Annotated in this window: 78 protein-coding genes; 31 read left to right on the forward strand and 47 right to left on the reverse strand. The window is 56.7% G+C overall.

Annotated elements, in window-relative coordinates:
- Positions 1-538: porin (locus BM029_RS15070; protein WP_139217259.1), on the reverse strand; the 538-nt coding region annotated here is incomplete at its 3' end.
- A 246-nt stretch (positions 539-784) separates the two neighbouring features.
- On the opposite strand from BM029_RS15070, the gene BM029_RS15075 reads away from it, so the two are divergent.
- Positions 785-1726, forward strand: coding sequence for a LysR family transcriptional regulator (locus BM029_RS15075; protein ID WP_092437358.1), 942 nt, complete (start codon positions 785-787; stop codon positions 1724-1726).
- Between the two features lie 81 nt (positions 1727-1807).
- On the forward strand, positions 1808-2635 hold the full coding sequence (locus BM029_RS15080) for a c-type cytochrome (protein WP_092437360.1): 828 nt from the start codon (positions 1808-1810) through the stop codon (positions 2633-2635).
- 4 nt (positions 2636-2639) lie between these two features.
- Here the strand turns inward: BM029_RS15080 and BM029_RS15085 are convergent, their stop codons facing one another.
- From BM029_RS15085 to BM029_RS15120, 8 genes are all read right to left on the reverse strand, one after another.
- Entirely contained in the window at positions 2640-3431 is a 792-nt protein-coding gene (locus tag BM029_RS15085) for an SDR family NAD(P)-dependent oxidoreductase (RefSeq protein ID WP_244545068.1), read from the reverse strand.
- Between the two features lie 54 nt (positions 3432-3485).
- Positions 3486-5066, reverse strand: coding sequence for an aldehyde dehydrogenase (NADP(+)) (locus tag BM029_RS15090; RefSeq protein ID WP_092437362.1), 1581 nt, complete (start codon positions 5064-5066; stop codon positions 3486-3488).
- A 42-nt stretch (positions 5067-5108) separates the two neighbouring features.
- The gene (gene araD1 / locus BM029_RS15095; RefSeq protein WP_092437364.1) at positions 5109-6104 is read right to left on the reverse strand and encodes an AraD1 family protein; all 996 of its coding nucleotides are present in this window, start codon (positions 6102-6104) and stop codon (positions 5109-5111) included.
- 95 nt (positions 6105-6199) lie between these two features.
- Entirely contained in the window at positions 6200-7945 is a 1746-nt protein-coding gene (locus tag BM029_RS15100) for an IlvD/Edd family dehydratase (RefSeq protein WP_092437365.1), read from the reverse strand.
- A 284-nt stretch (positions 7946-8229) separates the two neighbouring features.
- Positions 8230-9447 (reverse strand): multiple monosaccharide ABC transporter permease, encoded by a 1218-nt coding sequence (gene mmsB, locus BM029_RS15105; RefSeq protein WP_092437367.1) that lies wholly within the window; start codon positions 9445-9447, stop codon positions 8230-8232.
- A gap of 1 nt (position 9448) precedes the next feature.
- Entirely contained in the window at positions 9449-10987 is a 1539-nt protein-coding gene (gene mmsA, locus BM029_RS15110; RefSeq protein ID WP_092437369.1) for a multiple monosaccharide ABC transporter ATP-binding protein, read from the reverse strand.
- Between the two features lie 132 nt (positions 10988-11119).
- Positions 11120-12178, reverse strand: coding sequence for a multiple monosaccharide ABC transporter substrate-binding protein (chvE, locus tag BM029_RS15115; RefSeq protein ID WP_092437372.1), 1059 nt, complete (start codon positions 12176-12178; stop codon positions 11120-11122).
- A 452-nt stretch (positions 12179-12630) separates the two neighbouring features.
- A complete protein-coding gene (locus BM029_RS15120; protein WP_092437374.1) occupies positions 12631-13521 on the reverse strand; it encodes a LysR family transcriptional regulator in 891 nt (296 codons plus the stop codon).
- A gap of 182 nt (positions 13522-13703) precedes the next feature.
- Here BM029_RS15120 and BM029_RS15125 point away from each other — a divergent pair, with 182 nt between their 5' ends.
- The gene (locus tag BM029_RS15125; RefSeq protein ID WP_092437376.1) at positions 13704-14819 is read left to right on the forward strand and encodes a YeiH family protein; all 1116 of its coding nucleotides are present in this window, start codon (positions 13704-13706) and stop codon (positions 14817-14819) included.
- Positions 14820-14911: 92 nt separating this feature from the next.
- On the opposite strand, the gene BM029_RS15130 is transcribed toward BM029_RS15125, so the two are convergent.
- Positions 14912-16024 carry a porin gene (locus BM029_RS15130; protein WP_092437378.1) on the reverse strand — a complete coding sequence of 371 codons (1113 nt, stop codon included), beginning with the start codon at positions 16022-16024 and terminating at the stop codon, positions 14912-14914.
- Between the two features lie 403 nt (positions 16025-16427).
- Here BM029_RS15130 and BM029_RS15135 point away from each other — a divergent pair, with 403 nt between their 5' ends.
- The gene (locus tag BM029_RS15135; RefSeq protein ID WP_092437380.1) at positions 16428-17495 is read left to right on the forward strand and encodes an NAD(P)-dependent alcohol dehydrogenase; all 1068 of its coding nucleotides are present in this window, start codon (positions 16428-16430) and stop codon (positions 17493-17495) included.
- Positions 17496-17622: 127 nt separating this feature from the next.
- Here the strand turns inward: BM029_RS15135 and rpiA are convergent, their stop codons facing one another.
- The 7 genes from rpiA to smc form a co-directional block, all read right to left on the reverse strand.
- Positions 17623-18294, reverse strand: coding sequence for a ribose-5-phosphate isomerase RpiA (gene rpiA / locus BM029_RS15140; protein ID WP_092416774.1), 672 nt, complete (start codon positions 18292-18294; stop codon positions 17623-17625).
- 106 nt (positions 18295-18400) lie between these two features.
- Positions 18401-20167 (reverse strand): cation:proton antiporter, encoded by a 1767-nt coding sequence (locus BM029_RS15145; protein WP_092437382.1) that lies wholly within the window; start codon positions 20165-20167, stop codon positions 18401-18403.
- A 224-nt stretch (positions 20168-20391) separates the two neighbouring features.
- Positions 20392-20928, reverse strand: a complete 537-nt coding sequence (gene def, locus BM029_RS15150) for a peptide deformylase (protein ID WP_092437384.1) — start codon at positions 20926-20928, stop codon at positions 20392-20394.
- Positions 20929-20949: 21 nt separating this feature from the next.
- Positions 20950-21825 carry a UTP--glucose-1-phosphate uridylyltransferase GalU gene (gene galU / locus BM029_RS15155; RefSeq protein WP_092437386.1) on the reverse strand — a complete coding sequence of 292 codons (876 nt, stop codon included), beginning with the start codon at positions 21823-21825 and terminating at the stop codon, positions 20950-20952.
- Complete coding sequence (gene ligA / locus BM029_RS15160) at positions 21812-23893, reverse strand: NAD-dependent DNA ligase LigA (RefSeq protein ID WP_092437388.1); 2082 nt, start codon at positions 23891-23893, stop codon at positions 21812-21814. Before ligA ends, galU begins: the two co-directional genes overlap by 14 nt.
- 2 nt (positions 23894-23895) lie before the next feature.
- Entirely contained in the window at positions 23896-25029 is a 1134-nt protein-coding gene (locus tag BM029_RS15165; RefSeq protein WP_092437390.1) for a cell division protein ZipA C-terminal FtsZ-binding domain-containing protein, read from the reverse strand.
- A 301-nt stretch (positions 25030-25330) separates the two neighbouring features.
- On the reverse strand, positions 25331-28861 hold the full coding sequence (gene smc / locus BM029_RS15170) for a chromosome segregation protein SMC (RefSeq protein WP_092437476.1): 3531 nt from the start codon (positions 28859-28861) through the stop codon (positions 25331-25333).
- A 403-nt stretch (positions 28862-29264) separates the two neighbouring features.
- On the opposite strand from smc, the gene dapC reads away from it, so the two are divergent.
- The 10 genes from dapC (at position 29265) to BM029_RS15220 (ending at position 40172) form a co-directional block, all read left to right on the forward strand.
- On the forward strand, positions 29265-30467 hold the full coding sequence (gene dapC / locus BM029_RS15175) for a succinyldiaminopimelate transaminase (RefSeq protein ID WP_092437391.1): 1203 nt from the start codon (positions 29265-29267) through the stop codon (positions 30465-30467).
- Positions 30468-30573: 106 nt separating this feature from the next.
- On the forward strand, positions 30574-31401 hold the full coding sequence (gene dapD, locus BM029_RS15180) for a 2,3,4,5-tetrahydropyridine-2,6-dicarboxylate N-succinyltransferase (protein ID WP_092437393.1): 828 nt from the start codon (positions 30574-30576) through the stop codon (positions 31399-31401).
- Between the two features lie 167 nt (positions 31402-31568).
- Positions 31569-32714: a PilT/PilU family type 4a pilus ATPase gene (locus tag BM029_RS15185; RefSeq protein ID WP_092437395.1), complete on the forward strand. Its 1146-nt coding sequence runs from the start codon at positions 31569-31571 to the stop codon at positions 32712-32714.
- 30 nt (positions 32715-32744) lie between these two features.
- Complete coding sequence (locus tag BM029_RS15190; RefSeq protein WP_092416743.1) at positions 32745-33098, forward strand: ArsC family reductase; 354 nt, start codon at positions 32745-32747, stop codon at positions 33096-33098.
- A gap of 73 nt (positions 33099-33171) precedes the next feature.
- Complete coding sequence (dapE, locus tag BM029_RS15195; protein ID WP_092437397.1) at positions 33172-34326, forward strand: succinyl-diaminopimelate desuccinylase; 1155 nt, start codon at positions 33172-33174, stop codon at positions 34324-34326.
- A 215-nt stretch (positions 34327-34541) separates the two neighbouring features.
- Positions 34542-35426 carry a 50S ribosomal protein L3 N(5)-glutamine methyltransferase gene (prmB, locus tag BM029_RS15200; RefSeq protein WP_092437399.1) on the forward strand — a complete coding sequence of 295 codons (885 nt, stop codon included), beginning with the start codon at positions 34542-34544 and terminating at the stop codon, positions 35424-35426.
- A gap of 145 nt (positions 35427-35571) precedes the next feature.
- On the forward strand, positions 35572-37578 hold the full coding sequence (locus BM029_RS15205; protein ID WP_092437401.1) for an ATP-binding cassette domain-containing protein: 2007 nt from the start codon (positions 35572-35574) through the stop codon (positions 37576-37578).
- A complete protein-coding gene (locus BM029_RS15210) occupies positions 37536-38468 on the forward strand; it encodes a Rossmann-like and DUF2520 domain-containing protein (RefSeq protein ID WP_092437403.1) in 933 nt (310 codons plus the stop codon). Before BM029_RS15205 ends, BM029_RS15210 begins: the two co-directional genes overlap by 43 nt.
- 143 nt (positions 38469-38611) lie before the next feature.
- On the forward strand, positions 38612-39415 hold the full coding sequence (locus BM029_RS15215; protein ID WP_092437405.1) for a transporter substrate-binding domain-containing protein: 804 nt from the start codon (positions 38612-38614) through the stop codon (positions 39413-39415).
- A 94-nt stretch (positions 39416-39509) separates the two neighbouring features.
- Positions 39510-40172 (forward strand): amino acid ABC transporter permease, encoded by a 663-nt coding sequence (locus tag BM029_RS15220; protein ID WP_092416737.1) that lies wholly within the window; start codon positions 39510-39512, stop codon positions 40170-40172.
- Between the two features lie 9 nt (positions 40173-40181).
- Here BM029_RS15220 and ppk1 read toward each other — a convergent pair whose 3' ends face one another.
- The 3 genes from ppk1 to BM029_RS15235 all read right to left on the reverse strand — a co-directional run bounded on the left by ppk1 (position 40182) and on the right by BM029_RS15235 (position 44554).
- The gene (ppk1, locus tag BM029_RS15225) at positions 40182-42236 is read right to left on the reverse strand and encodes a polyphosphate kinase 1 (RefSeq protein ID WP_092437407.1); all 2055 of its coding nucleotides are present in this window, start codon (positions 42234-42236) and stop codon (positions 40182-40184) included.
- A gap of 189 nt (positions 42237-42425) precedes the next feature.
- Positions 42426-43112, reverse strand: a complete 687-nt coding sequence (locus BM029_RS15230) for a VIT1/CCC1 transporter family protein (RefSeq protein WP_092437409.1) — start codon at positions 43110-43112, stop codon at positions 42426-42428.
- A 125-nt stretch (positions 43113-43237) separates the two neighbouring features.
- Entirely contained in the window at positions 43238-44554 is a 1317-nt protein-coding gene (locus BM029_RS15235) for an NRAMP family divalent metal transporter (protein WP_092437411.1), read from the reverse strand.
- A 380-nt stretch (positions 44555-44934) separates the two neighbouring features.
- Between BM029_RS15235 and BM029_RS15240 the strand changes: the two genes are divergently transcribed.
- Both BM029_RS15240 and BM029_RS15245 read left to right on the forward strand, forming a co-directional pair.
- Positions 44935-45294, forward strand: a complete 360-nt coding sequence (locus BM029_RS15240; protein WP_092437413.1) for a phasin family protein — start codon at positions 44935-44937, stop codon at positions 45292-45294.
- A 53-nt stretch (positions 45295-45347) separates the two neighbouring features.
- Positions 45348-46385 (forward strand): zinc-dependent alcohol dehydrogenase family protein, encoded by a 1038-nt coding sequence (locus tag BM029_RS15245; protein WP_092437478.1) that lies wholly within the window; start codon positions 45348-45350, stop codon positions 46383-46385.
- Between the two features lie 104 nt (positions 46386-46489).
- Here the strand turns inward: BM029_RS15245 and BM029_RS15250 are convergent, their stop codons facing one another.
- From BM029_RS15250 to BM029_RS15260, 3 genes are all read right to left on the reverse strand, one after another.
- Positions 46490-46795, reverse strand: a complete 306-nt coding sequence (locus BM029_RS15250; RefSeq protein ID WP_092437415.1) for a high-potential iron-sulfur protein — start codon at positions 46793-46795, stop codon at positions 46490-46492.
- Positions 46796-46858: 63 nt separating this feature from the next.
- On the reverse strand, positions 46859-47587 hold the full coding sequence (locus BM029_RS15255; RefSeq protein ID WP_244545069.1) for a c-type cytochrome: 729 nt from the start codon (positions 47585-47587) through the stop codon (positions 46859-46861).
- Positions 47588-48874: a cytochrome c family protein gene (locus tag BM029_RS15260; RefSeq protein WP_244545070.1), complete on the reverse strand. Its 1287-nt coding sequence runs from the start codon at positions 48872-48874 to the stop codon at positions 47588-47590.
- A gap of 395 nt (positions 48875-49269) precedes the next feature.
- Here BM029_RS15260 and BM029_RS15265 point away from each other — a divergent pair, with 395 nt between their 5' ends.
- Positions 49270-50712 (forward strand): bifunctional enoyl-CoA hydratase/phosphate acetyltransferase, encoded by a 1443-nt coding sequence (locus tag BM029_RS15265; RefSeq protein WP_092437482.1) that lies wholly within the window; start codon positions 49270-49272, stop codon positions 50710-50712.
- Positions 50709-51950 (forward strand): acetate/propionate family kinase, encoded by a 1242-nt coding sequence (locus BM029_RS15270; protein ID WP_371329125.1) that lies wholly within the window; start codon positions 50709-50711, stop codon positions 51948-51950. Before BM029_RS15265 ends, BM029_RS15270 begins: the two co-directional genes overlap by 4 nt.
- Here BM029_RS15270 and BM029_RS15275 read toward each other — a convergent pair.
- Positions 51947-53830 (reverse strand): AMP-dependent synthetase/ligase, encoded by a 1884-nt coding sequence (locus BM029_RS15275; RefSeq protein ID WP_092437486.1) that lies wholly within the window; start codon positions 53828-53830, stop codon positions 51947-51949. The genes BM029_RS15270 and BM029_RS15275 overlap by 4 nt on opposite strands.
- Positions 53831-54441: 611 nt before the next feature.
- On the opposite strand from BM029_RS15275, the gene BM029_RS15285 reads away from it, so the two are divergent.
- Entirely contained in the window at positions 54442-55290 is an 849-nt protein-coding gene (locus BM029_RS15285; protein ID WP_092437421.1) for a universal stress protein, read from the forward strand.
- Positions 55291-55349: 59 nt separating this feature from the next.
- On the opposite strand, the gene BM029_RS15290 is transcribed toward BM029_RS15285, so the two are convergent.
- Positions 55350-56000 carry a BON domain-containing protein gene (locus tag BM029_RS15290; protein WP_092437423.1) on the reverse strand — a complete coding sequence of 217 codons (651 nt, stop codon included), beginning with the start codon at positions 55998-56000 and terminating at the stop codon, positions 55350-55352.
- 254 nt (positions 56001-56254) lie between these two features.
- On the opposite strand from BM029_RS15290, the gene fnr (BM029_RS15295) reads away from it, so the two are divergent.
- Positions 56255-57061, forward strand: a complete 807-nt coding sequence (gene fnr / locus BM029_RS15295; protein ID WP_092437425.1) for a fumarate/nitrate reduction transcriptional regulator Fnr — start codon at positions 56255-56257, stop codon at positions 57059-57061.
- 9 nt (positions 57062-57070) lie between these two features.
- Here the strand turns inward: fnr (BM029_RS15295) and BM029_RS15300 are convergent, their stop codons facing one another.
- The 5 genes from BM029_RS15300 to BM029_RS26305 all read right to left on the reverse strand — a co-directional run bounded on the left by BM029_RS15300 (position 57071) and on the right by BM029_RS26305 (position 64198).
- Positions 57071-59518 carry a bifunctional acetate--CoA ligase family protein/GNAT family N-acetyltransferase gene (locus tag BM029_RS15300; protein ID WP_092437427.1) on the reverse strand — a complete coding sequence of 816 codons (2448 nt, stop codon included), beginning with the start codon at positions 59516-59518 and terminating at the stop codon, positions 57071-57073.
- Between the two features lie 57 nt (positions 59519-59575).
- Positions 59576-60472 (reverse strand): ribose-phosphate pyrophosphokinase, encoded by an 897-nt coding sequence (locus BM029_RS15305; RefSeq protein ID WP_092437429.1) that lies wholly within the window; start codon positions 60470-60472, stop codon positions 59576-59578.
- Positions 60472-61953: a thymidine phosphorylase family protein gene (locus BM029_RS15310; protein WP_244545076.1), complete on the reverse strand. Its 1482-nt coding sequence runs from the start codon at positions 61951-61953 to the stop codon at positions 60472-60474. The genes BM029_RS15305 and BM029_RS15310 overlap by 1 nt, the downstream gene beginning before the upstream one ends.
- Before the next feature lie 98 nt (positions 61954-62051).
- The gene (locus BM029_RS15315; RefSeq protein WP_092437431.1) at positions 62052-63413 is read right to left on the reverse strand and encodes an MBL fold metallo-hydrolase RNA specificity domain-containing protein; all 1362 of its coding nucleotides are present in this window, start codon (positions 63411-63413) and stop codon (positions 62052-62054) included.
- A 20-nt stretch (positions 63414-63433) separates the two neighbouring features.
- Positions 63434-64198, reverse strand: a complete 765-nt coding sequence (locus tag BM029_RS26305) for a potassium channel family protein (protein ID WP_244545071.1) — start codon at positions 64196-64198, stop codon at positions 63434-63436.
- Positions 64199-64491: 293 nt separating this feature from the next.
- Between BM029_RS26305 and BM029_RS15325 the strand changes: the two genes are divergently transcribed.
- The 6 genes from BM029_RS15325 (at position 64492) to fnr (BM029_RS15350) (ending at position 70065) form a co-directional block, all read left to right on the forward strand.
- Positions 64492-64998 carry a universal stress protein gene (locus BM029_RS15325; RefSeq protein ID WP_092437433.1) on the forward strand — a complete coding sequence of 169 codons (507 nt, stop codon included), beginning with the start codon at positions 64492-64494 and terminating at the stop codon, positions 64996-64998.
- A 7-nt stretch (positions 64999-65005) separates the two neighbouring features.
- The gene (locus tag BM029_RS15330) at positions 65006-65458 is read left to right on the forward strand and encodes a universal stress protein (RefSeq protein WP_170851095.1); all 453 of its coding nucleotides are present in this window, start codon (positions 65006-65008) and stop codon (positions 65456-65458) included.
- Between the two features lie 28 nt (positions 65459-65486).
- A complete protein-coding gene (locus BM029_RS15335; RefSeq protein WP_092437437.1) occupies positions 65487-66728 on the forward strand; it encodes an MgtC/SapB family protein in 1242 nt (413 codons plus the stop codon).
- A 28-nt stretch (positions 66729-66756) separates the two neighbouring features.
- Positions 66757-68019 (forward strand): MFS transporter, encoded by a 1263-nt coding sequence (locus BM029_RS15340; protein ID WP_092437490.1) that lies wholly within the window; start codon positions 66757-66759, stop codon positions 68017-68019.
- A 112-nt stretch (positions 68020-68131) separates the two neighbouring features.
- Positions 68132-69220 carry a fatty acid desaturase gene (locus BM029_RS15345; RefSeq protein ID WP_244545072.1) on the forward strand — a complete coding sequence of 363 codons (1089 nt, stop codon included), beginning with the start codon at positions 68132-68134 and terminating at the stop codon, positions 69218-69220.
- A 92-nt stretch (positions 69221-69312) separates the two neighbouring features.
- On the forward strand, positions 69313-70065 hold the full coding sequence (gene fnr / locus BM029_RS15350; protein ID WP_092437494.1) for a fumarate/nitrate reduction transcriptional regulator Fnr: 753 nt from the start codon (positions 69313-69315) through the stop codon (positions 70063-70065).
- Between the two features lie 11 nt (positions 70066-70076).
- Here the strand turns inward: fnr (BM029_RS15350) and BM029_RS15355 are convergent, their stop codons facing one another.
- The 16 genes from BM029_RS15355 to BM029_RS15430 all read right to left on the reverse strand — a co-directional run bounded on the left by BM029_RS15355 (position 70077) and on the right by BM029_RS15430 (position 87084).
- Positions 70077-70649, reverse strand: coding sequence for a FixH family protein (locus BM029_RS15355; protein WP_092437439.1), 573 nt, complete (start codon positions 70647-70649; stop codon positions 70077-70079).
- Between the two features lie 46 nt (positions 70650-70695).
- Positions 70696-72096 carry a cytochrome c oxidase accessory protein CcoG gene (ccoG, locus tag BM029_RS15360; RefSeq protein WP_092437441.1) on the reverse strand — a complete coding sequence of 467 codons (1401 nt, stop codon included), beginning with the start codon at positions 72094-72096 and terminating at the stop codon, positions 70696-70698.
- A gap of 21 nt (positions 72097-72117) precedes the next feature.
- Complete coding sequence (gene ccoP / locus BM029_RS15365; protein WP_092437443.1) at positions 72118-73077, reverse strand: cytochrome-c oxidase, cbb3-type subunit III; 960 nt, start codon at positions 73075-73077, stop codon at positions 72118-72120.
- Positions 73070-73276, reverse strand: a complete 207-nt coding sequence (locus tag BM029_RS15370; protein WP_170851096.1) for a cbb3-type cytochrome oxidase subunit 3 — start codon at positions 73274-73276, stop codon at positions 73070-73072. The genes ccoP and BM029_RS15370 overlap by 8 nt, the downstream gene beginning before the upstream one ends.
- 2 nt (positions 73277-73278) lie before the next feature.
- On the reverse strand, positions 73279-73893 hold the full coding sequence (gene ccoO, locus BM029_RS15375) for a cytochrome-c oxidase, cbb3-type subunit II (protein WP_092416713.1): 615 nt from the start codon (positions 73891-73893) through the stop codon (positions 73279-73281).
- 34 nt (positions 73894-73927) lie between these two features.
- The gene (ccoN, locus tag BM029_RS15380) at positions 73928-75409 is read right to left on the reverse strand and encodes a cytochrome-c oxidase, cbb3-type subunit I (protein ID WP_092437445.1); all 1482 of its coding nucleotides are present in this window, start codon (positions 75407-75409) and stop codon (positions 73928-73930) included.
- Between the two features lie 99 nt (positions 75410-75508).
- Complete coding sequence (ccoS, locus tag BM029_RS15385; RefSeq protein ID WP_092437447.1) at positions 75509-75709, reverse strand: cbb3-type cytochrome oxidase assembly protein CcoS; 201 nt, start codon at positions 75707-75709, stop codon at positions 75509-75511.
- Positions 75710-75719: 10 nt separating this feature from the next.
- Positions 75720-78242, reverse strand: a complete 2523-nt coding sequence (locus tag BM029_RS15390) for a heavy metal translocating P-type ATPase (RefSeq protein ID WP_244545073.1) — start codon at positions 78240-78242, stop codon at positions 75720-75722.
- Entirely contained in the window at positions 78239-79030 is a 792-nt protein-coding gene (locus tag BM029_RS15395; protein WP_092437449.1) for a sulfite exporter TauE/SafE family protein, read from the reverse strand. The genes BM029_RS15390 and BM029_RS15395 overlap by 4 nt, the downstream gene beginning before the upstream one ends.
- 26 nt (positions 79031-79056) lie before the next feature.
- Positions 79057-80475: an oxygen-independent coproporphyrinogen III oxidase gene (hemN, locus tag BM029_RS15400; protein WP_092437451.1), complete on the reverse strand. Its 1419-nt coding sequence runs from the start codon at positions 80473-80475 to the stop codon at positions 79057-79059.
- A gap of 180 nt (positions 80476-80655) precedes the next feature.
- Positions 80656-81390, reverse strand: a complete 735-nt coding sequence (locus BM029_RS15405) for a site-2 protease family protein (RefSeq protein WP_092437453.1) — start codon at positions 81388-81390, stop codon at positions 80656-80658.
- Positions 81391-81401: 11 nt separating this feature from the next.
- Positions 81402-82430, reverse strand: a complete 1029-nt coding sequence (locus tag BM029_RS15410; protein WP_092437455.1) for a DUF2167 domain-containing protein — start codon at positions 82428-82430, stop codon at positions 81402-81404.
- Positions 82431-82736: 306 nt separating this feature from the next.
- Positions 82737-84089 (reverse strand): GntP family permease, encoded by a 1353-nt coding sequence (locus tag BM029_RS15415; RefSeq protein WP_092437457.1) that lies wholly within the window; start codon positions 84087-84089, stop codon positions 82737-82739.
- A gap of 124 nt (positions 84090-84213) precedes the next feature.
- Positions 84214-84597: a RidA family protein gene (locus tag BM029_RS15420; protein ID WP_092416705.1), complete on the reverse strand. Its 384-nt coding sequence runs from the start codon at positions 84595-84597 to the stop codon at positions 84214-84216.
- A gap of 65 nt (positions 84598-84662) precedes the next feature.
- Entirely contained in the window at positions 84663-86201 is a 1539-nt protein-coding gene (locus tag BM029_RS15425) for an N-acyl-D-amino-acid deacylase family protein (protein ID WP_092437459.1), read from the reverse strand.
- Position 86202: 1 nt separating this feature from the next.
- Complete coding sequence (locus BM029_RS15430) at positions 86203-87084, reverse strand: MurR/RpiR family transcriptional regulator (RefSeq protein WP_092437461.1); 882 nt, start codon at positions 87082-87084, stop codon at positions 86203-86205.
- Positions 87085-87271: 187 nt separating this feature from the next.
- On the opposite strand from BM029_RS15430, the gene BM029_RS15435 reads away from it, so the two are divergent.
- Together BM029_RS15435 and BM029_RS15440 are read left to right on the forward strand one after the other, a co-directional pair.
- Positions 87272-88576, forward strand: a complete 1305-nt coding sequence (locus tag BM029_RS15435; protein WP_092437464.1) for an amino acid deaminase — start codon at positions 87272-87274, stop codon at positions 88574-88576.
- A 20-nt stretch (positions 88577-88596) separates the two neighbouring features.
- A complete protein-coding gene (locus BM029_RS15440; protein ID WP_092437466.1) occupies positions 88597-89517 on the forward strand; it encodes a sugar kinase in 921 nt (306 codons plus the stop codon).
- Here BM029_RS15440 and BM029_RS15445 read toward each other — a convergent pair.
- Complete coding sequence (locus BM029_RS15445; protein WP_244545074.1) at positions 89509-91026, reverse strand: aminotransferase-like domain-containing protein; 1518 nt, start codon at positions 91024-91026, stop codon at positions 89509-89511. The genes BM029_RS15440 and BM029_RS15445 overlap by 9 nt on opposite strands.
- A gap of 188 nt (positions 91027-91214) precedes the next feature.
- On the opposite strand from BM029_RS15445, the gene BM029_RS15450 reads away from it, so the two are divergent.
- The 3 genes from BM029_RS15450 to BM029_RS15460 form a co-directional block, all read left to right on the forward strand.
- Entirely contained in the window at positions 91215-91529 is a 315-nt protein-coding gene (locus BM029_RS15450) for a hypothetical protein (protein WP_092437470.1), read from the forward strand.
- Between the two features lie 92 nt (positions 91530-91621).
- Entirely contained in the window at positions 91622-92311 is a 690-nt protein-coding gene (locus BM029_RS15455) for a gamma-glutamylcyclotransferase (RefSeq protein WP_092437500.1), read from the forward strand.
- 215 nt (positions 92312-92526) lie between these two features.
- A partial coding sequence (locus BM029_RS15460) for an IS110 family RNA-guided transposase (RefSeq protein WP_092437472.1) occupies positions 92527-93298 on the forward strand: 772 nt, incomplete at its 3' end.

Here is a 93298-nt window from a genome sequence, read left to right on the forward strand (position 1 = left end):
CCCAGGTAGGCGTCTGGTATTCGATGACGTTATTGGCGCCCGGCCAGTTGCGGCCCTTGACCAGATTCTGCGTACTCATGAATTGCTGACCGGTAGGATCGAGATTCCAGACGTCATTGACGATGAACAGGTTTTTACCGAATTTGATCGAGCCGGCGCTACCGTTCAGGCCGACATAAGAACGCCGATTGAACAAGGCGCTACCGTTGGTGCTGCCGTTGGTGGCGTCAAAACCGGATTCCAACAAGAAAAAGGCGCTCAATCCGCCACCCAGATCTTCGGTACCCTTGAAGCCGATCATGCTGGTGCCCCACTGATTGCCGGATGCCGCCAGCTTGCTGCCAGTCTGGCCGGTGGGATTGCCGTTGGCGTCTTTCAGCGCAACATTGGTTTGATAATCGACGCCAGCGTCAACGCGACCGTAAATTGTGACATTGGTCTGTGCTTGTGCAGCACCGGCGGCAAGGCCGAACAAGCCGGCTAACGCGATAGCTGCAAGCGACCGTGACGGCGCGCCGAGAGTTTTGGGAAAAATCATGTTTGCGTCTCCTTGAAATTATTATGAGTTCACCCACTGCAGGACTGTCTCCCTTAGATAAGCAAGCTTGACGGCGCCAGGCCAGCGTGAATGTGGCCTCATAGTAAGGATTGCAGTGATATCAATCCAATGAATTTTTGCGCCATATCAATACTGAATTTGGTATCATTTTGAGAGCTTCACCACGGTGACGAAATTAGTGGAGCTAGCAAGCTACGTATAAAAAAATTAACTTTCGAGACAACAATGCCTACCAACGACACCAACTGGTTTCTGCGCGCACGCCTGAAAACCCGTCAGCTGCTCTTGCTGATAGCACTGGATGAGGAGCGCAATATCCATCGTGCAGCGGAAGCGCTCAACATGACGCAGCCGGCCGCCTCCAAGCAACTCAAGGATCTGGAAGACATGCTGGATGTGCAGCTGTTCGAGCGTCTGCCGCGCGGCATGCGGCCGACCATCTATGGCGAAGCCATGATCCGCCATTCACGCATGGCGCTGACCAGTTTGTCGCATGCGCACGACGACATCACGGCGCTGAAATCCGGCCTGTCGGGACAAGTCAATGTCGGTGCGATCCTGTCGCCCGGCATGGTGCTGCTGCCGCCGGCGATCGCGCGGCTCAAGCAGCAGGCGCCGATGCTGCGGATCGGGGTCGAGGTCGAGAGCAGCAATATCTTGCTGGAACGGTTGCAGCGCGGCTCGCTGGATTTCCTGGTGGCGCGCATCATGGATCAGGACGATAACCGCAATCTCGAATATGAAGAGTTATCGGACGAACCGGTATGCGCGGTGGCGCGCGTCGATCACCCCTTGCGCCATGTCACGAACCTGCAACTGAAGGATATCGCCGACGCCGGCTGGATCCTGCCGCCCAAGGGCAGCATCTTGCGCCATCGGGTCGACATGATGTTTCACAAGGACGGCCTGGCGCCTCCCGCAAACGTGGTCGACACCACCGCGATCCTGGTCATCAGCAGCCTGCTGCAGCAGACCGATTTCCTGCACGTGATGCCGGCCGAAGTGGCGCGCTTTTATGTCCAGGTGAATGTGTTGGCGATATTGCCGATCGAGCTGCCGTGCAAGATGGATGGCTTCGGCATCATCACCCGGCGTTTGCAGATCCTTTCGCCGGGCGCGAAAATCCTGCAGCAAACGATTCGTGACGTGGCGGCGCAAATCTACTAAAGTACAGACGTTCGCCCTGATAGTGGCGATAAACATCGTGATTCGGTACAGTCGATAAAAATCAGAAAAAGGGGATGATCAATGTTAGCCAAATTAACCAAATACCGATTTTCGGCTTTTATCGCAGCCGCCTTCTTTGTATGTGATGCGGGCGCGCAGACAGCCGTGACCGAGGTCCAGGCGCCACCGGAATCAAGCATTCCGGCCGGCCCCAGGGGAGTCGCGATTCAGGAAGGCCGGAAACTGATGAACGAGACCCATCAGCGCTTGCCAAAAAATGTCGGGAACGGCCTCAATTGCACCAATTGTCATCTGGCTGGCGGCGCTACGGCGAACGCGTCACCATGGGTCGGCATCTGGGGAGTTTTCCCGGAATACCGTTCGCGCAGCGGCAAGCTGATCTCCTTGCAGGAACGGATCAACGATTGTTTTGAACGTTCGATGAATGGCAAGCCGCTGCCATATACATCGGCGGAAATGACGAATATCCTGGCATACATGCAGTGGTTGTCGAGCGGCGTGCCCACTGGCGTCAGCGTGAAGGGACGAGGTTTCGGACCGGTCGACCAGAAACTCAAGGCGGATCCAAACCATGGCAAGCAGGTGTATGCAGATAAATGCGCCAGCTGTCATGGTGCAGACGGATCCGGCATGAAAAACGGCGAACACGGCTACACCTTCCCGCCGCTATGGGGAGCGAACTCCTTCAACGACGGCGCCGGAATGGCCCGCACCTACACGGCAGCAGCGTTCGTCAAGCACAACATGCCGCTGGGTCAAGGCGGCACCCTGACGGACCAGGAGGCGGTCGATGTAGCGGGATTTTTCACCCACCAGCCGAGACCGGTCTATCCTGGAAAATCACATGACTGGCCGCTAGGTGACAAACCTAAGGATGCGCGTAGCTGAGCAATCAAGCCCAACCTGCATCGACGATGAATTCCTGGGCAGTGCACATCGCACTGTCATCCGCGGCCAGGAACAAGACCATGCGCGCCAGATGCCACGGTTGCAGTTTCCCGGGCAGGCACTGGTTGCGCTTGATGTCTTCCTCGCCTGCGGCATCCAGCCATAAGGCGACCTGCCTTTCGGTCATCACCCATCCCGGCGACACGGTATTGACGCGGATGTTGTGCGGCCCCAGGTCGCGCGCCAGGCCGCGTGTCAGGCCGACTACGGCAGCCTTGGCCGTGGTGTACACCGGATAACCGCCGTTCGACAGATGCCAGCTGATCGAGCTGAGATTGATGATCGATCCGCCGCCTTTTTTTTGCATGCCCGGTGCGACTGCCTGGCAGGTAAAGAACATCGGGCGCTGATTGATTGCAATCCGGTCGTCCCAATAATCGACGGTCACTTCTGCCAGCTGATGGCGCTGGTCGTTGGCGGCATTATTGACCAGCACATCGAATGCACCCAACTCTTGCGCCAATCCTTGTATGGTCGCCTGCAACGCTGCAATGTCACGGATATCGCAATGGCGAAATAGCGGCTTGACGAGACCAGTTGCGGCCAGGCTTTCACACAAAGCCTCGCTGGCTTCCTTTTCGATATCGACGAAAGCCACGCGCGCGCCTTGTTCCGCAAACGCGCTGACAATCGCCGCGCCGATACCGCTGCCGCCGCCGGTGATGAATACGTTCTTGTCTTTCAGGCTGGGGAAACGCGCCAGCTGCGCTTCTGCCATATCGTTTACTACCGGCATATCAACTCCTGTTCGATGTGATGCGTAGAAAATTCGCTTAGCTTGCTTGCTACTTTATTTGTTACTCAACTGGCCATTAATACGCTGCCTGATCGCCAGGGGATTACTGTCCTGAATCGCTGCGGGCAGCAAATCCTGCGGTATGTTTTGATACGAAACCGGCCGTAAAAAACGCTGGATCGCAGCCGTGCCCACAGACGTCGCGCGACTGTCCGATGTGGCCGGGAATGGTCCGCCGTGAACCATGGAATAGGACACCTCAACTCCAGTCGGAAAGCCATTCGCCAGAATCCGCCCCACCTTGCGTTCAAGGATCGGCAACAGTCCGCGCACGGCCTGGTGATCGCCGTCAGTCATCTGCAAAGTTGCGGTCAGCTGCCCTTCCAGATGTTCTGCGACAGCAAGCATTTCAGCCATATCGCGGCAAGCGATCAGCAATGAAGCCGGCCCGAATATTTCTTCCGACAATTGCGGATCGGCCAGGAAATCCTGGGCGCTGGTACTGAACAATGCCGGTACACCGCTACCCGCCGCGTCGCTGGCAACGCCCTGGCTGAGGTGGCGTACTCTGGAGTTGGCAGCAAGACGGCCGACACCTTTTTGATACGCATGATGAATGCCAGCCGTCAGCATGGTCGCCGCATTACGCTGCGCCAGTTGCGCAGCGGCAGCCGCACTGAAGCGTTCCAGATCGGGACCTTGCAATGCCAGCACCAGGCCGGGATTGGTGCAAAACTGGCCAACGCCCAGCACCAGCGAATCGACGAAAGCGGTGGCCAGCGGTTCAGCGTTGTCAGCCAGCGCCTGCGGCAACAGGAATACCGGATTGATGCTGCTCATTTCGGCATACACCGGGATCGGTTGTGGCCGTGCGGCAGCTGCCGCCATCAATGCCAGGCCACCCTGGCGCGAGCCGGTGAAACCGACCGCCTGTATCGCCGGATGCTGCACCAGTTCGATGCCAAGATCGTTGCCGATACCGGTCAGCAGCGAAAATACGCCTTCCGGAAAACCTGCTGCCGATACCGCTTTCTGGACCGCCCGCCCGACCAGCTCGGAGGTTCCGGGATGGGCTGGATGGGCTTTCACCACAACCGGGCAACCTGCCGCCAACGCCGCGGCGGTATCACCGCCGGCGACTGAAAACGCCAAGGGGAAATTACTGGCGCCGAACACCGCAACCGGTCCCAATGCAATCATGCGCAGACGTAAATCGACGCGTGGAAAAGGTTGGCGATCCGGAAGTGCGGGGTCGATCCGTGCGTCCTGCCATGATCCTTCGCGCAGCACCTCGGCAAATAACTTGAGCTGGCCCACGGTGCGGCCGCGTTCGCCTTCCAGCCTGGCGCGCGGCAAACCGCTTTCACTCATCGCACGCTCTATCAGCTGATCGCCAAGCGCCAGGATATTTTCAGCGATACTTTCCAGGAAGCGGGCGCGCGTCTCCGGGTCGGTATTCCGATAGGGATCCAAAGCGATCCGGGCCAACTCGCAAGCGCAGTCGACTTCGGCTTTGCCTGCAGTATGGAATGCTGGTTGTAGTTCGCTGGCTGTGGCGGGATTGAATGCAAAAAAGGCGGTTCCTCCGCCTTTGATATGAGAAGCGCCGATCAGCGATTCACCTGTGATGTCCATGCTTTTCCTAACAATAATATGGCGGCGGTCAGAAATTCCGAATCACAGCGGGCGAATCTGCGGTGTCGTCAAAGTCTCTACTGCGAGCCGGTTACGCAACGGCGGCCCGAACGCAGCCACGTCGATCTCGAAGGTTTCTCCGGGGGCTACCTGGATGCCGTCCGAGCAACTCAAGGTCGCAGTGCCGAAGAAATGGATATGCACATCGCCAGGGCGTCGGAACAGCGGGTATTTGAAGTGGTGGTACTCCAGGTTGGCAACCGTATGCGACATGTTATCTTCGCCGCTGACAAACGGCTTTTCCCAACGCACCTCGCCGTTGACGCCGCGAATACGCGACATGCCTTCCACATGCGGCGGCAAATCGCCTAGCAGCAAAGCTGGGCCGACAGCGCAAACCCGTAGTTTGGAGTGCGCCAGATACAGATAGTTCTGACGTTCGGTGACATGATCGGAAAACTCATTACCAATCGCGAAGCCGAGCCGGCATGGCGTGCCGTCTGCGGCAATCACATATAGCGCGGCAATCTCGGGCTCTTCACCGCCATCCAGCGCAAATTGCGGCATCGTCAACGGCTGCTCACCGGCGCAGACGATACTGCCGTCGCCCTTGTAAAACCATTCCGGCTGCACTCCGGTCTGGCCGGGCTGCGGCTTGCCGCCTTCCAGGCCCATGCGGAACATTTTCATGCTGTCGGTCAGGGTATCGACATCGCTGATTTTCTTATGCATGGCGTCGCGGCCGTCGGCACTGCCCAGATGGGTAAGGCCGGTGCCTGTGACGTAGCAATGGGCGCTGTCGCTGTGATCCAGCGGAGGCAGCAAACGGCCGGCTTTAGCAACTTCAGCATAATCCAGAACGACAGCTCCCAGTCCGGCACTAGCCAGGCTTTGCAACGAACTGCTGGCAGCAATCGCTGCTTGCGCCAGCTGATAGGTTGAGGCATAGCCTTCCACTACATGGATGTTACGGCCTTCATCTTCCAGTACCCCGATCCGACGCTGTCCGTCGGCTTGCTTGAATTGAACCAACAGCATGTGTTTCTCCGGTTTTGTAGGGTGGGCACGCTTTTGTGCCCACGCGGATATCAAAACAGCATGGGCACAAAAGCGTGCCCACCCTACGATTGCAATTAGTGAGAATGTTTTGGCACTGCCGAACCACGGCAACCGACCAGGAAATCGAAATCGCAGCCTTCGTCGGCTTGCAATACCCGATCGATATACAAGCGCTGGTACCCGCTGTGTGCGGTCACGGTTTCCGCGTTCACTATGGCTCTTGCTGTCTGGCGCTGTGCCATTTCGGCATCGCTGATATCCAGGTGCAAACGCCCTGCTTCGCAATCCAGTTCGATCCAGTCGCCGTCCTGCACAATTCCCAGCGGTCCGCCGGCAGCCGCTTCCGGCGCCACGTGCAGGACCACAGTACCGTAAGCTGTGCCGCTCATGCGGGCATCGGAAATCCGCACCATGTCTTTGATGCCCTGCGCCAGCAACTTCGGCGGCAAGCCCATGTTGCCGACTTCGGCCATGCCGGGATAACCTTTCGGTCCGCAATTTTTCATCACCAGCACTGAGCTGGCATCGACATCCAGTTCCGGATCGTTGATACGTTCCTTGTAATGCGCAAAATCTTCGAACACTACCGCCTTACCGCGATGCTTCATCAGTTCCGGCGAGGCGGCGGATGGTTTGAGTACCGCACCGCGCGGCGCCAGGTTGCCGCGCAAGATGCAGATGCCGCCATCAGCAATCAAAGGCTTGTCGATGACACGGATTACTTCGTCGTTGTAGATTGGCGCGTCCTGGTTATTCTCCCAGAGGGATTTACCGTTCACCGTCAAGGCATCCTTGTGCGGCAACAACCCGGCTTCGCCCAGGCGGCGCAGCACGCCTGGCAAACCACCTGCGTAATAGAACTCTTCCATCAGGAAGCGGCCGGACGGCTGCAAATCGACCAGTGTCGGCGTGCCACGACCAATTTTTGTCCAGTCTTCCAATTCGAGCGGGACGCCGATACGGGCGGCGATCGCCTTCAAATGAATTACCGCATTAGTCGAACCACCGATCGCGGCGTTGACACGGATGGCGTTTTCAAATGCGGCGCGCGTCAGTATTTTCGACAACCGCAAGTCTTCCCACACCATGTCGACAATCCGCATGCCCGACATGTGCGCCAACACATAACGGCGCGCATCCACTGCGGGAATCGCCGCATTGTGCGGCAAGGAAGTACCCAGCGCCTCGGCCATGCACGCCATGGTGGAAGCCGTGCCCATGGTGTTGCAGGTACCGGCCGAGCGCGACATGCCGGATTCGGCCGCCAGGAATTGATGCATGGTGATCTGGCCGCCTTTGACGGCCTCGCTCAGTTGCCAGACAGCGGTGCCGGAACCGAGATCCTTGCCTTCGTGCTTACCGTTCAGCATCGGGCCGCCGGTGACCACAATCGCCGGGATATCGCAGCTGGCCGCGCCCATCAGCAACGCCGGCGTGGTCTTATCGCAGCCGACCAACAGCACCACCGCGTCCATCGGATTGCCGCGTATCGATTCTTCCACATCCATGCTGGCGAGATTACGGGTCAGCATGGCGGTTGGCCGCAAATTCGATTCGCCGTTGGAAAACACTGGAAATTCCACCGGGAATCCGCCCGCTTCATAAATGCCACGTTTGACATGTTCGGCAATCTTGCGGAAGTGCGCGTTGCATGGTGTCAGCTCGGACCAGGTATTGCAGATGCCGATGATCGGCTTGCCCTGGAATTCATGATCGGGAATTCCCTGGTTCTTCATCCAGCTGCGGTACATCATGCCGTTCTTGTCGTTGCTGCCAAACCATTCGGCGGAACGGAGCGGGCGTTTTTTATCGACAGTCATCTTTGGCTTCCTTTTGAATTGTCTGGGCGGCATCCTTCCGCACCGGGGCAGATGCCAGTTGGTACAGTGCTTCGCAAATGATGAAGCCCCATAAGCGCTGCCTTTTTGCACCAGGCGTCGTTGCAAATCCTCGCGATAGTCCCGCTATCACTCCGGTTTGCGCCTAGCCTGGCACAAAAAATCAGCACTTCTGTGACTCCCCCATTCACGAAGTACTGTACAAAAATTAAATCTGGAAAATCGCCAGCTGCGGATCAGTCATCCGCAGCGGCATTGCAGTGGTTCTATTTGTTCTTGTTGTAGACGTCGACAAATACTGCGGCCAGCAACACCAGGCCCTTGATCACCTGTTGATAATCGATACCGATACCCATGATCGACATGCCGTTGTTCATCACACCCATCACGAACGCACCGATCACCGCTCCCATCACCTTGCCGACGCCGCCCGATGCCGAAGCGCCACCGATGAAGCAAGCTGCGATCACATCCAGTTCAAAGCCGGTACCGGCTTTAGGCGTGGCTGTATTGAGGCGCGCTGCAAAAATCAAACCCGCCAGCGCAGCCAGCATGCCCATATTGATGAAGGTGTAAAACGATACGCGCGATGTCTTGATACCGGACAGCTTGGCCGCCTTCTCGTTACCGCCGACTGCATAGATGCGGCGGCCGATGGTGGTCCGGTTGGCGATAAAGGTGTACACCACCATCAGCAGGAACATGATGATCAGTACGTTCGGCATGCCTTTATAAGACGCCAGCAAGTAACTGAAGAAAATGATGACGGCGGCAAACACCGCGTTCTTCAAGATGAAGAACACATAAGGCTCGTCTTCCATGCCATGCTTGGTTTGCTTGTTGCGGGCGCGGACTTTGACGAAAATCATGATAGCGGCAACCACCACGCCTACCAGCAAGGAAGTGATGCGCAAATCGGCGGCGCTGAAAATATCGGGGATGAAACCCGAGCTCAGCATCTGGAAATCGTCAGGGAACGGCCCTATCGATTGCCCTTGCAGCAGCGCCAGCGTCAGGCCCTTGAACACCAGCATGCCGGCCAGGGTGACGATGAATGAAGGAATCTTGAAAAACGCCACCCAATATCCCTGCGCCGCGCCGATCACGCCTCCCGCCAGGATGCACAGGATGCTGGCCAGTACAAAATTCACGTGCAGGTTGACGATCAGCACTGCCGCCAGCGCACCGATGAAACCGACCACCGATCCCACCGACAAATCGATATGGCCGGCCACGATCACCATCAGCATGCCCAGCGCCATGATGACGATGTAGCTGTTCTGCAGCACCAGGTTGGTCAGGTTCAGCGGCTCCATCAGGGTGCCGTTGGTCATGTACTGGAAAAACGCCATGATCGCGATCAACGACATGAGCATGCCGTATTCGCGCATGTTGTTTTTCAGGAAGCCGCTGTATTCCTTTTGTCCGGCTGCGGGCTGGGGCCGGTTTTCGCTGGTTGCCGGCGCGATGATATCGTTGTTCATTTCAGTTCTCTCCGTTCTTCACATTCCGTACTATTGCGCGCATGATTTTTTCCTGGGATGCTTCCGCGGCCGTCAGTTCGCCGACAAATTTCCCCTCGTTCATGACATAGGTACGGTCGCACATGCCCAGCAGCTCTGGCATTTCCGATGAAATCATGATGATGCATTTCCCTTCCCTGGCCAGCTGGTCGATGATGGTATAGATCTCGTACTTGGCGCCGACGTCGATGCCGCGCGTCGGTTCGTCCAGGATCAGCACATCGGGGTTGGAAAACAGCCATTTGCTGAGCACTACTTTCTGCTGGTTGCCGCCGGACAGGTTCAGCACTTTCTGGAATACGTTCGAGCAGCGGATCTTCAGCTGGCGCCGGTAATCTGCTGCGACCGAATACTCGCGCCCTTCGTCGATCACGCTCCTGTCGGCCACGCCGTCGAGGTTGGCAAGCGTAATATTCTTCTTGATGTCCTGGTCCAGGATCAGGCCGTAGCCTTTGCGGTCTTCGGTGACATAGGCGATGCCGTTGTCGATGGCTTTTTGCACCGTGCTGACGTCGATTTCCTTACCGCGCAAAAATACCTTGCCGCTGATGCGCTGGCCGTAGGCACGGCCGAAAATGCTCATCGCCAGTTCGGTGCGGCCGGCGCCCATCAAGCCGGCAATACCGACGATCTCGCCTTTCCTGACATGGAAATCGACGCCCTTGATGACCTGGCGTTCCGGATGTATCGGGTGATGTACCTGCCATTGCCTGACTTCGAAAATGGTCTCGCCAATATTCGGGGTGCGCTTAGGATAGCGATCCGCCATTTCGCGTCCGACCATGTTCTGGATGATGCGGTCTTCGCTGATCACTTCCTTGTGGCAGTCCAGCGTATCGACCGTGGAGCCGTCGCGCAGGATCGTGATCGAATCCGCGACTTTGGAAATTTCATTGAGTTTGTGCGAAATCAGGATCGAGGAAATGCCCTGCGCCTTGAGCTCCAGCAGCAAATCCAGCAAGGCGTCGCTGTCGCTTTCATTCAGGCTCGCGGTAGGTTCATCGAGGATCAGCAGCTTGACCTGTTTCGACAGCGCCTTGGCGATTTCAATCAGCTGTTGCTTGCCGACTCCCAGGTTGGTGATCAGCGTGCTGGGCGATTCCTTCAGGCCGACTTTAGCTAGCAGTTCCTTGGTCTTGGCGTATGAAAGTTCCCAGTCGATCACACCGTTCACGGCTTGCTCGTTGCCGAGGAAAATATTCTCTGTAATCGACAGCAGGGGCACCAGCGCCAGTTCCTGGTGGATGATGATGATGCCGATTTCTTCGCTGTCTGCGATGCCGTCAAACTGCCGCGCCTTCCCTTCGAAATGAATCTCGCCGGTGTAGGACCCGTGCGGATAGACACCGCTCAGCACTTTCATCAAGGTGGATTTTCCGGCGCCGTTTTCGCCGACCACGGCGTGGATTTCGCCGTTACGGACCGCCAGGTTGACATTGTCTAATGCTTTTACTCCCGGGAATGTCTTCCCGATCCCGCGCATTTCCAGGATGGTTTCCATCTGTTGTTACCTCGCTTACCTCAAACCTTCGCCAGCGCCTGACTCCGGGACCTTGCAATGCATTCGTGCACATTGCAAGGTCCGGCCAAACAAGACTCTTTATCGCTACGTATTGCTACGGTCAGCCGTCACTTATTTGATCTGGGCTTCGGTGTAATAGCCGCTGCCGACCAGTACTGGCTTCCAGTTGGAGACATCGACGCTGACTGGCTTCAACAGGTAGGAAGGCACGATCTTGACGCCATTGTTATAGGTCTTGGTATCGTTGATGGCAGGCGCTTTTCCGCTCAGCATGGCGTCAACCATGCCGACCGTCACCTTGGCCAGTTCACGTGTGTCCTTGAACACAGTCTGGCGCTGTTCGCCGCGCACGATGGATTTCACGGAAGGGACTTCGGCGTCCTGCCCGGTCACCACTGGCATCGGCGACTTCGGTGTGCCGTAGCCTACGCCTTTGAGCGACGACAGGATGCCGATGCTGATGCCGTCATACGGCGACAGCACTGCGTCCACATGGGCGTTGCCGTAGTAAGCGCTAAGCAGGTTATCCATGCGAGCCTGGGCTACCGCGCCATCCCAGCGCAAGGTCGAAACCTTGTCCATGCCAGTCTGTTTGCTGCGCACTACCAGCTTGCCTTTGTCGATATACGGCTGCAGTACCGACATCGCGCCGTTGTAGAAGAAGAAGGCATTGTTATCGTCAGCCGAACCGCCAAACAGTTCGATATTGAACGGACCCTTGCCACCCTTCAGGTCCAGCGCTTTTTCGATATAGCCGGCTTGCAGGACACCGACCTGGAAATTGTCGAAGGTAGCGTAGTAGTCGACGTTCTTGGAGTTGCGGATCAGGCGATCGTAGGCAATGACCTTGACGCCTTTGTCGGCGGCTTTTTGCAGAGCATTCGACAATGTCGTGCCGTCAATCGCGGCGATCACCAAGACCTTGACGCCTTTGGTAATCATGTTTTCGATCTGCGCCAGCTGGTTCGGGATGTCGTCCTCGGCATACTGCAGATCGGTCTTGTAACCTTTTTCCTTGAATACCTTGACCATGTTGTCGCCGTCGGCAATCCAGCGCGCGGATGATTTAGTCGGCATCGAAATGCCGATCGGGCCCTTCTCCTGCGCACCAGCCTGGGACACCAGGCCGAACACGCCAATCATCAATCCAACAATCGTCGTTTTAATCATTCTCACAGCTTGTCTCCTTTAGTTATTTTGATCTTGGGTCAGAACATTGTGAAGCGCTTGCTTTAATTGACTTAATTAGTACTCATGTGACCGGTTGTCGAATGGCTGGTGACTGCATATTACTCATATTGCAGACATGCAACCATCAATATGGACCCAATACAGACCTTCTACCGCTGAATCTCCTCGCCATCTTACGAACATCAGTGATATCAAACAAATGAATTTTTTCGTGATTTCGATATCTTTTTCAATATCAAAATAGTGAAGGGGAAAATTCCACGGAAGCCTTTCCGCCATCAATCACAAGAGAATAAATACCGATGCCAGTGTAAAAACACTTGGCTGGTCTTACTAATCACTTTTTTATCACAACCGATATCCATTTTGATATCAATCGTATAGCTGTGAGATGTTGCACAAGGTGAATTTGGCTGATTTGGCCGATATTTTCAGGACCAGCTACGGCAGTAAGCCAGGAACTGCATCAGCCGCAGCGACAGCATTTTGTGCTTGCTGTGAATCAGGTAGAAGTGCCTGTGCAATCTCGGCAATGATGTCTTCAGTTCAACTAGCCGCCCGCTTTGCAGGAAATCCGCCACCACCGCATGCGACAGGCAACTGACGCCAAGACCGGCTGCAGTGGCGTGTTTGATGGCTTCCGAATTGCCGAATTCATAGCTTTGCCGTAAATGATGCAGATGCGGCAACAAGACCTGCTCGACCGCTTCACGCGTGCCGGAGCCCGGCTCGCGCAGCAGCCACTCGGCTTCGCGCAACTGCGTCACGCCGACTTTCTTTTCGCCTCCGGCCAACGGATGCTGCGGCGAGGCGACAATCAGCAACTCATCGACCATCCACGGCTCTACCTGCAGATCTGCAGCATGGGTCGGGCCTTCAATCAGGCCGACATCGACTTCAAAATTGACCACTGCGGCGACGATATCGGCCGTGTTGGCAATCGTCACCCGCACTTGCAGTTCACTGTGCTGCTGACGGTAAGCCGCAATCATCGATGGCAGCAGATAACTGCCGATCGTGGTGCTGGAGCCGATTTGCAAGCCGCCGCCCTGCGCCATGCCTGGCGTCAGGAATTGCTGTTCTATGGTCTTGGCGGCATCTACCACCTGCCCCGCCTGCGGCAATAGCAGGCGGCCGTTATCGTTGAGGATAAGGCGCTTGCCGACGCGATCGAATAAACGGCAATCCAGCAGGTTTTCAAGCTCGTTCAAGGCGGCGCTGGTTGCCGATTGCGACAGTGCGACTTGTTCTGCCGCGGCTGTCGTGCTGCCGGAATGGGCGACAGCCAGGAATATCTGCAATTGTCTGATGGTGAGACGCATCGTGGCCGGCCTCCGTATGGGATAAATAGCAATGATTGTCTGCAGATGCTTATCTACCTAGATACCAATCTACCTACATAACAGGTAGATTATACAAAATTAATCCGTTTTTCTTTTAGATATCAAATCGTTATAGTGATTTCCATAGCGGCATCGTGCCGCATACGATTGGAAGTCCTCAAATGAACACATCTTCCTCGACGCTGACAGCCACAGCAAGTCCATCGATAGCCCAACCCTCGCGACTGGCCGGACTGGCCTTGAGCGCACTGATTGCCGCCGTAGCGATTGCTGCGATCAGGATAGACTGGCTGCAGGCGCATGGCTTCAGCGCATTGACTCTCGCCATCGTGATCGGCATGCTGGTCGGTAACCTGGGTTATCGGCGGATCGCTCCGCCCTGCACACCCGGCGTAAATTTTTCCAAACAAAACTTGCTTCGGCTAGGGATAATCTTGTACGGTTTCCGGCTGACATTCCAGGATATCGGCCATGTCGGACTGAGCGGCGTATTGATCGATGCCTTGGTCTTGTGCTCGACCTTTAGCATTGCAGTACTGCTTGGCACGCGCGTATTCAAGCTCGATCGCGAAACCGCCATGCTGATCGGCGCCGGCAGCTCGATTTGCGGCGCTGCTGCGGTGATGGCAACCGAGCCGGTGCTGCGGGCGCAGCCGGCACAGGTAACAGTGGCGGTGGCAACCGTGGTGGTATTCGGTTCGCTGGCGATATTTCTTTATCCGCTGCTGTACCAGCTCAATCTGCACTGGCATTTCCTGGCAGCCTCGCCGCTGGCCTTTGGCATCTATACCGGATCCACGGTGCATGAAGTCGCGCAAGTGGTGGCTGCAGCCCGCGCAATCAGCCCCGATGCAGCCAATACCGCAGTAATCGCCAAGATGGTGAGAGTGATGATGCTGGCGCCGTTCCTGATGCTTCTCTCCGCTTATATTTCAAAGAAAGGCGCTAAGAAAACAACCACGGCAAAGAATGAAAAAGCGGACGGCACTATCAAGCGTGGCGCCGGCGGCTTGGCCATTCCATGGTTTGCATTTGGTTTTGTCGCCGTCGTAGCGTTCAATTCGATGAACCTGTTGCCGGGCACGCTGGTGTCGCATATCAACGATGTGGACAACGCCTTGCTGGCAATGGCGATGGCAGCGCTAGGCATATCGACCCAATTCTCTTCGCTGCGCACTGCAGGAATCAAGCCATTGATGTTTGCGGCCGTATTGTTCGGCTGGCTGATCGTCGGCGGCGCCTTGATCAACACGCTGGTGCTGCGCGTATTCGCCTGAAGTGACTTACGGGCGGAGCAACAAAGCCCCGCCCCGTACTACTTGCTATTACTGCTTGCTATTAACTGCTTACTTGCCAACCTTTGCCAGAATCAGAACTTGTGACGCAAGCCTACGCGCAATACGTTCTGGCTGCTGTCATCCGCTGGTGAGTTGGCGTATGCACCGTTGATCACGCCTGGATTGACGACGTCGTTGGCGCGCTGATTGCTGTACATCGCGTACACGTCAGTGCGTTTCGACAAGTAGTAATCAACCCCGAGGTTCAACTGAGTCGTCTTGCCCTTGGTCGGGCCCAGTGTTTTACGGCTGATATCGGCACGGTCGTAAATCACACTTGCCAGCAGATGCAGGTTACCCGACAGCGCATAATCCACACCCAGATCGAAGATATTGGCTTTGGTCGCGGTAGTGATATTAACCAGGCCGGTAGCTGCCAATGCGGTCGCCAATGGACGTTTTGTTTGCGACCATGCGCCATAGATCTTGGCCGGGCCGGCTTGGTAGCTGGCGCCGAGGGTGAAGGTTTTCAGGTCGGTGTCGCCGGCCTTGGTCGGCAACGCATCGGCCGCCAGTTTAGTCTGGAAGTAACCCAGGCCGATACCGAACGGACCATTCGCATAGTTCGCTCCCAGGCCGAAAGCCTGGCCAGCGGAGGTTTGACCTGCAACTTCGCCGAAACCGTAGAACAAGCTACCGTTGAAGCCGCTGTAATTGGCGCTGTCGTAGCGAATCGAGTTATTGGTGCGGGTGCCGGAAATGCGGTCCAGATTGTTGAAGTGGCCGCCTTTGACGCCGTTACCGCCGAATGTCTGCACCGACGTATACTTGTTACCGATGTCTTCCAGATAATCGGTTTGACGGCCGATGGTGACAGTACCGAAGCTGCCGGACAGGCCGACTACCGATTTACGATCAAACAATGTGTTGGCAGTGGCCAAAGAGCCGTCGTCAGCATTGAAACCGTTTTCCAGTTGGAAAATCGCTTTCAAGCCGCCGCCCAGATCTTCCGATCCCTTGAAGCCGATACGGGAAGTCGACAAATCGCCTGAATCGACGCTGAAACGGCTATTGTTTTTCGGGCCGACTTTGCTGGTGTACGTCAGGCTGGCATCAACCACGCCGTAGATGGTGACGTTGGTTTGTGCTTGTGCATTAGCGCCGATCAGGCCGAGGGCGGCTAGTGCGAATACGGTCTTTTTCATTTCTACCCTTTGTTAATATATAAATAATTTTATTCCGATGTCCTGCCTGAAGATTTTCACAACGCGTGTTACAGGTGTTACTGATTGTTACAAGCTGAACGGCGTAGATATTACCTATCTACAAGAAAATTGCATTGATTTTTGATGATTTATTGAAAAGAAATGAAAATTTAATAGATGTTGCTGATTTATGTTGTTTTTTAACAGCCGTTTATGACATTTATGACTTGGCATATGCGTTATTCAACTAAGCGTATAGTGAAAAGCATCGGCAGCACGCACTGATCGGGCATCGCCGAAAAATATTTCATCCCAGCATCAACATCGATTGATCAATCAATTAATCAATTAAGCAATTGACCGATACCGGTTCGTCGTTCCATCTCACAAGAAGGGAAATGCCATGCTTAAAGCCGTTGGATATGCCGCGCAGACTGCGCAAACACCTCTTGCTCCGTTCAGTTTCGATCGCCGCCAACCGGGGCCCCACGATGTCCAGATCGAGATACTGTTTTGCGGGGTATGCCATTCCGATTTGCATACCGTACGTAACGAGTGGCACAACACCGTATACCCGGCGCTGCCGGGGCATGAAATAGTCGGCCGGGTGACCAAGGTCGGCGAGCACGTCAGGCACTTCAAGGCAGGCGATCTGGCCGGCGTCGGCTGTATGGTCGACTCCTGCCAGCACTGTCCGAGTTGCGCCGAAGGGCTGGAGCAGTATTGCGAAAATGGCTTTACCGGCACTTATAACGCTCCGGATAAGCATAATGGTGGCGTGACTTATGGTGGTTATGCCAACAATATCGTAGTCGACGAAAAATTTGTCTTGCGCATTTCCGACAAACTTGATCCAGCTGGCGCGGCGCCGCTGCTGTGCGCCGGCATCACCACTTATTCACCGCTGCGGCATTGGAAAGTCGGTAAAGGTCATAAGGTCGGTATCGTCGGTTTGGGTGGGCTGGGTCATATGGGCGTGAAGATCGCCCACGCGATGGGTGCGCATGTGGTGTTGTTTACTACGTCGCCGAACAAGATCGACGATGCGTTGCGCCTGGGCGCCGACGAAGTCGTGATTTCCAAGGTTCCGAAGCAGATGGAGGTACACGCCAACAGTTTTGACTTCATCCTCAATACCGTGGCGGCGCCGCACAACCTGGATGCGTTCCTGGATCTGCTGAAGCGCGACGGCGCCATGACGCTGGTAGGTGCGCCGGCCGAATCGCATCCGTCGCCCAACGTGTTCAACCTGATCATGAAGCGGCGCACCCTGGCCGGATCGCTGATCGGCGGTATCAAGGAAACCCAGGAAATGCTGGATTTCTGCGCAGAGCACGGGATCGTCTCGGATATCGAAATGATCGCGATCCAGGATATCAACCAGGCTTACGAGCGGATGTTGAAGAGCGATGTCAAATATCGCTTTGTGATTGATATGGCGTCATTGCAGCGCGACACGGCTGCCGGCTGACAAGAAAGGATGTAGGGTGGGCACGCCTTTGTGCCCACGCGTGAACTCACCCCATGTATATGCCAATTTCTGCACTCCGGTTATCGCGGTCCGCGTGGGCACAAAGGCGTGCCCACCCTACGTAGAATCAGAAAGTCAGGGTCTTCACGCCGTCTGGCGTTCCCAGCAGACAAATGTCAGCGCCCTTTTCTGCAAACAAACCGACCGTCACCACGCCGGTGATCTGGTTGATTTGCCGTTCCATTTCCACCGGATCAGTGATTCTCAGGTCGACCATATCGATAATCACGCAACCATTGTCGGTAATCAGCGGCTTGCCATCCTTGAAACGCAAACGCGGCTCACCGCCCAGTTTGATCAGTTTGCGCGCCACCACCGCCTGCGCCATCGGGATTACTTCGACCGGCAACGGAAACTTGCCGAGCACCTTCACCAGCTTGGAACCATCGGCGATACAGATGAATTTTTCAGCTACCGAAGCAACGATCTTTTCGCGCGTCAGGGCGGCGCCGCCGCCTTTGATCATCGCGCCCTGCTCCGTGATTTCGTCGGCGCCGTCGATGTAGACCGGCATGGTCGCGACCTGGTTCAGGTCGTAGACTTCGATGTCATGCGCCCGCAGACGCGCGGCAGTCGCTTCCGATGAAGCCACGGCGCCCTTGATCCGATGCTTGATCTTGGCTAGTTCATCAATGAAGAAATTGGCGGTAGAGCCGGTGCCGACGCCGACAATCTGGCCATCCACCACGTATTTGATTGCTTCACGGGCAACAGCTTGTTTGAGTTCGTCCTGGGTCATGGCAGTCATGGCTTTATCTTGAAAAAGAGGTAAAGACGCTATTTTAACCAAACGGCGGGATGAATTTGAAAAACAAAGCCGTCACTCATGCATCTATTCACACATTTTAATGATTTTCGTCTGGTTGCTGTTCCATCGTTTCACGCAGTGCAATCTGCAATTTCGAATGCAATTTCACAAAACGTTGCCACAACACCAGCACCAGTGCCGCCGCGCCAACCAGTACCAGGATCAGCAGATTGGTCGGCGGCAGGATCCGGCTGCTGAGCGCGGCGATCATCAACATGATGCCGATGATAGACACCACAGGAATTACCTCGGCGATCACGCGCCGCACCGCATGGCTATGGGAACCGGCCCATTCCGGCTTGACGCTGATCTCCGCCAGCAACATGCTTAGCGCATGCAACTTGCGATAAGTTGCGATCAGGAAAGGCAATGAAATCAGCAAGGCTCCGCCCCACACTATCGCATTCTGAATCTGCTCATCCGCCACCCACGCCGACATGCTGTTGCCGACTGTCTGGGCAAAATAGCCGCTGATGATAAAAATCGCCACCACCAGCGCCAGGTTCACCACCACCTGCATCAAGATGCGACGAATAATGCGCGACAACTCGGCGCGGTCGCCTTGCGGTTGCAAGCTATCGAGCCAGGTTGAATACATGCCGAATACCGACGCCACTTTCTCCGGCATGGCCTTCGCCAGGCGGTTTGATAGTGGATCGGCCAGCTTGATCAGGTACGGTGTCAGCAAAGTGGTCACGGCAGATACCGCTACCACGGTCGGATACAGGAAATCGCTGGTGACTTTCAAGCTGACGCCCAGCGCCGCAATGATGAAAGAGAACTCACCGATCTGCGACAGGCCCATGCCGACCCGCATCGAAGTGCGGCCGTCATGGCCGGACAGGAATGTCGCCAGGCCGCAGCTGATGACCTTGCCCAGCACCACAGCCACCGTAATCACACCGATCGGCAGCCAGTATTGGGCCAGGATGGAAGGATTGAACAACAGGCCGATAGCCACGAAAAAGATGGCGCTGAACATGTCGCGCACCGGTTCGATCAGGCGTTCGATCTGATGCAGGTGGCGCGACTCGGCCATCACGGCGCCGATAATGAAGGCGCCCAATGCCACGCTGTATTGCATTTTCATGACTAGCAAACAGAAGCCGAAACACAGGCCGAGCACCGTCACCAGCAACATTTCCTTGCTCTTGAACTTTGCTACGTAGTCGAGCAGGCGCGGGATGATCAGGATGCCTGCCACCAGCGAAACAATCATGAATAGCACCAGCTTGCCGATGGTGACCGCGGCATCGCCGGCGTCCACCGAACCGCTGGTCGCCACGCCGGATAACAACGCGATCATGCCGATCGCCAACACATCCTCGACAATCAGGATGCCGAAAATCAGCTGCGCGAATTTCTCGCGCTTCATGCCCAGCTCGTTGAGCGCCTTGACGATGATGGTCGTGGACGATACCGACAGCATGGCGCCGAGGAATACCGCATCCATCTGCTTCCAGCCGAAATAAATACCGATCTCGTAGCCGATCCACAGCATCAGCGTAATTTCCGCCAGGGCCGCCACAAAAGCAGTGGCGCCAACCTTGCCGAGTTTCTTCAGGCTGAATTCCAGGCCCAGTGAAAACAGCAGGAAGATCACGCCCAGTTCCGCCAGGATCTGGATCGTGCGTTCATCCGTGATCAGCGAAAATGGTGGCGTATGCGGTCCGATGATGACGCCTGCGACGATATAACCAAGCACCACCGGCTGCTTGAAACGGTTGAACAGCACCGTGACGACACCCGCGATCAACATGATCACGGCCAAATCCTGGATAAACATTTCTACCGCATGGTGCATTGGCAAGTTTCCGAAGTAAGCAAATGGGAGAGATTACTGTAGGGTGGGCACGCCTTTGTGCCCACGCATGACCGCAACAACCGGAGTACGGGCCCCGGGGGCATGTACGTGGGACGAGTTCACGCGTGGGCACCAAGGCGTGCCCACCCTACGCAGCTTGTTATTTTGCAATTATATATTGTGCCGACCCATGCCAACCCGTCAGCATGCCCGCACCACGCCGCTTAATCGTCGTGATTGGGATCCAGCTCGGGGAACAATACTTCGGTAAAACCGAAGCGGGTGAAGTCCTTGATCCGCATCGGATACAGGATGCCATTCAAGTGATCGGTTTCATGCTGCACCACGCGCGCATGGAAATCATCGACGTCGCGGCTGATGCGCGCACCAGACTGATCGAAGCCTTCATAATGCAAGCGCGTCCAGCGTGGCACCACGCCGCGCATGCCAGGCACTGACAGGCAACCTTCCCAGCCATCTTCAACTTCGTCCGATAACGGGGTCAACACCGGATTGATCAGCACGGTCTCCGGCACTGCCGGTGCATCCGGGTAGCGGACGTTATTCTTGAAACCGAAGATCACCACCTGCAGATTGACGCCGATCTGCGGCGCCGCCAAACCGGCGCCGTTGGCTGCATGCATCGTATCGAACATGTCAGCGATCAGCACCTCCAGTTCCGGCGTATTGAACGCGGTGACAGGTTCTGCTTGGCGCAACAGGCGGGGGTCGCCCATTTTCAGGATTTCACGAACGGTCATGGCGTCGGCTTTACGGTGTGATTATTTATATTGTTTCAGATACTCGGCAAATTCGGCGCCGGTCTCCGGATGCTTCAGGCCCATCGCCAATGTCGCTTTCAGATAACCCAGCTTGGAACCGCAATCATAACGCTGTCCGGCGTAACGATATGCCAGCACGCGCTCGCTTTTCATCAAGGCGGCGATACCGTCAGTCAGCTGGATTTCGCCGCCGGCGCCCTTGCCAAGGCCTTCCAGGCAATCGAAAATGCCATTGGTCAGCACATAACGTCCCACCACTGCGAGAGTTGAAGGAGCTTCTTCCGGCCGAGGTTTCTCGACGATGCTGTTGACCTTTTCCAGACCGGTCTTGTACGGGTCGATGCTGACGATCCCGTATTGCTTGGTATCGGCACGCGGCACATCTTGCACTGCAAGCATGCTGGATTTTTCGGTGGCGAAGATATCGGTCATCTGTGCCAGTACCGGCTTGTATCCGGCCGCAACATCCATGAAATCGTCCGCCAGCAGGACCGCGAAAGGATCATCGCCAACCACCGGACGCGCGCACAACACGGCATGTCCGAGACCGAGCATTTCGGACTGGCGGATAAAAATGCAGTTGATATGCTTAGGAATAACATTTTGCACCAGCTCTAGCAGGCGATCCTTGCCGGCTGCTTCCAATTCGGTTTCCAGCTCATAGGCCTTGTCGAAGTGATCTTCGATCGCCCGTTTGTTGCGGCCGGTAATGAACACCATATCGGTGATGCCGGCGGCAACCGCCTCTTCCACCGCATACTGGATCAACGGTTTGTCGACGATTGGCAGCATTTCTTTCGGCTGCGCCTTGGTGGCAGGCAAAAATCGGCTGCCCAGGCCGGCAACGGGAAATACTGCTTTTCTAATTTTGCTCATGCTCGCTTTCTAAAAGAGTGCGAAGCGCATCTTCATCCAGGATCGGGATGTTCAACTCTTCCGCTTTAGTGAGTTTGCTGCCGGCCTCGGCGCCCGCGACCACATAACTGGTCTTCTTAGAAACCGAGCCCGTCACCTTGCCGCCGGCCGCCTCAATCATGGCAGCTGCTGCATCGCGGGTCAGGGTCGGCAGGCTGCCGGTCAGCACGAAGGTCTTACCTAACAAGAACTTTGACGCCGTTTCGGCCGGCAAGTTCTCCGGCCAGTGAATTCCGGCTGCCCGCAATTGTTCAACCAGCTCTCGATTCAGCGGATCGGCAAAGAAAGCCAGCAGTGATCGTGCCACCACCGGGCCGATATCGGCGACTTCCAGCAGTTGCTCTTCAGAAGCCTGCAGCAACCCGTCTATGCTGCCGAAATGCGTCGCCAGCTCTTTCGCTGTTGCCTCGCCGACATGGCGGATACCGAGCGCATAAATGAAACGGCCCAAGGTAGTCGATTTGGATTTTTCGAGCGCGGACAATACATTTTGGGCGGATTTGTCGGCCATGCGTTCCAGCGCGGCCAGTTTCACCAATCCTAATTTGTACAGATCAGCCGCTGTGAATATGAGTTGGCGATCGACAAGTTGTTCGATCAATTGATCGCCCAGGCCTTCAATGTCCATCGCCCGCCGCGATGCAAAATGCTGCAAGCCACCCTTGCGCTGCGCCGCACACTTCACCCAGCCGCCGGAGCAACGTGCGATGGCTTCATCTTCCAGCTTGACGATGGCAGAGCCGCAAATCGGGCACTCGGTTGGCATGACGAACGGCTGCGCGTTCGCCGGCCGCAGTTCCGGCACAAACGACACCACTTCCGGAATCACATCACCGGCACGCCGCACAATCACCGTGTCGCCGATATGTATATCCTTGCGCCGTACTTCATCCTCATTATGCAAGGTTGCATTGGTCACCGTAACACCGCCGACAAACACCGGCGCCAGACGCGCCACCGGAGTGACAGCGCCAGTACGGCCGATCTGCACTTCGATATCCAGCACCTGGGTAGTGGCTTCTTCGGCCGGGAATTTATGCGCCAGCGCAAAGCGCGGCGCACGCGACACGAATCCCAAAGTCTGCTGTTGCAGCAAGCGATTCACTTTATAGACAACGCCATCGATTTCGTATGGCAGTTGCGGGCGCTTGCTACCGATGCCACGGAAAAATTCCAGCAGGCCGGCAGCGCCTTTGACAACGCCACGTTCCTTGCACACCGGTAATCCGAGCTGGCTATACCAATCCAGCAGGGCCGAGTGCGATGGCGGCATCTCGGCGCCTTCCAGCGCACCAATGCCGTAGGCGAAAAAGCGCAAGGTGCGTTGTGCCGTAATACGTGAATCGAGTTGCCGCAAACTGCCGGCCGCTGCATTGCGCGGATTGGCGAATTCTTTCATGTCCGCCTCGCGCTGGCGGGCGTTGAGTTTGGCGAAATCTTCCTTGAACATCAGCACTTCGCCACGCACGTCCAGCACCTTCGGCGGCTGGTCGGTATGCAGCCGTAACGGAATTGCGCGCACGGTACGGATGTTGGCGGTGACGTTTTCACCGGTAGTGCCGTCACCGCGAGTGGCGGCCTGCACCAGCACGCCATCCTCGTAGCGCAAATTGATGGCCAGCCCGTCAAACTTCAACTCGGCGGCGTATTCAATCTCGGTGTCAGTCTGGGTATCGAGGCCATCCCTGACGCGACGGTCGAACTCGACGATATCGTTGTCTTCAAAACCGTTACCCAGGGACAGCATCGGTATCGAATGCGTGACCTGCTCGAATAACGGCAGCGGCGCAGCGCCGACCCGCTGGGTCGGTGAATCCGGTGTATTGAGTTCTGGATGCGCTTGTTCCAGCGCTTGCAATTCGCGGAACAGCTGATCGTACTCGGCATCAGGAATCGACGGATTATCGAGTACGTAATAAGAATGGTTATGGCGGTTTAATTCAGCCGCCAGCCAGGCGGCGCGCAGGCGCCATTCGGCGGCATCGGGAGCAGTTCCCGGGCCACCTGCTTGAGATAAAGAAGAAGGCATAATTAACTGAATAGACGCAAAGCCCGAATCGAACCGGCTGGAATTTCAGCGGCATCCATTTCACGGTAAAAGGCATCGACCTGACCGGCAATCTCGGCCAGCTGCACATCGGCCAGCGGTTGGTTGCTGTCATCGACCAGCACTCCGCCAAGACGTGCAGCCAGCGAACGCGCGCAAGCCACCATTGCGCCATAGCCGTCACGGTCGGGAGCAACCCGCGGCACGTCGAGCAACAAGGTCAGGCGGCTGGTGGTTTCCGCCACCGCGCTGGCATTCGTAGACAGTGAGAACAGCAGACCGCCCTCGCCATCCGACATCACCATGCGGCCTTCCGGCCGGGCATCGAAACCTTGACGGGTCAGTGCCGCCAGCAAGGTGCTGATCGCCCAAGGCGCACCGTTGGACTGGATATTCACGCCCAGCTGCGCATCATGCTCGATCACGAACTGATGCAAACCACGCGCCGTGTGCATCACTTCCGACATATCCGGGAGATCCGGTTCAGCGCCCAGGTCATCGGCGATCTGGCGTAAACGGGTCACCAGTTCGGAATATTCGATTTCATTCAGCGGGTTGGTGCGATTGGCCAACTGCACACCGGCCAGCAAGGTGGTGTAGATGCCGCCATGCGCCACCGGCTCCCATTCGCCGTTTGCATCTTCGCCGATAAAATGGATAGGCTTGTTGCCGACGTGACGCAAGGTTTGCAATGCCGGCAATGCCTTGTCGCCGCGCACCGGTGCTTCCAGCGCCAGCGGAATGGCGCAATCGATCAACTCGTCTACCGGCAGATCCTTGCGCGCGACCGGAGCGGATGCAGATGCAGTCACTGGATTGCCAAGTTGCGGTTCGATAGCCTGCTGCTCAGCGCTTTGCTCCAGATCGTCGTGCGGCAATGCCGACATATCGTCCGTATCAAGCTCGGGTTCAAACAGCTTTGGCTCATGGCGCGCCGGCGCTTCGCCGTTTTCCTTGGCAGAAGTCTTACCGGGGGTCATCAGCACATCGTCATGCGATCCGGAAAACGCCCGTTCAACACTCTTCTTGGCTTTGTATTCCTGCCATTTGTTGTAGGAAATGACGCCAACAAGAAACGCGCCTCCAATGATAAACAGGCTGGTTTGTAGATCTGTCATTCTGCTGATGCCTTAATAAGGAAAAAACACTTCTAAATTTGCGTAGGGTGGGCACCGGTGCCCACGCGTGACCTTAGATTCACCTCGGGTACCCGTTACCGGCACCGCGTGGGCAAAAAAAACTGCCCACCCTACAACTGCACGCGCAGCAAACGTATGTTATCGCGCCAATTTTTACAATATATTGTAATAAAACCAGAAAATCAGCCTAGTGTCATCATAAAAAGTTATCAAGCTGGAATTAAAGCGAGTTAAAGCTGATTTCAAGCCGATTTCAGCTAATCAAACTGCCGTTTTAGCCTTAAGCCGGCACCGGGTCGCTGGCAAAACTTCTGGCTGCTTCCATATCGACGGCCACAATCCGCGATACGCCCTGCTCTTGCATCGTCACCCCGATCAACTGCTGCGCCATTTCCATCGCAATCTTGTTATGCGAAATGAACAGGAACTGAGTATGGGCCGACATCCGCTTCACCATATTGCAGAAACGTTCGGTATTGGCATCGTCGAGCGGCGCGTCAACTTCGTCCAGCAAACAGAACGGCGCCGGATTCAGCTGGAACATCGAAAACACCAGGGCAGTCGCGGTGAGTGCTTTTTCACCGCCTGACAGCAAGTGAATCGTGGCATTCTTCTTGCCCGGCGGTTGCGCCATGACTTGCACGCCGGAGTCGAGGATTTCGTCGCCGGTCATGATCAGTTTGGCCTGGCCGCCGCCGAACAGGATCGGGAACAGTTCGGCAAAATGCAGGTTGACCTTGTCGAAAGTGTCTTGCAACAGGTCGCGGGTTTCCTTGTCGATCTTGTGAATCGCATCCTGCAAGGTATTGATGGCCTCGGTCAGGTCGGCGTTTTGCGCATCCAGGAAATTCTTGCGTTCGGACGCTTGCGCCAGCTCATCCAGCGCCGCCAGATTGACTGCGCCCAGCGCGCCGATAGCGTTGGTCAGACGCGTCACTTCGCCTTGCAGATAGGATGGCCGCATGTCGGCGGTCAGCTTCTCGCTCAATGCAGCCTCGTCGGCCTGCGCTTCGAGCAACTGCTGCACGTATTGTTCCTGGTTCAGACGCGCCGCCTGCTCTTTCAGTTGCAATTCCATGATGCGGTCGCGCTGCGGCTGCAGGCTGCGCTCGGCTTGCAGGCGGGTTTCTTCATGCTGGCGCAAATTCTGCGATACCTGGTCCAGTTCATGACGGGTATCGGCCAGCGCACGCTCCTGCTCGCTGCGCTTGTCCAGCAAGTCTTGCAAACCGGCTTGCGCGGCCTGATCGTCCAGGCTCTCCAGTTCGAGATGGCCCTGCTGCATATTGGCAAACAACTGTGCCGCCTGCTCCAGCGCGGTGGCGATGCTGCGCTTTAGCTCTTCGATCTTGTTGCGATGGGATTTCTCGGCAAATTCCGCTTCTTGCGCAGCGCGCTCCATCTCCCGCAGACGCTGGCGGGCATCGTTGAGCTGTTGTTCCTTGCCCAGGTAGTCGGTTTGTCCGTCTTCGTGCTTCTCTTGCAGTTCGGCCAACTCCATGTCGAGTTGCTCGAACTTGGCTTCCGATTCCATCTTGACTTGCTGCTGCTCGCTTTCCTGCGCCGCGATTTCAGCCAGATCGGAAGAAATTTGCGAACTGCGTTGATTGAAACGCTCCTGCAGCTCAGACAATTTCATGACGTCGATCTGCAAGCCATGCACCGCCTGCGTCAGGCCGGTGTGGCGCTGGCGCATCTCCTGCAGCCGCTGGGTTGCCTGCGACAGCGCCGCTTCGGCACGCACCGAACGCGAACGCGCTTCGTCAGCCAGCATCTGCTGGGCGCGCAATTGCTTGGTGATGTTTTCGATTTCCTGCTGGCGCGCCAGCATGCCGTCCTGCTCCGAATCGGAAGCATAGAAACGTACGCCGGTCTTGCTGATCACATGGCCCTGGCGCGTAACAAAGCTGGCGCCAAGCGGCAGTTTACTGCGCTCGGCGAATGCGGTCACCGTGTCGTCGGCAGCGTAGAAATTGTGCAGCCAATCCTGCATCAGCACGCGCAAACCCGGATCGTTCAGTTGCAACAAACTCAGGAATGACTTGAGACCGGCAGGCGTTTCGGTGTTATCTACAGGCGCCACGCCATTGGGTGAGAACAAGGCCAGCTTGGCCGGTGGGGCATCATTGAAGAAGGCCTTGGCCCAATCCAGGTTCGACATTTCCAGGGCCGAAGTCCGCTCGCGCAGCACTGACTCCAGCGCCGTTTCCCAGCCGCCGTCGATATGCAGCTTTTGCCACAAGCGCGGCAATCCTGCCAGTTCGTGTTTTTCCAGCCAGGGTTGAACCTTGCCTTCAGTCTGTACGCTTTCCTGCAATTGCTTGAGCGCTGTCAGGCGTGCTTCCAGCTGGGCGTTGTTGGCGCTTTCCGTATTGACTTGCTGCTGCGCGTTACGCCGTTCTTCTTCCAGGCGCGGCTGTTGTTCCTGCGCCTCTTCCAGTTGCATGCCGATCTCTTCCAGGCCGGCCTGCTTCTCCTCCAGTTGCATGCGCAAATTGGTGAGATGAGCGTTGTCCGGCAGGTTCAAACCGTTCTTTTCCTGCGCCAGCCGTTCGCGCCGGCTGCTCAGGCCGTTCAGGATATTCGAGGCATTGCGCTGGTGGGTGGATTCCAGTTCGATCTGCTGCTGGATCTGCATGATCTTGCCGCGCGATTCAGTGCTCTTCAGTTGTGCTTCGCGCCAGCTTTGTTCCAACGCCGGCAACTGGTCGTTGTGCTGCTGCGACGCCACTTGCGATTGCTCGACCCGCGCCGCCAACTCTTCCAGATGCATCTCGGCCTCGACCAGGTCGTCCTGGAATTGAGTACCCTGGCGTTGCCACTGATCACGCTGCGCGGTCAATGAATTGAGTTGCGATTGCAGCCGGTTACGCGATTCGATGACAAACTTGATCTGCGCTTCCAGGCTGCCGATTTCGGAATTGGTCTGGTACAGATGGCCTTGCGCCTGGTGCATGCGGTCGCCGGCGGCATAATGCGCCTGGCGCATATGTTCCAGCTCGGTCTCGACATGGCGCAGCTTGGCGGTTTGCTCTTCCAGATCGGTTTGCGCTTTTTCAATCTCGCGGAAATATTTTTCCTGCTCGGTCTTGGCTTCGTTCTTGCGCAACAGCCACAGCAGTTTTTGCTTTTCTTCCTGGTCGCCTTGCAACTCATGGAATTTTTGGGCGACCGCCGCCTGCGACTGCAGTTTCGCCAGATTCGCGTTAAGTTCACGCAGGATATCCTCAACCCGCACCAGGTTTTCGCGCGTGTCGTTCAGGCGATTCTCTGTTTCGCGGCGGCGTTCCTTGTACTTGGAAACGCCGGCGGCCTCTTCCAGGAAAACCCGCAGTTCTTCGGGACGCGCCTCGATGATGCGCGAAATCATGCCCTGGCCGATGATCGCGTAAGCACGCGGACCAAGGCCGGTGCCCATGAAAATATCCTGGATGTCGCGCCGCCGTACCGCCTGGTTGTTGATGTAGTACGTCGAAGTGCCGTCGCGCGTCAAAGTGCGCTTGACGGCGATTTCAGCATACTGGCTCCACTGTCCGGCCGCTTTGCCAAGACCGTTGTCGAATACCAGCTCAACCGATGAGCGGCCGGCCGGCTTGCGATGTGAAGATCCGTTGAAAATGACGTCCTGCATCGATTCGCCGCGCAACTCGGAAGCCTTGGATTCACCCAAAACCCAGCGCACAGCGTCGATGATGTTGGACTTGCCGCAACCATTAGGCCCGACCACACCGACCAGCTGGCCGGGGACCTGGAAATTGGTGGGATCAACGAAAGACTTGAATCCTGATAATTTAATGGAGGTTAAACGCACGTTATCGACAATTCTTATCAAAGTCGGCGAAAAAGCGGCCGTCACACTTAACACTATAAAACGAGGAAAAACCTCGCAGGAGGTCGACATCATAACATTCCGTCCTGCCATATAGACGATCTGATGACTGCTACGAGCGGGAAAGATTGACCTCCGGTTTGGGGCCAAAGCATCAAAAAAGTTCAAGAAGACAATGGAAAGCTGAAAAAATCACATCGAATCGGCGTTTTTCGCTCTCACTCACTCTCAAAACCGGGCAACGGCGGCGATCAAAGTCCCGCTTCTGTATATAATGCAAACAGGGCAGTCCAGGCTATAAGTCACGCTGTGCGTGACTTATAGCCGCTTTTCTTTATTTCATTTTGTTATTCATTCATCATCAACATCATCATCAATTAGCCACGTGAATCCATTACTAGACCGGCTGCAGCCGTATCCGTTTGAAAAACTGCGCGTGTTATTCGCAGACGTCACGCCCAACCCGGCATACAAGCCGATCAGCCTGGGAATCGGCGAACCTAAGCATCCGACTCCGAAGTTTATCCAGCAAGCGCTGAGCGACAATCTGAACGGCCTGGCCAGCTATCCCAGCACCATCGGCGCAGAACCATTGCGGGCCGCGATCGCCGGCTGGCTGGAGCGCCGCTACGGTTTGCCGCCGCTCGATCCGGCGACTCAGATCCTGCCGGTCAACGGTTCACGCGAAGCGTTGTTTGCGCTGGCGCAGACGGTGGTCGATCCGAGCCAGGCAGATGCATTGGTGATGTGCCCCAATCCGTTTTACCAAATTTACGAAGGCGCTGCCTACCTGTCGGGCGCCCAGCCGTATTTCGTCAACTCCGACCCAGCCCGCAACTTCGCCCCGGATTACCGCAGCGTGCCGGACGATGTCTGGCCGCGCGTCAAGCTGCTGTATCTGTGCTCGCCCGGCAACCCGACCGGCGCCGTATTGTCGCTGGAAGACTGGAAAGAACTGTTCGCGCTGTCGGATCGTCACGGTTTCGTGATTGCGGCCGATGAATGCTATTCCGAGATTTATTTCAAGCCGGAAGCGCCTTTGGGTGGACTGCAAGCGGCAAATATCCTGGGCCGTACCGGCTATCCACGCCTGATCGCCTTCTCCAGTTTGTCGAAGCGCTCCAATGTGCCGGGCATGCGCTCAGGTTTTGTGGCCGGCGATGCCGCCATCCTGAAAAAATTCCTGCTGTATCGTACCTATCACGGCGGCGCCATGAGCCCGCCAGTGCAAGCGGCTTCGGTCGCCGCCTGGAACGACGAAACCCACGTCGTCGAAAACCGCGCCAAATACATGGCTAAATTTCAACAAGTTACGCCAGTGCTGCAAACCGTGCTGGATGTGGCGTTGCCTGATGCCGGCTTTTACCTGTGGGCCAAGGTAGACAAATTGGCAAACATCTCCGATACGGACTTCGCCAAGCGGCTATATGCCGAATATAATGTTACGGTATTACCTGGCAGCTATCTGGCGCGCGACGCCCATGGCAGCAACCCGGGCCGGCAACGGATCCGCATGGCGCTGGTGGCTGAGGTGGAAGAATGCCTCGAAGCAGCGCAACGAATTGCCGCTTTCTGCCGCGGCCTATAGAGCTACGCCCTGATCTTACTTATTGCATCATGACGACGTGTTGCTATCGTTGCTATCGTCGCCATGATGAAATTCACGTTTTTAAACTTTCAATCTGCGAACCATCATGACTCAATCTCTGCAAGCATTTATCGACCAGGCCTGGGAACAGCGCACCGAATTCTCACCTAAGACTGCACCGGCCGATGTCCGCGAAGCGGTCGCCAAGGTTATCGCCGAACTGAACCAGGGCGCCTTGCGCGTCGCCGAAAAGATCGACGGCAACTGGGTAGTCAATCAATGGATCAAGAAGGCCGTACTGCTGTCGTTCCGCCTGGAAGACAACCTGCCTATGCCGGCCGGCGACAACATGCAGTTCTACGACAAAGTCCCGACCAAGTTCGCCAACTACACCGCAGAAGATTTCGCCAAGGGCGGCTTCCGCGTGGTGCCGCCGGCAGTTGCGCGTCACGGCAGCTTCATCGGCAAGAACGTGGTCCTGATGCCTTCCTACGTCAACATCGGCGCGTATGTCGATGAAGGCACCATGGTCGACACCTGGGCCACTGTCGGTTCCTGCGCACAGATCGGCAAGAACGTTCACTTGTCCGGCGGCGTCGGCATCGGCGGCGTACTTGAGCCAATGCAAGCCAACCCGACCATCATCGAAGACAACTGCTTCATCGGCGCCCGTTCGGAAATCGTCGAAGGCGTGATCGTTGAAGAAAACTCGGTGATTTCGATGGGCGTCTACATCGGCCAGTCGACCAAGATTTACGACCGCGCTACCGGTGAAGTAACTTACGGCCGCATCCCTTCGGGTTCGGTGGTGGTTTCCGGCAGCTTGCCCTCGCCAGATGGCAAATACAGCTTGTATTGCGCAGTCATCGTCAAGCGTGTCGATGCCAAGACTCGTGCCAAGACCGGTATCAACGAGCTGCTGCGCGAAGCCTGATAATTACTTTGTCTCCGACACGTAGGGTGGGCAAGTCTTTTTGCCCACGCGTTACCGAGACAAGCACGGTGATGAATTTGAAATAACGCGTGGGCACCTGTGCCCACCCTGCGCCTGATCAGATAAACAGTTGGATTGCGAAGAAAAATAATTTAAGGAGCTTTTTGATGGCAATGGATCGCTTGTTTCATCTGATGCAGGAAAAGAGTGCGTCGGACATGTTCCTGGCGCCTGGTTCGCCGATTCATCTGAAGATCAAGGGCCAGATGCTCCCGGTCAATCAGCAGAACATGGATGAACACACTATCCAGATGCTGTTGAATGAAGTGCTGTCCGCCGAGCGCCTGCAAGAACTGGAACGCAACAATGAATTGAATCTCGGTTTGCCGGTAGCCGGCGTCGGCAGTTTCCGGCTGTCGGCGTTCCGCCAGCGCGGCAGCATTTCCGCCGTGATCCGTTATATCCCCTACCAGATTCCAGCATTTGAAGAACTGCGCCTGCCGCCTGCACTGGTCGAACTGATCGGCCGCAAGCGCGGTTTGCTGTTAGTGGTGGGCGCCACCGGTTCCGGCAAATCGACGACTATCGCCTCGATGCTGGACTATCGCAATAAAACCCAGGCAGGCCATATCCTGACCCTGGAAGACCCTATCGAATTCCTGTTCCACAATCACCGTTCCATCGTCAACCAGCGCGAAATCGGTAGCGATACTACCGACCTCAACGGCGCCTTGAAGAACGCGTTGCGGCAAGCGCCTGATTGCATCCTGATCGGTGAAATCCGCGACAAGGAAACCATGTCGGCCGCCATGGCCTATGCCCAGTCCGGCCATCTGGTTGTATCGACGCTGCATGCCAACAATACCTACCGTGCGCTGAACCGCATCATCAGTTTTTATCCGATGGAAAACCGGCCGGCACTGCTGGAAGACCTGGCATCGACCCTGGCTGCGATTGTGTCGCAACGGCTGGTCACTACCGTCGATGGCGAGCGCACCCCGGCGGTCGAAATCATGCTCAACACCCGCCACGTCTCTGAACTGATTGAAGAAGACAATATCAGCCAGATCAAGGAAGCGATGGAGAAGAGCCTGGCGCCAGGTTCGCAAACCTTCGAGCAGGCGCTGATGCAATTGATCGACGATGGCGTCATCACCCAGGACGAAGCGCTGGCGCACGCCGATTCTCCAAGCAACCTGTACTGGCTGATCAACAACCACACGCCGAATTCCAAAAAGAATTCGACACCGGTGGCGCCGGAACCGGAACGCGTCGAAGGCGCTACTTTTACCGAATTCACACTGGACCTGTAGGTCACATCCACACCAAACCGCATTCAATCTATGGCAATTACTCTTTACGGCATTCCCAATTGCGACACAGTCAAGAAAGCCCGCACCTGGCTGGAAGACCAGGAGATCGCATACACGTTTCACAATTTCAAGAAAGACGGCGTCACGGCGCAACTGATCACGACCTGGCTGGCGGATGTGCCCTGGGATACGCTGGTGAACCGCAAGGGCACTACCTGGCGCGGCTTGTCGGAACAACGCCGCAACGGCATCACCGACGGCATCAGCGCTACGCCATTGATGATGGAGCTGCCATCTATCATCAAGCGGCCGGTGCTGTTCACCGGCAAGAACACATATGTCGGCTTTTCGGACGCGCTGTACCAAGAGATATTCAGCCAGTAAGGTAGCTAATAGGGTAACTAATAACCCGGCCAGCAATTCAACAAACCAATTTAACAAATAAGCAGCAGAATTCATGACAAACCCCATCGAGAGCAAAACCCTGGCGCTGGCCGAAGAGTTGATTGCACTATCCTCCGTCACACCACAAGACAAAGGCTGCCAGGCGCTCCTGATCGAATTGCTGGCGCCGCTCGGCTTTGCCTGCGAAACTATCCAGTCCGGCGACGTCACCAATTTATGGGCGCGCAAGGGCACTGCACGGCCGCTGCTGGTATTCGCCGGCCACACCGACGTGGTGCCGACCGGCCCGCGCGAACAATGGCAATCCGATCCGTTCCTGCCTAGCCACCGCGACGGTAGGCTTTACGGCCGTGGCGCAGCAGACATGAAGACCTCGATTGCTGCCATGGTGGTTGCGGTAGAAGAATTCACGCAAGCCCGCCCGGACCATTCCGGCTCCATCGCCTTTTTGATTACCAGCGATGAAGAAGGCCCGGCTACCGACGGCACCGTGGTGGTCTGCGAAAAACTGAAGGCACGCAGCGAGCAACTCGATTACTGCATCGTCGGCGAACCGACTTCCAGCTCGACCCTGGGCGACATGATCAAGAACGGCCGCCGCGGCACCATGTCCGGCAAACTTACGGTCAAAGGCGTGCAGGGCCACATCGCCTATCCACAGCTGGCAAAAAACCCGATTCACCTGGCGGCTCCGGCGCTGGCGGAACTGGCTGCTGAAAAATGGGATGAGGCGAATGAATACTACCTGCCGACCTCCTGGCAGATGTCGAATATCCACGGCGGCACCGGCGCCTCCAATGTGATCCCGGGCGAAGTCGTGATCGATTTCAACTTCCGCTTCTCCACCGCCAGCACTGTCGAAGGTTTGCAGCAACGGGTGCACGCGATCCTGGACAAGCACGGCCTGGAATATACCCTCGCCTGGACCGTAGGCGGCCGGCCGTTCCTGACGCCGCGCGGCACGCTGAGCGAAGCCATCTCTTCTGCGATCAAGGCGGAAACCGGCATCAACACCGAATTATCGACTACCGGCGGCACCTCGGACGGACGTTTCATTGCGCAGATCTGCCCGCAAGTGATCGAATTCGGGCCACCAAACGCCAGCATCCACAAGATCGACGAGCACGTGGAAGTCCAGTTTATCGATCCGCTGAAAAACATTTATCGCCGTACCCTGGAAAATCTGCTGCCACCTTCATCCGTTTAATGTTGCACAAACGATGCACAGCCACAGACGGCCGCACATTGTTGCGGCCTTATTTGCTCTAATTTGAACAAATAACAACAAAATCAAGGTCTTAGCGCGCTTCTTGTCTCGCTAAGACCCATTCGGCATGGCATTTCCGATAAAATCCGCCTGACACTTTTGCGACCTCGGCGGCCAAGTCGCCGCATATCCGCCCTACCTTTATAATTTGCACCATGACACCACAATCCTTTACCTCCATCCGCGACTTGCTGCGCTATGCAGTAACCCGCTTCAATACCGCCGGCCTGTTCTTCGGCCACGGCAGCAGCAACGCGCTGGATGAGGCCGCCTACCTGATCCTGCATACGCTGAAGCTGCCGCTGGACAAGATCGAGCCGTTTTTCGATGCGCGCCTGCTGCCGCATGAAATCGACGCCGTACTGCAAGTAATTGAAAAACGCAGCACCGATCGCGTTCCTGCCGCCTACATTACCAATGAAGCCTGGCTGGGCGAATACCGTTTTTACGTCGACCAGCGCGTGATCGTGCCACGTTCGTTCATCGCAGAATTGATTCCTGACCATTTCTCGCCATGGCTGCAAGATCCTGAAGCTGTCAGCAATATCCTGGAACTGTGCACCGGCTCCGGATGCCTGCCTATCATGCTGGCGGATGCTTTCCCGCAGGCCCATGTCGACACTGCGGATATTTCGGCCGATGCATTGGCTGTGGCACGTCGCAATGTCGATGACTACGAATTGCAGGATCGCATCACGCTGATCGAGTCCGACCTGTACAGCAAGGTTCCGGCAAAAAAATACGATCTGATCGTCACCAACCCGCCGTATGTCAATTCCGGTTCGATGGACAAGTTACCGCCGGAATATCTGCGTGAACCGCAAATCGCCCTGGCCGGCGGTAGCGACGGCATGGACCTGGTGCGCAAGATTGTTGCCGGCGCCAAGCAACGTTTGACACCCAACGGTGTACTCGTAGTCGAAATCGGCAACGAGCGCGCCTTCGCCGAAGCCGCGTTCCCGGATCTGGAAATGACCTGGGTATCGACCAGCGCCGGCGACGACATGGTATTCCTGCTGACAGCAGACCAATTGCCTTAAATCACAAGCTGCCTGCATGGGCCGTGCGCTCATGCAGCAACAAATAAGCAGTAAATAAGCAGCAAACAAGACCATCACAACCTGCATGTTGTTTTAAACACATGCATGGCCACTCATTTAGCAAGATAGTTAGCAGATAGTAGACATGATACGTTTTCAACAAGTTTCCCTGATGCGCGGCGTCAAGCCTTTGCTCGACAATGTCGACGTCACCCTTAACCCGGGCGACAAGATCGGCCTGATCGGCGCTAACGGCGCCGGCAAGTCCAGCCTGTTCGGGCTGCTGCGCGGGGAGCTGCATGCCGACCTCGGCGAGATCGATTTCCCGACGAAATGGCGCATGGCCTACGTTGCTCAGGAAACCCCGGCGCTGGATCGTCCTGCGATTGAATACGCTATCGATGGCGACGTCACCCTGCGCCGCCTGGAAGAAGAACTGGCGTTCCTCGAAAGTGAACCGGAAACCACTTCCAACGGCATTTTGATCGGCGAACTGTATAGCGCCCTGGCCGATGCCGATGCTTACACGGTGCGTTCGCGCGCCGAGCAATTGCTGACCGGCCTCGGCTTCTCGCTGGCGCAGATGGATCAGCCGGTGGCCAGCTTCTCCGGCGGCTGGCGCATGCGCCTGAACCTGGCGCAAGCGCTGATGTGCCCGTCCGACCTGCTGCTGCTCGATGAACCCACCAATCACTTGGACCTGGATGCCATCATCTGGCTGGAAGACTGGCTCAAGCGCTATCCCGGCACCCTGATCATCATTTCCCATGACCGCGACTTCCTCGACGGTGTGGTCAATGTCATCGTGCATATCGATGAGCGCAAGCTGAAGCGTTACTCCGGTAACTATTCCTCGTTCGAGCGCCAGCGTTCTGCGCAGCTGGAACTGGCTGCAGGTACTTTGGAAAAGCAGATGCGCCAGCGTGCGCATCTGGAATCGTTCATCAACCGCTTCAAGGCCCAGGCCAGCAAAGCGCGTCAGGCTCAAAGCCGGATGAAGGCCCTGGCCAAGATGGAAGAGTTGGCGCCGCTACGTGCAGCAGCTGAGTTCTCCTTCGAATTCCGGGTACCGCTGAGCGCACCTAATCCCTTGCTGGTGATGGAAGATGTAAGCGCCGGCTACCGCACCGAAAGCGAAACCAGCCATGACGTCACCGAAAAGGTGATCATCGCCGGTATCAATTTCTCTTTGCAGATTGGTCAGCGTATCGGCCTGCTGGGCGTCAACGGCGCCGGTAAATCGACCTTCATCAAAACCATCGCAGAAGAACTCAAACCATTGCACGGCGACGCCCAGTTCGGCAAGGGCTTGTCGATCGGCTACTTCGCCCAGCACCAGGTGGAAATGCTGCGCCATGACGAATCGCCGTTGTGGCACATGGGCAAGATCGCGCCAACCGTGCGCGAACAAGAGTTGCGCAATTTCCTCGGCAGCTTCAATTTCAACGGCCCGATGGTTACCAGTTCGATCGCACCATTTTCCGGCGGCGAAAAGGCACGCCTGGCGCTGGCCCTGATCGTCTGGCAGCGCCCTAACCTGCTGCTGCTGGATGAACCGACCAACCATCTGGACCTGGAAACCCGCGAAGCGCTGACCATGGCGCTGGCGCAGTTCGAAGGCACATTGGTGCTGGTGTCACATGATCGCCATCTGTTGCGTGCCACTACCGATCAGTTCATCATCGTCGCCGACGGCAAGGTAGCACCATTCGATGGCGACCTGGACGATTACAAGGACTGGCTGTTCAAGACCAAGCTGGCGGCTAAAAACAGTGCGACCGATGCGACGCTGCCGAAAGCCAGCAGCAAGGCAAAAATCGCTAGCGCAGTCGCTCCGGCAGCGGCTCCCGTGGTCGACAATGCCGACCGCCGCGAACAAAAACGTGCGGAAGCCGAAGCGCGGCAAAAGCTGGCAGCGCAGAAGAAGCCGATCGAATCGCGCATCAAGCGCCTGGATGAACAGATCGCCAAACGCAGCGCGCAGAAGCATACTGTCGATACGCGCCTGGCCGATCCGGAAATCTACGATAAAGACAAGAAAAAGGAATTGGCGACGCTGCTGGCTGATCAGGCGTTTTATGCCAAGGAACTGACGCAACTGGAGGCGGAATGGCTGGAGCAACAGGAAGCGCTGGAGCTGCTGGGCAACTAACCAAGCAATCAAGCACGATGCCGGACGGCGGCCAACGCCGTCCTCACACCCTAAGCTTAAGTATCATCGGGTGCGGCAAAGTCGGCCAGACTCTGGGCCGGCTTTGGCACGATCGCCAGACTTTTGTCTTGCTCGACATCCTGAACCGTTCCACTGCCAGCGCACAACAGGCCTGCGCCTTCATCGGCGCCGGCAGCGTAACGGCAGATCATGCCGGTCTGCGCAGCGCCGATATCTATCTGATTGCAACAAGCGACGACCAGATCGCCGCTTGTTGCAACGCCCTTGCCGCCGCCGGCAAACTGCATCCGGGCAGTATCGTGTTTCATTGCAGCGGCGCGCTGTCGTCGCTTGAACTGGCTGCCGCTACCGCACAAGGCGCGGCCGTCGCAAGCATCCACCCCATTCGCAGCTTTGCCGATCCACAGCAGGTAGCCGACCATTTCGACGGCACCTGGTGCGGTAGTGAGGGCGACGCCGCCGCGCTGGCGGTTCTCGGCCCCGCATTCAGCGCCATCGGCGCCCAATCGGTAGAAATCCGGCGCGAACAAAAGACCCTGTACCACGCTGCGGCAGTATTCGCTTCCAACTATCAGGTGACGCTGATCGATGTCGCGCAACAGGCTTACGTTGCGGCTGGTATTCCCCCTGAGCTTGCCTTGAAACTGATCGAACCGTTACTGTCTGAAAGCGCGGCCAATGCTTTTCGGCTTGGTCCGGCAACCGCCCTCACCGGCCCGATCGCACGCGGCGACCTGGCGACTGTCGCCAGGCAATATCAGGCAGTCCAGCAATGGCAACCGCAGATCGCGGAGCTATATCAACAGTTTGCGGTACTGACTACCGATCTGGCCATGCGCAAGAAAATAAGCAAACCCGGCAAACCGTAAATTGCCTAGATCGGCGATAGCTGATATTTTCCTGAAATGCAAAGACAATAAGTGCATATAAAGTCGCAAAACCATCATTTCACATTTGCAGGGAAAAACGCTTAACATAGTGCTACCAATCGCTACCAACCAAAGGAAAAGAAATGGCCACTACACTGTCAAAACTGAGCAAGATTGCAGCCGCGATACTGATCACCGGCGTCACGCTCAACGCGTTCGCAGCTGACCTGCTGGATACTGTCAAAGCCCGTGGCACCCTGAAGGTGGCGATGGAAGGCAACTATCCTCCGTTCAATTTCAAAGATCCGAAAAGCGGCCAGCTGGATGGCTTTGAGGTTGACGTAGCCAAATTGCTGGCGGCCAAGCTGGGCGTGAAACCTGAATTCACGACAACCGAATGGAGCGGCATCCTGGCCGGTCTCGGCGCCGGCAAATACGATGTCATCATCAACCAGGTCGGGATCACCGAAGCGCGTCAAAAAGCCTTCGACTTTTCTCAACCGTACACCCTGTCCACGGCGCAATTGATCATCAGGAAAGACGAGAAGCGCAGCTTCCCGACCCTGGAATCGCTGAAGGGCTACAAACTCGGCCTGGGCCAAGGCACCAATTTCGAACAAAAGGCCAAGGCTGTCCCAGGTATCGATGTCAAAACCTATCCTGGCTCGCCTGAGTACCTGGCTGACCTGGCTAGCGGCCGTATCGATGCAGCCTTGAATGACCGGCTGCTGGTGGGCTATCTGCTGAAAACCTCGAATCTGCCATTGAAGGCTGGCGCCACTTTTGGCGATATCGATAAAATCGGTATTCCTTTCCAAAAAGGCAACCCTAAATTTGAAGCAGCTTTGAATAAAGCGCTGGACGAGATCCTGAAAGACGGCAGTTTCAAGCAAGTCTCATTCAAGTGGTTCGGCTTTGACGTTAGCAAAGCGCCATCGGCGCAGTAACGGAATTCACGTTACACTTCAGTCAGACCAGACATCCCCGCCCATCGCGGGGATGTTTTTTTAAGCAAGAAAATCTAGGTTTAAAAAAGACAATATGGAATTACTAGATTTGCTTCAGCAAGCGGGGCCGACTTTGTTTCGCGGCGTGGGTTACACACTGGTGTTTGCGGTGGCCTCAATGCTGGGCGGACTGCTGCTCGGCTTCCCATTAGCGATTGCCCGCATATTGCCGTCACGCCTGGCGCGCTGGCCGGCCAGCACCTATGTCAGCCTGATGCGCGGCACCCCGCTGCTAGTGCAGATCTTTGTGATTTATTACGGCCTGCCGAGCATAGGAATCAGCTTCTCGCCGTTGACCGCGGGCGTCCTGGCGTTGAGCCTGAATGCCGGCGCCTATCTGTCGGAAAGCCTGCGCGGCGCCATTGTCGGCGTGCACACAGGACAATGGTCCGCCAGTTACAGCATCGGCCTGAATTACTGGCAGACGCTGCGCTATATCATCATTCCTCAGGCAATCCGGATTGCGGTGCCATCGATGAGCAATACCTTGATCAGCCTGATCAAGGATACCTCACTGGTGTCGGTCATCACCGTGACGGAGTTAATGTTGGCCACCAAGGAAATCATTGCGGTTACCTTCCGCCCCTTGCCGCTGTATCTGGCTGCCGCGGCGATTTACTGGTGCCTGAGCTTGTGCTTCGAGCGCTTGCAAAGCCGCCTGGAAACCAAGCTCGGGCAAGCTCACAAATCAAATTAAAAACGCAAATTAAAAGCGCGACAACAAATCGATCTGGCTGACCAGGGGCGTAGCATCGCCAGGGTTGGCCCGTTTATAGCGGCCTTCGCTATCCATATCCCAGGCCGATGCATTATCTTGCAAATGTATCAGCAAGCTCTCTTCGATCACACGCCGCTTGAGCTTGCCGTCCAGGATCGGGAACGCTGTTTCGATACGACGGAATAAATTGCGATCCATCCAGTCGGCGCTGGACAGCATCACATGTTCTTCACCGTCGGCATAAAAATAGAATACCCGGTGATGCTCAAGAAAGCGCCCGATAACGGAACGCACCTTGATGTTTTCCGATAAGCCGGGCACGCCTGGCTGCAAAGCGCACACGCCGCGGATCAACAACTGGATCTTGACGCCCGCCTGGGAAGCCAGATACAAGGCTTCAATCACCGTAGGTTCCAGCAAGGCGTTCATCTTGGCGATGATGTAACCCTGCTTGCCGGCCTTGGCGGCGTCGACTTCTTTCTGGATTGCGTGCAGCACATTTGCGTGCAAAGTAAACGGCGATTGCCACAGGCGCTTGAGCGGTACTTGCTTGCCAAAACCGGTCAGTTGCTGGAACACGTTATGCACGTCTTCGCAAATTTTATCGTCGCTGGTCATCAAGCCGAAGTCGGTATAAAGACGCGCGGTTTTCGGATGATAGTTACCGGTGCCCAGATGCACATAACGCTTCAATTTGGTATGTTTGGCGTGGCGCTTGCGGCGTACGATCAGCAACATCTTGGCGTGCGTCTTGTAGCCGAACACGCCATACACCACGTGGGCGCCAACCGCCTCCAGCTTGGCCGCCCAGCCGATATTGGTTTCTTCGTCAAAGCGCGCCATCAGTTCCAGCACCACCGTGACTTCCTTGCCATTCTTGGCCGCCTGCATCAGCGCGCTCATCAGCGGTGAATCGTTGCCGGTGCGATAAATGGTTTGCTTGATGGCCAGCACATCGGGATCGATCGCAGCCTGCTGCAGCAACTCCAGCACCGGCTGAAAACTTTCATAGGGATGGTGCAGCAATACATCGTTCTGATCGATCACATCGAATACCGAAGCACCAGTCACGAAGGCCTTCGGCAGCACCGGCGTATGCGGCGTGAATTTCAAGTCGGGCCGGTCGACCAGATCCGGCAAGGGCATCAGGCGCACCAGGTTAACCGCACCGTTGACGCGATAACAATCGGCAGGCGCCAGGCCGTTCTGGGTCAGGAGACGTTGCACCAGCGATGCCGGCGTACCATCCGCCACTTCCAGGCGTACGGCATTGCCCAGCTGACGGGTCGGCAACTCGCCCTGTAACGCCAGCCGCAGATCGGTAACTTCGTCTTCATCGACAAACAGGTCGCTGTTACGCGTGACCCGGAATTGATAACAGCCGCCGATCGACAAACCCGGAAACAGTTCGCCGACAAAGCGCTGCATGAAACTGCTCAGCAGCACAAAGCCATATGCGTGGGCCGACAAATGCTCCGGCATCCGGACCAGGCGCGGCAAGACCCGCGGCGCCTGCACGATGGCAAGTTCGGTCTCGCGGCCGAAGGCATCCTTGCCACTTAATTTGACCGCGAAATTCAGGCTCTTGTTGAGCACCCGCGGGAAAGGATGAGCCGGGTCGAGGCCGATAGGTGTTAGTACCGGCAGCAGCTCAGTCTTGAAAAATTCATGCGCCCAGGCGGTTTGCTCATCATTCCACTCGGATTCCTGATAGAAAGCGATACCCTCCGCGTTCAAGGCCGGCAGCAACACGTCGTTGAACAAAGCGTACTGGCGCGCCACCAGTTTCTGCGCACGCTCGCTGATGGTGCTGTAAGCATGTTGCAACGACATTCCGTCCGGTGTCATGCCATCCACGGCCACCCTGATCTGCTCTTGCAAGCCGGACATCCGGATCTCGGAAAACTCATCCAGGTTGCTGCTGGTGATACAGACGAAACGCAGTCGCTCCAGTAAAGGCACGGCAGGATCTTCGGCCTGGGCCAGGACACGCTCGTTAAAGGCAAGCACACCGAGTTCGCGATTGAGCAATGGAAAAGTCATGATCCGGTCGGTAGAGTGATAAGGGGAATAGAGCGTTGCGATTTGAATATCTTGACGCTTACCAATATGACATGTTTGATTGTAAGGAGGCAATGTGACGCGAGGATGACAAACAATGTGCATGCGCCACCACTTTCGCCGCCACTCGCGGTTTGTTTGCACGTGTGCCCGACGACGGCACTGGACTGGCTATGCTCGTCCACCGAAGAACGCCCCGACCACACCCGTCACTCCCATCGCAAGTAAGCCCAATGTAAGGACGCGCGCGGCTCCACGTATGATGGGCGCGCCACCGGCATATGCGGCGAACGCGCCTAACGCACCGAGAAAAATGAGGGAGACGACTGCAATCGTCGGAATAAGGCTGGCTGCAGGCGCCAGAACGGCCGCCAGCATCGGAACGACGCCGCCCAGCACGAAGCTCAGGGACGACGATATGGCGGCCTGCGCCGGCCGTGCCGTCAACGCGTCAGTGATACCGATGTCGTCCCGTGCATGCGCCCCGATGGCATCATGCTCCATCAGCTGCTGTGCGACCTTTGAGGCGAGTTCAGTATCCAGACCGCGCTGGATATAGATGTCACGCAGCTCTATATGTTCTGCATCATAGTCTTGCAATAATGCGCGTCGTTCGATGTCGAGATCGGCCCGTTCCGTATCTGCCTGTGAACTCACCGAGACAAATTCACCGGCCCCCATCGACAAAGCACCGGCGACAAGTCCCGCGAAGCCGGTGACAAGGATGCCTTCCGGATTCATGTGTGCTGCTGCAACCCCAAGCAACAGGCTAGAGATCGACAATACGCCGTCATTTGCACCGAGTACGCTCGCGCGTAGCCAGCCAGATCGATGGGTGCGATGTACATGTGCAGTCATGGCTGATCGATATTGTGATATCCCGCACTTACCAAAACCAAGACGGCATCCGATGCTGGCCTGGCGCCGATTACATGTGCATCGTATCATGCAGCTGAGCAATATAGGCAGGGAAACGCGGTAGCCTATCCGGGGATAAACATGCGTACGGCAGCAGCCCCCATCACCGCGGTTGCAATCCAGCCGAGAGCGATAATCAACCTGCTTGCCGTGAACTCACCCATCACGGATTTCATTGACGCCAATACGATAATCACCACCATCAAAGGTACGGCAACGACGCCGTTGATGACCGCACTCCAGAATAAAGCCTTCATCGGGCTGATCGGCGAATACTGGATGACAAGTCCGGCGAGCACGCTGACGGCGATGACGCCATAGAACCCGCATGCGTCGCTGGCTTTTCGTTCCAGGCCGGATTTCCAGCCCATTGCCTCCGACAGGGCATAACCCGCGGAGCCGGCCAGCACCGGCACGCCGATCAGGCCGACACCCAGGATGCCAAGGGCAAAAACGGTATAGGCGAAATCACCGGCTAACGGCCGCAATGCGCTCGCCGCCTGCGCTGCGGTATCGATGTCCCTGACGCCGGCTACGTTAAGCGTGACCGCAGTCGCCAGGATAATGAAATAAGCAGTGATGTCAGAATAGAGCATGCCGCTCCAGGTATCCCACCGTATACGCCGCAGTTCGTCGACTGCAGCATGTCCATCAAGCACCAGCGGCACGGCGTCGCGTTGCGCCAGCATATCTTCGACCTCTTCGGACGCCTGCCAGAAAAAAAGATAGGGGCTGATGGTAGTACCGAAAATCCCGACAATCACTGCGGCCGTTGTGGAATTAAACTGGAATTTTGGCCAAACCGTGCGCGTCGCCACCTCTGCCCAGGGGACATGGACGGTGAACAAGACTATGGCGTAGGCAAGCAGAGAAAAGGTCAGCCACTTCAAGAAGAAGACATAGCGATGATAAGGAATGAACACCTGCAGCAGCAGCGTTCCGAATACAAAAAATGCGGTCATCAGATGACGGTCGAATCCGGTGACCAGTTCGGCAACTTCGCCCATGGCAGCCACGTCCGCAGCGATATTGAGAATATTGGCGATCAGCAGCAGCGACACGACAACCAGCAATACGGCGGGTGGAAACGTGGTCTTGATATTTGCGGCCAGCCCTTTTCCGGTGACTCGGCCGATACGCCCGCACATGGATTGAATCGCCGCCATCAATGGAAAAGCCAGCGGCATGGTCCACAGCATATTGAGACCGAACTGGGCGCCTGCCTGGGAGTAGGTGGCGATACCGCTAGGATCGTCGTCGGCGACGCCCGTGATCAAGCCCGGTCCGATTCGCGCCAGGGGATGTTCCTTCAAACGCTCCCACAAAATGCGGAAACCTTGTCCGCGAATTGGAGCGATGACGTTATCGTTTGTCAATTTCATGCACAGACCTTATCGGCGGGACGCGAACACGGGCAACAGCCGGTGTTAAAAACAAGCTTTCATTGCGCATGCAGGTAATCTGACCATCATCTCGCATTACGCATCGAATGGTATCGGGCGACGCCCTGACGGACTTGACCTGGATCAAAATTACGCTAACTGGCGGGTGCTCCGACATGAAGCCCGCCGCGACGATCATTTTTTTGCTATCGAAGGTGAAATGATCTTTCCCAGGTGTAGATCGCCGCGAATTTTTGAGAAAATTTGATGTGCATCAATACCGCCAGCCCGGAAAACGTCACACTGAAACCTGGTTTGACAGTCGCCAATCAGCCTGACGCCCCGCAATTTCCATTTCCATTTACTACAAGGAGAAAACCATGTTTCCGCTCTTGGAATCGATTTCGACAGTGATGAAGGCTGGCTACGAAGCGCAACTCGCAGTAATGGCTCAGATCACCCGAACGGCAGTTGATGGCATGGAAAAGGCGATCAACCTGAACCTGAGTACCGCCAAGGCATCCCTGGATGCATCGTTAAATTCGTCGCAACAGATGATGTCGGCGACGACCCCGCAGGAATGGCTGCTGCTGAGATCGGCCCAGGTGCGGCCAACCGTTGATAGCGCCCTCCACTATGGTCATCATATGGCCGATATTGTTTCTTGCACGCAGGCCGAGATCGCCGGGGTCGCAGCCGCGCATGTGGCCAACGCCAGCCGAAAAATCAAAGCGGCTTAAGACGTAAAGTCCAGCAACCGATCAAGGAGATTTGAATGACACGCCCATCCAGCATGAAAGCCCTTGTCTATCACGGACCGGGAAAAAAATCATGGGACTCGGTTCCCACGCCAAAGATTTCCAAGTCCACCGACGTCATCGTCAAGATGCTCAAAACCACGATTTGCGGCACCGACCTGCATATCCTTAAAGGTGACGTGCCGGAAGTGACCAGCGGCAGGATACTGGGGCACGAAGGTGTTGGCATCGTGGAAGAAACAGGTGAAACCGTCAGCAATTTCAAAAAGGGCGACCACGTACTCATATCCTGCATCACCTCCTGCGGGAAATGCGAATACTGCAAGCGGCAAATGTATTCGCATTGCGAAGACGGCGGCTGGATACTAGGACATTTGATCGATGGCACCCAGGCCGAATATGTGCGGATTCCGCAAGCCGACAACAGCCTGTATCCGATCCCGGCGGGAATGGATGAAGAAGCCTTGGTCATGCTTAGCGATATCTTGCCCACCGGTTTTGAGATCGGCGTCTTGTATGGCGCCGTTAAGCCGGGCGATACGGTTGCCATCGTCGGCGCGGGTCCGATCGGCATGGCCGCCCTGCTGACTGCACAATTTTTTTCGCCGGGAAAAATCATCATGATCGATATCGACGAATCGCGCCTGGCGCTGGCTAAGAAATTCGGTGCGACGGAAGTGATCAACAGCGCCAAAGCCGATGCTGCAGCAATGATCATGGCGAGCACAAAGGATGGCGTGGACGTGGCGATCGAGGCCGTCGGCGTACCGCAGACGTTTGACATCTGCCAGCAGATCGTCCGTCCCGGCGGGCACATTGCCAATGTCGGGGTACACGGCAAAAGTGTCGATTTCCAAATTCAAAAACTATGGGCGCAGAACATCACGCTGACCACCGGCCTGGTCAATACCAATACCACTTCGATGCTGCTCAAGAATGTTGAATCTAAAAAACTGAAACCGGAGAATTTGATCACCCACCGTTTCACATTCGATCAGTTTCTGCATGCTTACGATGTCTTTTCCAACGCGGAGAAAGAACATGCGTTGAAGGTCATCATCAGCAATACGTGAATCCATAATCGCGCCGCAAGACCACAAGGCGCATCCGGCCGCGCCGGATTATTTTGAATTGCGGCATCTTGTCACTGCGCCTGGCCGGTCGAACCGGCCAGGCCTCAGGACTTCTTGGTCCATGCGCTGCACCAGCCGTTGGCGGATACCTGTTTGCCAGCGAACAGGGGGCAGCCGCCAGCTGCATCACCCGGCTTACCCTGGTACAGCGAGCAATTGCCGCAAAGCTGGCCAGTAGCGTACTTTGGAAATTTCACCTTGTCCGCTTTAGTAGCGTCGGCTTTGTAGCCTAGAGCTGCCGCCTGGGCATCACTCTCGGCGACCATGGCACCTTGGGCGAGGCTATGGCCCGATGCCAGTGCGGCGCTTCCCAAACCAAGTTGAACAATAAATTCGCGACGGCTGGTCATGATATTTCTCCAAAATTTTTTAGAATCGGTGCGAAGCCAACAATGGCCAATCGCCAGAACACGTCATTGAATTGACGGCATAGCCTCCAGATAGGCAGCCACATTTTTCATGTTCTCTGGAGTGAGTTCGTGTGCAATCCCCTTCATCATGACGCCCTCCGGTCTTTCATCTGTCCGTTGAAAAACCATCAGTTGTTTGACGATATAGTCGGAATGCTGGCCCGCCAAACGTGGGAACTGTTGAATGCCCTCGCCGTGCGCGCCGTGGCAGCCGGAGCAGGCAGGCGTGTTGTTTGCGGCAATGCCTTGTTCAAAAATTTTCTGGCCTTCCTTAAGTGAGTTTTCCTTGAACGATGCCTGATTTCCGGCTTTACCCGGGGGTGGCGATTGCGACGAGAAATAGGCAGCAAGTCCGTTGATCTGATCGTCGGATAACCTGGCGCTGATACCCCACATGTATTCGAATCCGGCTGGATCTGAACGGCCATGGCTTTTGAATGATTTGAGCTGTTCCACCAGATACGGTTGCGACTGCGCCGCCAGATTCGGGAAGTTGGGCGACACGGAAACACCCTGAACGCCATGGCAATTGGAGCAAACTTGCAGTGCGAGCGTCTTCGCGGCGACATTCGGATCGCCCAGAGAACGAGATCTTTCCGGCAGATTGCAAGCTGCAAGACCTGCCGCGACGATTAAGCCCAAAGAAAAATAAAGTCTCTTCCGTTTCACCTGCTCGAATCGGGTTTCCGTAGCCATGCGTTGTGCGGGTGTACCATCATCGTAGCTATTCATTTAGTACGCTCCCCACACATATAGAAACAACGTATTGTTGTCTTTGGCGTTGCGTCCGGAACCGTCGTAGTTGCTGGAGGCTCCGTGGAACTGGGTGTAGGCGTAGTATTGAACGCCAATTCGAACGTACTGCACCGGCATCCAGAATATTTCTGGAACCCAGCCGCGTGTCCCCGGATTGGCTGCGACATCCTGATACAAAGTCGGATCCGAGCTTCCGGTGGTGCTGAAATAGCTCAGGCTGGTACCGTATTTCGCCCGATAGACGTAGCTGGCTTTCAGTCGCAACTGATTAAGCGTATTCGAGGCATTGCTGGCGACGCCTGTCACGTCGCCATTTGTGATGGTTTCCCTGATAAAGCTGACCTGCGCCGTCACGGTATGCGGATCCAGCAGATATTGATATTGCGCGTCTATCCCGCGGTCACGATAGCGCGTCGTCGGCCCGACAGGATTGGTGTTGTCGGGATAGATTTGCGCATTCATGGCAAGTGCCCCGATCATCGCACTATGCGGCCCCCAGTCGTGGCTGAGCGCCAGCCGTATGTAGGGATTGGTGCCCTTCAGATTCGTTTGATCCTGCGCTTTCGTGCCTTGGCTTAAGAACGACCATACGCCGTTGCTGGTCTGATATGCAGCCACCTCCGCGTATAGCGTCTTATTCCAGAAAGCATAGGCTGTCAGCCCGGCGACCTGGGTACCGAGTTGGCTAATGATGGGGCTGGCGTCAGGCGCGGTGACGCCGAATTGGGTCGGGACATATTGAATCCATGCAGGAGCGGTGTTCCAGGGATCGGTAAGGGAAGGATTATTGTTCAGGCTGAATCCATAGATAAAGTCTTGGGTCGGGCCAATGAATCGATCGGCGTAGTGCAGGTCGAAATTATCGGAAGCCCACTTCCCTTGCCATTTTCCTGTGTCCTGATTTTGATTGTCGTAGTTGTTGTAGGTCCACTGTCCGAACACACCGACATTGTCAGTAACTTTGCCGGCCAGGAAGACGCTGCCGGTTTGAAACAGGGCGACCGCATCCTTGGCGAACGCCACGTCGCTATCCGGATTCTTACTCTTGGTGAAACTGGCTACCCCCATCACCGATAGCGGAATGGTGCGCGTACCGATCGTATAGCCGGTGAGCTTGAATAATCTTCCGTAAGCGGTCAGTTCAGGAAATTGGCCGCCGGCGTGACAGGCAACGCAATTTTGTCCGGTTTGCCTTGCGAAAACCGGTAACGCATCCGCCGCCAGTGGGCTCAACAAACCGTGAAGTACAAAAATAATGGCCAAGAACCGGGAATACCTCATTCCCCGATATAGGTATTTGAACGAATCCATCCCAAGCCGCCCCTTTCATAGTTTTTTAAACTACTGTTGCAAAGCCCGAACCGCATTCGAATCAATTGACAGTAGGTATTTTTTTAGCATTTGTCAATTAATTCACCCCTCTCCCAACGGCGTGCAATCAGAGTAACCGTGCGGGCAAGCCGGGTTCTTGATGTGAATCAAATTTCCCCGAAACATCGGGGGTTATCGTCATGCCCACTGTGCCCCAGGTATTGGGGCTGTCCTGTATAGTTGATTTGCATCAAATTTTTCTTGTTCATCATTGTTATTCTTAGAATATGCAGCAGCGTCGCTGCCTGGTCTGCACCCGGCTCCCGTTCAATCTACTCTTGACTAACATGACCGATACCGTTCGCTCCACTTCCCACGAGAATTTGCTTCACGATGAATTGCGGGTGCTCCGCAACCTGACTTTCGATGAAATCTCCATCGGCGACAGCGCCGCCATGGAACGCACGCTGAGCACCGAAGATATCCAGCTGTTTGCCGTCATGTCTGGCGACGTCAATCCCCAGCACCTCGATCCCGAATTCGCCGCATCTACCCAGTTCCATGGAGTGATCGCCCATGGCATGTGGGGAGCGGCGCTGATTTCGGCCGTGCTGGGCACGCGCCTGCCCGGGCCAGGCACGGTATATCTGGCCCAGACCTTGCGATTCTTGCATCCGGTGCGGGTGGGCGACACCTTGACCATCAGCGTCACGGTGACTGCGCGCGAGCCTGACAAGAAGCAACTCAGCCTGCGCTGCTCGTGTATCAACCAGGACGGCAAGATCGTGATCGAAGGCGATGCCGAGGTGATCGCACCCAACGAAAAGATCGTGTACCCCAGGATGACCTTACCGGAAGTCCGTATCAGTTCCGGTGACAAGGTGCAACGGCTGCTTGAACACGTGCGCCCGCTCAGCGCCATTCGCGTCGCGGTGGTGCACCCTTGCGACGAACTGAGTTTGACGGCCGCGCTGGACGCGCGCCACGCACATTTGATCGAACCGTTGCTGGTGGCGCCACGCGCCAAACTCGAAGCGGTGGCCGCTGCTGCCGGCCTGGACCTGACCGGCATAGACATTGAAGATGTCCCGCACAGCCACGCGGCGGCGGCACGCGCAGCCGAAATGGCAGGCAAAGGCGAAGTCGAAGCTTTGATGAAAGGCAGCCTGCATACCGACGAATTGATGGCGGCTGTGCTGGCAACGTCCGCCGGACTGCGTACCAAGCGCCGCATCAGTCATTGCTATCTTATGCAAACCTCTGCCTATCCGCGCCCTTTCATTATCACCGATGCGGCCATCAATATTGAGCCAACGCTCGACGACAAAGTCGACATCGTGCGAAATGCGATCGACCTGGCGCATGTAATCGGCGTCGCCTGTCCACGCGTAGCGATCCTGGCGGCGGTGGAAACGGTCAACCCAGGCATGCGGGCAACGCTGGATGCCGCCGTACTGTGCAAAATGGCTGACCGCGGCCAGATTACCGGCGCCATACTCGATGGCCCCCTGGCTTTCGATAACGCGGTATCGGTCGCCGCCGCGCGCATCAAAGGCATCGTGTCGGAAGTCGCGGGGCGCGCCGACATCCTGGTAGTGCCGGATCTGGAAAGCGGCAACATGCTGGCCAAACAACTCGAGTACCTGAGCGGCGCCGCCAGCGCCGGCATCGTACTTGGCGCCAAAGTGCCGATCATCCTGACCAGCCGTGCCGATTCGCGCGAGACCCGCATCGCCTCTTGCGCCATCGCACTGATGCTGGCGCACCACTATCGCAACCATCCCCAATGAATATGCCAGCTCAGTCCGTGACGCCAGCCGATAATAATGAACGATTCATCCTGGTGCTCAATTGCGGTTCGTCCAGCATCAAGTTCGCGCTTTTTGATATTACCCATGCTACCGGCGCTCCGCTGCCGCGGCAGGCTGAATGGAAAGGCAAAGTCGAGGGCATCGGCGGCACCAAGCCTGGTTATATCGAGACTGGCGGCGAATCTGAGCCACTGGCGCTGGACACGCAACAGCCGTATCACTCCGCGCTGATGCATATTCTCGAACGGGTTGGTGTGCATCTTGGCGCACGCCGCTTATGCGCAGTTGCGCATCGCGTGGTACACGGCGGCAGCAAGTATTCCGCACCGACCAGGATTGATGCGATAGTACTGGCGGATTTGAAGAATTACATTCCGCTGGCTCCTTTGCATCAGCCGTTTGCGCTGGACACCATCGAAGTGCTGCTGGCCAGCCAGCCCGGCCTGCTTCAGGTCGCCTGTTTCGATACCGCTTTCCACCACACGCTGCCGCATGTCGAACAAATGCTGCCACTGCCATACGCGCTGTGGGAGCGCGGCTTGCGCCGCTATGGATTTCATGGCCTGTCCTATGAATACCTGTCGATGGCGCTGGATGAGCGTTTCGGCGCCGCGGCGCACGGCCGCGTCATTGCGGCCCACCTGGGTAGCGGAGCCAGCCTGTGCGCAATGCGAGATCTGCGCAGCGTCGCCACCACCATGGGATTTTCCGCACTGGATGGGTTGATGATGGGCACCCGTTGCGGCGCACTCGACCCGGGCGCGGTAATTTACCTGATGGAAATCGAGAAATTAAGCCTGGAACAAGTAGCGCACCTGCTGTACCACGAGTCAGGCTTGCTTGGGGTCTCCGGCGTTTCCGCCGATCCGCCGATCCTGTTCGCGCAAGAGCAACGGGACGATGCCGTCGGTGACCAGGTGCGCGCCGCACTCGCCTTGTACGAGCGTCGTATCGTCCGCGAAATCGGTGCATTGGCCGCCGTGTTGGGCGGCCTCGATTTGCTGGTGTTTACGGCCGGCGTCGGTGAACACAGTGCGGAGATTCGCAGCCGCGTTTGCCGTGACCTGGAGTTCCTTGGCGTACACCTGGAAGACGCAGCCAATCAGCGCAACGCACCATTGATATCCGCACACGGCAGCAGGGTCGCAGTCGCAGTCGAGGCCACCAACGAAGAATGGATCGCAGCCCGGCACGCGCTAGTCATGCTCGACTCTTAGTTGACGACTGCCTCTACGGCCTCGTCTATTATCTGGGCTGGCGTACGCTGCGCGTAAACATCGTCAATTTCAGCCTGAAAATGCGCAAGCAACGCGTTGCGTTTGAGCTTCAGCGTCGGCGTCATCAGCCCATTCAGCAACGACCATGGTTCCAGCGTGACCCGTACAACGCGCGGCACCGCATAGCTGGGGAAGTGCTTGCTTGCTGCTTGAATTCTCTGCAAAACGGCAGTCTGTATTGACGCAGAATCCGGATTGACGCTATCGCCGGCATCGAGCTTAAGTTGCTGCAGCAGTGTGTCCAGGCCGCTACGGCCAAGTACAACAAAAGCGGCGATGAACGGGCGGTTGTCGCCAATCACGAATGCTTGCTCGAATAGCGGATCGGCCGTGATCGCCAACTCCAGATCCGCCGGCGCAATTTTCTCGCCGGTTGAAGTGACGATAATTTCCTTGATCCTGCCGATGATGCGGATGCGTCCACCTTCCATAGCTGCCTGATCGCCGGTACGCAACCAGCCGTCGACGGTCATTGCGTTGGCAGTCTCGTCCGGGCGTTTCCAATATCCTGCCATGACACCGCCGCCGCGCACCTGCAACTCGCTGTTCTCGCCGATACGTACCCTGACGCCTTCCAGCGGCTTACCAACCGTAGCCGGCCAATTGTCGGACGGCGTATTGCAGGATATCACCGGCGATGTTTCTGTCATGCCGTATCCCTGCACCAATGGCAAACCCAGCGCCAGAAAGCATTCCGCTACCGCCTGCGACAAAGGTGCACCGCCGCATACCGCGACACGCAAGCGCCCGCCGAACTGCGCCAGCACCTTGCGCGCCACCAGCAATTGCAAGATAGGGCACAACAACGAATCCAGCCAATCCGGGGAGGCGCCGTTGCAAGGTAACTGCTGGCTTCGGCAAAAACGCCGCCAGCCGATCGTTTGCGCCAACGCAAAAAGACGTCGCGTCAAATAGCCGGATTCGGCAAGAATCCCCTGCAATTTCACGTGAGACCGTTCATAGATTCTCGGCACCGAAACCAATACCGTCGGCCGGATCGTCGCCAGGTCTTCCGGAATCTGCGCCACTGACCGCGCGTAAGCGACGCAACTGCCGGCTGCAACCGGCAGGTAATATCCTACGGTGCGCTCGAAAGTGTGCGATAGCGGCAGGAACGACAGGAACACATCAGACGAGCGCACCTCGACCCGCGCCATCACCACCTGGATATTCGACAGTACATTGTTGTGGGTCAGCATGACCCCCTTAGGTTTGCCGGTAGTTCCCGAGGTATAGACGATCGCCGCCAGGGCGCCGCCCGACACCGGCGGCCTGCGTGTATTGTTGGGCAGTGCGCCGCTGGCCAGCCAGGTCGCCAAAGCAACCACCACGCCATGAACAGGAGCCGACGCGTAGTGATTGTCGAAATTTCCATCGCCCACCACCAAAACCAGCTTCAAAAAAGGCATGGTTTCGCCGACCGCTGCAATCGCTTCCCATTGCGCACGGGTCGACAGCACCAGCATCGAGGCCTCGCAATCCTTGATGATGTAGGCGATGCTGGCCGGATTGTCGAGCGCGTGCATCGGCACAGGAACCAGGCCCAGCGCCAGGCTCGCCTGATCGATGCAGACGGCATCCAGACCATTCGGCAGCAATACAGCCACTCGTGCCTCCGAGGGCAGACGTGACGCCGTCAGCGCGCTGCGCCAGATCCTTACGCGCTCGCCGATTTGCGCCCACGTATGTGAGTGCCAGCGCCCTGACTCTGAATTGAAGTGACGATACGCCTCGTTCTCTGGAGTCTGTCCGACCCGCCAGTCAAACAAGTCTCCAAGCGTTGCCATTTTCTTCAAATTAGCTGCAATAGCGGTTTTCATGATGTTTCCTGATTTTTTTGTTGCTGCGCCATGAAACAAGTCTAATTGCAACTGTTTCCGGCTGAGTTGATATGGATCAAATTTTTCCACCGAGCCATTGTTATGCTGAAGGCAGTCGTTCCTGGAGGATCGCGCCATGCACGGACATTCGTTATTTCCTGACGTAGCAAAAATGATCTCTTTCAACTTGGCAAGACAACTCGAAACCCCGTTGCAGCGGCGACGCAAATATATAGTCGCGACAATCCGCTCGCAACGGTGCCAGGCCGGCGCGATGACAGGTTTGCTCAGCGCGGCCGAAATTGCTTTGCTCCGCAACAAGTCGGCAGAGCCAAACAAAATCCAGGCCGCGCTACAACGTATCAAAGCGCGCACATGCGGCAACTGCCTTGCATGCGGGGCAGTTATCACGCCACAGCGGCTACGCCTGCATCCGACTGCAGAACGATGCCAGTCATGCCAGGCTGCGCTGGAAAGCAGTCAACGACAGGGCTTGGAGCCTAACTTCTGAATTTGCCTTTTTAACTTTTTAAAGAAACAAATTTTCTGCGTTTGTCCGTAAATATTTTGTCAGGCAGATTTTCTGCATTGATCAACCGGAGGGATATCACATGGAATATCGAACCATACTTGTGCACGTGGATGAATCCAGGCGCGCTCATGAACAAATCAGGATCGCCGCTGTGCTTGCGCAAAAATGCAACGCGCATCTGATCGGCGCCGCAGCTACCGGCGTTGCGCCGCAATTCTTCATGCCGGGGGTAATCGGAGACAGCAACCTGGCTCTTCTCGGCTCCGCGCTAAGCGATCTGCGCGAGCATGCTGAAAGTCTGTTAACTGCATTTGAATCCTCTGCCTGGAAGATGGACGTCAAGTCCTTCGAAAAACGCCTGATCGAGGACGACGCCGGCACGGGCCTGGTTTTGCAGGCACGCTATAGCGACCTGGTGGTGATCGGCCAGGTCAATCCGACTGACTACTCGCCGCTGCTACGAGCCGACTTTCAGGAATATGTGCTGATGAATTCAGGCAGGCCGGTACTGATCATCCCCTATGCAGGTCATTTCCCCCAGGTCGGCAAAAGAGTGTTGCTTGCCTGGGACGGCAGCATGGAGGCAACGCGTGCTGTCAGCGCATCGATTCCGTTGCTGCAGCAGGCTGATCTGGTCCGGGTACTGGTGCTTGACACCGGCAGGCCGGCTGACGCCCACGGCGAACAACCGGGAGCCGATATCGCCATTTACCTGGCGCGCCACGGTATCAAACTCGAGGTATCGGAACAAAAGATCCCGGCCGATATAGATGTCGGCAACGCGCTCTTGTCGCACGCTGCCGATTTCGGCGCCGACCTGATCGTCATGGGCGGCTATGGCCACACCCGCTTCCGCGAAATCTTGCTGGGAGGAGTGACGCGCACTGTCCTGGCTTCTATGACGGTGCCGGTGTTGATGTTCCATTGAAAGAAAAGCGCGTTGCCGGCGACGCATGGCTGACAACGCGCTTTATAACAATAGCGGAGCTAGGCAATCACCATCTTGTCGACGACCCGCGCCACGCCCGGCGCCGCCGCTGCCGCCTGTAATGCAGCGTAGCGTTCCGACCATGAGCGCACCGGGCCGGTAAGGGTCACCTGGTCGCCGTTGACTACCACCGTAATGCGTTGTGTTTCCATGTGAGCGCGCCGCTGCAGCGCGGCCTCGATCTTGACCTTGACGTCCGCCGGCAACACGGCTGGCTTGACCACGATCTGATTGCTGATTCCGGTAACGCCCATCAAGTTACGCGTGACATTTTCCGCAGCCAGGCGCTGATAATCACGTTCCAGTTCACCGCTCAGCGTCACCCATCCGTCCTCAACCATGACTTTGACCTGGTCCTTGGGGACCAGCACGTTCCATTCCAATGCCATTTCAGCGGCGCGCGCGATATCGGCATCGTTGCGCTCGCTTGGACCAGGTAACCATACATCGATTTCCACTGCGATTCCCTTGACGCCGGCAACGCGCAACGTCGCGCGTTCAGCGGCATACTTCTCGGCATGACTATCTACATGCCCGGTCAGCGTCACCACACCATCTTTCACCTCGACCCCGATCTCGATATCCTTGACAGACGGATCCCACTCCAGCTCATCCGTGACTTCCTGCTTTAACTGACGATCGCTTTTCATCTCTTCTCTCCGTTACTGGCTTCAAAAAAACGCGTTCTGACAACCATCATAAATAACGCAGGGAATGAGGTTTTGATGCACATCAAAAATACCCGGCAACGACCGCCGTTTCATATTCAAATCCGCCGTCATTTGTATATCTCTCGCATAGGGTGTACATTCAGCAACAAGATACCGATATGGCGCCTGTTCTTGCAGGCGTATGCAGGGAATCGATAGCCGGCCAACCATCAATGCGGAGTTAACCCATCACCATGAATACGCCGTTTGCCAAAGTGGCATCGCCACTTTTGAACATTCCGGTATTGAAAGCCAGCTGCGCGGGTTGCAGCTTGCACCAGCTATGTTTGCCGATGGGCCTGGACAGTGCCGACATGACGCGCCTCGACCAGATCATCGGACGCGGACAGCGCATCTTGCGCGACCAGCGTTTGTACCGGATGGGAGATCCGTTTAAGAACCTCTACGCGATTCGTTTCGGGCACTTCAAAACTTGCCATATAAATAATGGCGGTGAACAGCAGATCACCGGTTTCCAGATGGCCGGTGAATTGCTTGGCATGGATGCCATCAGTTCCGATCTTCACCACTGCGATGCCGTGGCGCTGGAAGACAGCGAGGTCTGCGAAATTCCTTTTGCGCGACTGGAAGAATTATTCAGCCATATCCCGACCCTGCTGCATCATTTCCATCGGATCATGAGCCAGGAAATCACGCGCGATCAAAACATCATGCTGCTGCTCGGAAATATGCGCGCCGAGCAGCGATTTGCGGCTTTCCTGGTCAATCTTTCTTCCCGCTACATGGCGCGCGGCTATTCCTCGACCAGCTTCCAGTTGCGTATGTCGCGCGAGGACATCGGCAATTACCTTGGACTAACCATCGAAAGTATCAGCCGGCTCTTGTCCCACTTCAGGGTGCAAGGCTGGATTGCGGTCGACAAGCGGGATTTGCAGATCCTCGACCTGACGAAATTGAAAGAACTGGCGCTTGGCGGCGAGTCGGGGCGGATGACAAAAAAAGATTGCAAACCTGTCGCCTCTCCTGCCACCAAAACCTGAACCAGATCGTCAGCGTTGCTGCGACGACCGCAAATCCAGATGCAGCCACATGGTGCCATCGCGCTCCAGCGGCTTTACATCAAAGCCGAGCTTTCTTACCAAATGCAGGATGCGCGTATTGTGCGGCAAAGCCTCGCCGATGATCTCAGCGGTGCCATGGCGGCGGCAATACGCAATCAATTTCGCCATTAGCAGATGGCCCAGTCCCAGCCCTTTCAAATCGGAACGCACTATCACCGAAAATTCCGCCTGGATGTTGTCCGGATCCGCGACTACCCTGGCCACGCCCAGCGTTTCGGCGCTGCCGTCCGGCTTGTTCCTGGTCGCTATGAAAGCCATCTCGCGGTCGTAATCGATCTGCGTAAAACGCGCCAATTGCGATGGCTGTAATGCACGCACGCCGACAAACATCCTGTAGCGCACGTCTTCAGGATCGAGCGCGTTGAAAAACGCAATATGAGCCTGGCCGTCTTCCGGTTTGATCGGCCGCAGCAACAGCGTCGAGCCCTGCCAGGAGATGGTTTCTTCCAATTCTTCCGGATAGGGGCAGATCGCAAAACGCTGCAGACCGTCGCCAATGGCGGCCGGCTGCAATCGCCCGTGCGCCTGCAGCCCTACCATGTGTTTTCCATCTGGCAGCGTGAACTGGATGTCAAGTTCGACCAACTCCGGAACATCGGTCAGCAAATGAGACAGCTTGAGCAGGTGCCGGCAAATCTCGTCGATTTCCGGTTCTGGTTGCTGCGACGTGCTGTCGGCCACCTCGGCTATGCCGGTCGCATGCAATACCAAATCGCGCGCCAGCACCATGTTTAACGGCGGCAAACCTGCCGCTATCACAGGCAAGTCAAATCTCCCGCCCTGTCCGAACACAATGGCCGGACCGAATATGGGATCGGTAACAATACCGATTTTCAATACCGGCGTCACCATCTGCGTGTCGTCTGCAAGATGTACATCATTCACCGGCAAGCCATATGCTGCCAGCAGTGCGCCGGTGTCAGCGGCCGCCAGCACTAGCCGGCCACCGGCCAAGGCAGCCGCGACAATCTTGCGCGCAGCCGGCCGATCTGCGACAAGGTCGGGTGATATCGTCGGCGGCACCTGCATCAGCAGATGTTGATTGCGTCGAAAATCGGCCATCTGCATGAAACCGCATACGGCAGCTTCCGGCGTAGCGTAGGTGGCGATGCCTGACTCCGCGAAAATACGCCGTGCGGGCGCCAACGCGGCGCCGCCCAGCCAGCAAACGAGGATATTACGTGCACCCTGCCTGGCCAGCGGAATAATGGCATCGGCAATATCGACACATGATGCGCTTGCACTCGGCGCGTGAATGACAAGCAAGGCGTCCGCCCCGGAGTCTGCCGATACGGCCTCCAACACCTGCCGGTACAGTGACGCCGATGCATTGGCCGGCAGTGCGACCGGAGCGGAACACGCCGCATTCTCTGGCAGGAGCTGGTTGAGCTTGCATAGGGTCTCGTCCGACAACGTCGCTGACTTTCCTCCGCCACGTAGCAAGGCGTCGCAAGCCATCAGCCCGGGGCCGCGGCCATTGCCGACAATTGTCAGCCGGCCATTGCCAAACGGACGGACTTGCGACAAGGTCTCCACAGCACTGAGCAAATCCTCTGTAGAGTACACCCGCAACATGCCCGCCCGGCGGATCGCCGCATCCAGCACTGCATCCGACCTGCCCGACATAGACTCCGCTACGAGGTCGCCGCCGCAGGGGCCGGTCTTGAGTATCAGCGTCGGTTTGTTGCGTGCGGCTGCGCGTGCCGCCGACATGAATTTACGGGCATGCGGAATATCTTCGATGCATAACAATATTGCCCGCGTGTCGCTGTCGCCGGCCAGGTAATCGAGCATGTCGCCGACATCGACATCGACGCCATCACCCAGCGTAATCACTTTGGAAAAACCGATACCTTGCGACCGTGCCCAATCAAGCATGCCCGCTGCCAGCATACCGGATTGGGCAAGCAACGCAATTTGTCCCTGCAACGCCCCGGTTGTGGCAAGACTGGCGTTCAGCCCAATCTTCGGAACCAATATGCCAGCCGAGCCGGGGCCGAGAATGCGCAGCAAATGGGGGCGCGCCGTTTCCAGCACTGACGGTTGCAATTTGTCGCCGGCACCGGCTTCTTCGCCTAGCACGATCGCCGCTTTGGTACCCAACCTGGCTAGCTGGCCGATGATCCTGGGTATGGTTGACGATGGTGTGCAAATGATCGCCAGTTCTGGCACGACCGGCAATTCAGCGAGATCGCGATAAGTCTTGAGGCCCTCCAGCAAGGTGTATTTCGGATTGACCGGAAAGATGTTCCCTTTAAAGCCACCTTGCACCAAATTCCGCAGCCCATACGTTCCCATGTGCTGCGTCTTTTCAGATGCACCGATGACCGCTATCGATCGCGGTGCGAAAAAAAATTGCAGGTTTCTTGCACTCATCGCGCATTCTCAAAATTATCCGTCGACATACTGGTTGGCGCACTAGCCTGCACAACGCTAGCTGCGCGATCTCAGTAAATCGGTGACAGCGACGGCGGTCGGTTTTGCCATGTCGATCCGATTACTCGAATGGAAAATAGTGTTACAGCTGACGATACGATCGACACCAGCCACCTGCAGCGCGATATAGCCATCCCCGGCAAACAAAGGATGCACGGCGATACATACCGGGGGCGCCATGCCAGCTGCATTGATCTGCTTGACGGCAGCGACCATCGTGCGGGCGGTGGAAACAATATCGTCCATCAATACCGGTGTCCTTCCTTCCCAGTCATCCACATGCGGAATCGAGACTTCTACCTCGCGATCGCCACGCCGTTTCTTTTGCAATACCGTATATGGACACCCAACCACGTCAGCCACGGCTGCGACCCATTGTTCGCTTTCAGCATCGGGGCCGATAATGACGGGAAGCTGCACATTTCCGGTAATCCATTTTGCCAGTTCAGGGGCCGCATGCACCACCCGACTCGGGATCGAGTAGATCTCAGCCAGCTCGCGATACCGGTGCAGATGCGGATCGACCGTCACCAGCCAGTCGCAGCAACTGGAAATCAAGCGCGCAAAATGCGCTGAAGTTACCCCTTCCTCGTCCATGAATCGTGCATCCTGCCGCATGTAAGGCAAGTAAGGAATGACGAAACCGATGCTACGCGCTCCCAGTTCGCGGGCAACGCAGCCGGCAAGATACAGCTCCATGATTTTTCTATCCGGCCGCTCCAGTGCACAGGCCAGCACTACGTCACGCCCCGCGACCGAAGTCATGAAGCGGGGGCAAGACTCGCCATCGGGAAAATGATGCATCTCCATGACACCGTTCTCGGCTGGTAAATAACTGCGCAACTGCGAGGCAAAGCCGTCGTTGCCCGGCATGGTGAAAAATACGGGTTTCATCAAACCTCCTGTAAAGAAACTAAATTTTCCTGCGCCTCAGCGTAGGCCCGTGCGTAAGCCAGCTCTCCTGGCGACTCGGCGTGAATGGTCAGCAATGGCTGCCCGACTTCGATGCGTGTACCCAGCGGAGCCTGGAAAACAATCCCCGCGGCAGACGCCTTCGGTGCTCCCGCAAGTTTGGCAATGCTGGCCAATCTTCGGTTATCGATTGCAACCACTTTGCCTCGATGCTGGGACAGTACCGGATGCGTGTACGCGGCCTGCGGCGGTATCCGCATGCCACCTTGGGCTTCGCAGATCGCCTGGAATTTTTGCCGTGCGGCGCCGCTATCCAGCACTTTGGCAGCCAACGCCATCCCCTGGCCGGCCTCAGCCTTACCGCCCAGCTCAAGCACGCTGGCGGTCAGCAACAGAGCCCGCTCGCGCAGATCTTGCGGCGCATCCGCGGCGTTCTGCAAGATCGCGAGTACATCGTGTGCTTCCAGAGCCGGGCCGATGCCACGCCCAATCGGCTGCGTACCGTCGGTCATGACCGGTTTGACCGCAATACCCAGTGCCGCACCAACCTTGACCAGCCGGTCAGCCAACGCTTGCGCGGCTTCCGGCGACCTGACCTTGGCGGTTGGCCCGACTGGCAAGTCGATCACGACGTGGGTGGATCCGGCGGCAATTTTCTTGGACAAAACGGAAGCGACCAACAGGCCGTCGCTGTCCAGGTCCAGTGGATGTTCCACCCGTATCAACAGGTCGTCGGCAGGACTAAGGCTGACTGCGCCGCCCCAGGCTATACAGCCGTTTTCGCGCTCGACCACATGCCGCATGCCGGCAATATCCAGCGCTACCGGCGCCAGGGTTTCCATGGTATCTGCGGTACCGGCTGGCGAAGTGATAGCGCGCGAAGAAGTTTTAGGAATCGTCAAGCCGCATGCGGCGACGATGGGCACGATCAATAAGGTGGTGCGGTTGCCTGGCAAGCCGCCGACGCAATGTTTGTCGACCACGATGTCGGCATCCCAATGCAGGCGCTGCCCTACCTTGACCATCGCATCGGTCAAGGCTATCGTTTCAGTCAGGTCCAGGCGGCTACCGGAACAGGCCGTGATCAAGGCCGCCATTTCGATATGCGAATAACGACCGGCAACGATGTCGTGGACGATGGCATCGACGCCACCGGAGGTAAAAGGGCGGCCATAGATTTTTGCCCGCACCGATGAAAATGACTGCATCGGCGCCGGATGTTCGATCCGCACCAGATCGCCATCAGCGCCGTCAAGCGCACGCCAGGCTGCTTCTGACAAGCCGACCTCGTGCATGGCAATCATCGGAAAATGTACGACATTGAGGGTAGCGACGATATGCCGGTCGCCACACCACACTTCGACCCGAGAGTGCGCTTCGAATCCCTCTGATTTGCAGATATCGCAATCGCTGCGCATGTAGGCAACCAATTCCTGGTAGGTATCGATACCGACGCGTCGCATGCGCAAGCTGCCCGCCGCAGGTCCGCAGATTTCCTGCTGCTGCACGGGCTTGTGGAAAATCGGCCTATGATCCATCGGCTTGTGATAATTGCGATCGCTCATGGCAACTCCACGCTTTCCAGGTAGTCAGGCACCCGGCAAGGCCAATGCAATTTTTCTTCGATCCGCCTGCGCAATGCATCCGCCGCCGCAGGCTCGCCGTGGGTGATAAACGTTTGCCTGGGAGGATTCGAAAAATGCGATAGCCAGTCGAGTATCTCGTCGGCGTCGGCATGCGCCGACATATTGTCGATCTGGCTTACCTGCGCGCGCAGCGGTACGTACTCGCCATGGATTTTGATCGCATCGGCGCCGGCAATCATGGCGGCGCCACGTGTGCCGCCTGCCTGGAAGCCGACGAACAGGATTGTGTTGCGCGGATCGGGGGCGAAAGCCTTTAAATGATGTAAAACCCGCCCTCCTGTCGCCATGCCGCTGGCCGCGATAATGACCATCGGCTGCTGCCTTTGATTCAAGGCAATCGATTCCTCCACACTGGTGATAATCTTTGCCGTGCGGAACATGGCCTCGCATTGCTGGTAATCGAGCCGGTGATCTTGCCGGTGCTTGTGATAAATCTCGGTGGCATCGACCGCCATCGGACTGTTCAGGTAGATCGGTAGCGCTGCCGGGATATCGCCGCTGGCTTTGAGCAGATGAATGGCATAGAGCAGGGCCTGAGCGCGCCCTACCGCAAAAGACGGAATGATCGTTACTCCACCGCGAGCGGCGGTGTCGCGTATCGCCTTGCCTAGCAAGATAGCGGGGTCGGCGCTATCGTGGCAGCGATTGCCGTAGGTCGACTCAACCACCAGGTAGTCAGTCTTTTCGATAAGAGACGGCGGTAGCATGATCAAATCATTGGGGCGCCCCAGGTCTCCGGAAAACGTGATGGTTGTCTCTGCGCTTTTCAGCGATACGATGGCAGCCCCCAGAATGTGCCCGGCACGATGCAAATGCGCGCTGAGGCCTTCGCATACCTGAAAATCCATATCGAACCGGACCGGAGAAAAAAAGGCAAGCGATCGCACCGCGTCGGCTTCCGAATACAACGGCAGGGCCGGACTGTGTCTGGAGAAGCCGTGACGATTCGCATAGCTGGCCTCCTCTTCCTGCAGATGACCGCTGTCTGGCAGCAGAATCTTGCACAGTTCGAAAGTCGCCTCGCTGCAGTAGATCTTCCCTTTGAAGCCGTTCTTGACCAATAGCGGCAGATAGCCGCTGTGATCGAGATGCGCATGGGTCAGGATCACCGCGTCCAGCTCCGACGGATGCAATGGCAAGCGTTCCCAGTTACGCAGGCGCAATTGCTTATATCCCTGGAACAGGCCGCAATCTACCAGTACCTTCGCCGAACCGGCGCTGAGCAGATATTTTGAACCTGTCACGGTTCCGGTTGCGCCCAAAAATTGGATGTTCATATTTTATGTCTTCTATGAGTTCAGACACGGAGCAATTCTTTACCGGCAGTGTCGACATCCTCACCGCCAGATTCAGGATGCGAAGATCGTAATTCTTTATGCAATAACGAAATTTCCCTGCGTAACATGCGCATGTCAGCGTGCAGCTCGCGCTCCAGCCGCTTCTCATCCTCACCCACCAACATTGCCGATATGCTCGCCGTGACAACCGAAAACAAGGCATAGCCCAGCAATACGATAAAGGCGGCGAAAATCCTGGAGGCTGGCGTGGACGGAACCAGGTCGCCATAGCCAACTGTCGCCCCTGTAATGAATGCCAGCCAGACGCCGTCGGCATAGGTATGGACGCGCGGTTCCAGCCACAAGAAACCAGCTCCGGCCACTGCCAGCACCGCGATTGCCAGCGCCACCACATGCAGCAGCCGGCGCGGCACCAGGTATTCTCCCAACAGCATCGACAAACGCAGGAAAACGATGCCGCAATAGGCCATCCGTAAAGTCCATTCGATCACGCTCCACGGCGGATTGCCTGGCCAGGCGCTGAGCACTGCGCCGAAAAAAAACATCGCATTCAGCGTGACCACACCGTCATGCCAGCCTTTGGTTCTGGTCCGGATCAGCAGATCGGCGGCAACCATGGCAGCGACGGCTAAATACAGCCCGCTCCCGACATGACGATACATTAGCCCCGGCCCGGCCAGAACCAGGTAGAAAGCGGGAATCGACAGGAGTAACGCACCTGGCATCAATATTTTCAGTGGCCAGGGCTGTATTGAGTTTTTCATGCGATTTCCATCAGTAGCTACGCGCAGCTGCACAAGTAACGATGTTTTGTACATATTGACGGAGATCGCCGGCGACAACTTGCGCTGGATCAAAAATGCGCTGGAATTTCAGCAGCAGCCCAGTCGTGTCCCTGGTTGGCGACGGCGTGTTTGATCTATCTCAACTACCCCTGCAATTGCGCTTGCCGGCTTGCGCTCAAGACATACAATGATTCTTAAGGCGTAATCGAGGCGTTCATATCGACAGTTGCTCCAAACCGCAACCACCCACATTTCCTTTATTGAGAAACATCATGGCCATATATAAGAAGATCCTGCTTGCTGTCGACGGCAGCCCTACTTCCGCTCAAGCGCTGAAGCAGATTGCCAACTTCGCAGCGCCCGACGCAACGGTGCGCGTGGTGCATGTGGTGGAAGATCCGCTTACCACCTTTCCGATGATCAATGACGACTTCACCTATATCGAACTGTTGCGCGAAGTATCCGTAGCCGAAGGTAAAAAAATTCTGGCGAAAGCAGAAGCTGACTTGCGGTCGCAGGGTTACGAAGTGCAAACCAGCATGCTCGACCTGCGTGACATGGACTGCGACATTCCCGGAGCCATCAAGGCAGAAGGTGAAAATTGGGGAGCTGACCTGACCGTGCTGGGCACCCATGGGCGGCGCGGTGTGCGACGCCTGCTGATGGGTAGCGTTGCCGAACATTTCGTGCGCATCTCAGAGCGCCCGGTGCTATTGGTACATGGCAACGAGCAGGCGTCCAAAGAACCGGCCCAGGAAAATCTTGCCGCCAAGGAGTGAAGTCATCATGCTAAAACGCATCCTGGTTGCAACAGATGGCAGCGAACTTGCGCAAAACGCTTTGCGTCAGGCGTGCTTGTTAGCAAAGACGCAAGGTTGCGAGATTCGCGCACTCTATGTCAATGTCGACCCGCGGCTCTCCTTCCCTCTGCTTGGCGTCGTATATTTCCAACGCGAGCAGATGCTGCAGGCGGCAGCGGAGCAAGCTCTCAACCTCAGGAAGGCAGCGTTGCGCATTTTCGACGATTTCGGCATCCGGGGCGATGTACAGATATTGGATTTGCAAGAGCGTAGCAAACGGGTGGCCGACCTTATCCGGGAAGTGGCGAAGCGATGGGATGCCAGCGTCGTCGTGATGGGATCGCATGGCTTGCAAGGCATGCAACGACTCATGCTCGGCAGCGTTGCCGAACACTATCTGCGAATCGCCGATCGCCCGGTACTAATCATCAAATCCTAACTACAGGAACGGCGTCGGCCGAACAGCAATGACACTGCCGGCTGACCTTGTCGCACCATTGGCGGTCGCCGCCTGCATTGGCCTGCTGATAGGCGCCGAACGCGAGCGCCGCAAAGGCGATGGCCCGACGCGCAGTCCTGCGGGTATTCGTACTTTCACGCTAGTTTCCCTGTTGGGCTCCATGAGCATGCTGCTCGATAGTGCCCTATTGCTGGCGGTCCTGACCCTTGCCGTGACGGCACTTCTCGCCGTTGCCTATTTCAAGCAGTCTCATGACGACCCCGGGTTAACTACTGAAACAGCATTGATCCTGACGCTGCTGCTAGGCGCACTGGCGGTGCGGGAAATCCAGCTGGCGGCAGCGCTGAGCGTATTGGTGACCATCGTGCTGGCGGCCCGGGACAGATTGCATCACTTTGCGCGATCCATTCTCAGCCAGAGAGAATGGAACAACGCATTGGTCTTAGGCGCCGCTGTTTTCGTATTGTGGCCGCTCATGCCGGACCGAACCATCGATCCTTACGCGGTACTCAATCTGCATACAATCTGGCGCTTCGTCATATTGATGCTGCTTATCGGCGCATTGGGCCACATTACGCAACGATTACTCGGAGCAAGGCTCGGTTTGCCGCTGACCGGTCTGTTTTCCGGCTTCGTGTCGAGCATTGCCACCATCGGCGCAATGGGCGTCCGCGCCACCCAGGCGCCGGACCAGCTAAATGCCGCCGCCACCGGCGCGGTGTTATCGACGGTATCGACACTATTGCAGCTGGCGATAGTGATCGCGGCAACCCACCGGCCTACCCTCCTGGCGCTAGCTTTGCCCTTAGCCTGCGGACTGGTTGCGGCATTGCTTTATGCAGCGCTGATGATCGCCTTGTCGGCGCATTCCCGGCCTGGACCTGCGCTGCAACTCGGCAGCCCGTTCGATATGAAAGGCGCCCTGCTGCTGGCACTCATCATTTCCGGCATTCTGCTGATGTCGGGCGCTTTCTCATCCTGGTTTGGTGGTAAGGGCGTCCTGTTAGCATCTTTTATTGGTGGTTTTGCCGACGCGCACTCGGTAGCAGTTTCAGCTGCGTCCTTCGCCGCACAGGGAAAAATCAGCAGTCACGCAGCCGCAGCACCGATACTCGCCGGATTGACCGCCAATAGCATTTCCAAGTGCGTGGTAGCCTTGACAAGCAGCAATCGGGATTTTGCAAAGCGGGTAATCCCCGGCCTGGTCCTGGTGACGTTGATGGTCTGGGCCGGTCTGGCATTGAACTGAGCAAACTTACAGGTGACATGTGAAACAATTGTCAACATCTGGAAATACGCTTGCCGAGTCGCTCAATCTCCTGGCCACACGCCGCTTCGGTACATTCTGGATTGCCAGCCTGCTTTCCAATATCGGCACCTGGGCGCAGCAAGTCGCCCAGCCCTGGCTTCTGCTAAGCCTAGGCGCATCACCATTCCTGATCGGGCTGGACGCCTTCGCTTTGGGCGCGCCGATATGGTTGCTGACCCTGGTCGGCGGCGCCTTGGCTGACCATGCAGACCGGCGCCGCGTGATTACGCTGTTCCAGTCGATCCAGATGCTATGTCCGATACTGCTGGTGATACTACTGCTCACTGCTGCCATACAGCCATGGATGGTCATCGTCCTTTCACTGATAGTGGGCGTCACCGACGCGCTGTCCATGCCGTCATTCCAGTCGATCGTGCCCTCCCTCGTGAAACACGAGCAAATTGCAGAAGGCCTGGCATTGAATTCCACGCAGTTCAACCTTTCTCGCATTCTTGGACCGGCCATCGCCGGCATCTTGATGGTTAGCATAGGGGCAGTCGGTTGCTTCGCCGTCAATGCAGTGTCTTATCTGCCGTTTATTGCCGTGGCCCTGTGGATACTGCCACATACCAAAATGCCGGCGGCGGTCACCAATAAATCTGGCAGCAACACTTTATTTTCAGGCGTCGGCAACATTATCATCGATCCTCTTTTGCGCGGCGCACTGCTTACCGTGCTGACCAGCAGCTTCTTGTGCGGACCCTTGATTGTCTTTTGCCCGGTGCTAGTCAAAGACGCCTTGCATGGCGACGCACGCCAGTTCAGCATGGCGCTGGGGGCATTCGGTGTTGGCGGCCTGCTCGGCGCGATCGCCTTGCTTAGCATCGGTACCGGACATGACCTGCGCCGGCTGAGCTCCTGGTTCGCCGCAGGCTACGGCGCAATTTTGGTATGCGCGGCCCTAAACCAGTGGTACTGGTTGTTGCCGATTCTATTGGTGTTAGCTGGCTTATCGATGAATGCGAGCAACATCTCGGCGAATTCTCTGTTGCAGGTAAGCGCGAGTCCGTTGCTGCGCGGCCAGAGTGTCAGCTTATACATGCTTGCCATGCGCGGCGGGCTATCCGTCGGTAGTCTTTTAACAGGTCTGTCTGTGCATCTTATGGGAGTGCGCTATGCGCTGGCACTCAATGGCGCGCTGGCGCTGGTGGCGCATATCGCGATTGGACGGAAATGGCTGATCTCTGCGCTCCCTGGTTCATCGGCGCATGTCGCAGGAACGCCGTCATGAAACAGAAGCCGTACCAGGAAACCCGCGAATCTTTGATCGAAATCAACGTCAGCCTTCCTTATATCGCCTACGATCGGCTGGCATTTTTATTTTTTTATCAAAGGTTTGCCAAATGATTCCCATCCGCTTACCCGATCCGGTATCGCCGTCGGCCGCCATGCCGCACCGTAAAGTCATCCGCTCATGGCTGCTGCCTGTCGTACAGCGCAGTACGGGCCGCGCGCTGGCGTTGGTCCTGCTTGACCTGGTCTTGTTTTCGCTGGCGATCGTCGCCACCGTCTGGTTGCAAAATATTGCAGCCAAATTATTACTCGGCATGATCGCCGGTTTTATCATCGGCCGCCTCTTCATTCTCGGCCACGATGCCTGTCATCAAAGCTTTACGCCGCACCGGCGCCTCAATCGCTGGCTCGGCCGCCTGGTTTTCCTGCCGTCGCTGACGCCATATAGCCTGTGGGATGTCGGCCATAACGTAGTGCACCATGGTTACACCAACCTGAAAGGTTTCGACTTTGTCTGGCATCCGTTGTCGCTGGAGGAATTCCAGGCCCTGCCGCGCTGGCGCCAACGGTTGGAACGTTTCTATCGCAGCGGTTGGGGGCCTTGGCTGTACTACCTGGTTGAAATGTGGTGGCAACGCATGTACTTCCCCAGCCGGAAGACAATGCCGACCCGGCGCTCGGTATTCATCTGGGACGGTGTGCTGGTCACGTTTGCAGCAACGTTCTGGATAGCAGCGCTAAGCGTTGCCGCGATCGCAACCGGGCAGCCGGTGTGGCTGACCTTGATGGCCGGCTTTGCATTACCGTTCGTGTTCTGGAATGCGATGATCGGTTTTGTGGTCTATGTACACCACACCCATACCGGCGTTGCCTGGTACGACCAGAAAACCGTGTGGGCGGCGGCACAGCCATTTGTCTCAACTACGGTTCACCTGACGTTTCGCTATCGTGTCGGCGCGCTACTGCATCACATCATGGAACACACCGCGCACCATGTCGATATGAGTATCCCGCTGTATCGCTTGAAAAAAGCGCAGCAGATCCTGGAAGTCATGCTGCCGTCGCGCATCGTGATCCAGAAATTTTCCTGGCGCTGGTATTTCGATACGGCGCGCCGCTGCAAACTCTACGATTTTCGGCGCCGCTGCTGGACAGATTTTTCCGGCATACCCACCAGTGCGTCGGCAAACGCCAACTGATCCGGGCGGCAATCCGGCCATCAGGCGATGTCTGGCGGTAAAATAGCGTGTTGCGGCAAGCCGCAATGCCCTATCCTCTACCGGACTTCGCCATGCATCAGCCTTCCCCTCACACAGCACCGTTACTCGACATCGCCGCCCTGCGCAAAAGTTGTTCCTCCTGCAGCATGCATCAATTGTGTTTGCCGATGGGACTGGACGAGTCCGACATGCTGCGTCTCGACAGTATTATCGGCCGCCGCCGTGTGCGCCGGGACGATACCTTGTATCGGATCGGCGACAAATTCGGTTCCCTGTATGCGGTGCGGGCAGGACAATTCAAAACCTATCAAGCCAATCCAGACGGCGCCCGGCAAATCACCGGCTTCCAGATGAGCGGTGAATTACTGGGTATGGATGCGATCAGCACCGACAGCCATCAGTGCGATGCGGTGGCCTTGGAAGACAGCGAGGTATGCGACATTCCGTTCGCCCGGCTAGAAGAACTGTTCGGCGATATTCCGACACTGCTGCGGCATTTCCACCGCATCATGAGTAAGGAAATCACGCGTGAGCAAAGCATCATACTGTTACTCGGCAATATGCGTGCCGAGCAGCGTTTTGCGGCGTTCCTGGTAAATCTGTCGTCGCGCTACGCTGCGCGCGGTTATTCATCGACCAACTTCCAGCTACGCATGACGCGCGAGGATATCGGCAATTATCTTGGCCTGACGATCGAAAGCGTCAGCCGCCTGCTGTCCAAGTTCAGGAAGGAAGGCATACTGAAGGTCGATAAACGGGATCTCGAACTGGCCGATTTCCCGGCATTGAAAATATTGGCAATGGGCGCAGACACCTGCAGCTGATTCCAGGCGACTCAGTCGTCTGCCGCCCTCATGGCGAGCGGATTCAATTCCACGCTGCGTTGCCGTGGCCAGTTCCAGGTAGCATGCAGGCGCCAGTCGTGCTGCCCGTCTTCAATCAGGATCTGCCAGCGCGCCATCTCCAGCAATGGCAGGTGCACCGAAAAATTTCCTTGAACGTTCGGCAGTACAAACAAGTCGATATCTTTTTCAGGTAAAGTCGAATGAATCAGGCGCAGCCGCAACCGACGATCGGCTAGCGGCGCCGTGCCGTGACCGGACTGGTCGGCGATGTTGCGCAAATTGCCGCTGAGGATTCCCTGCACGGCGTCGTAGCGCAGACTGCCGACAATGCCGCGCCGTATCGCCTCCTCGTCCCGACGCAGATCCTGATTGATCGCATTGCCCTCTTTATAATAGTCGTCTTCCACCAGCGCATCTTGCCGGGAGAATGCCAGCCAGCCGGTATAACTGGCCGCCACTACGACCACCAGCGGGCCCAGTATCAGAAACCATGGCCAGCGCTGAGCGTACCACGGCGTGGAAGCAGTAGAAAACCCGGCCGTCGAATGTGCTTGGTTGTTCATGATTATCCTGTTCGTCTCGTGTAATTCAATCGGGTTCCCGGCGGTTTCATCTTGGTATATAAAACACGGCTTTTTCATTCGCCTGCGACCTGGCGCCATCTAGTCCCTGCAGCCTGAAAGAAATACTGTTGGAACCCGGCCGGCCCTGCCCGTGCGGTACTCTTACCCGCACCGGAATCAGCCGCGTCTCAGTGGCGGCGAGCGTTATTTCGCTATCGCCAGACAGTGCGATGCCGTCGATGCCAACCACACTTATCTTGTAACGATGCGGCATTTCGTCGGCATTGATTGCCTGCAGCCGATAAACGTTCTCAACCATGCCGTCCTCGACTTCCCTGCCCATGGAGCCGCGATCCCGGATCACATCTACCTTGAGAGGCACCCTGAGTATCAGCGACCCAAGGAAGACCGACACGATCACCAGCAGCGCCGAGCTGTAGATCAATACGCGCGGGCGAAAAATTCGACGTAGGATGGCCGCCGCCGGCAAGTTCTCCGTGATCGCATGTTCCGTTGAATATCGGATCAGTCCGCGCCGGGCGCCGATCTTGTCCATCACCATATTGCAAGCGTCGACACAGGCGGCACAGCCGATGCACATGTATTGCAGGCCCGCCCGAATATCGATCCCGGTCGGACAAACCTGCACGCACATGCTGCAATCGATGCAGGGAGAAGATGTCGGTGCCGGTGTTTTCTGGAAGCTGTTAGAACGCGGTTCGCCGCGCGCCGCATCGTAGGTAACGATCAAGGAATCGCGATCGAACATGGCGCTCTGGAAGCGGGCATACGGGCACATGTATTTGCACACCTGCTCCCGCATCCAGCCTGCATTGCCATACGTGGCGAAGCCATAGAACAAAACCCAGAACCACTCCCACGATCCCAGGCCAAGTACGCTCGCCTCGCGCGCAAGATCGTGGATAGAGGTGAAGTAACCGACGAAAGTAAAACCGGTCCACAAAGCCACGACGCCCCAGGCCAGATGCTTGCCGCTTTTACGCAGCAATTTATCGAGCGACCACGCTTGCCGGTCGAGCCGCATGCGCGAACTGCGCGGCCCTTCTATCCGGCTTTCTATCCACAAGAATATCTTGGTGTACACCGTTTGCGGGCAAGCGTAGCCGCACCAGACCCGGCCGGCGATTGCCGTAAACAGGAACAGCGAAAACGCGCAGATAATCAGCAGCACCGCAAGATAGATAAAATCCTGCGGCCACAGCACGATGCCGAACAAATAGAATTTGCGCGCGGCCAGGTCGAACAGCACTGCCTGGCGGCCATTCCACCTTAACCACGGCATGCCATAAAATACCAGCTGCGTCAGCCAGACACATGTCCAGCGTAGCGTGGCGTAACGCCCGCTCACATCGCGAGGATATATTTGCTGCCGCGCCTGGTACATCCTGACAATGGCAGTCTTAGGAGAAGATTCACTCGCGTTCATGATTGGCTGTCAGGCTTGCGGTCATTGTGAGGTGGCTGCATGGCGATCAAGTGCGACCACGCTACCGGGATGGTTCGACAAGCTCCACACATAGGCTGCAAGCACATGCACCTTCGGTTCGCCTAGAAAGTCCTTGAATGACGGCATGGTGTTATCGCGCCCTTTGCGGATGGTTTCCATGATGGTGTCGACGCTGCCGCCGTATAGCCAGATCTTGTCGCTCAGGTTCGGCGCGCCGATGGCCTGGTTGCCGACCCCGCCGCTGCCGTGGCAGCCCATGCAAACGGTAAACTTCGGTTTGCCGAATACCGCCTTGATCGGATCATGCGTCGAGCCGGACAGGCTCAGCACATAATTTGCTACGTTCTCGACATCCTTGTCGCCTCCCAGCGCCGCTCCCATCGGCGGCATGACGCCATGCCGGCCTTCCATGATGGTGGTCTTGATGGTTTCCGGCGCGCCGCCATGCAGCCAGTCCTGGTCCGTCAGGTTCGGAAATCCTTTATTGCCGCGGGCGTCAGAACCATGGCATTGCGCACAGTAAGTCAGGAACAGGCGCTCACCTATCGCATGCGCCTGCGGATCGGCGGCGACGGTTTTCAAGTCCTGGTGCAGGTATTTGTTGAACATGGGGCCGTAGTCGGCATCGGCTTTTTTCAGCTCGGCCTGATAGGCGCTGCTTGATTTCCAGCCAAGCTGACCGGCGAAACTACCGAGGCCGGGATACAGCACCAGATAGACCAGGGCAAAAACGATGGTCACGTAGAACAGCCACATCCACCAGCGCGGCAAGGGGTTATTCAATTCGCCCAGGTCGTCGTCCCAGACATGGCCGGTAGTATTGTCAGCGGGATCCTGCCCCGGTTCAAGCGTGACCCTCCGGCTGCCCTGCATCCACAACAGCACGCCACAGCCGAAAATGCTGAGTATCGTCAATACGGTGATATAGGGGCTCCAGAAGCCATCGGTAAAATCAGCCATGGTGACGCTCCCTGGCATTCAGTTGCGCCTTCACCTTATCGAGCTGTTCCTGGTCGTCGGCGAACGGCAGCAATGCCGCCTCGTCGAAATCCTTGGGACGTTTCCGAATATAACTCCACCAGACAATGCCGATAAAAGTGACAAAGCTGATCAGGGTAATGATGCTGTGCGCCTCAATCAGTATTTTTTGAATGGCCATGATTATCTCTCCGCCTTGATCTGTGTTCCCAATCCTTGCAAATAGGCGATCAACGCATCTTGCTCGGTCTTGTTTTCCAATGCTGCCGGCGCGGCGGCGATCTCGGCATCGGTGTAAGGATCGCCCAGGCGCTGTAGCGCACGCAGGTGCGGCACGATATCTTCAGGTACCAGGCGAGTCGATTCCAGCCACGGATAGCCGGGCATGTTCGATTCCGGCACCAGGTCGCGCGGGTTGTGCAGATGGGCGCGATGCCATTCGTCGCTATAGCGGCCGCCGACGCGCGCCAGATCGGGGCCGGTGCGCTTCGACCCCCACTGGAACGGCCGGTCGTAGACTGATTCGCCAGCCACGGAATAGTGGCCGTAGCGTTCCGTTTCGGCACGGAATGGCCGGATCATCTGGGAATGACAGTTGTAGCAGCCTTCGCGTATGTAAATGTCGCGCCCTGCCAGCCGCAACGGTGAATAGGGCCGCAGGCCGGTAATCGGCTGGGTCGTCGACTTCTGGAAAAACAAAGGCACGATTTCCGCCAGGCCGCCGACGCTGACTACCAGAATCACCAGTCCGATCAACAGCCAGTGATTTTTTTCTATCGATTCATGTGAGAATTTCATGCCCGCGCTCCAGATTCAAAATAAGTCTGCTGCTTCATAGCGTCTCCACCGCGTCGGTTGCGATGTTGGCCGCAGGTACCAGCACCGGCGCCACGGGATGAGTACGCGGCACCGTGATACGCGTATCCACCGGGAAGCTATAACGCATCGTTTTGAAAGTGTTGAAAGCCATCAGCAGCATGCCGCTCAGATACAGCAGGCCGCCGAAGAAGCGAATCACGTAGTAGGGATAAGTCGCCTTGACTACTTCAACGAAGGCATAGGTCAGCGTGCCGTCCGGATTCACCGCACGCCACATCAATCCCTGCATCACACCGGCAATCCACATCGCGGCGATGTACATGACGATACCGATGGTAGCCATCCAGAAATGCAGCTCGATCATCTTTACGCTCCACATCTGCTGCTTGCCCACCAGGCGCGGAATCAGGTAATACATCGAGCCCATCGTGATGAAGCCGACCCAGCCCAGCGCACCGGAGTGGACATGGGCGATACCCCAGTCGGTGTAGTGCGACAAGGCGTTGACGGTCTTGATCGCCATCATCGGGCCTTCAAAGGTTGCCATGCCGTAGAACGACAGCGACACCACCAGGAATTTGAGGATGGGATCGGTGCGTAATTTATGCCACGCGCCCGACAAGGTCATCATGCCGTTGATCATGCCGCCCCAGGATGGCGCCAGCAGGATAAGCGAAAACACCATGCCCAGCGACTGGGTCCAGTCCGGTAGTGCGGTGTAGTGGAGATGGTGCGGGCCGGCCCACATGTAGGTGAAAATCAATGCCCAGAAATGGACGATCGACAGACGATAGGAATACACCGGGCGCTCAGCCTGCTTGGGAATGAAGTAATACATCATGCCGAGAAAGCCGGCGGTCAGGAAAAATCCCACCGCATTATGGCCGTACCACCATTGGATCATCGCGTCCTGGACGCCGCTATACGCAGAGTAGGATTTGGTCAGGGTGGCTGGCATGGCCATGCCGTTAACTACGTGCAACAGCGCCACGGCAATGATGAAAGCGCCGTAAAACCAATTGGCTACATAGATATGCGCAACCTTGCGCTTGGCAAGCGTACCGAAGAACACGACGGCGTATGCCACCCACACCACGGCCAGCAGAATCGCAATCGGCCACTCCAGTTCGGCATATTCCTTGCCGCGGGTGTAGCCCATCGGCAGGGTTATGGCGGCCAGCACGATCACCAGTTGCCAACCCCAAAAGGTAAATGCAGCCAATCCGTCCGAGAACAGGCGCACCTGGCAAGTCCGTTGCACTACATAGTAGGAAGTTGCCATCAACGCGCTGCCGCCGAACGCGAAGATCACGGCGTTGGTATGCAAGGGCCGCAGCCGGCCGAAACTTAGCCAGGGAATGTCGAAATTCATTTCCGGCCACGCCAGCTGGGCCGCAATCAACAAGCCGACCGCCATGCCGACCACGCCCCACACTATCGTCGCAATCGAAAATTGCTTGACGACCTTGTAGTTATAGTTAAGCGCCTTTTCCACGTTCTTCTCTCCCCAAAATACCACTGCAATGGAGCGAGGTTAACTGGCTACGGCCGGTTTCTCTTTGATGTGAATCAAACGGCGTGCAATTGATGAAAATTAATTCGAGGGTTCGTTGTCCAGTCTTGACTCGACTACGATTTTCTCCGGCGGCCTGGCACTGTCGTCGTCCAGCAGGATTCTCATCGCGGGACCGACCATATCGTCGAACTGACCACTGTCGGAAGCACGGACGAATACCCATATCGCCAGGAACACCAGCACGGTGCTGATAGGGATGAGCAGATAAAGCGCTTCCATATCTATCCTCCTATAGCTTGTTACGCAAGCGCAACGCATTGATTACCACCAGAGCGGAGCTGAACGACATGCCCACCGCCGATAGCCAGGGATTGAGCAAACCCAGCGCCGCTGCCGGAATCGCCAGCAAATTGTAGATCGATGCCCACGCCAGGTTTTGCCGGATCACGTGCATGGTCTTATTGCCGAGCCTCGCGGTATCGGCCAACGCCGACAAGCGATCAGACATCAGTACCGTATCTGCATGGATCCGAGCCAGCGGCGCGCCCGTCCCCATCGCAAAGGAAACATCGGCGACACCTAATACGGCAGCGTCGTTTACCCCGTCGCCTATCATGGCGACGGTTTCGCCGCGGCGCTGCAAGGCTTGTACGAACGCCAGTTTCTGTGCCGGCAGGTGCTCACCGTAAGCGCCATCCATTTCCAGTTCACGCGCCACGTGCTGCGCCACCTGCCGGTCATCGCCGCTAAGCAATATCACTTTCTTGCCTCGGCTCTGGAAATAGGCCAAGGTCTGGCGGGCATCTTCTCGTACCTCATCGGCCAGATCGAAACGTGCCAGCCAGCTACCCGCCTTACCCAGGAAAACTGGCGTCATCGTTATTTCCTCCGGCGCCGCGGCCGGGATCAAGACACCGGCCAGCTCCGCCACGAACGATGCCGAACCGAGCCGATAGAGAATGCCGTCGAACTCCGCTTCCACGCCTTTTCCTGCTACCTGGCTTACTGTCTCGGTGCGCAGTTCCGGCGTCTGAGTCGGCCTGCCGCAGGCTGCATCGGCGATTGCCCTTCCCAAAGGATGAGCGCTGGATATTTCCATCGCAGCTGCTATCTGCAGATACCGTTCGCTCGTACCGGCGCCATACGCTGTAATCTGTTGCAGCACAGGTTTACCTTTGGTGAGCGTGCCGGTTTTATCGAAAATGATATAAGTCGCCCGATGCAGGGTTTCCAATACGTGCGGTTGCACGATCAATACGCCGTTGCGCACCAGCCGGTCGGTGGCGGCAGCCAGCGCCGACGGCGTCGCCAGCGACAAGGCACAGGGACAGGACACCACCAGCACGGCGATCGCAATCGGCCAGGCGCGTGACGGATCCAGCCATTGCCAGGTACAAAACGCCAACAGCGCGCATAACAGCAAAGCTGCCACAAACCAGCCGGCGACCTGGTCGGCCCATTGCGCGATGCGTGGTTTGTTCTGAGTTGCTTGCTCCGCCAGCTTGAGCAGAGCTGACAAGGTACTTTCGCGCACTACCCGGCTTACCCGCAATACCATGGCCTGCCCGCAGTTCACGGCGCCGCCCGGCAAAGTATCTCCAGTCGCGCACGACACGGCCTTGCTCTCTCCGGTCAGCAAGGAAACGTCAATGCTGTTGCGGCCACTCAGCAAAACACCATCGGCCGCAATCACCTCACCTGGCTTGACCAGGATCAGGTCACCCTTGACCAATCTTGTTGCAACAACGACTTCACCATCCATCGCGCGCGGGTAATCACGCAAACGCGTAGCGGCATCGGGCAGAGCGTGTTGCAGGCGCTCCAGCGTCGACGCCGCCTTGCGCCGCGCCGTCAGCTCCAGATAGCGGCTGCACAGCAGCAGGAAGACGAACATTGTGACGGTATCGAAATAGACTTCGCCAGAGCCGCGCACGGTGGCCACAGCGCTGCCGGCAAACGCAGCTACAATGCCAATGGCTACCGGCAAGTCCATGCCGAAGCGGCGTAACTTCATGCCGCTCCAGGCACCACGCAGGAACGGCAATGCCGAGTAACACAACACCGGCAAGGTCAGCAGCAGGCTAGCCCACCGCATCAACTGGAGCTGGGCATGGTCGATGCTGCCGGCGGCGGCGAAATAGGCCGGAGCCGCGTACATCATGACCTGCATCATGCACAAGCCGGCGATGAACGTTTGACGGAACAAGCGCTTCCCGGATTTGCGCAACTGCTCGCCCTGCCGGACCGCATCGAACGGGTAGGCGCTGTAGCCGATTTCGCGCAGCGCCAGCAGGATATCGCTGGGCTTGCATTGCGTCTTGTCCCAGCGTACATGCAAGCGCTCGCTCGCCACATTCAGGTTGGCCAGCCGCAGTCCCGGCAGGCGCGCCAACCGTTGTTCGATCAGCCAGACACAGGCGGCGCAGCGAATGCCTTCTAGCGCAAAAGTCGCTTCTAACAGATCACCAGCCGGCCCGGCAGAATTGTCAGGCACAGCGGCGAATTGCGCGCGGCCGTCTTCATCATCGTACAGTTGCAGTTCAGGCGGGACCAGTCCATCACCGTCGATGCGATTGGAAAAGGCCGTACGCGAGGTGTAGTAGTCGGCATAACCACTATCGACGATGGTTTGTGCAACCGCTGCGCAACCCGGACAACACATCGCGTGCAACACCTGTCCGATCCTGACTGACCAGCACGATCCTGTCGCGGCGGGCGGCAGCGGCAGGCCGCAATGAAAACAGTCGCTAGAGGCGAGCTCGGAGGCTACATCCGGTGACAGCGCTGCAGGGTCGATCAGGACGGCACTCAATGCGTTGCTCCCGCCGGACTGATGCAAATTGCATCAAGCCAGCTTAACGGCAATCCGTTAGCCACTCGCAAGATGCCCATCAACCCGAACAGCAACACGATTACACCGCCGGTGATACGCACCCGACGATCCAGCAACCAGCCTTTCAAGCGCATTCCCAGCACGCCGAGCGTCAATAGCATAGGCAAGGTTCCCAACCCGAACACCAGCATCACCTTGGCGCCAGATACGGCGTCGCCACTCAGCATTGCTGTCAGCAGTACGCTGTAGACCATGCCGCATGGCAGCCAGCCCCATACTGCGCCCAGCATCAACGCCTTGGCCGGGCTGTCCATGGGCAGCAAAAATTTGACGGCGGGCTGCACACGCCGCCAGACGATCTGCCCCAAAGCTTCCAGCCTCCTTAAGCCGCGCCAGGCGTCCATTAGATGCAGCCCAAGCGCTATCAATATCAGGTTGGCCAGCCAGTACGCGCCTATCTGCAGCGATGACAGCGACGTCAGGGCGCGCACACTCTGTGCCATGCCGCCCGCTATTGTCCCGGCCAAGGCATAGCTGAACAACCTGCCGCTGTTGTAGGCAAGCACACGCGACAGATACATGAAATGGTTTTGATCGGATGGCCACGGCATTTTTCCGACGGTCACCAGCCGCAACGGGATGATGCGAGCCGAGGGCGTTGCCGAGGGCGCTGCCGCCATCGACAAGGCACTGACGATTCCGCCACACATGCCAACACAGTGGATGCTGCCAAATAATCCTATCAAGAAGATCGGTATCAGGTTCATGCGTACCTCATGCTCATGGCACCTGCTTAAATGGTTTTCGAATAACGCAACGGACTTCTGCCCAAAGCCAGATAGCGATCGAACACCATGCAAATATTGCGGATCAGCAAACGCCCTTTCATGGTAACGGTGATCCATTCGTCATCCAGCTTGAGCAAGCCGTCTGCCGCCAGCAACTTCAATTGCGCCAACTCAGCTGCAAAATAATCGTTGAATTTGATCGGATGGGCGATCTCGATCGATGCCGGCGATAATTCGAAATCGCACATCAGGCGCTGAATGATCAGGCGTCGCAGCAAATCATCCGTGCTCAGCTTGACACCGCGCGCAATTGGCAATGTTCCCTGGTCGAGACGCTGATAATAGGCATCCAGCGTTTTCTCGTTCTGGCTGTAGCTGGCGCCGACGGCACTGATTGCGGACACGCCGCATGACACCAGATCGGCCTCGGCATGGGTTGAATAACCCTGGAAATTGCGATGCAAGCGCCCTTGCCGCTGGGCGATCGCCAGATCGTCGTCGGGCTTGGCGAAATGGTCCATGCCGATGTACACGTAACCGGCGTCGGTCAGCCGCTTGATACACAGGAACAACATGTCGATCTTGGCTTCCGGCGTCGGCAAATCGGCATCGGCGATGCGGCGTTGCGGCTTGAACAGGTGCGGCATGTGGGCATAGCTGTAGATGGCAATCCGATCCGGTGCCGCTGCGATCACCTTTTTCAGCGTTTGCGCCATCGATATCACGTTCTGCTTCGGCAAGCCGTAAATCAAGTCTATGCTGACTGAGCGAAAGCCCGCATAACGCGCGGCATCAATGATCCTGAGCGTGTCTTCCTCGGGCTGGATCCTGTTAACGGCTTTCTGTACCGCAGGATCAAAATCCTGCACGCCGAGGCTAAGGCGATTAAATCCCTGGCGCCGCAAGGTGACGATACGTTTCGGCGTCACCGTGCGCGGATCGACCTCTATCGAATATTCGCCCTGCCCGTCCGGCGCAAACTGAAAACTCCCGTGCAGATGCTCCAGCAGATCCGTCATCTGCACATCCGTTAGAAAGGTCGGCGTACCGCCGCCGAAATGTAGTTGTTCGACCTGGTTCATGCCTTGAAACAAGGCAGACTGCATCGAAATCTCGCGCTTCAGGTACGTCAGGTAAAGCGCTGCCTTGCCGAGATTCCTGGTGACCACTTTATTACAGGCGCAGTAGTAGCAAATCGTGTCGCAAAACGGGATGTGCACGTACAACGACAAGGCATGGCGCGCACCCATGTCGCGCCGGTTGGCAACCGCTTGCAAATAATCTGCGGAAGTGAAATCTTCTGAAAACCTGTCTGCCGTCGGATAAGACGTATAGCGTGGGCCAAGTTGATTCAGCTTGCGCAGCAAGGAAACGTCATAACTAACCGCGTCAACTGGGGGGGACGATTCTCTCGAATTTAACATGTGCAAGCTCCGGAAATTGAATGCATCAATACGTGGGATTGATGACATCTACCGGCTGCAGCATATCTTGCACAGATGGCAATCGCTTTGACATAGATCAAAAAAAACGGCCACAGACTGATCTGTGGCCGTTTGATTTCTGCTGTTTTCCGGCAAGTCGCATATGCAGAAAATAATCGGCTAAAGAAAGCCAAAGCCGCTGTGAACCGGCGCCAGCATATCGTGTACACCATGCGTCATCAGCACCAGAAAGATCAGCAAGGCAAGATAATAAAATGCGTAGGTCACCTTCACAGACGGCTCGATGCCGTAATAACGCTGATTCTCCGGAGTGGAAGGGTCGTATTGCCAGGCGCGTTTCAACTGCGGCAACGCGAGAATGACCATCACGATCAGCAGCGGAGTCGGGCGATAAACGAATAATGCGATCATCACGGGAACGCCGGCGAACCATATCCGTGGGGACAGCACTGCCGTGATGCGCCCGCCGTCAAAAGGCGACATCGGAATCATGTTGAACAAGTTCAGAAAAAAGCCAGCGTATGACAGCGCCAGCAGCAACTCGCTGTTGTACCAGCGTGACGCAAAATAACAAGCCAGCGCACCGACCGTACCGACAAACGGACCGGCAAGGCCGACATAGGCCTCGGTTTCAGCATCATGCGGTATCTCTTTCAACTGGATCCAGGCGCCGACGAATGGAATGAACGTCGGCGCGCCGACAGCCAGGCCGCGCCGCTGTGCTGCGAGGTAGTGACCTGCTTCGTGCACGAACAGCAACAGCACAAAGCCTGCGGCAAAACGCCAGCCGTAGAACATCGCGTAGACCGCGATAGACAGCAGCATGGTGCCGGAAGTAGTCAGGATCTTACCGAGCTTCAGGCCTCCCAACAGCAGGATCAGCAATTTAACCATGGCGCCGGTCGCTAGACGCGGTTTACGGTATCGCTGGCTTCGGCCGCATGGTCGCCAGCCTTAGGATCGGGTGCAGACTGCGTCAGCTGTCGCGGTTCAAACGGCGATGCTTCCGGCTGGTCTGGATTGGATGTCGATGCCGGTGTCGCTGGTTTCGGTGTGCGCTTGAAGAATCGCTTGATGGCAGCACCGAAGGCAAGCACCGCCAGCAAGCCGATTTTGAAAAACTTCGCCGCGAACGCAGCGATGACGGCAAGCATGCCAATTTTCTTGGCAGCGACGCCGACCACCAAGGCAGCCAGGCCATATTCTGCAACATGATCGGTTGAGGCGGTGAAATCTGCGTAGCGCTTACCGTTGTGATAATCGATGGCGGCGAGCAGATTGTTTGCAATCGGCTTTTCAACAGCGAGAGACGACAGGTCCGTCACCATTGTTAAAGTAAGATAGCCATCGCGGCCCAAGGCAAGGGTGCGATAGTTGACGCCAGTCTGAGCGCTATTGGCGACTTCGCCTTTATCGCGCACGATCAACGACCAGACCAGACGATGGGTTGCGGCATCGTAGGCGGGAGCTTCCGCCCAGCCACCGACCTCGACCTCCGGAATGCCTCGCTCCTTGCGACTTGCGTTCGCTTGCTCAGTGCCATCGCGCAAACTCTTCAACATGTCGTCAGCTTTCCAGTCGCGTGCATCGTCGTCGCGTACATAGCCGTCTTTTTTGAACTCGACGGTGACAAACCAGTTCCCGTTTTGGGTCGTCGGAACGATTACGCCAATCAGTGACTTGTCATCGATAACGTTACCGACGGCACGCAGGTAGCGTGCAGCGGCTGCAGCCGGGACAAAGCCATAGTCTTGAGGCAGAGAAAAAGTAGCCTGGTCGTTGAATTCAATCTTGCCTGGTCCCTGTACCAGGACTTTATTTGCCTCGGCAGCGGCGGCCTTGATTTCTATCTTGGTTTCCGCGGTCTGGGCTACACAGGCGGTCGCAACGAAGGTTATGGTAAGCGCGAACAGAAATTTTCTCAGGATTTTCATGGCGTGATCGGCATTGTGGGTTTAGGGTATTTTTGTGGATTACCGGTGAACGCATGATCAGATACGTTGGTTTTTCCACAAAATTGTAGCCACTTTAATACCATGAAACGGATATTTATTGCTGTATTGCACTAAAAATAATGAATTATTTTATTATTTTGATCAATTCGGACACGGCTCCAACGCGTTTCGCATACCGGTTTCGATTCAATTATCAGCAGTTTCCCACGCCACCCACAAAGAAAAACGGCTTGCAGAATCGAATTCTGCAAGCCGTTTCAAGACAGTGCTACAAATGTAGATCAATCAGATCACGGTAGACAAACCCAACGTCAACAACAACGCCACCACCGAAATAATGGTTTCAGCGACAGTCCAGGTCTTGAAGGTTTCCGTCACGGTCATGTTGAAGTACTCCTTGACCAGCCAGAAACCACCGTCGTTGACGTGCGACAGGATCAGCGAACCGGCGCCGGTTGCCAGCACCATCAGTTCCGGCCGGACAGTTACGCCGGCGGCAGTGACGATCGGTGCGACGATACCGCAAGCAGTGGTCATCGCGACCGTAGCCGAACCGGTGGCAACCCGAATCAGCGCAGCAACGAACCAGCCCAGCAGCAACGGCGACAAATGCGCGTTGTTAGCGAGTTCGACGATTGCCTTGGAAACACCGCCGTCGATCAGGATCCGGCCGAAACCGGCGCCAGCGCCAACGATCAACGTGATCCCGGCGATAGGCGCCAGACATTCTGTCGTGAATTTGAGAATGGCTTCACGATTAAAACCGCGTGCCTTGCCGAAGGTGTAGAAACTGACCAGGGTAGCGATCAGCAGCGCGATCACCGAATTGCCAATCAGGCGCAGGAAATCGTTGGCGAAGGTTTTTGGCGTGAAGAACACATCGGCCCAACTACCAATTAACATCAACGCCACCGGCAGCAAGATGGTAGCAATCGTGATGCCGAAACCAGGCAAGTCACGGCCTTTGTCTTCTTCGACAAATTGCGAGATCAATGGGTTATCAGGATTAGGCGTAACGTAGCGGCTGATCAGTTTGGCAAACAGCGGACCGGCAATGATCGCAGTAGGAATACCGACGATCAGCGCGTACATGATGGTGCGGCCGATATCTGCGTTGTAGGCAGTCACGGCGAACAGCGCTGCCGGATGCGGTGGAATCAAGCCGTGCACGACTGACAGGCCGGCAACCATCGGGATCCCGACCATGATCATCGAGGTCCCGGTACGCTTGGCGACGTTGAATGCGATCGGAATCAACAGCACGAAACCGACTTCAAAGAACACCGGCAGGCCGACAATCAATGCCACCACCATCATCGCCCAGTGCACGCGCTTGTGACCGAACACACCGATGAGCGTGTTGGCAACGCGCTCGGCGCCGCCCGATTCCGCCATCATCTTGCCGAACATGGTACCCAGCCCGACCACCAGCGCAATATGTCCCAAAGCGCCGCCGACACCGGTTTCATAAGATTTGACGATGGCTCCCATCGGCATGCCGACAACCAGACCCAGTATTACCGACACCACGATCAGCACGATGAACGGATTCATCTTGAACTTGGCGATCAGCACCACCAGTGCGATCACTGCAATCACCGCATAGAGCAGCAACATATTTCCTTGAACCATCTCCATCAAATCCTCCTAAAGTCCGATTTATTTTTTGACACCGCGCCTAGCGCACAAACACATAACGAACGGTGCCATTTTGCAACTATTAGCTGTTAGTTGTCAGTAAATTCCGCCAACCTGCAGCGAATTATTTTTTATAAGCGATGCAATCCACTTCCACCTTGCAATCGACTACCATGCTCGATTGCACGCAAGCGCGGGCTGGCGGATTGGCGCCAAAATACTCTTTGAAAACCTTGTTGAACGATTGAAAATCGCGTGTATCGTCAAGCCAGACACCGCAACGTACTACGTGCTCCGGACCGTAGCCGGCTTCTTTCAGGATCGCCAGCACGTTCTGGATGGTCTTGTGCGATTGCGCGACGATGCCGCCATCGATCACTTCGCCATCCACCATCGCCACTTGGCCGGAAACGTACAGCCAGCCGTCGGCTTCAACCGCACGCGCGAACGGCAGATGCTGGCCGCCGGTTCCCGAACCACCTTCAACACCGTATCGTTTGATAGTCATAGCTACTCCTCAGTAAAAATAAAACTCAATTAAACGCAACAAAACTCAAAAAAAGTTCAGCCAACTCAACTTGCAAGGACGCCACTCACTCCGCCTTGCCGCGCCAGGAAACGGCCTGCCCGCGACTCGGTCGGCGCTTTTTGCGCGCCACCCACATAAGACAAGACACCATTTACCCAGACCGCTTCGATTCCTTCGGCCGGCTGCATCGGATCGGAAAAAGTTGCCGCATCGCGTACGGTTTCCGGATCGAACAACACCAGGTCAGCCCAATAGCCTTCACGTACCAGACCGCGTTCAGCCAGGCCGAAACGTTCGGCCGACAAACCTGTCATCTTGCGGACCGCCACGGTCAATGGAAATAGTTTTTGCTCGCGGCTGTAGTAACCCAGCACGCGTGGAAATGCCCCCCACAGGCGCGGATGCGGCAGCGGATCGTTAGGCAAGCCATCCGATCCGACCACACTGGCCGGGTGGCTCAGGATGCGGTTGACATCGTCATCCTGCATGCAGTGATAAACGGCGCCGGCCGGTTGCAAACGACGCGCCGCTGCCATCAGATCGACCTGCCATTCGGCCGCGATCTCAGCTAGCAGCTTGCCGCCCATGGCCGGTTCCGGCTCCGACCAGGTCACCATGATGTCGATGGTGTCGGTTACCTGTTTCAAATCCAGGGTGGATGAACTGGCGGTGTAGGGATAACAGTCGCAGCCGACCGGCTGATAACGCTGCGCCTGCTCCAGCGCTTCCAGCACTTCGCCGCTACGGCCCCAGTTTTCAACGCCGGCGCATTTCAAATGCGAAATTACCACCGGCACCCGGGCATGTTTGCCGATACGGAAAGCTTCATCCATGGCTTCCAGGATGTCGGCGAATTCACTGCGCAAATGCGTCGCGTAGATGGCGCCGGCCTCGGCCAGCGGTTCCGCCAGCGCCAACACTTCGGCGGTGGGCGCATTGATCGCATTGCCGTACGCCAGGCCGGTGCTGAGTCCGAGCGCGCCGTGCGCCAGCGCTTCGCGCAACTGCTCGCACATGGCGGCGATTTCTGTGTCGGTGGCGGCGCGATCGAGCCGGTCCATCTGGTTGCTGCGCAAGGCGGTGTGGCCGATCAACGCGGCTACATTGATAGATGGTTGAGCCTGCGTCACCGCGTCGACATAGGAGGCGAAAGTCGGGTAGTTGAAGGCGCTCGCCTCGCCTAGCAGATTCATCGGATCCGGCGGTTCCGCCTTGAGGCTGACCGGCGCGGCGCTGATGCCGCAATTGCCGACGATCACGGTGGTGACGCCCTGCGACAGCTTGGGCACCATGCTCGGTGTGCGAATCACGTTGGTGTCGTCGTGCGTGTGGACATCGATGAAGCCAGGGCTCAGGACCTTGCCGCTGCCGTCGATCACATCCTTAGCCTGCCAGCCGGATGGCTTGCCGGCATTGGCGTCATTACGCGGCTCGATATGCAGGATACGCCCGCCAGCCATAGCGACGTCGGCCACAAATGCCGGTTCGCCGCTGCCGTCGATCACCGACACGTTACGAATCAGCGTATCGCAACTTGGCGTGGCCGCTGCATCTGACAATGGTGTATTTGATTCGGTGCTCATCTCAATCTCCCAACGGCTCGCGATTACTGCCACCGCGATGCGTATCCAGTGTGAATTTCAGGCGTCGCAGCAACTCCTGGCTACGATCTTTTTGCAGCAATGCCAACTCGGTCATCAGTACATCCAGCGCCATCATCATGGCGTAGCGCGACGATGACGGCTTGAAAATAAAATCGGTTTCCAGCGACTTCAACGGCAACAGCACATCTGCCATCGCGGCCAGCGGCGAACCCAGTGCCGTGATCGCCACCAGCCGCACGCCGTATTCCTTGGCGATGGCGCAACTGGCATTAAGTTCAGGCACGTTGCCGGTGGTCGACAGGACCAGCACCACATCATCCTTGTCGAGTGTTGCGGCTACCATTTTCTGCAGCATGGCGTCGTGATAGGTGGCCACCGGACGCCCCAGGCGTACCAGCCGATAGCGCGCCTCATCGGACAGCATAGTCGAGCCGCCACCCATACCAAAGGCATAAATCATGCGTGCCTGAAGCAGCAGCTGCGCTGCTTGCAACAAGGTATCCTGGTTCAGCAGGCTGCGATTGACCTCCAGCGCTTTGTGGATATCGGCATACACAATGTCGACGATTTGCGGAAGTTGATTTTCAACAACAGAGTTCTCGACCCGCAAGAATCGCTGCCCGATCGCTGCCGCCTGGGCCAGATGCATCTTCAATTCGCGCACATCGCGGCAACCGATGGCTTTGGCAAAACGGGTGACGCTGGCTTCGCTGACGCTGGCTTGTTTCGCCAGGGTCTGGATACTGGCGCTGGCGGCAAACGGCAAATCGCCCAGGATTGCCTGCGCTACCTTTTGCTCTGCCAGGCGCAGCTGACCGCTACGCTCGGCGATGCGCGACACAATATCGAATGAGTGAGCCATGTGTTGTCAGATAGGTTGCAAATTAAGCAGCAAAGCCAGAATATGGGCCAATAGAAAGGCAGAGTCGCACCACAGACTCTGCCGCAGACGTGGCATGAAAAAATGCTATGTTACTTTGTAACATGCTTTTAATATAGTAAATTCAAGGATATGATTACGTCAAATGAATTCTGAAGGAGAAGATCTGATGACAGATGTTATTAACTATCACAGCAATTACGAGAACCCGACAATCGACCCTTTGAACAAGGGCCTGGGGGCATTCCAACAGACGTTGCCTGCCGCCGAGGTGAAGGCGCACAACTGGAATCTGCTGCGAGAAGACCTGAGCCTGCCCACCGCAGTGCTGTCCGAAGAGCGCATGACGCACAATTTGCAGTGGATGCAGCAATTCGTCACCGAATACGGCGTCAAACTGGCCCCGCACGGTAAAACAACGATGGCGCCGAAACTGTTCGCCCGCCAGCTGGCCGGTGGCGCATGGGGCATCACCCTGGCCACCGCACACCAGACCCGGGTCGCCTATCAGCACGGCGTACGACGCGTGATCATGGCAAATCAGCTGGTCGGCAAGCAGAATATGGCGATCATCTCCGATTTGCTGGCCGACCTTTCCTTTGAATTCTGCTGCCTGGTCGATTCGGCCGATGGCGTCGACCAGTTGGGCGCTTTCTTCCAGGCCCGCAAACAAAAACTGCATGTATTGCTGGAACTCGGCGCCGACGGCGGCCGCACCGGCATCCGCAATGCGGAACAGCAAGCCGCCGTGCTGGATGCGATTGCACGCTGGCCGGACCATATTGTGCTGGCCGGTGTTGAAGTTTATGAAGGCGTATTGAAAGAAGAAGCCGATATCCGCAGCTTTTTGCAACACGCGGTAGCCTGCACCCGGCAACTGGCCAAGGATGGCCGCTTTGCTGCCCGTACCGAAGGCAGCGCAGCACGGCCGGTGATACTGACCGGCGCCGGTTCCGCGTGGTACGACGTGGTCGCCGACGAATTCGCCAAGACCGAGATTGGTTTGCCTTTGGATGTGGTATTGCGCCCAGGCTGCTACCTGACGCACGATGTCGGCATCTACCGCGCGGCGCAGGCGCAGATCCAGACGCGTAATCCTATCGCCCGCAAAATGCGCAGCGAATTGCAGCCGGCCTTGCAGTTGTGGGCTTATGTGCAATCGATTCCGGAAACCGGCAAAGCTATCATCGCACTCGGCAAGCGTGATGCCGCATTCGATGCCGGCCTGCCTACGCCTGCACTGCACTATCGTCCCGGCACGGCTGCTCCGAAAGTCACGCCCGCCCATTGGCAGGTGACCGGCATGATGGATCAGCATGCATATCTGCAGATTACCGAGGGCGACGACATCAAGGTCGGCGACATGATTGGCTTCGACATCTCCCATCCGTGCCTGACTTTCGATAAATGGCGTCAGATTGCCGTCGTCGATGCACAGCATCAGGTTGTAGACGTGATTCAGACCTTCTTTTAATTTTTACCCCGGCACAAGCAATGACTATAGATATCCTGGCTTATGGCGAAGCAATGGTGGAGTTCAACCAGCGGCTCCACGATGCACGCATGTACTTGCAAGGTTTTGGCGGCGACACGTCGAATTTCTGTATCGCCGCTGCCCGCCAAGGTGCGCGCAGCGGTTATATCAGTGCCCTCGGCAATGACCAATTCGGCCAGAAGCTGCGTGATCTGTGGCTGGCGGAACAGGTCGATGCAAGCCATGTGGCTAACAATCCGCAAGCTGCTACCGGCGTGTATTTTGTTTCGCATGATCAGGATGGTCATCATTTCGACTATCTGCGCGCCGGCTCTGCCGCCAGCCGCTATACCAGTACGCAATTACCGCTTGAGGCGATTGCCGGCGCCAAGATGCTGCATCTGTCAGGCATCAGCCTGGCGATCAGCGAATCCGCCTGCGATGCCGGCCTGGCTGCGATGGCGCATGCGCGCAAGCATGGCGTGCGGACCTCGCTCGATACCAACCTGCGGCTGAAACTCTGGCCGCTGGAACGTGCCCGTGAAAAAATGCGCGAGGCGTTTGCACTGTGCGACATCTGCCTGCCCAGCTGGGACGATGTCAGCGCCCTCACCGGCCTCGACGACCGCGACGCGATTGTCGATACTTTACTGTCCTACGGCATCAGCCTGATCGCCTTCAAGCTTGGCGCCGAAGGCTGTTATGTCGCCACCGCCAGCGAACGCCGGATGGTGCCGGCTTACGGCGTCGAAGCGATCGACGCTACCGGCGCCGGCGATTGTTTTGGCGGCGCCTTCATTGCCCGCCTGGTAGCCGGTGACGATCCATTCCGCGCCGCCAGTTACGCCAATGTCTGCGCTGCTTTGTCGACTACCGGTTACGGTGCGGTAGCGCCGATTCCGCGGGCCGCGCAGGTCGAAGAAATACTGAGTTCACGGTAATTTTTTCTGCTGCACCTCAGCTTCAGGCAACAACCCTGCTACGATTTCCCCCAGCCGTTTTATGCCCTGCCCGATCTGCGGCGAAAACGGCTGGCCGCAGCACAGCCGCAGAAAATGATCGAAACGCCTGGAATTGGAAAACATCAAACCGGGGGCAAGCCGGATACCTTCCCGCAATGCTGCCTCGAATACCTTTTTGGATGATAGTTGCTGCGGCAGTTCCACCCATAACAAGGCGCCACCGTCTGGAAGATTGAGCCGGGTACCGGCGGGAAAATGAATAGCGATCGCTTCGGCGGTGCGCGCTCGCTGTATCCGCAGCGCTTCACGCAGACGCCGCAAATGGCGGTCATAGGCAGTCGACGCCATAAAATCCGCTGCAGTAATCTGCGCCCACTCTTCATTCGCCCGGGTATGGGCAAATTTAAGCATCTCAATCCGCGCCTGCCAGCGGCCGCCAACCATCCAGCCCAGACGCATACCCGGCGCCAGCACTTTGTTGAGCGAGGCGCAATAGATCACGTTGCCGCTGCGATCCCAGGCTTTTAATGCGGTCGACGAGGTTCCTTCCGGCACCAGGTCGCTATACGAATCATCCTCGATCAGGGCCATGCCATGCTGCTCGCATAGCTCTACCAGCCGCGCCTTGTGCGCATCCGGCATGATGCTCCCCAACGGATTCTGCAGGTTCGGCACCGCCACTACGGCCTTGATATTGTCGTAGGTCTGCAGCGCCAGTTGCAGCGCTTCAATCGAGATGCCGGTGCGCTGACTGGTCGGGATTTCAAGCGCCCGCATACCCAGGCTTTCCAGCACCTGCAGCAAGCCATAATAAGTCGGCGACTCGACCGCGATGGTGTCGCCTGGCTGCGCGACGGCGCGCAAAGCCAGATTGATCGCCTCGATACAACCATGGGTAACGATCACCTGTTCCGGCGCGATCTTGATTCCGATAGCTAGGCTACGCTTGGCCAGCACCTGCCGAAATGCAGGATTGCCGCTATGCGACATCATGCTGGTCAACACCTCCGGCCGCTGGCGCAGGGTACGGATTGCGGCGTTTTTCAACGCTTCCACCGCATACAGTCCAGGCGAGCAGCTAGCGCTGCTCAGATCGAGCGTGACCTTGTTGCTGCGTCCCTGCGCAATGATTTCCGAGACCCGTTCGTGGATTCCGGCATACTGCGCCGACATCAAGGCCGGCGTAGTGGACAGATTCGATTCTTCCGGTTCCGCCAGCCGTCGCGCCTGCCGCACGAAATAACCGGAACGCGGACGCGCCTCGAGCCAGCCCTCCTGCTCCAGGTGACGTAATGTTTGCAATGCCGTCGACAAGCTGACCTGATGCTGCCGCATCAGATCGCGTACCGATGGCATACGATCGCCCGGCCGCAAGGTAAGCGCCTGGATAGCAGCCAGATAGTGTTCAGCCAGGCGCCGGTACAGCAATTGCGTTGTTGGCGATTTCAACAAGGATTGGGGCTCGGAGATTGACAAGAGAGGCCTCATAACATGCATTGAATTATCAAAGTGTGCTGCATTCCGGCGCAACGAAACAGATACAGAATCGCGGATACAGGACGATAACAGATAAGACAAACCCCGGCTGTTACGCTACAGATGGGCAACAGCTGTGCCTGTTTTGCTTGCTGGCGGGCGGATAGGCTAGAGCCATCTCTTTCATCACGGAAACCGCCATGAAAATCGCCAATGAAACCACTTCACGGATCAGGCTAGGCCGCTCTCAAACCAGCATGTTTTATGCGGCACACGGAACAACTATCGTAGCGATACAAGGCAGCATTCTTGTCTGCGAAGGCGGCACGGTTGCCGACACACGTTTTGTGGTCAGCGACGGCGAGTGCCACGTGGTGCAGCGCAACGGCTGGGTTCGATTGGAGGCAGGCGGAGCAAATCCCGCCGCGGCAATCGTCAATGCCGGATTACCTCCTGTACCACTGTGGAGACGCTGGTGGCAACGAGCGCACACCCTGGTTGCACTGAAAGGATGATGCAATACATGCATTGCTATTAAACCACGGCCGGCACTTGTAGTTTGGCAAAGCACTTGTTGCCTGCTGCCGATCTGGCTTATTCTGTAGCCATGAGCATCACCCGTGAAGATCTTGAACAGGACCGCCTGCGGACGATCCTGGACAACACCCCGATAGCTTCCGCCCTGCTATCCGAAGCAGCGCTGGAAGCGTCGTGGCGCGCCGCACTGGCCTCGCTACCGGATCCGAACGGCGATGTGTGGCTGTTCGGCTACGGCTCGCTGATCTGGAACCCGATGGTAGAACACAGCGAGCGCGTGCCCGCCAAACTGTACGGCTACCACCGCGGCTTCTACCTCTATTCACGCATCAACCGCGGCACCTGGGACAACCCCGGCCTGGTGCTAGGACTAGACCGCGGCGGCTGCTGCCAAGGCATCGCCTTCCGTATCCCCGCCATCAGCATCGAAACAGAATTGAAAATGTTATGGCGCCGCGAAATGCTGACCGGTGCGTATTTGCCACGCTGGTTGCCGATGCAGCTCAAGGGCAAGGATGGCCCGCGCGTCAAGGCGCTGGCGTTTGTCATGAATCGGCAGCATGAGAGCTATTCCGGGCGTTTACCGGATTTGACGGTGGTTTCGCATTTGCGTGATGCGGTTGGACTATATGGGCCGGCCAGGGATTATTTGCGGCATACGCTGGAAGGATTGCTGAAGGAAGGGTTTCGCGATCCGTATCTGGCGCGGCTGTGGGCGCAATTGGAGTCTGGTCAAGATCGGCAGGCGACTAAAAAATAACAAGGCTGTGGCTTTTGAAGTTGTCGTTGCTGTTGACGTGCATTCCGCATGGGGACGCTGCCAAATGTGGCGCGTGTCAGTCGGGAATTGTGGGAAGACATGTTTGAGCGCAGCGAGTTGGTCTTTCCACCCGACTGACACGCGCCACATAATGGGATGGTCACCCCGGCCCTGCCAGCGGTATGCTGGCAGGGTTCTTACTTCCGGAGACCATCATGAACAACGCGACACTGATAGGGATCGATCTGGGCAAGCATACATTTCATCTGCACGGCCAGGATAAACGAGGAGGTATCGTGTTTCGCAAGAAATGTACTCGGAAGCAATTAATCGAATTTTTCAGCAATTTCCCGGCCTGCACGGTGGTCATGGAAGCGTGTGCCGGTGCGCACCAAATGGCGCGCCAGCTCGTCGCCTTCGGGCATCTGGTGAAGCTCATTTCGCCGCAGTTTGTGCGCCCTTTCGTCAAGAGCAACAAGAACGATTTTGTCGATGCCGAAGCGATCTGCGAAGCGGCCTCACGGCCGTCAATGCGGTTTGTCACACCCAAGACAGAATCACAGCAAACGCTGTCGGCCTTGCATCGAGTACGCGAAGCGCTGGTCAAAGATCGTACCGGCACGATCAATCAAATCCACGGATTTTTACTTGAGTTCGGCATCAGCCTTCCGATTGGACAGGCTGTCATCAAGCGTTTGCCGGCGACCTTGGCTGAACATACACTACCACCCAAGCTGGTTGCTGTGCTAGAACGATTGCATGCCCACTACAAGTATCTTGATGAACAAGTCTGTGAAATCGAGAAAGAATTACGCCAGCAATTAGCCGATGACGACATCGGACAACGGTTACTGACGATTCCAGGCATTGGTCCCATTACGGCCAGTGTACTGACGGCCGAGATGGGCGACGGCAAGCAATACGGCTGTAGTCGCGATTTTGCGGCATCGATCGGACTCGTTCCACGACAGTACAGCACGGGCGGTA

It is taken from the genome of Collimonas sp. OK607 (assembly GCF_900111995.1).
Lineage (GTDB): Bacteria > Pseudomonadota > Gammaproteobacteria > Burkholderiales > Burkholderiaceae_D > Collimonas.

Bases quoted from the DNA above. Each gene is read 5' to 3' on its own strand.
- BM029_RS15075 (WP_092437358.1), top strand. From the start codon at position 785: ATGCCTACCAACGACACCAACTGGTTTCTGCGCGCACGCCTGAAAACC.
- BM029_RS15080 (WP_092437360.1), top strand. From the start codon at position 1,808: ATGTTAGCCAAATTAACCAAATACCGATTTTCGGCTTTTATCGCAGCC.
- BM029_RS15085 (WP_244545068.1), bottom strand. From the start codon at position 3,431: ATGCCGGTAGTAAACGATATGGCAGAAGCGCAGCTGGCGCGTTTCCCC.
- BM029_RS15090 (WP_092437362.1), bottom strand. From the start codon at position 5,066: ATGGACATCACAGGTGAATCGCTGATCGGCGCTTCTCATATCAAAGGC.
- araD1 (WP_092437364.1), bottom strand. From the start codon at position 6,104: ATGCTGTTGGTTCAATTCAAGCAAGCCGACGGACAGCGTCGGATCGGG.
- BM029_RS15100 (WP_092437365.1), bottom strand. From the start codon at position 7,945: ATGACTGTCGATAAAAAACGCCCGCTCCGTTCCGCCGAATGGTTTGGC.
- mmsB (WP_092437367.1), bottom strand. From the start codon at position 9,447: ATGAACAACGATATCATCGCGCCGGCAACCAGCGAAAACCGGCCCCAG.
- mmsA (WP_092437369.1), bottom strand. From the start codon at position 10,987: ATGGAAACCATCCTGGAAATGCGCGGGATCGGGAAGACATTCCCGGGA.
- chvE (WP_092437372.1), bottom strand. From the start codon at position 12,178: ATGATTAAAACGACGATTGTTGGATTGATGATTGGCGTGTTCGGCCTG.
- BM029_RS15120 (WP_092437374.1), bottom strand. From the start codon at position 13,521: ATGCGTCTCACCATCAGACAATTGCAGATATTCCTGGCTGTCGCCCAT.
- BM029_RS15125 (WP_092437376.1), top strand. From the start codon at position 13,704: ATGAACACATCTTCCTCGACGCTGACAGCCACAGCAAGTCCATCGATA.
- BM029_RS15130 (WP_092437378.1), bottom strand. From the start codon at position 16,024: ATGAAAAAGACCGTATTCGCACTAGCCGCCCTCGGCCTGATCGGCGCT.
- BM029_RS15135 (WP_092437380.1), top strand. From the start codon at position 16,428: ATGCTTAAAGCCGTTGGATATGCCGCGCAGACTGCGCAAACACCTCTT.
- rpiA (WP_092416774.1), bottom strand. From the start codon at position 18,294: ATGACCCAGGACGAACTCAAACAAGCTGTTGCCCGTGAAGCAATCAAA.
- BM029_RS15145 (WP_092437382.1), bottom strand. From the start codon at position 20,167: ATGCACCATGCGGTAGAAATGTTTATCCAGGATTTGGCCGTGATCATG.
- def (WP_092437384.1), bottom strand. From the start codon at position 20,928: ATGACCGTTCGTGAAATCCTGAAAATGGGCGACCCCCGCCTGTTGCGC.
- galU (WP_092437386.1), bottom strand. From the start codon at position 21,825: ATGAGCAAAATTAGAAAAGCAGTATTTCCCGTTGCCGGCCTGGGCAGC.
- ligA (WP_092437388.1), bottom strand. From the start codon at position 23,893: ATGCCTTCTTCTTTATCTCAAGCAGGTGGCCCGGGAACTGCTCCCGAT.
- BM029_RS15165 (WP_092437390.1), bottom strand. From the start codon at position 25,029: ATGACAGATCTACAAACCAGCCTGTTTATCATTGGAGGCGCGTTTCTT.
- dapD (WP_092437393.1), top strand. From the start codon at position 30,574: ATGACTCAATCTCTGCAAGCATTTATCGACCAGGCCTGGGAACAGCGC.
- BM029_RS15185 (WP_092437395.1), top strand. From the start codon at position 31,569: ATGGCAATGGATCGCTTGTTTCATCTGATGCAGGAAAAGAGTGCGTCG.
- BM029_RS15190 (WP_092416743.1), top strand. From the start codon at position 32,745: ATGGCAATTACTCTTTACGGCATTCCCAATTGCGACACAGTCAAGAAA.
- dapE (WP_092437397.1), top strand. From the start codon at position 33,172: ATGACAAACCCCATCGAGAGCAAAACCCTGGCGCTGGCCGAAGAGTTG.
- prmB (WP_092437399.1), top strand. From the start codon at position 34,542: ATGACACCACAATCCTTTACCTCCATCCGCGACTTGCTGCGCTATGCA.
- BM029_RS15205 (WP_092437401.1), top strand. From the start codon at position 35,572: ATGATACGTTTTCAACAAGTTTCCCTGATGCGCGGCGTCAAGCCTTTG.
- BM029_RS15210 (WP_092437403.1), top strand. From the start codon at position 37,536: ATGGCTGGAGCAACAGGAAGCGCTGGAGCTGCTGGGCAACTAACCAAG.
- BM029_RS15215 (WP_092437405.1), top strand. From the start codon at position 38,612: ATGGCCACTACACTGTCAAAACTGAGCAAGATTGCAGCCGCGATACTG.
- BM029_RS15220 (WP_092416737.1), top strand. From the start codon at position 39,510: ATGGAATTACTAGATTTGCTTCAGCAAGCGGGGCCGACTTTGTTTCGC.
- ppk1 (WP_092437407.1), bottom strand. From the start codon at position 42,236: ATGACTTTTCCATTGCTCAATCGCGAACTCGGTGTGCTTGCCTTTAAC.
- BM029_RS15230 (WP_092437409.1), bottom strand. From the start codon at position 43,112: ATGACTGCACATGTACATCGCACCCATCGATCTGGCTGGCTACGCGCG.
- BM029_RS15235 (WP_092437411.1), bottom strand. From the start codon at position 44,554: ATGAAATTGACAAACGATAACGTCATCGCTCCAATTCGCGGACAAGGT.
- BM029_RS15240 (WP_092437413.1), top strand. From the start codon at position 44,935: ATGTTTCCGCTCTTGGAATCGATTTCGACAGTGATGAAGGCTGGCTAC.
- BM029_RS15245 (WP_092437478.1), top strand. From the start codon at position 45,348: ATGAAAGCCCTTGTCTATCACGGACCGGGAAAAAAATCATGGGACTCG.
- BM029_RS15250 (WP_092437415.1), bottom strand. From the start codon at position 46,795: ATGACCAGCCGTCGCGAATTTATTGTTCAACTTGGTTTGGGAAGCGCC.
- BM029_RS15255 (WP_244545069.1), bottom strand. From the start codon at position 47,587: ATGAATAGCTACGATGATGGTACACCCGCACAACGCATGGCTACGGAA.
- BM029_RS15265 (WP_092437482.1), top strand. From the start codon at position 49,270: ATGACCGATACCGTTCGCTCCACTTCCCACGAGAATTTGCTTCACGAT.
- BM029_RS15270 (WP_371329125.1), top strand. From the start codon at position 50,709: ATGAATATGCCAGCTCAGTCCGTGACGCCAGCCGATAATAATGAACGA.
- BM029_RS15275 (WP_092437486.1), bottom strand. From the start codon at position 53,830: ATGAAAACCGCTATTGCAGCTAATTTGAAGAAAATGGCAACGCTTGGA.
- BM029_RS15285 (WP_092437421.1), top strand. From the start codon at position 54,442: ATGGAATATCGAACCATACTTGTGCACGTGGATGAATCCAGGCGCGCT.
- BM029_RS15290 (WP_092437423.1), bottom strand. From the start codon at position 56,000: ATGAAAAGCGATCGTCAGTTAAAGCAGGAAGTCACGGATGAGCTGGAG.
- fnr (WP_092437425.1), top strand. From the start codon at position 56,255: ATGAATACGCCGTTTGCCAAAGTGGCATCGCCACTTTTGAACATTCCG.
- BM029_RS15300 (WP_092437427.1), bottom strand. From the start codon at position 59,518: ATGAGTGCAAGAAACCTGCAATTTTTTTTCGCACCGCGATCGATAGCG.
- BM029_RS15305 (WP_092437429.1), bottom strand. From the start codon at position 60,472: ATGAAACCCGTATTTTTCACCATGCCGGGCAACGACGGCTTTGCCTCG.
- BM029_RS15310 (WP_244545076.1), bottom strand. From the start codon at position 61,953: ATGCGACGCGTCGGTATCGATACCTACCAGGAATTGGTTGCCTACATG.
- BM029_RS15315 (WP_092437431.1), bottom strand. From the start codon at position 63,413: ATGAACATCCAATTTTTGGGCGCAACCGGAACCGTGACAGGTTCAAAA.
- BM029_RS26305 (WP_244545071.1), bottom strand. From the start codon at position 64,198: ATGAAAAACTCAATACAGCCCTGGCCACTGAAAATATTGATGCCAGGT.
- BM029_RS15325 (WP_092437433.1), top strand. From the start codon at position 64,492: ATGGCCATATATAAGAAGATCCTGCTTGCTGTCGACGGCAGCCCTACT.
- BM029_RS15330 (WP_170851095.1), top strand. From the start codon at position 65,006: ATGCTAAAACGCATCCTGGTTGCAACAGATGGCAGCGAACTTGCGCAA.
- BM029_RS15335 (WP_092437437.1), top strand. From the start codon at position 65,487: ATGACACTGCCGGCTGACCTTGTCGCACCATTGGCGGTCGCCGCCTGC.
- BM029_RS15345 (WP_244545072.1), top strand. From the start codon at position 68,132: ATGATTCCCATCCGCTTACCCGATCCGGTATCGCCGTCGGCCGCCATG.
- fnr (WP_092437494.1), top strand. From the start codon at position 69,313: ATGCATCAGCCTTCCCCTCACACAGCACCGTTACTCGACATCGCCGCC.
- BM029_RS15355 (WP_092437439.1), bottom strand. From the start codon at position 70,649: ATGAACAACCAAGCACATTCGACGGCCGGGTTTTCTACTGCTTCCACG.
- ccoG (WP_092437441.1), bottom strand. From the start codon at position 72,096: ATGAACGCGAGTGAATCTTCTCCTAAGACTGCCATTGTCAGGATGTAC.
- ccoP (WP_092437443.1), bottom strand. From the start codon at position 73,077: ATGGCTGATTTTACCGATGGCTTCTGGAGCCCCTATATCACCGTATTG.
- BM029_RS15370 (WP_170851096.1), bottom strand. From the start codon at position 73,276: ATGGCCATTCAAAAAATACTGATTGAGGCGCACAGCATCATTACCCTG.
- ccoO (WP_092416713.1), bottom strand. From the start codon at position 73,893: ATGAAATTCTCACATGAATCGATAGAAAAAAATCACTGGCTGTTGATC.
- ccoS (WP_092437447.1), bottom strand. From the start codon at position 75,709: ATGGAAGCGCTTTATCTGCTCATCCCTATCAGCACCGTGCTGGTGTTC.
- BM029_RS15395 (WP_092437449.1), bottom strand. From the start codon at position 79,030: ATGAACCTGATACCGATCTTCTTGATAGGATTATTTGGCAGCATCCAC.
- hemN (WP_092437451.1), bottom strand. From the start codon at position 80,475: ATGTTAAATTCGAGAGAATCGTCCCCCCCAGTTGACGCGGTTAGTTAT.
- BM029_RS15405 (WP_092437453.1), bottom strand. From the start codon at position 81,390: ATGGTTAAATTGCTGATCCTGCTGTTGGGAGGCCTGAAGCTCGGTAAG.
- BM029_RS15410 (WP_092437455.1), bottom strand. From the start codon at position 82,430: ATGAAAATCCTGAGAAAATTTCTGTTCGCGCTTACCATAACCTTCGTT.
- BM029_RS15415 (WP_092437457.1), bottom strand. From the start codon at position 84,089: ATGGAGATGGTTCAAGGAAATATGTTGCTGCTCTATGCGGTGATTGCA.
- BM029_RS15420 (WP_092416705.1), bottom strand. From the start codon at position 84,597: ATGACTATCAAACGATACGGTGTTGAAGGTGGTTCGGGAACCGGCGGC.
- BM029_RS15425 (WP_092437459.1), bottom strand. From the start codon at position 86,201: ATGAGCACCGAATCAAATACACCATTGTCAGATGCAGCGGCCACGCCA.
- BM029_RS15430 (WP_092437461.1), bottom strand. From the start codon at position 87,084: ATGGCTCACTCATTCGATATTGTGTCGCGCATCGCCGAGCGTAGCGGT.
- BM029_RS15435 (WP_092437464.1), top strand. From the start codon at position 87,272: ATGACAGATGTTATTAACTATCACAGCAATTACGAGAACCCGACAATC.
- BM029_RS15440 (WP_092437466.1), top strand. From the start codon at position 88,597: ATGACTATAGATATCCTGGCTTATGGCGAAGCAATGGTGGAGTTCAAC.
- BM029_RS15445 (WP_244545074.1), bottom strand. From the start codon at position 91,026: ATGAGGCCTCTCTTGTCAATCTCCGAGCCCCAATCCTTGTTGAAATCG.
- BM029_RS15450 (WP_092437470.1), top strand. From the start codon at position 91,215: ATGAAAATCGCCAATGAAACCACTTCACGGATCAGGCTAGGCCGCTCT.
- BM029_RS15455 (WP_092437500.1), top strand. From the start codon at position 91,622: ATGAGCATCACCCGTGAAGATCTTGAACAGGACCGCCTGCGGACGATC.